111 protein-coding genes (2 of these 111 cut by a window edge) are annotated in these 111,466 nt (G+C 70.0%); 42 read left to right on the top strand and 69 right to left on the bottom strand.

Going from position 1 to position 111,466, the window contains the following annotated elements; all coding sequences use genetic code 11:
- The 5 genes from moaA to ABDC25_RS02100 all read right to left on the bottom strand — a co-directional run.
- On the bottom strand, positions 1–982 hold the 5' portion of the coding sequence (gene moaA, locus ABDC25_RS02120; protein WP_347124611.1) for a GTP 3',8-cyclase MoaA. 113 nt of this gene lie to the left of the window's left edge; only the first 982 of its 1,095 coding nucleotides appear in the window; the start codon lies at positions 980–982; the stop codon falls past the left edge of the window.
- A 117-nt stretch (positions 983–1,099) separates the two neighbouring features.
- Positions 1,100–2,194, bottom strand: coding sequence for an ABC transporter ATP-binding protein (locus ABDC25_RS02115; protein ID WP_347124609.1), 1,095 nt, complete (start codon positions 2,192–2,194; stop codon positions 1,100–1,102).
- Positions 2,191–2,979 carry a molybdate ABC transporter permease subunit gene (modB, locus tag ABDC25_RS02110; protein ID WP_021199265.1) on the bottom strand — a complete coding sequence of 263 codons (789 nt, stop codon included), beginning with the start codon at positions 2,977–2,979 and terminating at the stop codon, positions 2,191–2,193. Before modB ends, ABDC25_RS02115 begins: the two co-directional genes overlap by 4 nt.
- Positions 2,976–3,752, bottom strand: coding sequence for a molybdate ABC transporter substrate-binding protein (modA, locus tag ABDC25_RS02105; protein ID WP_021199266.1), 777 nt, complete (start codon positions 3,750–3,752; stop codon positions 2,976–2,978). The genes modB and modA overlap by 4 nt, the downstream gene beginning before the upstream one ends.
- A 1-nt stretch (position 3,753) precedes the next feature.
- A complete protein-coding gene (locus ABDC25_RS02100) occupies positions 3,754–4,146 on the bottom strand; it encodes a TOBE domain-containing protein (protein WP_021199267.1) in 393 nt (130 codons plus the stop codon).
- 156 nt (positions 4,147–4,302) lie between these two features.
- Between ABDC25_RS02100 and ABDC25_RS02095 the strand changes: the two genes are divergently transcribed.
- Positions 4,303–5,676, top strand: a complete 1,374-nt coding sequence (locus ABDC25_RS02095) for a D-alanyl-D-alanine carboxypeptidase (RefSeq protein ID WP_029260049.1) — start codon at positions 4,303–4,305, stop codon at positions 5,674–5,676.
- Here the strand turns inward: ABDC25_RS02095 and ABDC25_RS02090 are convergent.
- Positions 5,630–6,655: a tellurite resistance/C4-dicarboxylate transporter family protein gene (locus tag ABDC25_RS02090; protein ID WP_347124606.1), complete on the bottom strand. Its 1,026-nt coding sequence runs from the start codon at positions 6,653–6,655 to the stop codon at positions 5,630–5,632. The two genes, ABDC25_RS02095 and ABDC25_RS02090, sit on opposite strands and share 47 nt — an antisense overlap.
- A 218-nt stretch (positions 6,656–6,873) precedes the next feature.
- Here ABDC25_RS02090 and ABDC25_RS02085 point away from each other — a divergent pair, with 218 nt between their 5' ends.
- From ABDC25_RS02085 to ABDC25_RS02070, 4 genes are read left to right on the top strand one after another with little or no spacing between them, the layout of a single operon-like run.
- Entirely contained in the window at positions 6,874–7,671 is a 798-nt protein-coding gene (locus tag ABDC25_RS02085; RefSeq protein ID WP_347124604.1) for a HesA/MoeB/ThiF family protein, read from the top strand.
- The gene (glp, locus tag ABDC25_RS02080) at positions 7,668–8,903 is read left to right on the top strand and encodes a gephyrin-like molybdotransferase Glp (protein WP_347124602.1); all 1,236 of its coding nucleotides are present in this window, start codon (positions 7,668–7,670) and stop codon (positions 8,901–8,903) included. The genes ABDC25_RS02085 and glp overlap by 4 nt, the downstream gene beginning before the upstream one ends.
- Positions 8,900–9,394, top strand: coding sequence for a cyclic pyranopterin monophosphate synthase MoaC (gene moaC / locus ABDC25_RS02075; protein ID WP_136023944.1), 495 nt, complete (start codon positions 8,900–8,902; stop codon positions 9,392–9,394). The genes glp and moaC overlap by 4 nt, the downstream gene beginning before the upstream one ends.
- The gene (locus tag ABDC25_RS02070) at positions 9,391–9,624 is read left to right on the top strand and encodes a MoaD/ThiS family protein (RefSeq protein WP_029265098.1); all 234 of its coding nucleotides are present in this window, start codon (positions 9,391–9,393) and stop codon (positions 9,622–9,624) included. Before moaC ends, ABDC25_RS02070 begins: the two co-directional genes overlap by 4 nt.
- 117 nt (positions 9,625–9,741) lie before the next feature.
- Here ABDC25_RS02070 and ABDC25_RS02065 read toward each other — a convergent pair whose 3' ends face one another.
- The 5 genes from ABDC25_RS02065 to ABDC25_RS02045 form a co-directional block, all read right to left on the bottom strand.
- Positions 9,742–10,176: a molybdenum cofactor biosynthesis protein MoaE gene (locus tag ABDC25_RS02065; RefSeq protein ID WP_029260055.1), complete on the bottom strand. Its 435-nt coding sequence runs from the start codon at positions 10,174–10,176 to the stop codon at positions 9,742–9,744.
- Entirely contained in the window at positions 10,173–10,661 is a 489-nt protein-coding gene (locus ABDC25_RS02060) for a MogA/MoaB family molybdenum cofactor biosynthesis protein (RefSeq protein WP_347124599.1), read from the bottom strand. Before ABDC25_RS02060 ends, ABDC25_RS02065 begins: the two co-directional genes overlap by 4 nt.
- A 41-nt stretch (positions 10,662–10,702) precedes the next feature.
- On the bottom strand, positions 10,703–12,325 hold the full coding sequence (locus tag ABDC25_RS02055; protein ID WP_136023942.1) for a molybdopterin-dependent oxidoreductase: 1,623 nt from the start codon (positions 12,323–12,325) through the stop codon (positions 10,703–10,705).
- Positions 12,326–12,435: 110 nt separating this feature from the next.
- Positions 12,436–12,696, bottom strand: a complete 261-nt coding sequence (locus ABDC25_RS02050; RefSeq protein WP_136025407.1) for a hypothetical protein — start codon at positions 12,694–12,696, stop codon at positions 12,436–12,438.
- A gap of 133 nt (positions 12,697–12,829) precedes the next feature.
- Positions 12,830–13,585, bottom strand: a complete 756-nt coding sequence (locus ABDC25_RS02045; protein WP_322957641.1) for a GTP pyrophosphokinase family protein — start codon at positions 13,583–13,585, stop codon at positions 12,830–12,832.
- Between the two features lie 107 nt (positions 13,586–13,692).
- Between ABDC25_RS02045 and ABDC25_RS02040 the strand changes: the two genes are divergently transcribed.
- A complete protein-coding gene (locus ABDC25_RS02040) occupies positions 13,693–14,055 on the top strand; it encodes a nuclear transport factor 2 family protein (protein ID WP_347124596.1) in 363 nt (120 codons plus the stop codon).
- A gap of 30 nt (positions 14,056–14,085) precedes the next feature.
- On the opposite strand, the gene ABDC25_RS02035 is transcribed toward ABDC25_RS02040, so the two are convergent.
- Positions 14,086–15,192: a VanZ family protein gene (locus ABDC25_RS02035; protein WP_347124594.1), complete on the bottom strand. Its 1,107-nt coding sequence runs from the start codon at positions 15,190–15,192 to the stop codon at positions 14,086–14,088.
- A gap of 83 nt (positions 15,193–15,275) precedes the next feature.
- On the opposite strand from ABDC25_RS02035, the gene ABDC25_RS02030 reads away from it, so the two are divergent.
- Positions 15,276–17,396: an APC family permease gene (locus tag ABDC25_RS02030; RefSeq protein WP_322957646.1), complete on the top strand. Its 2,121-nt coding sequence runs from the start codon at positions 15,276–15,278 to the stop codon at positions 17,394–17,396.
- Between the two features lie 82 nt (positions 17,397–17,478).
- Here ABDC25_RS02030 and ABDC25_RS02025 read toward each other — a convergent pair whose 3' ends face one another.
- Positions 17,479–18,885, bottom strand: a complete 1,407-nt coding sequence (locus tag ABDC25_RS02025) for a PLP-dependent aminotransferase family protein (protein WP_347124592.1) — start codon at positions 18,883–18,885, stop codon at positions 17,479–17,481.
- Between ABDC25_RS02025 and ABDC25_RS02020 the strand changes: the two genes are divergently transcribed.
- From ABDC25_RS02020 to ABDC25_RS02010, 3 genes are read left to right on the top strand one after another with little or no spacing between them, the layout of a single operon-like run.
- A complete protein-coding gene (locus ABDC25_RS02020) occupies positions 18,884–19,816 on the top strand; it encodes a DMT family transporter (RefSeq protein ID WP_347124590.1) in 933 nt (310 codons plus the stop codon). The genes ABDC25_RS02025 and ABDC25_RS02020 overlap by 2 nt on opposite strands.
- The gene (locus ABDC25_RS02015; RefSeq protein ID WP_347124588.1) at positions 19,816–20,424 is read left to right on the top strand and encodes an FMN-binding negative transcriptional regulator; all 609 of its coding nucleotides are present in this window, start codon (positions 19,816–19,818) and stop codon (positions 20,422–20,424) included. Before ABDC25_RS02020 ends, ABDC25_RS02015 begins: the two co-directional genes overlap by 1 nt.
- Before the next feature lie 32 nt (positions 20,425–20,456).
- Positions 20,457–21,053 carry a GNAT family protein gene (locus tag ABDC25_RS02010; protein WP_347124586.1) on the top strand — a complete coding sequence of 199 codons (597 nt, stop codon included), beginning with the start codon at positions 20,457–20,459 and terminating at the stop codon, positions 21,051–21,053.
- Between the two features lie 53 nt (positions 21,054–21,106).
- Here the strand turns inward: ABDC25_RS02010 and ABDC25_RS02005 are convergent, their stop codons facing one another.
- Both ABDC25_RS02005 and ABDC25_RS02000 read right to left on the bottom strand, forming a co-directional pair.
- Entirely contained in the window at positions 21,107–21,556 is a 450-nt protein-coding gene (locus ABDC25_RS02005) for a hypothetical protein (RefSeq protein WP_029260067.1), read from the bottom strand.
- Between the two features lie 119 nt (positions 21,557–21,675).
- The gene (locus ABDC25_RS02000; RefSeq protein ID WP_347125920.1) at positions 21,676–22,839 is read right to left on the bottom strand and encodes an SLC13 family permease; all 1,164 of its coding nucleotides are present in this window, start codon (positions 22,837–22,839) and stop codon (positions 21,676–21,678) included.
- 306 nt (positions 22,840–23,145) lie between these two features.
- On the opposite strand from ABDC25_RS02000, the gene ABDC25_RS01995 reads away from it, so the two are divergent.
- The 6 genes from ABDC25_RS01995 to ABDC25_RS01970 are packed head-to-tail and all read left to right on the top strand — an operon-like array spanning position 23,146 to position 30,909.
- Entirely contained in the window at positions 23,146–23,235 is a 90-nt protein-coding gene (locus ABDC25_RS01995; RefSeq protein ID WP_017201862.1) for a potassium-transporting ATPase subunit F, read from the top strand.
- A complete protein-coding gene (kdpA, locus tag ABDC25_RS01990) occupies positions 23,235–24,914 on the top strand; it encodes a potassium-transporting ATPase subunit KdpA (RefSeq protein WP_347124583.1) in 1,680 nt (559 codons plus the stop codon). Before ABDC25_RS01995 ends, kdpA begins: the two co-directional genes overlap by 1 nt.
- A gap of 2 nt (positions 24,915–24,916) precedes the next feature.
- Positions 24,917–27,058 (top strand): potassium-transporting ATPase subunit KdpB, encoded by a 2,142-nt coding sequence (gene kdpB / locus ABDC25_RS01985; protein WP_347124581.1) that lies wholly within the window; start codon positions 24,917–24,919, stop codon positions 27,056–27,058.
- Between the two features lie 25 nt (positions 27,059–27,083).
- Complete coding sequence (gene kdpC, locus ABDC25_RS01980) at positions 27,084–27,686, top strand: potassium-transporting ATPase subunit KdpC (RefSeq protein WP_029260071.1); 603 nt, start codon at positions 27,084–27,086, stop codon at positions 27,684–27,686.
- Positions 27,683–30,241, top strand: a complete 2,559-nt coding sequence (locus ABDC25_RS01975; protein ID WP_347124579.1) for an ATP-binding protein — start codon at positions 27,683–27,685, stop codon at positions 30,239–30,241. The genes kdpC and ABDC25_RS01975 overlap by 4 nt, the downstream gene beginning before the upstream one ends.
- Positions 30,238–30,909: a response regulator transcription factor gene (locus ABDC25_RS01970; protein ID WP_029260073.1), complete on the top strand. Its 672-nt coding sequence runs from the start codon at positions 30,238–30,240 to the stop codon at positions 30,907–30,909. The genes ABDC25_RS01975 and ABDC25_RS01970 overlap by 4 nt, the downstream gene beginning before the upstream one ends.
- Here ABDC25_RS01970 and ABDC25_RS01965 read toward each other — a convergent pair.
- Both ABDC25_RS01965 and ABDC25_RS01960 read right to left on the bottom strand, forming a co-directional pair.
- A complete protein-coding gene (locus ABDC25_RS01965) occupies positions 30,891–31,703 on the bottom strand; it encodes a tryptophan-rich sensory protein (RefSeq protein ID WP_347124577.1) in 813 nt (270 codons plus the stop codon). The two genes, ABDC25_RS01970 and ABDC25_RS01965, sit on opposite strands and share 19 nt — an antisense overlap.
- A 124-nt stretch (positions 31,704–31,827) precedes the next feature.
- Positions 31,828–32,394: a TetR/AcrR family transcriptional regulator gene (locus ABDC25_RS01960; RefSeq protein WP_136023934.1), complete on the bottom strand. Its 567-nt coding sequence runs from the start codon at positions 32,392–32,394 to the stop codon at positions 31,828–31,830.
- Between the two features lie 96 nt (positions 32,395–32,490).
- Between ABDC25_RS01960 and ABDC25_RS01955 the strand changes: the two genes are divergently transcribed.
- On the top strand, positions 32,491–33,333 hold the full coding sequence (locus ABDC25_RS01955; protein ID WP_029260076.1) for an alpha/beta hydrolase: 843 nt from the start codon (positions 32,491–32,493) through the stop codon (positions 33,331–33,333).
- A 72-nt stretch (positions 33,334–33,405) separates the two neighbouring features.
- On the opposite strand, the gene ABDC25_RS01950 is transcribed toward ABDC25_RS01955, so the two are convergent.
- The 16 genes from ABDC25_RS01950 to ABDC25_RS01875 form a co-directional block, all read right to left on the bottom strand.
- Complete coding sequence (locus ABDC25_RS01950; RefSeq protein WP_347124574.1) at positions 33,406–35,493, bottom strand: iron ABC transporter permease; 2,088 nt, start codon at positions 35,491–35,493, stop codon at positions 33,406–33,408.
- Complete coding sequence (locus tag ABDC25_RS01945) at positions 35,490–36,515, bottom strand: iron-siderophore ABC transporter substrate-binding protein (RefSeq protein WP_021198336.1); 1,026 nt, start codon at positions 36,513–36,515, stop codon at positions 35,490–35,492. The genes ABDC25_RS01950 and ABDC25_RS01945 overlap by 4 nt, the downstream gene beginning before the upstream one ends.
- A 27-nt stretch (positions 36,516–36,542) precedes the next feature.
- Complete coding sequence (locus ABDC25_RS01940) at positions 36,543–37,376, bottom strand: ABC transporter ATP-binding protein (RefSeq protein ID WP_347124572.1); 834 nt, start codon at positions 37,374–37,376, stop codon at positions 36,543–36,545.
- A gap of 1 nt (position 37,377) precedes the next feature.
- Positions 37,378–38,340, bottom strand: a complete 963-nt coding sequence (locus ABDC25_RS01935) for a siderophore-interacting protein (RefSeq protein WP_347124570.1) — start codon at positions 38,338–38,340, stop codon at positions 37,378–37,380.
- Positions 38,330–39,130 (bottom strand): ABC transporter ATP-binding protein, encoded by an 801-nt coding sequence (locus ABDC25_RS01930; protein ID WP_021198339.1) that lies wholly within the window; start codon positions 39,128–39,130, stop codon positions 38,330–38,332. The genes ABDC25_RS01935 and ABDC25_RS01930 overlap by 11 nt, the downstream gene beginning before the upstream one ends.
- Positions 39,127–40,209, bottom strand: coding sequence for an iron chelate uptake ABC transporter family permease subunit (locus tag ABDC25_RS01925; protein WP_029260079.1), 1,083 nt, complete (start codon positions 40,207–40,209; stop codon positions 39,127–39,129). The genes ABDC25_RS01930 and ABDC25_RS01925 overlap by 4 nt, the downstream gene beginning before the upstream one ends.
- Positions 40,206–41,255, bottom strand: a complete 1,050-nt coding sequence (locus ABDC25_RS01920) for an iron ABC transporter permease (RefSeq protein ID WP_347124568.1) — start codon at positions 41,253–41,255, stop codon at positions 40,206–40,208. Before ABDC25_RS01920 ends, ABDC25_RS01925 begins: the two co-directional genes overlap by 4 nt.
- Positions 41,256–41,288: 33 nt before the next feature.
- Positions 41,289–42,314, bottom strand: a complete 1,026-nt coding sequence (locus ABDC25_RS01915) for an iron-siderophore ABC transporter substrate-binding protein (RefSeq protein ID WP_029260081.1) — start codon at positions 42,312–42,314, stop codon at positions 41,289–41,291.
- 256 nt (positions 42,315–42,570) lie between these two features.
- The gene (locus ABDC25_RS01910) at positions 42,571–42,774 is read right to left on the bottom strand and encodes a cold-shock protein (protein ID WP_017831237.1); all 204 of its coding nucleotides are present in this window, start codon (positions 42,772–42,774) and stop codon (positions 42,571–42,573) included.
- A 74-nt stretch (positions 42,775–42,848) separates the two neighbouring features.
- On the bottom strand, positions 42,849–45,731 hold the full coding sequence (locus tag ABDC25_RS01905; protein ID WP_347124566.1) for an AAA family ATPase: 2,883 nt from the start codon (positions 45,729–45,731) through the stop codon (positions 42,849–42,851).
- Between the two features lie 65 nt (positions 45,732–45,796).
- On the bottom strand, positions 45,797–46,042 hold the full coding sequence (locus ABDC25_RS01900) for a hypothetical protein (protein WP_347124564.1): 246 nt from the start codon (positions 46,040–46,042) through the stop codon (positions 45,797–45,799).
- A 94-nt stretch (positions 46,043–46,136) separates the two neighbouring features.
- Positions 46,137–47,195 (bottom strand): hypothetical protein, encoded by a 1,059-nt coding sequence (locus ABDC25_RS01895; RefSeq protein WP_347124562.1) that lies wholly within the window; start codon positions 47,193–47,195, stop codon positions 46,137–46,139.
- A gap of 70 nt (positions 47,196–47,265) precedes the next feature.
- Positions 47,266–48,816 carry a hydantoinase/oxoprolinase family protein gene (locus ABDC25_RS01890; RefSeq protein ID WP_029260085.1) on the bottom strand — a complete coding sequence of 517 codons (1,551 nt, stop codon included), beginning with the start codon at positions 48,814–48,816 and terminating at the stop codon, positions 47,266–47,268.
- Positions 48,816–49,955 (bottom strand): DUF917 domain-containing protein, encoded by a 1,140-nt coding sequence (locus ABDC25_RS01885; RefSeq protein ID WP_347124560.1) that lies wholly within the window; start codon positions 49,953–49,955, stop codon positions 48,816–48,818. The genes ABDC25_RS01890 and ABDC25_RS01885 overlap by 1 nt, the downstream gene beginning before the upstream one ends.
- Positions 49,952–51,268: a cytosine permease gene (locus tag ABDC25_RS01880; RefSeq protein ID WP_231479821.1), complete on the bottom strand. Its 1,317-nt coding sequence runs from the start codon at positions 51,266–51,268 to the stop codon at positions 49,952–49,954. The genes ABDC25_RS01885 and ABDC25_RS01880 overlap by 4 nt, the downstream gene beginning before the upstream one ends.
- A 204-nt stretch (positions 51,269–51,472) precedes the next feature.
- Positions 51,473–52,051, bottom strand: coding sequence for a TetR/AcrR family transcriptional regulator (locus tag ABDC25_RS01875; protein WP_051667828.1), 579 nt, complete (start codon positions 52,049–52,051; stop codon positions 51,473–51,475).
- Between the two features lie 113 nt (positions 52,052–52,164).
- On the opposite strand from ABDC25_RS01875, the gene ABDC25_RS01870 reads away from it, so the two are divergent.
- The 3 genes from ABDC25_RS01870 to deoD are packed head-to-tail and all read left to right on the top strand — an operon-like array spanning position 52,165 to position 54,663.
- Positions 52,165–53,202, top strand: coding sequence for an FUSC family protein (locus ABDC25_RS01870; RefSeq protein ID WP_021198350.1), 1,038 nt, complete (start codon positions 52,165–52,167; stop codon positions 53,200–53,202).
- 19 nt (positions 53,203–53,221) lie between these two features.
- Complete coding sequence (locus tag ABDC25_RS01865; protein WP_347124557.1) at positions 53,222–53,890, top strand: DNA alkylation repair protein; 669 nt, start codon at positions 53,222–53,224, stop codon at positions 53,888–53,890.
- A 59-nt stretch (positions 53,891–53,949) separates the two neighbouring features.
- Positions 53,950–54,663 (top strand): purine-nucleoside phosphorylase, encoded by a 714-nt coding sequence (deoD, locus tag ABDC25_RS01860; protein ID WP_347124555.1) that lies wholly within the window; start codon positions 53,950–53,952, stop codon positions 54,661–54,663.
- A gap of 22 nt (positions 54,664–54,685) precedes the next feature.
- On the opposite strand, the gene putP is transcribed toward deoD, so the two are convergent.
- The gene (gene putP / locus ABDC25_RS01855) at positions 54,686–56,197 is read right to left on the bottom strand and encodes a sodium/proline symporter PutP (protein WP_347124553.1); all 1,512 of its coding nucleotides are present in this window, start codon (positions 56,195–56,197) and stop codon (positions 54,686–54,688) included.
- Between the two features lie 152 nt (positions 56,198–56,349).
- Here putP and ABDC25_RS01850 point away from each other — a divergent pair, with 152 nt between their 5' ends.
- Positions 56,350–58,884 (top strand): DUF3516 domain-containing protein, encoded by a 2,535-nt coding sequence (locus tag ABDC25_RS01850; protein ID WP_347124551.1) that lies wholly within the window; start codon positions 56,350–56,352, stop codon positions 58,882–58,884.
- Here the strand turns inward: ABDC25_RS01850 and ABDC25_RS01845 are convergent.
- The 8 genes from ABDC25_RS01845 to amiA form a co-directional block, all read right to left on the bottom strand.
- Entirely contained in the window at positions 58,845–60,554 is a 1,710-nt protein-coding gene (locus ABDC25_RS01845; RefSeq protein ID WP_347124549.1) for an ABC transporter ATP-binding protein, read from the bottom strand. The genes ABDC25_RS01850 and ABDC25_RS01845 overlap by 40 nt on opposite strands.
- Positions 60,551–62,002 (bottom strand): ATP-binding cassette domain-containing protein, encoded by a 1,452-nt coding sequence (locus ABDC25_RS01840; protein ID WP_347124547.1) that lies wholly within the window; start codon positions 62,000–62,002, stop codon positions 60,551–60,553. Before ABDC25_RS01840 ends, ABDC25_RS01845 begins: the two co-directional genes overlap by 4 nt.
- Positions 61,993–62,196 (bottom strand): hypothetical protein, encoded by a 204-nt coding sequence (locus tag ABDC25_RS01835; RefSeq protein WP_347124545.1) that lies wholly within the window; start codon positions 62,194–62,196, stop codon positions 61,993–61,995. Before ABDC25_RS01835 ends, ABDC25_RS01840 begins: the two co-directional genes overlap by 10 nt.
- On the bottom strand, positions 62,193–63,212 hold the full coding sequence (locus ABDC25_RS01830; RefSeq protein WP_347124543.1) for a hypothetical protein: 1,020 nt from the start codon (positions 63,210–63,212) through the stop codon (positions 62,193–62,195). Before ABDC25_RS01830 ends, ABDC25_RS01835 begins: the two co-directional genes overlap by 4 nt.
- 8 nt (positions 63,213–63,220) lie before the next feature.
- Complete coding sequence (locus ABDC25_RS01825) at positions 63,221–64,684, bottom strand: YcaO-like family protein (protein WP_347124541.1); 1,464 nt, start codon at positions 64,682–64,684, stop codon at positions 63,221–63,223.
- On the bottom strand, positions 64,681–65,673 hold the full coding sequence (locus tag ABDC25_RS01820) for a CocE/NonD family hydrolase (RefSeq protein ID WP_347124539.1): 993 nt from the start codon (positions 65,671–65,673) through the stop codon (positions 64,681–64,683). The genes ABDC25_RS01825 and ABDC25_RS01820 overlap by 4 nt, the downstream gene beginning before the upstream one ends.
- On the bottom strand, positions 65,670–66,470 hold the full coding sequence (locus ABDC25_RS01815) for a hypothetical protein (RefSeq protein WP_347124537.1): 801 nt from the start codon (positions 66,468–66,470) through the stop codon (positions 65,670–65,672). The genes ABDC25_RS01820 and ABDC25_RS01815 overlap by 4 nt, the downstream gene beginning before the upstream one ends.
- 85 nt (positions 66,471–66,555) lie before the next feature.
- On the bottom strand, positions 66,556–66,654 hold the full coding sequence (gene amiA, locus ABDC25_RS01810) for a streptamidine family RiPP (RefSeq protein ID WP_017831216.1): 99 nt from the start codon (positions 66,652–66,654) through the stop codon (positions 66,556–66,558).
- Positions 66,655–66,769: 115 nt separating this feature from the next.
- Between amiA and ABDC25_RS01805 the strand changes: the two genes are divergently transcribed.
- The 5 genes from ABDC25_RS01805 to ABDC25_RS01785 are packed head-to-tail and all read left to right on the top strand — an operon-like array spanning position 66,770 to position 72,733.
- Positions 66,770–67,975: a hypothetical protein gene (locus tag ABDC25_RS01805; RefSeq protein ID WP_167253591.1), complete on the top strand. Its 1,206-nt coding sequence runs from the start codon at positions 66,770–66,772 to the stop codon at positions 67,973–67,975.
- Positions 67,972–69,738, top strand: coding sequence for a prolyl oligopeptidase family serine peptidase (locus ABDC25_RS01800; protein WP_347124534.1), 1,767 nt, complete (start codon positions 67,972–67,974; stop codon positions 69,736–69,738). The genes ABDC25_RS01805 and ABDC25_RS01800 overlap by 4 nt, the downstream gene beginning before the upstream one ends.
- Positions 69,735–70,883, top strand: coding sequence for an iron ABC transporter permease (locus ABDC25_RS01795; protein WP_021198363.1), 1,149 nt, complete (start codon positions 69,735–69,737; stop codon positions 70,881–70,883). The genes ABDC25_RS01800 and ABDC25_RS01795 overlap by 4 nt, the downstream gene beginning before the upstream one ends.
- Positions 70,880–71,659 (top strand): ABC transporter ATP-binding protein, encoded by a 780-nt coding sequence (locus ABDC25_RS01790; protein ID WP_021198364.1) that lies wholly within the window; start codon positions 70,880–70,882, stop codon positions 71,657–71,659. The genes ABDC25_RS01795 and ABDC25_RS01790 overlap by 4 nt, the downstream gene beginning before the upstream one ends.
- A gap of 57 nt (positions 71,660–71,716) precedes the next feature.
- Positions 71,717–72,733, top strand: a complete 1,017-nt coding sequence (locus tag ABDC25_RS01785; RefSeq protein WP_347124531.1) for an ABC transporter substrate-binding protein — start codon at positions 71,717–71,719, stop codon at positions 72,731–72,733.
- 67 nt (positions 72,734–72,800) lie between these two features.
- On the opposite strand, the gene ABDC25_RS01780 is transcribed toward ABDC25_RS01785, so the two are convergent.
- The 5 genes from ABDC25_RS01780 to ABDC25_RS01760 form a co-directional block, all read right to left on the bottom strand.
- Positions 72,801–73,190: a VOC family protein gene (locus tag ABDC25_RS01780; protein WP_031206684.1), complete on the bottom strand. Its 390-nt coding sequence runs from the start codon at positions 73,188–73,190 to the stop codon at positions 72,801–72,803.
- A 75-nt stretch (positions 73,191–73,265) separates the two neighbouring features.
- Positions 73,266–74,324, bottom strand: a complete 1,059-nt coding sequence (locus ABDC25_RS01775; protein ID WP_347124529.1) for an acyltransferase family protein — start codon at positions 74,322–74,324, stop codon at positions 73,266–73,268.
- Positions 74,321–75,271, bottom strand: a complete 951-nt coding sequence (locus tag ABDC25_RS01770) for a D-alanine--D-alanine ligase (protein ID WP_347124527.1) — start codon at positions 75,269–75,271, stop codon at positions 74,321–74,323. Before ABDC25_RS01770 ends, ABDC25_RS01775 begins: the two co-directional genes overlap by 4 nt.
- Positions 75,268–76,392, bottom strand: a complete 1,125-nt coding sequence (gene alr / locus ABDC25_RS01765; RefSeq protein ID WP_167253579.1) for an alanine racemase — start codon at positions 76,390–76,392, stop codon at positions 75,268–75,270. Before alr ends, ABDC25_RS01770 begins: the two co-directional genes overlap by 4 nt.
- On the bottom strand, positions 76,389–77,057 hold the full coding sequence (locus tag ABDC25_RS01760) for a M15 family metallopeptidase (RefSeq protein WP_031206686.1): 669 nt from the start codon (positions 77,055–77,057) through the stop codon (positions 76,389–76,391). Before ABDC25_RS01760 ends, alr begins: the two co-directional genes overlap by 4 nt.
- 87 nt (positions 77,058–77,144) lie before the next feature.
- Here ABDC25_RS01760 and ABDC25_RS01755 point away from each other — a divergent pair, with 87 nt between their 5' ends.
- Positions 77,145–77,816 (top strand): response regulator transcription factor, encoded by a 672-nt coding sequence (locus ABDC25_RS01755; protein WP_021198371.1) that lies wholly within the window; start codon positions 77,145–77,147, stop codon positions 77,814–77,816.
- 10 nt (positions 77,817–77,826) lie between these two features.
- On the top strand, positions 77,827–78,909 hold the full coding sequence (locus ABDC25_RS01750) for a HAMP domain-containing sensor histidine kinase (RefSeq protein ID WP_347124524.1): 1,083 nt from the start codon (positions 77,827–77,829) through the stop codon (positions 78,907–78,909).
- Between the two features lie 265 nt (positions 78,910–79,174).
- On the opposite strand, the gene ABDC25_RS01745 is transcribed toward ABDC25_RS01750, so the two are convergent.
- A complete protein-coding gene (locus tag ABDC25_RS01745; protein WP_029265148.1) occupies positions 79,175–79,831 on the bottom strand; it encodes an NAD(P)H-dependent oxidoreductase in 657 nt (218 codons plus the stop codon).
- Positions 79,832–79,907: 76 nt separating this feature from the next.
- Between ABDC25_RS01745 and ABDC25_RS01740 the strand changes: the two genes are divergently transcribed.
- A complete protein-coding gene (locus ABDC25_RS01740) occupies positions 79,908–80,246 on the top strand; it encodes a helix-turn-helix domain-containing protein (RefSeq protein WP_021198374.1) in 339 nt (112 codons plus the stop codon).
- Positions 80,247–80,357: 111 nt separating this feature from the next.
- Here ABDC25_RS01740 and ABDC25_RS01735 read toward each other — a convergent pair whose 3' ends face one another.
- From ABDC25_RS01735 to ABDC25_RS01710, 6 genes are all read right to left on the bottom strand, one after another.
- Entirely contained in the window at positions 80,358–81,878 is a 1,521-nt protein-coding gene (locus ABDC25_RS01735) for an SDR family NAD(P)-dependent oxidoreductase (protein ID WP_347124521.1), read from the bottom strand.
- 173 nt (positions 81,879–82,051) lie between these two features.
- Positions 82,052–82,810 (bottom strand): glucose 1-dehydrogenase, encoded by a 759-nt coding sequence (locus ABDC25_RS01730; protein WP_297558894.1) that lies wholly within the window; start codon positions 82,808–82,810, stop codon positions 82,052–82,054.
- A gap of 48 nt (positions 82,811–82,858) precedes the next feature.
- Complete coding sequence (locus tag ABDC25_RS01725; RefSeq protein WP_347124519.1) at positions 82,859–84,145, bottom strand: NAD(+)/NADH kinase; 1,287 nt, start codon at positions 84,143–84,145, stop codon at positions 82,859–82,861.
- Entirely contained in the window at positions 84,142–85,725 is a 1,584-nt protein-coding gene (gene gcvPB, locus ABDC25_RS01720; RefSeq protein ID WP_347124517.1) for an aminomethyl-transferring glycine dehydrogenase subunit GcvPB, read from the bottom strand. The genes ABDC25_RS01725 and gcvPB overlap by 4 nt, the downstream gene beginning before the upstream one ends.
- Positions 85,722–87,134 (bottom strand): aminomethyl-transferring glycine dehydrogenase subunit GcvPA, encoded by a 1,413-nt coding sequence (gcvPA, locus tag ABDC25_RS01715; protein WP_167253568.1) that lies wholly within the window; start codon positions 87,132–87,134, stop codon positions 85,722–85,724. The genes gcvPB and gcvPA overlap by 4 nt, the downstream gene beginning before the upstream one ends.
- Entirely contained in the window at positions 87,131–89,212 is a 2,082-nt protein-coding gene (locus ABDC25_RS01710) for a beta-galactosidase (protein ID WP_021198380.1), read from the bottom strand. The genes gcvPA and ABDC25_RS01710 overlap by 4 nt, the downstream gene beginning before the upstream one ends.
- 149 nt (positions 89,213–89,361) lie before the next feature.
- Here ABDC25_RS01710 and ABDC25_RS01705 point away from each other — a divergent pair, with 149 nt between their 5' ends.
- Positions 89,362–90,018, top strand: coding sequence for a GntR family transcriptional regulator (locus ABDC25_RS01705; RefSeq protein ID WP_021198381.1), 657 nt, complete (start codon positions 89,362–89,364; stop codon positions 90,016–90,018).
- A gap of 17 nt (positions 90,019–90,035) precedes the next feature.
- Here ABDC25_RS01705 and ABDC25_RS01700 read toward each other — a convergent pair whose 3' ends face one another.
- The 7 genes from ABDC25_RS01700 to ABDC25_RS01670 form a co-directional block, all read right to left on the bottom strand.
- The gene (locus ABDC25_RS01700) at positions 90,036–90,932 is read right to left on the bottom strand and encodes a carbohydrate ABC transporter permease (RefSeq protein WP_021198386.1); all 897 of its coding nucleotides are present in this window, start codon (positions 90,930–90,932) and stop codon (positions 90,036–90,038) included.
- The gene (locus ABDC25_RS01695; RefSeq protein WP_347124513.1) at positions 90,929–91,822 is read right to left on the bottom strand and encodes a sugar ABC transporter permease; all 894 of its coding nucleotides are present in this window, start codon (positions 91,820–91,822) and stop codon (positions 90,929–90,931) included. The genes ABDC25_RS01700 and ABDC25_RS01695 overlap by 4 nt, the downstream gene beginning before the upstream one ends.
- 2 nt (positions 91,823–91,824) lie before the next feature.
- Positions 91,825–93,141 carry a sugar ABC transporter substrate-binding protein gene (locus tag ABDC25_RS01690; protein ID WP_347124511.1) on the bottom strand — a complete coding sequence of 439 codons (1,317 nt, stop codon included), beginning with the start codon at positions 93,139–93,141 and terminating at the stop codon, positions 91,825–91,827.
- A gap of 122 nt (positions 93,142–93,263) precedes the next feature.
- Entirely contained in the window at positions 93,264–94,901 is a 1,638-nt protein-coding gene (locus ABDC25_RS01685; RefSeq protein ID WP_347124509.1) for a hypothetical protein, read from the bottom strand.
- Positions 94,898–95,842, bottom strand: coding sequence for a carbohydrate ABC transporter permease (locus ABDC25_RS01680; RefSeq protein ID WP_021198390.1), 945 nt, complete (start codon positions 95,840–95,842; stop codon positions 94,898–94,900). Before ABDC25_RS01680 ends, ABDC25_RS01685 begins: the two co-directional genes overlap by 4 nt.
- On the bottom strand, positions 95,839–96,801 hold the full coding sequence (locus ABDC25_RS01675; RefSeq protein ID WP_021198391.1) for a sugar ABC transporter permease: 963 nt from the start codon (positions 96,799–96,801) through the stop codon (positions 95,839–95,841). The genes ABDC25_RS01680 and ABDC25_RS01675 overlap by 4 nt, the downstream gene beginning before the upstream one ends.
- A gap of 2 nt (positions 96,802–96,803) precedes the next feature.
- Positions 96,804–98,120, bottom strand: coding sequence for a sugar ABC transporter substrate-binding protein (locus ABDC25_RS01670; RefSeq protein WP_347124506.1), 1,317 nt, complete (start codon positions 98,118–98,120; stop codon positions 96,804–96,806).
- A 163-nt stretch (positions 98,121–98,283) separates the two neighbouring features.
- Between ABDC25_RS01670 and ABDC25_RS01665 the strand changes: the two genes are divergently transcribed.
- The 8 genes from ABDC25_RS01665 to ABDC25_RS01630 all read left to right on the top strand — a co-directional run bounded on the left by ABDC25_RS01665 (position 98,284) and on the right by ABDC25_RS01630 (position 103,071).
- Complete coding sequence (locus ABDC25_RS01665) at positions 98,284–98,727, top strand: hypothetical protein (RefSeq protein ID WP_029260126.1); 444 nt, start codon at positions 98,284–98,286, stop codon at positions 98,725–98,727.
- 180 nt (positions 98,728–98,907) lie between these two features.
- The gene (locus ABDC25_RS01660; protein ID WP_347124504.1) at positions 98,908–99,978 is read left to right on the top strand and encodes a M4 family metallopeptidase; all 1,071 of its coding nucleotides are present in this window, start codon (positions 98,908–98,910) and stop codon (positions 99,976–99,978) included.
- Positions 99,953–100,258: a protealysin inhibitor emfourin gene (locus ABDC25_RS01655; RefSeq protein WP_347124502.1), complete on the top strand. Its 306-nt coding sequence runs from the start codon at positions 99,953–99,955 to the stop codon at positions 100,256–100,258. The genes ABDC25_RS01660 and ABDC25_RS01655 overlap by 26 nt, the downstream gene beginning before the upstream one ends.
- Positions 100,259–100,331: 73 nt before the next feature.
- Entirely contained in the window at positions 100,332–100,658 is a 327-nt protein-coding gene (locus tag ABDC25_RS01650) for a hypothetical protein (protein ID WP_347124500.1), read from the top strand.
- A 95-nt stretch (positions 100,659–100,753) separates the two neighbouring features.
- On the top strand, positions 100,754–101,014 hold the full coding sequence (locus ABDC25_RS01645; RefSeq protein WP_347124498.1) for a hypothetical protein: 261 nt from the start codon (positions 100,754–100,756) through the stop codon (positions 101,012–101,014).
- 58 nt (positions 101,015–101,072) lie between these two features.
- Complete coding sequence (locus ABDC25_RS01640; RefSeq protein WP_029265167.1) at positions 101,073–101,834, top strand: ribonuclease H; 762 nt, start codon at positions 101,073–101,075, stop codon at positions 101,832–101,834.
- A 29-nt stretch (positions 101,835–101,863) separates the two neighbouring features.
- The gene (locus ABDC25_RS01635; protein ID WP_292765848.1) at positions 101,864–102,253 is read left to right on the top strand and encodes a DoxX family membrane protein; all 390 of its coding nucleotides are present in this window, start codon (positions 101,864–101,866) and stop codon (positions 102,251–102,253) included.
- A gap of 92 nt (positions 102,254–102,345) precedes the next feature.
- Positions 102,346–103,071: a Pr6Pr family membrane protein gene (locus ABDC25_RS01630; protein WP_347124495.1), complete on the top strand. Its 726-nt coding sequence runs from the start codon at positions 102,346–102,348 to the stop codon at positions 103,069–103,071.
- On the opposite strand, the gene ABDC25_RS01625 is transcribed toward ABDC25_RS01630, so the two are convergent.
- The 3 genes from ABDC25_RS01625 to ABDC25_RS01615 all read right to left on the bottom strand — a co-directional run bounded on the left by ABDC25_RS01625 (position 103,062) and on the right by ABDC25_RS01615 (position 105,946).
- Positions 103,062–104,414, bottom strand: a complete 1,353-nt coding sequence (locus ABDC25_RS01625) for an FAD-dependent oxidoreductase (RefSeq protein WP_029265171.1) — start codon at positions 104,412–104,414, stop codon at positions 103,062–103,064. The genes ABDC25_RS01630 and ABDC25_RS01625 overlap by 10 nt on opposite strands.
- Positions 104,415–104,576: 162 nt before the next feature.
- Positions 104,577–105,554 carry an SRPBCC family protein gene (locus ABDC25_RS01620; RefSeq protein ID WP_021198402.1) on the bottom strand — a complete coding sequence of 326 codons (978 nt, stop codon included), beginning with the start codon at positions 105,552–105,554 and terminating at the stop codon, positions 104,577–104,579.
- A 2-nt stretch (positions 105,555–105,556) separates the two neighbouring features.
- Positions 105,557–105,946, bottom strand: a complete 390-nt coding sequence (locus tag ABDC25_RS01615) for a metalloregulator ArsR/SmtB family transcription factor (RefSeq protein WP_021198403.1) — start codon at positions 105,944–105,946, stop codon at positions 105,557–105,559.
- A gap of 117 nt (positions 105,947–106,063) precedes the next feature.
- Here ABDC25_RS01615 and ABDC25_RS01610 point away from each other — a divergent pair, with 117 nt between their 5' ends.
- Positions 106,064–107,449, top strand: a complete 1,386-nt coding sequence (locus tag ABDC25_RS01610; RefSeq protein WP_347124492.1) for an SUMF1/EgtB/PvdO family nonheme iron enzyme — start codon at positions 106,064–106,066, stop codon at positions 107,447–107,449.
- Between the two features lie 270 nt (positions 107,450–107,719).
- Positions 107,720–108,472, top strand: a complete 753-nt coding sequence (locus ABDC25_RS01605; RefSeq protein ID WP_029265225.1) for an SDR family NAD(P)-dependent oxidoreductase — start codon at positions 107,720–107,722, stop codon at positions 108,470–108,472.
- A 154-nt stretch (positions 108,473–108,626) separates the two neighbouring features.
- On the opposite strand, the gene ABDC25_RS01600 is transcribed toward ABDC25_RS01605, so the two are convergent.
- Together ABDC25_RS01600 and ABDC25_RS01595 are read right to left on the bottom strand one after the other, a co-directional pair.
- Entirely contained in the window at positions 108,627–108,953 is a 327-nt protein-coding gene (locus tag ABDC25_RS01600; protein WP_021198419.1) for a hypothetical protein, read from the bottom strand.
- A 66-nt stretch (positions 108,954–109,019) separates the two neighbouring features.
- Positions 109,020–109,463 carry a MarR family transcriptional regulator gene (locus tag ABDC25_RS01595; protein WP_029260137.1) on the bottom strand — a complete coding sequence of 148 codons (444 nt, stop codon included), beginning with the start codon at positions 109,461–109,463 and terminating at the stop codon, positions 109,020–109,022.
- Between the two features lie 128 nt (positions 109,464–109,591).
- On the opposite strand from ABDC25_RS01595, the gene ABDC25_RS01590 reads away from it, so the two are divergent.
- Together ABDC25_RS01590 and ABDC25_RS01585 are read left to right on the top strand one after the other, a co-directional pair.
- Positions 109,592–109,834, top strand: coding sequence for a hypothetical protein (locus ABDC25_RS01590; protein ID WP_347124489.1), 243 nt, complete (start codon positions 109,592–109,594; stop codon positions 109,832–109,834).
- Positions 109,834–110,388: a MarR family transcriptional regulator gene (locus ABDC25_RS01585; RefSeq protein WP_021198422.1), complete on the top strand. Its 555-nt coding sequence runs from the start codon at positions 109,834–109,836 to the stop codon at positions 110,386–110,388. Before ABDC25_RS01590 ends, ABDC25_RS01585 begins: the two co-directional genes overlap by 1 nt.
- Before the next feature lie 4 nt (positions 110,389–110,392).
- Here the strand turns inward: ABDC25_RS01585 and ABDC25_RS01580 are convergent, their stop codons facing one another.
- From ABDC25_RS01580 to ABDC25_RS01570, 3 genes are all read right to left on the bottom strand, one after another.
- Entirely contained in the window at positions 110,393–110,710 is a 318-nt protein-coding gene (locus ABDC25_RS01580; protein WP_021198423.1) for a metalloregulator ArsR/SmtB family transcription factor, read from the bottom strand.
- Positions 110,707–111,189, bottom strand: a complete 483-nt coding sequence (locus tag ABDC25_RS01575) for an SRPBCC domain-containing protein (RefSeq protein ID WP_081859671.1) — start codon at positions 111,187–111,189, stop codon at positions 110,707–110,709. The genes ABDC25_RS01580 and ABDC25_RS01575 overlap by 4 nt, the downstream gene beginning before the upstream one ends.
- 223 nt (positions 111,190–111,412) lie before the next feature.
- On the bottom strand, positions 111,413–111,466 hold the end of the coding sequence (locus tag ABDC25_RS01570; RefSeq protein WP_167253539.1) for an MFS transporter. The gene runs 1,170 nt beyond the window's last position; only the last 54 of its 1,224 coding nucleotides appear in the window; its start codon lies off the right edge, out of view; its stop codon occupies positions 111,413–111,415.

The raw sequence follows: 111,466 nt of genomic DNA, 5'->3' as shown, positions 1-111,466 counted from the left end.
CGGCGCGCTCGCCCGGGGCGGAGGCCGACTCTCCGCGCAGCAGCCCGGTCAGGTCGTACTCGGCGAGCGAGAAGAGGCAGTTGCGCAGCTGGCCGTCTGCCGTCAGCCGCAGGCGGTCGCAGGCGCCGCAGAACGGGGCCGTGACCGAGGCGATCACACCGACCTCATGCGGGCCGCCGTCGATCCGCCACTTCTCGGCGGGTGCGCCTCCCCGACCCTCGACCGGATCGAGACGCCAGCGTTCCCCGAGCGACGCGAGGATCTCCTCGCGCGTGACCATCGAGGCCCGGTCCCAGGTGTGTCCGGCGTCGAGCGGCATCTGCTCGATGAATCGCAGTTGCGCGCCGACGCTCATCGCGAACTCCACCAGGTCGACCAGCTCGTCGTCGTTGACGCCGCGCATCGCGACCGCGTTGAGCTTGAGCGGGCGGAGCTCGGATGCCGCAGCCGCCGCGATGCCCTCGAACACATCGTCGAGGCGGTCGCGCCTGGTCAGGTCGGCGAAGCGCTGACGATCGACCGTGTCGATGCTGATGTTGAGGCGAGTGAGCCCGGCATCGATCAGGGCCGGGAGCTTCTGGGCGAGGCTGATGCCGTTGGTGGTCATCGCGACCTCGACGGGGCCCCCCTCCCCCTCGATGCGGGAGATTCGCCTCACCACCTCGACGATGTCGGTCCGCAGCAGCGGCTCGCCGCCGGTGAGCCGGAAGGTGCGGATGCCGAGGGCCGCGGCCACTTCGGCCACCTCGACGATCTCGTCGGTGGAGAGGATGCTCGTGCGGGCGAGCCACTCGTTGCCCTGCTCGGGCATGCAGTACGTGCAGCGCAGGGAGCAGCGATCGGTGAGCGAGATGCGCAGATCGCGATGCACCCGGCCGTGCGTGTCGACGAGACCTCCGCCGATTCCTGCGAGAGAGGCGGCCTGCGGAGACGGATCGACGCGCGGCGCGCGCACACCGATCACGACCGGTACGACCGCCATGGCGCTTCCCCACTCCCCGTCATCTTTTGAGAGTAACCCGCGACGACCGGGGCAGGGCCGGTTTCGTGGCGACGACCGGCAGATTGCCAGTGTCCGGAAGCGTCGGCGGCGACTTCGTCAGAGCACGGGCACGAAGCTCACGTGCGCGGGGTCTACCCGCAGGTGGACCGCATCTCCCGGCGCGAGCCCGGCAGCGTCGGCGAGGGAGACATCGACCGCGCATCCCGCGGTCTGCACGCGCACACCGGCGAGGGTGGGCTCGAGTCGCGTGACCTCGGTGCGCCAGGCATCCGGATCCGCGGCGTCGACGACGCGCACGTGCTCGGGGCGGAAGACCGCAGCGAGAGGGGTGCCGTCGACTGCGGCGAGCGCGAGCGAGCCGGCATCCGCGGTCGTGAGGTGCAGATCTCCGTTCCGCCAGGCGCCGCCCGCGGCGACCCCCGCCACGCGATTGACCCCCGCGATCGACGCGACGAACCCGGAAGCCGGAGCCGACAGGACGGCGCGCACCGGTCCGCTCTGTGTGACCCGACCGGCCTCGATGATCACGAGCCGCTCCGCCAGCGCGACGGCATCCGCGGCATCGTGCGTGACCGCGATCGTGGTGATCCCGGCCAGCTGATCACGCAACATCTGTCGGATGTCGCCGGCCGTCGCCGGGTCGAGCGCCACCAGCGGCTCGTCGAGCAGCACCGCGCGCGGGGACGCGGCGAGAGCCCGGGCGACCGCGACGCGTTGCCCCTCCCCGCCGGAGAGCTCGCGAGGCATCCGTCCGCCGGCACCGCGGAGTCCGACGCGTGCGAGCCATTCGTCCGCAAGGTCGCGTGCCGAGCCGGCATCCGCCCCTGCAGCTCGGGGGCCGAAAGCCACGTTCTCGCACACCGAGAGATGCGGGAACAGCCGTGCATCCTGTCCCAGCAGCACGATGCCCCGATTCATCGGCGTGGTCCGCACGCGGGGCGCGGACACGCGGTCGACCACGCGTCCCGCGACGTCGATCTGCCCGGCGGTCAGTGGCTCGAGTCCCGCGAGGGCCTGCAGCAGTGTCGACTTTCCCGCGCCGCTCGGTCCCATGACGGCGACCGTCTCACCGACCGCGGCCTGCACGGCGACCTCGACGGCGAAGTGCTCGCGCTCGACCACGATGTCGGCGCGCAGTCCCGGTTCGACGGCGGCGCGGCGCTCGGCCGGCAGACCGTTCGCCAGGGTCATCGCGCCGCCCCCGGTCGCCAGCCGCGCACGAGCAGCAGCACGATGATCGCGGTGGCGAGCAGCAGCAGGGCGAGGGCGACCGCCGTGCCCTGCGACACTCCGGCACCGTTGAACGCGGTGTAGATCGCGAGCGGCATCGTCTGGGTGACTCCCGGCCGGTTCCCGGCGAACAGCGCCGTCGCGCCGAACTCGCCGATGGCCCGCGCGAAGCACAGCACGACGCCGGCGACGATGCCCGGCGCGGCGAGCGGCAGGGTGATGCGGCGCAGGATCGTCCATCGTCCGGCTCCGAGCGCTGCCGCCGTGCGCTCGTAGTCCACGCCCGAGGTGCGCACCGCGCCTTCGACGGCCAGCACCAGGAAGGGCAGGGCGACGAATGTCTGTGCCAGCACGACAGCCGGGGTGCTGAACGACAGGCCGAGCCCGCCGAGCCACCCCGCGCGCCCGAACAGGTAGAGCAGCGCGACGCCGCCCACCATGGGGGGCAGCACCAGCGGCACCGTGACGACGGCACGCAGCACCGCGGCCAGGCGGGGCCCGGAGCGGGCGATGTAGAGCGCGAGCGGCACCCCGACGACGATGCACAGCACGGTGGCCAGCAGGCCGGTGCCCAGCGAAAGCAAAAGCGCCGAGAGCGCAGCCTCCGACGTCACATCGGCGAGAAAGGTCGACCACTGCACCCGCGCCACGAGTGCGGTCAGCGGCAGGATGAGGAACGACAGTCCGATGAGGGCCGGAACAGCGAGCGCGCGCGGAGCGTATCCGCGTGCGCCGGTCACGCTCATGGAGCCCCGAAGCCGAAGTCCGCCAGGATCTTCTGACCCGCGTCCGACAGCACGAACGTCACGAACGCATCGGCCGCCTCGGCGTTCGGCGCATCGGCCAGCGCGGCGATCGGGTAGTGGTTGACGACGTCGTCGGCACCGTCGGGCACGATCACCTCGACGTCGTCACGTCCGATCACATCGGTGGCGTACACGAGTCCGGCATCGGCTTCGGAAGCGGCGACCTTCGTGAGCACGGCCGTGACGTTCTGCTCGAGACTGGCGGCGTCGACCGTCACGCCCGCCGTCGAGAGCAGTTTCGCGGCGGCCGCACCGCACGGCACCTCGGGCGCACACAGCACCGTGGTCACGTCGGCGAGATCGGAGAGGGTCTCCACCTCGCCCGGGTTGCCCGCCGGCACCGCGATCACGAGGGTGTTGGAGGCGAACAGCGTCGGATCGACCGCCACATCCGCCGCCTTGTCCATGTTCGCCTCGTCGGCGGACGCGAACACGTCGGCCGGTGCTCCTTCGAGGATCTGTGTGACGAGGGTCGACGAGCCGTCGTAGACGGGAGTGAACCGCACGTCGGGGTTCTCGGCGGTGAACGCCTCGCCGATCGCATCGAAGGCCCCGCTGAGCGATGCGGCGGCATAGACCGTGAGCTCTCCGCTCACACCGCTCTTCTCCGCCGACGGCGAGGGCGAGGCGGTGCTCTCGGTGGCGCCCGCACAGCCGGTGAGGGCGAGCGCGGCGGCGGCGAGGACGGCGGCGGCGCGGAGCGTGCGGTTCATGTCAGCCTTTCGGTACTTCGACCACGACCTGGGTCGCCTTGACGGAGGCGGTGGCGAGCGCGCCGACCCCGAGGTGCAGTTCGCGCGCGGCCTCGGCAGACATCAGCGAGACCACGCGGTGAGGACCGGATTGGATGTCGACCTGCGCCATCAGCCCGTCGATCTGCACCCGGGTGACGATTCCCACGAAGCGGTTGCGCGCGCTGGAGAGCACATCTCCGGCACTCTTCGCCTCCTCCGCGAGCGCGACGGCCCGTTCCGCGACGGCATCGCCGGGGATCTCGGCGGGCACGGCATCGGTGACCGGAAGCAGCCCCTGTTCGATCCAACGCCGGACGGTGTCGTCGCTCACGCCGAGCAGCTGCGCTGCGCGAGCGATCCGATACGTCTGCATGGAGAGAATCTACCGCAGAAGCGGAGATTTTCCTCGAAAATCTCCGAGTCTGCAATGATCCATACCCCTTCCGCTCCGCACGTCGACGGACCGTTCCTGTGTCCCCCGAATGGCCGATAGCGCGTGCGGCAGGGGTCGGCCAAGATGAGTGTCACCATGACGGCACCGAATCCACCGGCGGACGACCTCTCCGAGTTCGCTGAACTGATGTCCCACGAGCAGGAGTTCCTCTCCCCCCGTGATCGGATCGATCCGGAGGTGCGCCGAAAGCGCAGGCGGCGGGGGCTCATCATCACCGGGGCCTGCATCTTCCTGCTGCTGGCTGCCGCCGGTGGCTACATCGGGTGGGCGCTCACCGCGCCCGTGGATCCGCCGGCGGTGACCACGCAGACGCCGCAGGTCCCGGCCGTCGATGCGGCGGCGATCACCACGCCACCGGCGGGTGCGTCAGCGATCAGCATCGCCGGCGCGGACGCCTATCTGGGCGAGGGGGCGAGTGGCATCTGGTCGTCGAGCGGGACCGGCGAACCCCTGCCCATCGCGAGCATCACCAAGCTCATCACCGCACTCGTCATCCTCGACGCGTCGCCGCTCGCCTCCGTCGATGACCCCGGTCCCACCATCACGTTCGGCAAGGCCGACCACGACCTCTACGACCGGTACTACGTGCAGGGCGCCACGATCGCGCCGATGCCCACCGGCACGTCGATGTCGCTGCGCGATGCCCTGGCGGCCATGCTGATCCCCTCGGCGAGCAACTATGCCGAGGCGCTGTCGTCGCACGTCTTCGGGTCGCAGAGCGCGTTCCTGGGCGCGACGCGGGATTGGCTCGCCGCCCAAGGACTGACCGGCACGACCATCACCGAACCCACCGGCATCAGCCCGCGCAACACGAGCACGCCTGTCGATCTCGTGGCCATCGGAAAGCTCGCCGCCGCGAACCCGGTGATCGCCCAGATCGTCGCCACCCCGTCGATCACGCTCCCCGGAGCGGGCCTGCTCTACAACACCAACGGCCTTCTCGGCACCAGCGGGATCACGGGACTGAAGACCGGCACCCTCGGCGAAGGCACCTACAGCCTGCTGTACACGGCCACCCTCGTCGTGGGCACCACCGATCCGCTGGCCGTGACCGGCGTGATCCTCGGAGGGTCGTCACGCGATTCGGTGAATGCTGGTGTGCTCGCCGCCCTGGACGGCGTCCGCTCCGGCTTCCACGAGGTGCCCGTCGCCACCCCCGACCAGGAGGTCGGGACGATCTCGACGCCGTGGGGCTCCTCCGCCCGCCTGGTCATCGGCGAGGCGGCGTCGATCTTCACGTGGTCGGACACGCCGATCACCGTGACGATGGACATCGAGACGCCGCCGACCTATCGGGACGGCTCCACCGTGGGCACCGTCACCTGGACCGCCGGCCCGAACACGGTCACCGCTCCGGTCGAGATCAAGGGGAGCATCGAGCAGCCGTCCGAGTGGTGGCGCCTCACCCACCCGTCGCAGCTCGGTTCGATCGCAGACGCTCGACGCTGAGACCGATCGCCAGGATGCTGACCAGCACCCAGGCGACAGCACCGCACCACACCGCGAGCGTGCCGACGGCGACCAGCTCCCCGACGCCTGCGGCCCTGCCGAGGGCGATGGTCGCGGTGGCGTACATGCCGATCGGGAAGACGATGCTCCACCACCCCACGGTGAACCGACGCGCGCCCGGACGCGTGCGGAGATCGCGGATGCCGAGCCCCACGAGGAACGGGATGAGGAACGTTCCGAACGACCAGAGCGCCATCGCCACGACGGTGACCGCTCCCTCCGTGCCGGGGAGGACGGCGGAGTCTGCCGTCAGCAGACGCGCGGCGGCCAGTGTGGAGATCGCGGTCGATCCCGTCAGCACCCATGCGGTCGGCGCGACGTCGATCGCAGCGATCTCCTGGCCGAGCAGCCGCACCGTCACCGCCGCCATGAGAAGCAGATACAGAACGATCCCCAGGCACCAGAGACCGAACGCCGCGAGGCCCAGCAGGGGGTGCCCTCCGGCGGTCGCGCTCGTCAGGACCGACAGCGACTGGGTGGCGACGACGAGGAGGAACCACCCGCCGTCGACCGTGCGGAGCAGGGGCCGCCGTGAGGCGTGCGTGACGAGCCACGGCAGCATCCCGTACGTCAGAAGCGCCCAGAGCAGCGCTTCCAGGGCGAGGGCGACGGGGAGGATCCCCTCGGCCCCGAGCGACGCACCCAAGGTGGCGGTGACCCCGATCGCCGCCACGATCGTGAAGAACCCGAATGCGCGGCCCGGGTCACCGGCGTCACGGAGCACGGCGGCCGGCGCCAGGAGCACGCGCGCGACGGTGGCGATCAGCAGGAGCGCATACCCGCCGACGGCGAGCACGAACGACACGGCCCCGATCGGGGACAGTCCGATCGCGACGAAAGAGGTGCCGACGATGCCGGTCGCCATCACGAAGGAGAATCCCGCGGGCGGGAGCCGTTCGATCATCGTGCGCACGGACATCACTCAGATCGACCGCCGGTACTCCTGCGGCGTGCGGGCGAGGGTCCCCTGCTCCGCGCTCGTCTTCTCGCCGCAGTCCACCATCCGACACCTCTCGAAGATCGTCACCGATGTCGGCCGCGGTACCGCGTGCCCTGAAGTCGAGGATGTCAGAACATCCGCCGCGGCACGATCAGGCGAGCCGCGACGTCGCGACCCGACGGGCATACGCTGAGTCCATGCAGCCTCTCGTCGCCCCCGCTCCCGTGCTGGAGCCGGAAGAACTCGTCCGTACGGCGCGGCACGCGGTGCTCGCCGGCATCGGCGAGGAGGGACAGCGCCGCCTCAACGCCGCTCACGTCACGATCGTCGGCGCGGGCGGACTCGGATCCCCTGTGCTCCTCGCCCTGGCCGCCGCCGGGGTCGGATCGCTCACGGTGATCGACGACGACGTGGTGGAGCTCACCAATCTGCAGCGTCAGCTCGCGCACCGGGTGGAGGACATCGGGACGCGCAAGACCGCATCGGCCGCACGCGCCATCACCGCCCTCGCCCCGCACACCGTCGTGACCCCAGTCCCCGAGCGCCTGGATGCGGCCAATGCCGAGCGCCTGCTCACGGGCGCCCACGTGGTGGTCGACACGAGCGACACGTTCGCGACCCGTCGTGAGGTGGCCGCCGCCTGCGAAGCGCTCGGACTTCCCCTCGTGTGGGGAGCTGTGCAGGAGTGGCACGCGCAGGCCACGGTCTTCTGGTCGGACCCGCCCGCGGGAGAGCCGGTCGTGCTCGCCGACCTCTTCCCGGTCGGCACCGAGGACGAACCCCCCAGCTGCGCCCAGGTCGGTGTGCTCGGCGCCCTGTGCGTGCAGGTCGGCGGAATGCTCGCCGGCGAGGTGATCAAACTCGTGACGGGCGCAGGCGAGCCGCTGCTCGGACGACTCGCGATGGTCGATGCGCTCACGTCCCGGCAGCACGAGATCGTGATCCGCCCGGCAACCGCCACGACCCCGGAGGCCACCGCGGGGGCCCGCGCATGACCGGCCGCCGCACGGTCGAGGAACAGCTCGCGCGCGTGCTCGATGCCGTCCACGTCATCGAGCACGAGACACGGCCGGTGGCGGCTGCCGCGGGGCGCACGCTCACCGCTGCCGCAGCCGCCGCCCACGACATCCCCCTGTTCGACAACTCCGCCATGGACGGCTTCGCGGTACGAGGTGCGGATGTCGCCGACGCGTCCGAGGAGAATCCGGTCACCCTGCGCGTGGTCGCCGACCTGCCCGCCGGAGTCGCCCTCGACCCTGCTCTCGGCGTCGGCGAAGCCGCACGCATCATGACCGGCTCGCCCACCCCCACCGATGCCGACGTGATCGTGCCCTTCGAGGACACGGCCGGCGGTCTCGCCGACTCCCTCGGCGAGGTGACGGTGCTGCACGCCCCGGCCAAGCCCGGAGTGTTCGTGCGCCGACGCGGAGCCGACCTGCGCACCGGCGACGAAGTCGTTCACGCCGGCGAGCGCCTCGGACCCTTCCAGCTCGCCGCCGCAGTCGCGGCCGGCATCGTCGAGGTCTCGGTGACGCGGGCTCCGCGCGTGGCCGTGGTGTCGACGGGCAGCGAACTGCTCGCGCCGGGCGAAGCCCCCGCCCGCGGACGCATCCCCGACTCGAACGGTCCCCTGCTCGAACAGCTGGTCGCCGCAGCCGACGCCGAGGTGGTGCTGGTCGCGCGGGTTCCCGACGAGGCCGACGCCGTCCGAGCCGTGACCGCCGAGGCCGTCGCGCGCGGAGCCGATGTGATCGTGTTCACCGGCGGCGTGAGCGCGGGCGCCTACGAGCCGGTGCGCGGGGCCTTCGACGGCGGAGGACAGGTCGAATTCGCCGCGGTGGCCATGCAACCGGGAAAACCGCAGGCCTTCGGGGTGCTCGAGAACGGGTCTCTGGTATTCGGACTGCCGGGCAACCCCGTGAGCGTGGCGGTGTCGTTCGAGGTGTTCGTGCGCCCCGCCCTGCTCGCGATGCAGGGGCGCTCCGCGATCCACCGACCGCGCGCCGCGTTCACCGCCGACGCATCATGGACGCCGCCGCCGGGCCGACGCCAGTACCTTCCCGCCGTCGTCGACCTCGCGGCCCGCACCGTCCGCCCGGCCACCGCCGGCGGATCGGGATCGCACCTCGCGGGCGGACTCGCCCGTGCGCACGCGTTCGCGATCGTGCCGGCCGAGGTCGAGACCGTGGCCGTGGGCGACGTCATCGATGTCATGCTGGTCGGATGAGCTTTCCTCACCTGGACGCGGCGGGCCGCGCGCACATGGTCGACGTGACCGCGAAGCAGCCGACCGTGCGCACCGCGACGGCCCGAGGCTTCGTCCGCTGCAGCCCCGACGTGATCACCGCCCTCCGCGATGGCACCGTGCCGAAGGGCGACGTGCTCGCCGTGGCACGCATCGCGGGCATCCAGGCGGCCAAGTCCACCCCCGCGCTGCTGCCGCTGGCGCACGTGATCGGCGTGCATCGGGCGAGCGTCGACCTCGAGATCGTCGACGACGGCGTGCGCATCGAGGCGACGGTGGGCACCGCCGACCGTACCGGTGTCGAGATGGAGGCGCTGACGGCCGTGTCGGTCACCGCCCTCGCGATCGTCGACATGATCAAGGGCGTCGACCGCGCCGTCGTGATCGAAGACGTGCGGATCGTGGCGAAGTCGGGCGGCCGTTCCGGCGACTGGGTCCGTCCGGGCGAAGCAGACCCCGGAGACCCCCGATGACGCGGGTGCGCTACTTCGCCGCTGCTGCGGAGGCTGCGGGAACCGACGTCGAGGAGCGCGGGGAGCGGTCACTCGTCGCCCTGCGCGCGGCGGTCGTCGCCGAGCATCCGGCCCTCGTCGACATCCTGCCGCGCTGCGCGGTGCTCGTCGACGGGGTGCGCACCGACGGCGACCTCGCCCTCGACGACGCGGACCTCATCGACGTGCTCCCGCCCTTCGCGGGTGGATGACCACACGCCACCTGCAGGAACGCTGGCCGCTTGCAGGACCGATGACCGGCGTTTCCTCCTGCACGCGGCAAGAGCTCATGCAGATGGCGCGTCAGGAGCGACGGCTGCCCCTGCGGCTCAGCCGCCGATGCCCTTCCACGACGACGTCCCGTCGACCTCGAGCTGACGCTTCCAGACGGGGAGGTCGCTCTTGATCGCCTCGATGACCGCCCGGCACACCTCGAAAGCCTCGGCACGGTGTTCGGAGGCGACCGCGATCACCACGGCCGCATCGCCCACGTCGAGCCGTCCGATGCGATGGCTCACGGCCACCACGGCGGGGGCTTCCGCGCCGGCACCGGCCTGCTCGGCGATCCGCCGCAGCGTCGCCTCCGCATCGGGGTGAGCGCTGTACTCCAGCCCGACCACGGGTGTCTCGGCGTCGGGGTCGTTGTCGCGCACCCGCCCGACGAAGGTCGTCACGGCCCCCAGCCGAGGGTCTTCGACCGCGGCGAGGTGCGCGTCGAGATCGAGTCGCTCCTCCGATACCGCTGCGATGCGCACGTCGTTCATGAGTGGTCTCCGCCCTTCACCTGATCCAGGATGTGCCCGGCGACGCCGAGCACCACGGGGACGCCGGAGGCGACGGCCCGCGGCGAACCGGGAAGGTTCACGACGAGCGTGCCGTCAGGATCGACGATGCCGGCGAGCCCGCGTGACAGCACGGACAGCGGGGTGTCGGCGAGTCCGCTGCGGCGCAGCTCCTCGGCGATCCCGGGGATCTCTCGGGTGATCACGCGCCGCGTCCCCTCGGGCGTCAGGTCACGAGGACCGACACCGGTTCCCCCGGTCGTCACCACCAGCCGGATGCCGCGGGCGACGGCCCGGCGCAGAGCGTCCGCCACCGAACCCGCGCCGTCGGCGACGATCTCGGCGTCGGGACAGTGCCATCCGGCATCGCGGAGCAGGCCCACGGCGATCGGACCTCCGCAATCCTCGCGCTCTCCGGAGAATGATCGGTCCGAGACGGTGATCACGAGTGCGGGGAGCGGGCCCATGGCTCCCACACTAGGCCCGAGCCGCCGACCGCGCACGGCTCTCAGTTGACCCGGATGAGTGAACGCTGCCAGCCCGACGAACCGTTCGGTGCGATCGGCGCACGCTCCTGGATCTGCAGATCGCCGTTCTTGTTGATCGCACGCACGGCGACGTAGTGCGTGCCGGGCGTGGCATCCCACTCCATGAACCACTGCACCCAGGTGTCGTCGTTGATCGGGGTCGACAGCGTCGCCGGCATCCAGTCCCCGTCGTCGATGCTGACCTCCACGCGCTCGATACCGACCGACTGCGCCCAGGCGACTCCGGCGATCGGGATCTTCCCGGCGTCGACCGCCTCGCCGATCTTGGGGGTGTCGACGCGCGAGGCGAACTTGATCGGGGCCTCCGCGCTGTAGCCCCGGGGAGTCCAGTACGCCTCGTCCTGGGCGAAGGTGGTGACCTTGAGCTCGGTGAGCCACTTGGTCGCCGACACGTATCCGTAGAGGCCGGGCACGACCATCCGCACCGGGAATCCGTGTTCCAGGGGCAGGGGTTCACCGTTCATCCCGACGGCGAGGATCGCGTCGAGGTCGTCGTCCGTCAACGCCGAGAGCGGCGTGCTCGCGGTGTAGCCGTCGACGCTGCGTGAGAGCACCATGTCGGCACCGGACTTCACTCCCGCCTTCTTGAGCACGTCGCGCAACGGCACCCCCAGCCACTTCGCGTTGCCGACGAGCTCACCGCCGACCTCGTTGGAGACGCACGTGAGCGTGATCGCGTACTCGTCGAGGCCCATGTCGAGGATGTCCTGGAAGCTCATCTCCACACGCTGGTCGACCATCCCGTCGATCACCAGACGCCAGGTGTCCGGATCGATCGAGGGCACCGTGAGTGCGGTGTCGACGCGATAGAAGTCCTTGTTCGGGGTGAACAGCTTGCTGAGCCCGGGGATGTCGAGCTCGGCGCCCTGCGGCACGGTCACCGTGGTCTTCGGGGAGGGCAGCTTGAGCGCACCGCGGATCGCTTCGACCGACGACACCGCCATGCTCACGGTGCGGGCGGTGATGCCCACGACCAGTGCGGATGCCCCGGCGAGCGCGGCGAGGACGAAGAAGCGGCGGCGGTCGATTCCGGGGCGGACGGACTCTCCTTCGTCGTCGGCACGGACGATCTCGTCTCCAGCGGTCGACGTGTCGCTCTTCCGTTCGCTCTCGACGCCGACGACGGAATCCCTCCATCCGCGCAGGCGACGGCACAGGAGCACGAGGACCAACGACCCCACGACGGTTCCCAGGACCGGGGGCAGGAAGGCGAGCGGAGCGACGGCGGCCCGGGTCACGATCGCCGCGGTCGAGAGTGCACCCGCGATCACGAGAGCGATCACGCCGAGCGGCGGCCGTACGAACTGCAGGATGCCGGCGATCGCCGAGGCGATCACCACGGCCAGTCCGAGGCCGGCGAGCAGGGCGATCTTGTCGTATTCGCCGAACGTGGCGATCGCGAACTCCTTGAAGGGCTGCGGCACGATGTCGATCACGAACCCGCCCACGGCGAGGATCGGACTGGCTGCGCGCGCGAAGAGCAGTGCGAACAGCTCGGCCGTGGCGAGGAAGACGCCCCCGCCGATCACGCCCGCGAGGGCGGCCCAGACGAGGAACCTCTTGCCACTGCGGCGCTGCACCATGGTCGTCTCCTGTCCGACGTCACGTCGACACCGTCGCCGGTGTGATCCCCCGTTGTTCGGAGCGGAACCACGATCGGATGGGACGATCCCGCGGCAGACGGGCTCGACGGTCAGAGGCGGCGCACGGTGACGGCCTCACGTCCTTGGAACTTCCGCAGTGTCCGCATGCATCGGGAGCACAGGATCTCGACCCGGCGCGGGTGGCCTTCGCCGCAGACGCAGTCGACCGTCACGCGCCACTTGGCCTTGCGTCCGCACGGCTGGTAGCCGTCGTCGTCGCCGTGATCACACTCGCACCGCTGCCGGTCGCGATCGAGCCCGGCGAGGTCGTCGACGCGCGCGAATTCATCGACGTCGTGCTCGGCGTCCACGGACACGGCTTCCTGCGTTCTCACCACCCGCCGATGCTCCCAGCACCGCGGCTCCGTCGCAACACCGCCACGCAGGGCGCCGCCCGTCCGCAGCTTCTCCGGAGTTGTGGACGGGTGCTCGGCGCGTCTTCGGTCAGACCCCGACGACGCGCGGGCCGGTCGGGGCGTCCGGGACCGCCGGCGGGGCGTCCGGGATCGACGGCGGGGCAGGAGGGGGCGGCGGGGCGAGCTGACGCTGCGGCACGCCGTGCGCCTCCCGGTGCAGGCGCTCCATGCGACTGTCGAGCTCGGCGGCGGCATCCGCGGCATCCGACAGGCTGTCGACGAGATGCGAGGGCACCTGGTTCGAGAACTTGTAGTAGATCTTGTGCTCCAGGCTGGCCCAGAAGTCCATCGCTATCGTGCGGAACTGCACCTCGACCGGTACCGAGAGCGCACCGGTCGACAGGAAGACGGGCACCTCGATGATCGCGTGCAGGCTCTTGTAGCCGTTGGCCTTCGGCTGCGCGATGTAGTCCTTCACCGTGCGCACCGTGACGTCGTCCTGCGCGGTGAGCAGATCGAACAGGCGGTAGACGTCGGCGACGAAGCTGCAGGTCACGCGCACACCGGCGATGTCGGTGATCTCCGCGCGGATGCGGTCGAAGTCGGGTTCGTCGATGCCCTTGCGGGCGATCTTCTCGACGATGCTGTCCGGCGACTTCAGTCGGCTCTTCACGTGCTCGATCGGGTTGTACGCGTGGTCGTGCGTGAACTCGTCGCGCAGGATCGAGATCTTCGTCTCGACCTCGCGCATCCCGAACTCGTACTCGCGCAGGAACCGCTGCAGCTCATCGCGCAGCTCGCGGGCCTGGTTGATCGTGTCCTCGGTGACGTGAACAGTCGTCATGCCATCGACGTTACGGGTTCGTGATCGGAAACCGCTGTGGATCCCCGATGTCCTCACGATTCGCGAACGGGTTGACGCGGCCTCCCCCGCGGCCTAGAACGGAGCACATGACGACCGCAGGCGAGGACTGGACCGGGGCCTACATCGAGGCATGGAGATCGAACGATCCCGAGCGGATCGGAGCGCTCTTCACGCACGACGCCCGATATCTCACGAGCCCCGATTCGGAGCCGCGCGTGGGGCGCGAGGCGATCGTTTCCGGGTGGATCGACGACGGCGATGAACCGGGCTCCTGGACGTTCGAGTGGGAGGTCCTGCACGAGGTCGGCGGCTTCGTGGTCGTCCAGGGGCGCACGGAATACCCGGCCGAACGCGACTACCTCAACCTCTGGATCATCCGGCTCGCTCCCGACGGGCGGGCGACGGAGTTCACCGAGTGGTACATGCCGCGTCCCCACGCGGAGAGCTGAGCCCGCGGCGTGCATCGGACCCTCAGTCGGTCATGCGTCGCGCGGAGGGGAAGCGGATGCGGGCGCGCTCGGCGCAGGGCCCGCGGCACCCACCCGCGCGTCGACGAGGTGCTGTCCGGAGACGACGCCGGGAAGTCCGCGACCGTCACGTGTCGTGAACGGCAGCACGATCGCGGCGAGGAACAGCACTGCCGCCGCGAAGCCGAAGAACCCGCCGGGCAGCTGCAGCGCGCTGATCCCGCCGATGCCGCCCGCCCAGCGCAGGAGCCGCGCGAACGGTGCGGGCAGGCGCGATCCCGCGTATCGGAGCTGCACCGCGATGTCGCCCACCGAGCGCCCACCGACCAGGATCAGCACCAGGAACAGTGCTGAGGGGACGACGGTGGCGGCGGCGGATGCGAGGGCGCCGTCGAGCACCGCGGCGCGGTCGTCCACGACGAACTCCAGCCACACCTGCACGGTCACCCCGGCCCCCACGCTCAGGAACCCGTAGGCGAGGAAGTCGCACAGCATCGCGAGCAGGCGGCGGCCGCGGCTGACCGGACGGGGACGACCGGCGTCCGGGCCCACCTTCACGCCGCGCAGCGACCGCGGGACGAGGATCGCCGCGATGCAGCCGATGACCGCGCCGAGGGTGTTCGTCATGAGGTCGCCCACGTCGAAGAAGCGATACGCGCACGGGTAGACGCCCCACACCCCGGTCAGCTGCGTCGTCTCGACCAGCAGCGACAGGCCGAAGCCGGCGGCGAGCGCCGTGAGCACCCCCCGACCGGCGAGCACTCGGACGAAGAAGCCGAGCGGCACGAACAGCAGCACGTTGAAGACCAGCTGCAGCAGAGCCGGCTGACGCAGCGGATTGCCCGCGGCCGCGAAAGCCTTCCGCACATCGCGCACGACCGACATCGGATCGGTGATCGCTCCGACGCAACGGATCGTGTCGGGGTCGGGCAGCGGCAGCAGGGTATAGGTCCAGACCGCCCAGAAATAGATCAGGGCCGACAGCCAGAGCAGCGTGCGTCCGAGGCCGAGTCGCCCGCGTCGGCGATAGCTGACCGCCACGAAGGGCACGAACAGGAGGATGCCGAAAGCCACCCCCATCGCGATCGCGATGAATCCGAGCAGCACCTGATTTTCCACCGCGTGCCAGTGTAGCTTTGCGCGTAAGGATTCCGTGAGGACCGCGCATCCCACCGTAGGGATTCCGTGAGGATCGCGTGAGGATGCCATCAGGAGGCGTAGTGTCGCCGGACGTGTCAGACGAAAACAGGGAGGGCGCGGACTCACCGCCGCTCGCCAAGCGCATCCTCATCGGAGAACCGCTGACGAGCCAGCAGGTCGACGACCAGCTGCTCCCGAAGCGGATGGCTCTTCCCATCTTCGCGTCCGACGCGCTCAGCTCGGTGGCCTACGCCCCGCAGGAGCTGGTGATGATCCTGCTGATCGGCGGGCTCACCTTCCTGTCGTTCACGCCGCTCGTCGCGATCGCGGTCGTGGTGCTGCTGATCGTGGTCGTGCTCAGCTACCGCCAGCTCATCAAGGCCTATCCCTCGGGCGGTGGGGACTACGAGGTCGCGTCGAAGAACCTCGGCGAGATCCCCGGTGTGATCGTGGCCGCGGCGCTCCTGGTCGACTACGTGCTGACCGTGGCCGTGTCGGTCGCCTCCGGTGTCGACAACATCATCTCGGCCGTGCCGGGGCTCGACCCGTTCCGCGTCGAGCTCGCCGTCGGCTTCGTGATCCTCATCATCGTCGTGAACCTCCGCGGGGTGCGCGAGGCCTCCCTGGTCTTCGCGATCCCGACGTACGTGTTCATCGGCTCGGTCGGCATCATGATCGTGACCGGCCTGATCCGCACCTTCCTGGGCGACGCCCCTGTCGCCTCGAGCGCCGAGTTCTCGGTGCAGGCCGAAAGCCTCGGCCAGGCGGCCGTGATCCTGCTGATCCTGCGCGCGTTCTCGAGCGGATGCTCCGCCCTCACCGGTGTCGAGGCCGTGTCGAACGGCGTTCCCGCCTTCCGCGCCCCGAAGGTTCGCAACGCCCAGTCGACACTCGTGCTGATGGGGTCGATCGCCATCTGCCTGTTCGCCGGCCTCACCGCCCTCGCCCTGATCACCGGCGTGCACTACGCCGAGAACCCGTGCGACCTCGTCGGCTTCGACTGCACGAATCCGCAGCCCAGCCTGATGGCGCAGATCGCCGCAGCGACCTTCGGCGGCGGCAGCATCGCGTTCTTCATCGTTCAGGCCGCGACCGCGTGCGTGCTGCTGCTCGCCGCGAACACCGCCTTCAACGGCTTCCCGCTGCTGGGCGCCGTGCTCGCCCGCGACGGCTACGCGCCGAAGTCGCTCAACACCCGCGGTGACCGCCTCGTGTTCTCGAACGGCATGATCCTGCTCGGCATCGCGGCGATCGCGGTGCTGGTGATCTTCCAGGCGAAGCTGACCACGCTGATCCAGCTGTACATCATCGGCGTGTTCGTCTCGTTCTCGCTCGGACAGATCGGCATGGTGCGGCACTGGCGACGCGTGCTGCGCGGACCGGTCGGGGGCACGAAGGACTCGGGGATCGACGGCGCCTCGGCATCCGACCGCCGCTCGGCGAAGGTCGGACTCATCATCAACTCCACGGGCGCCGCGATGACCGTGCTCGTGCTGGTCATCGTGACGATCACCAAGTTCACGCACGGCGCATACCTGGTCTTCTTCGCGATCCCGATCCTCGCCTTCCTGATGCTGGGGGTGAAGCGGTACTACCGCGACGTCGAGCATGAGATCGCGATCGACGACACCACGAAGTTCGGTGCGACCGGCGACCTCGCCATCGTGCTCGTCAACCGACTGCAGAAGCCCGTCGTGAAGGCCATCGACTACGCGATCGCGGCCAAGCACGGCAAGACGCTGGCGGTGCACGTGGCCGTGGCCTCCGACGATGCGGCCCAGCTGCAGAAGGACTGGGCCGACCACCTGGTGCCGATCCCGCTCGTGATCGTCGAGTCGCCGTATCGCTCGTTCGCGCAGCCGGTGACCCAGTTCATCAAGCAGTACCGCGAGAAGCACGGCTCGTCCGTCGTGACGGTGTACCTGCCGCAGTACATCGTCGGCCACTGGTGGGAGTCGTTCCTGCACAACCGCCGCGCGCGCCGTCTCGCCAACCAGCTCATGCTCGTGCACGGGGTGTCGATCACGCTCGTGCCGTGGCTGCTCGACTCGTCGGAGCTCATCTACGGCCGCCGCTCCCGTCCGCTGCCCGGTCAGGAACGTGCCGGTCGTCCGGTCGTGGTGGCCGGCCGTCGCGCCCACCGCCCCGCCGGCCCGCCGCAGGACGGCGCCCCCGAAGCCTGAGGTCGGCCTTCCGGTCGCAGTTGCTGCCGCCTCCTCAGCTCTCGGGCGACAGAACTGCGACCGGAGCGGGCTGAGCGACCCCTCAGGACCCGTCGAGCACGGCGCCCAGGATGCCGGCGGCCTCCGCGAAGCGGGCGGTGTCGGCGTTCGCGTAGTTGAGGCGCACGTAGGAGCCGGAGGGCTCCGCCGGGAACCACTCGGAGCCCGGGGCGATGATCAGACCGCGCACCTCGCACTCACGGACCACCCGCGCGACATCCGTCCCCTCCGGCAGCCGCACCCACAGGTTCAGGCCGCCCACCGGAACGCTCTCGACGTGCGCGGAGGGGGCGTGCGCGGCAAGGCTCGAGACCAGCAGGTCGCGGCGCGCGCGCAAGTGCTCGCGGAAGCCGCGCAGGTGCGTGCGCCACGCGGGCTGGGTGACCACGTCGAGGGCCGCGGTCTGCAGCACCCCGCTCACGTACATCGACTCGGCCGCGCGATCCGCGAGGATGCGCTCCCGCGCGGGTCCGCGCGCGATCACGGCCGCGACGCGGAGGGCGGGCGAGGCGCTCTTCGTGAGCGAGCGCAGGTACACGACGTGTCCGTCGTCATCGGACGCGGCGACCGGGCGCGGGTCGGCGTCGATCCCCAGGTCGTGCGCCCAGTCGTCCTCGATCAGGAAGGCCCCGTGCCGACGGACGGTCTCGAGCACGGCCTCCCCCGTCGCGACCGGCCACTGCGCGCCGGTCGGGTTGGCGAAGGTCGGCTGCGCGTAGAACGCGCGGGCTCCGGTCTGCGCGAACGCCCGCTCGACGTCATCCGGATCGGGGCCGTGCGGCCCGGAGGGGATCGGCACCAGCACGACGCCGGCCTGCGCGGCCGCGAGCATCGCGCCCCAGTACGTCGGCGACTCGATCAGCAGCGGCTGACCGACGCCGACGACGGCACGGAAGATCGAGCTCAGCCCGCTCTGGCTGCCGGAGATGATCAGCGCATCGCGCGCCGATGCGGGGGTGACCCCCGCGGGGGCGGAGGATGCGAGTTCCGCCGCGAACCACGCCTGCAGATCGGGAAGGCCTGCGGCGGGCGAACGGGTCAGCGCCGCGTCCGACCGAGCGGCACGCACCAGGGCCTGTCGCACGAGCCGCTGCGGCAGCAGGTCGACCGCGGGGTAGCCCGAGTGCAGTCCGATCGCGTCGGGGGCGACGGTGCGCTGCGTCGATGACAAGCGCAGAAGGCCCGTGGGCGGCGTACCGAGAGCTGCCGTCTGCCAGCCGTAGTCGGCCGTGCGTGCGGCGGGCGCGGCACGCACGAACGTGCCCGCGCCGGGCCTGGACTCGACCAGACCGAGTCGCACGAGCTGCTGCATCGCCTTCTGCACGGTGATCGGACTCGCGCCGTACTGCGCCATGAGCGCACGATTCGAGGGGACTCGCGCACCCGGAGAAGCGGATGCGATCCACGCGCGGACCCCGGCGACGATCCGGTCACTGCTATCCTTGCTCATGAAAGAACAGAGTAGCGTTATCGCTTCCACGCGGCCACTGCTATCGACGCGTGCCGGACTCTGGTGGGGGCTCCTCGGCGTCCTCGCCTTCTCGTTCACCCTCCCGTTCACACGCATCGCGATCGGCGGGCTCTCACCGCTGTTCATCGGCTCCGGGCGCGCGGTCGTCGCCGCCCTCCTCGCCGGTGCCGCACTCGCGATCACGCGTCAGCGCCCGCCCACGACGATCCAATGGGTGCGGCTCGCGATCGTCGCCGGCGGGGTCGTCGCCGGTTTCCCGCTGCTGACCTCGTTCGCGCTGACCACGACCCCGGCCAGCCACGGCGCGGTCGTGATCGGCCTGCTACCCGCCGCCACCGCGGTGGCCGTCGTGCTCCGCACCCGGGAACGGCCCGCCCGATCCTTCTGGGTCTTCGCGATACTCGGCGCGGTGGCCGCCGTCGTGTTCGCCGCGCTGCAGAACGGCGGACTCGGCTCCCTCACCGGCGCCGACCTGCTGCTGTTCGGGGCCGTGCTCGCCGCCGCGATCGGCTACGCGGAGGGCGGTCTGCTCGCCCGCGAACTCGGATCCTGGCAGACGGTCTCCTGGGCACTGATCGTCGTCGCTCCCCTGATGGCCGTGCTGACCGTGGTGTCGGCACTCGAGCAGCCTCCGGCCGCGACGCCCGTGCAATGGCTCGCCTTCGCCTACCTCGCGGCGGTGAGCATGTTCCTCGGCTTCTTCGCCTGGTACCGCGGGCTCGCGATCGGTCCGATGGCGCAAGTCAGCCAGATCCAGCTCGTCCAGCCCGTGATGAGCATCTCCTGGGCGGCGCTCCTGCTGCACGAGCCCATCGGTTGGGCGACCGCCGTCGGCGGACTCGCCGTGATCGCCTGCGCCGCCCTCGCGGTGCGCACCCGTCTGACCGACCGCCGAAGAGAGGAATCCTGATGCGCCACACGCCCCGCTACCTGATGACCGATCCCGACGAGGTCAAGCGCCTCATCCGCGGGAACCCCTGGGCGACGTTCGTCTCCCCGGCGAGCGGCGGCCTGGTCGCCTCGCACTATCCCGCGCTGCTGATGGAGGACGACGACGACATCGTGATCGCGAGCCACGTCGGGCGCCCGGACGAGCAGCTCCACGAACTCGGCCGGCATGAAGTGCTCGTGATCATCCAGGGACCGCATGACTACGTGTCACCGACACTGTACGCACCGGGCGATCTGGTCCCGACGTGGAACCACGTGACCGCGCACCTGTACGGCATCCCCGAGATCCTGAGCGAAGAGGAGAACTACGCCATGCTCTCGCGGCTGACCGACCACTTCGAGGATCATCAGCAGCACGGCCGACACCTGTCGGAGGACGAGGAGGGCACCCGCCGCGCCGCCAAGGGCACGGTCGGACTGCGGATGCGCGTGACCCGCTTCGCTGCGCGAGCCAAACTCAGCCAGAACAAGTCGCCCGAGGTGCGCGAGAACATCACCGCACGGTTCGCCGAGACGAACAGCGCGCTCGCGGAGGAGATGCGACGGGTCGGCGGGGAGACCCCGTGATCGACGTCGCCGGCCGCGCCTAGGGTGGAGCGATGACCGACACGCGAACCCCCGAGCCGTGGCCCGCGCGGACGGCCCGGCTGCAGGTGCGCCCGTGCACGCCCGCCGACGTCGATGCGATGTGGGAGTGGCGTCGGCTCCCCGAGGTGAACCGGTGGCTCGGTGCCGCTCCCGACACGCGAGACGCGTTCCGTGAGCGGTATCTCGACCCCGAGCGGCTCGCCTCCCTGTACATCGTGGAGCTGCTGCCCAACGCCGAGGGCACCGCCCCGACCCCGATCGGTGACATCATGGTGCGGCGCGGCGACGGGTGGGCGCAGCTCGAGGTCGACGCCCGGGCGAAGGGCGTCGAGGCCGAGCTCGGCTGGGTTCTCGACCCCGCGCACACCGGGCACGGCTACGCGACAGAGGCGATCCGCGCGGTGATCGACGTGTGCTTCGGCGCACTGGGCCTGCGCCGGGTGCATGCGGGGTGCTTCGCCGACAACGAGCCGTCCTGGCGCCTCATGGAGCGGCTCGGGATGCGCCGAGAGGAGTTCAGCCGGAAGACGGCATTGCATCGCTCGGGCGAATGGCTCGACGGCATGAACTACGGCCTTCTCGCCGAGGAGTGGCCGACCGCACGCTGATCGAGGCCCCGTGACGGCTCACCGCTGGGGTGCGTCCTGCGCGGACGAGCGTCCTAGATGCTGGTCCAGCAGTAGAGGCGGTGGTCGGACGCCGCGGCGCGACGAGCGAGCGCGGCGAGGTCCCGCGCGAACGCGGCCAGCTGTGCCGGATCGGCCCCTTCGAGCTCTTCGGTCTGCGACCACGGCTCCGCGACCTCTGCCAGACGGACGTCGTCGGCGGCGGCGAGAGCGGCGGCCAGCGCATCCGTCACGGTGATGACGATCCGGTCGTAGTCGTCGCTCATCGCGAGGTTGTGGCCGGCACGCGGGTCGTCGGTCACCTCGTCGTACGGCACGCCCGTCAGCAGCGCCTCGAGCGTGCCGAGCTGCACGACCGGGTCGATGCCGCCGAGCGTTCCGGCATCGAAGCCCGACTCCTCCGCGGTCGGCCCGCCCTCCACCTGGAGGACGGTGACGGCCCGCTCGTCGTTCGGCGCGGAGAAATAGTCGTAGAGAACGCTCATGACCGACATCCTGTCAGGCCCGGCGCACTTCCTCTTCCGGCCCGCTCCCCCCCTTCCGGTCGCATTTCGTGCCGCCTCCGCGCCTCGGGGGCGGCAGGAGGTGCGACCGGAACGGAGCACTAGCCCGAGACGAGCCAGAGCACGAGCACGGCGGCGAGCACGGTCGGCACCGCAGCCACCACACCCCACAGCATGAAACGGCTCCATCGGATCGTGACGCCCAACGCGACGATCCGGTGATGCCACAGGAGGGTCGCGAGCGACGCCCATGGCGTGATGAGCGGACCGATGTTCACGCCGATCAGCAGCGCCATCAGCGCGACCGGATCCCCGGCGGCGGGCTCGAGCACCAGGTATGCCGGGAGGTTGTTGATCCCGTTCGCGCTCACGGCCCCGAGCGCGGCCAGCCGGAACAGGTCGCCGGGAGCGTCGCCGTTCGCGGTCGGCGAGGTCAGGAAGTCGAGCAGGCCCTGCGCGTGCGCCGCCTCGACCAGCACGAACAGCGACGCGGCGAGCGCAAGCGCCTGCCACGGGACGAGCGAGAGCCGCAGCGCCCGGCGCCGCCGGACCGCGAACAGGCCGATCAGCGCGAGCGCGGCGACCGCGGCCGGGATCCAGACGTCGTGGGTCAGGGCGAGCAGAGGCATCAGCACGAGCAGGATGCCGGTCGCGCTCCAGAACAGCGTCGGGTCGGCGGGCCGCCGTGCCACCGGGGTCTCGTACGCACCGAAGACCGTGCGCCGATGCAGGATCGTCAGGAGCGCGACGGGCACGAGGATGCCGACGAGCGTCGGTGCCCAGCTGAGCGCGAAGAACGCCGCGGGGCCCTCGCCGATGGCGGGGGCGGCGAGCAGGTTGGTGAGGTTCGAGACCGGGAGGGCGAGGGATGCCGTGTTGGCGAGCCACACGGTCGCCAGGGCGAAGGGAAGGGGTGAGACGCCGATGCTCTGCGCGAGGACGACGACGACCGGGGTGACGATCACGGCGGTCGTGTCGAGCGACAGGAACACCGTGCTCACCACGGCGAGCGCGACCACCAGCGCCCACAGCACGAGCACCCGACCGCGTCCCCAGCGGGCGAGTCGTTGCGAGACGACGTCGAAGACCGCGGCGTCGCGGGCGAGCTCGGCGACGATCGTGATCGCGACGACGAACCCCAGCACGGGCGCGATCCGCTCGCCCAATGCCCCGGCGTCGGAGCGCGGCAGGAACCCGGTGACGATGCACACGAGGGCGACCACGACCAGCCCGGCGACGACCCACGTCCCGGCGCCGATCCGCACTCTTCCGATTCCCACCTCGCGAGCATATGGCCGACGCGGGCCGTTCCGGTCGCACTTGCTGCCGCCCGAGAGCATCGGAAGCGACAGCAAGTGCGACCGGAACGAGATCAGGCGGGAGCGGCGGGGACACGAATGCCGTGAGCAACCCGCATGCATCCGCGCGGAGGGCGTAGGGGAAGCGTGAGGATGGCGGCTGCCGGGGCCGTGCGGGAGTTGTATCGGATCCGTGCTCGACATCATCTACATCGCGCTGACTCTCGCGCTGTTCGCCCTCGTGTCCCTGGTGGCCAAGGGGGTGGAGCGGCTGTGATCGTCTTCGAGATCCTCGCCGCCGCCCTTGCGGTCGCCGCCGTCGTCTACCTCGTGGTCGCGCTCGTCGCGCCGGAGAGGTTCTGATGGACGCGACGATCTGGTTCGGCATCCTGCAGGTCACGGCCGTCGTGGTCGTGCTCGTGCTCCTCTACCGCCCCCTCGGCGACTACATCGCCCACGTCTTCACGTCGGCGCGCGACCTGCGGGTCGAGCGCGGCGTCTATCGGCTCATCGGCGTCGACTCGTCGTCGGAGCAGACCTGGCGCGCGTACGCCCGCAGCGTGCTGGCGTTCTCGGTGGTCGGCGTTCTGCTGGTCTACGGCCTGCAGCGACTGCAGGCGTTCCTGCCGCAGTCCCTCGGCCTCCCGGCGGTGCCGGAGGGGCTGTCCTTCAACACCGCCGCCTCGTTCGTGGCCAACACCAACTGGCAGTCGTACTCCCCCGAGCAGACCATGGGCTACACGGTGCAGCTCGCGGGTCTCACCGTGCAGAACTTCGTGTCGGCGGCGGTGGGCCTCACCATCGCGATCGCCCTCATCCGCGGTCTCGCTCGCCGTGGTTCCGCCACGATCGGCAACTTCTGGGTCGACCTGATCCGCGGTCTCGGCCGCATCCTCCTCCCGATCGCCCTCATCGGCGCGGTGGCGCTGCTCGCGGGCGGCGTGATCCAGAACTTCGCGGGCTTCACCGACGTCACCACGGTGTCCGGCGGCACGCAGACCATCCCGGGAGGTCCGGTGGCCTCGCAGGAGGCGATCAAGCTCCTCGGCACCAACGGCGGCGGCTTCTTCAACGCCAACTCGGCGCACCCCTTCGAGAACCCGACCGGCTTCACCAACCTGCTGCAGGTGCTGCTGATCCTCGTGATCCCGTTCGCCCTCCCCCGCACGTTCGGCCGCATGGTCGGAAACCACCGTCAGGGCTACGCGATCGCCGCCGTGATGGGCACGATCTTCCTCGTCTCGACGTTCGCCCTCTCGGCGCTCGAGCTGGCCGGCCGCGGCACCGCTCCGGAACTCGCCGGGGCCGCGATGGAGGGCAAGGAGGTGCGCTTCGGCATCCTCGGCTCCACGCTGTTCGGCAGCGCCAGCACCCTCACCTCGACGGGTGCCGTCAACTCGATGCACGACTCGTACACCGCGCTCGGCGGCATGATGCCCATGCTGAACATGATGCTCGGCGAGGTCGCCCCCGGCGGCGTCGGCTCGGGCCTGTACGGCATGCTGGTGCTCGCGATCATCGCGGTGTTCGTCGGCGGGCTGCTCGTCGGCCGCACGCCGGAGTACCTGGGCAAGCGGATCGGTCCGCGGGAGATCAAGCTCGCGAGCCTGTACATCCTGGTGACGCCGACTCTCGTGCTGGCCGGCACCGCGCTGAGCTTCGCGATCCCCAGCATCCGCGCCGATGTCGAGTCGACCAGCATCCTGAACCCCGGCGTGCACGGCATGAGCGAGGTGCTCTACGCCTTCACCTCGGCGTCGAACAACAACGGCTCCGCCTTCGCCGGACTCACCGCGAACACCCCGTGGTTCAATACCGCGCTCGGCATCGCGATGCTGCTCGGCCGGTTCCTGCCGATCGTGCTCGTGCTCGCTCTGGCCGGCTCGTTCGCGGCGCAGCAGCGTGTACCGGCGACCTCCGGCACCCTGCCCACGCACCGGCCGCAGTTCGTCGGCCTGCTCCTCGCCGTGACCGTCATCGTCACCGCGCTCACCTACTTCCCCGTGCTCGCACTGGGACCCCTCGCTGAAGGACTCGTCTAACCATGACCCTCATCACCACCCCCTCCGAACAGCAGGATGCTCCGGCATCCACACCCGCACAACCGCCGCGCTCCTTCGGCTGGTCGCAGCTCGTGCAGGCCCTTCCCGGGGCCCTGCGCAAGCTCAACCCGGCAGCGCTCGTGCGCAACCCCGTCATGCTGCTGGTTTGGGTCGGCGCCGCGTTCACCACCGTGCTCGCGATCGCCGAGCCGTTCCTGGGCGGCCCGGCCGACTCCGGCGGCACCGCGGTTCCCGCCCCCTTCACCTGGGGCATCGCGATCTGGCTGTGGCTCACCGTGCTGTTCGCCAACGTGGCGGAGTCGGTCGCCGAGGGCCGAGGAAAGGCCCAGGCCGCGAGCCTGCGCAAGACCCGCACCAGCACGATGGCCCGGCGTGTGGTCGGTTACGACAAGGCAGCGGATGCCGCCGCCGAGCACGCCGCGACCGCCCAGGTCTCGTCGGCCGAGCTGCAGCGCGACGACATCGTGATCGTGACAGCGGGCGAGCTGATCCCCGGCGACGGCGACATCCTCGCGGGCATCGCCACCGTCGACGAATCGGCCATCACGGGCGAGAGCGCGCCGGTGATCCGCGAGTCCGGCGGCGACCGCAGCGCCGTGACCGGTGGCACCCGCGTGCTGTCCGACCGCATCGTGGTGCGCATCACCTCGAAGCCGGGGGAGACCTTCGTCGACCGCATGATCGCGCTGGTCGAGGGGGCCAGCCGCCAGCGCACCCCCAACGAGATCGCGCTGAACATCCTGCTCGCGAGCCTGTCGATCATCTTCGTCGTCGTGGTGCTCGCCCTGAACCCGATCGCGTCGTACGCCGCCTCTCCCGTCAGCATCCCGGTGCTGATCGCGCTGCTCGTCTGCCTCATCCCGACCACCATCGGGGCGCTGCTCTCGGCGATCGGCATCGCCGGCATGGACCGTCTCGTGCAGCGCAACGTGCTCGCGATGTCGGGGCGCGCGGTCGAGGCGGCAGGAGATGTCACCACCCTGCTGCTCGACAAGACCGGCACCATCACCTACGGCAACCGCCGCGCCCACGAGGTGCTCGCCCTCCCGGGTGTCGACGGCCAGGAGCTGCTGCGCGTCGCCGCGCTGTCGTCGCTTGCAGACCCCACCCCCGAGGGCGCCTCGATCGTCGAACTCGCCGCCGCGAACGACATCCGGGTGACCGCACCGGAGGACGCGGTGGTCGTGCCGTTCACGGCGCAGACGCGCATGTCGGGCCTCGACCTCGCCGACGGCACGCAGATCCGCAAGGGCGCCGGCTCCGCGGTGCGGGCCTGGCTCGGGCTCGACGGCGACGACGTCGAGCTCACGACGCGCACGGATGCCGTGGCCGAGAGCGGCGGTACCCCGCTCGTGGTCGCCGTGAAGACGCCCGGTGCCGACGGTCGCGTCCTCGGCGTGGTGCACCTCAAGGACATCGTGAAGGACGGCCTGCGCGAGCGCTTCGAGGAACTGCGCGCGATGGGCATCCGCACGGTCATGATCACGGGCGACAACCCGCTCACGGCGAAGGCGATCGCCGCTGAGGCCGGGGTCGACGACTTCCTCGCCGAGGCGACGCCCGAGGACAAGCTCGAGCTCATCCGGCGCGAGCAGGAGGGCGGCCGTCTGGTCGCGATGACCGGCGACGGCACCAACGACGCCCCCGCGCTCGCCCAGGCGGACGTCGGCGTGGCGATGAACACCGGCACCTCGGCGGCGAAGGAGGCCGGCAACATGGTCGACCTCGACTCCGACCCGACCAAGCTGATCGACATCGTGCGCATCGGCAAGCAGCTGCTCATCACGCGCGGAGCGCTCACCACGTTCTCGCTCGCCAATGACATCGCGAAGTACTTCGCGATCATCCCGGCGATGTTCATGGGCGTCTTCCCCGGACTCGCGGCGCTCAACATCATGCAGTTGCACTCGCCGGCGTCGGCCGTCACCAGCGCGATCATCTTCAACGCGATCGTGATCGTGTTCCTGATCCCCCTGGCCCTGCGCGGAGTGAAGTACCGCCCGGCGAGCGCCTCGCAGATCCTGCAGCGCAACCTGCTGATCTATGGACTCGGCGGCGTGATCGCTCCGTTCATCGGCATCAAGATCATCGACCTCGTCGTCAGTCTCATCCCGGGCTTCTGACCCGGCTCGGAAAAGGAATCCAGACATGTCCTCCACACGCACCGCGGTCCGCACCACCGGTGTCGCCGTCCGCGCGATGCTCGTCCTCACCCTCGTGCTCGGTGTCGCCTACACACTCCTGGTCACCGGCATCGGGCAGCTCCTGCTCCCGTGGCAGGCCAATGGCTCCCCCCTTCCCGACGACAGGGGCAGCTCGCTGATCGGCCAGTCCTTCACCGATGACGACGGCGAGGCGCTCCCGGAGTACTTCCAGTCGCGGCCCTCCGCCGCGGGCGACGGCTACGACGGCGCGGGCTCCAGCGGAAGCAACCTCGGCCCGGAGAACACCGACCTGGTCGCAGCGATCGCGGAGCGCAAGGCCGCGATCGCGGAGCGCGAGGGGGTCGACCCGTCGCAGGTGCCGGCCGACGCGGTCACCGCCTCGGGTTCCGGGCTCGACCCGCACATCAGCGTGGCGTACGCACTGCTGCAGGTGCCGCGCGTCGCCGAGGCCCGCGGACTCTCCGCACAGGAGGTGCGCGACCTCGTGGAGTCTAGGATTCAAGGGCGGGATCTGGGATTCCTCGGCGCGGAGCGCATCAACGTCGCCGAGCTCAATCTCGCGCTCGATGAACGGGAGGGCGAATGACCGCAGCGCCACTTCGTCGATCTCACGGCCACTCCCGCCGGGGGCGGCTCCGGGTACTCCTCGGAGCCGCCCCCGGCGTCGGCAAGACCTACGAGATGCTCGCCGAGGGACGACGCATGCTCGACGAGGGCCATGACGTCGTGATCGCGATCGTCGAGACGCACGACCGCGCCGCGACGCAGGCGCAGACCGCCGGAATCCCCGAGGTGCCCCGCCGGGTCGACCTCCACCGCGGGATCGCCCTGACCGAACTCGACGTCGACGCCGTGCTCGAGCGGGCACCCGAGATCGCCCTCGTGGACGAGCTGGCGCACACCAACGTCCCCGGCTCGCGCAACGCCAAGCGCTGGCAGGACGTCGACGAGCTGCTGGATGCGGGCATCGACGTGGTGACCACCGTCAACGTGCAGCACATCGAGTCTTTGAACGCCGTGGTCGAGAAGATCACCGGCATCGCGCAGCAGGAGACGATCCCGGACGCCGTGGTCCGCGCCGCCGACGAGATCGAGGTCGTCGACCTCGCCCCGCAGACGCTCCGTGATCGACTCTCGGCCGGACTCGTCTACCCGGCCGAGCGGATCGACGCCGCCCTGTCGAACTACTTCCGCCTCGGCAACCTCACCGCACTGCGCGAGCTGGCCCTGCTCTGGCTCGCCGACGAGGTCGACAGCGCGCTGCGCAGCTACCGGGCGGAACAGGGCATCGAGGGCAACTGGCAGGCCAGGGAGCGCGTGGTCGTCGCCCTGACCGGCGGCCCCGAGGGCGAGACCCTGCTGCGCCGCGGCGCCAGGATCGCGGCCCGCTCCGCCGGCGGCGAGCTGCTGGCGGTGCACATCACCGCGCAGGACGGCCTGCGCGACGAGACACCGGGAGCCCTCGCCGCGCAACGCACGCTCGTGGAGTCGCTCGGCGGCACCTACCACCAGGTCGTGGGCGACGACATCCCCGCCACCCTGGTGGAGTTCGCGCAGGGCGCGGACGCCACCCAGCTCGTGATCGGCGTCAGCCGGCGCAGTCGCCTCACCGCTGCGCTGACCGGTCCCGGCATCGGCTCTGAGGTCATCCGCCGCTCCGGCGACATCGACGTGCACATCGTCACGCACGCCGCAGCGGGTGGGCGGATGGTGCTGCCGCGCATCACCGGCGGAGCCCTGGGCTGGCGTCGACAGCTGCTCGGTTTCGGCGTCGCGCTCGTCTTCGGACCGATCCTGTCGTGGATCATGTTCACGTTCCGCAGCCCCGAGTCGATCACCGCCGAGGTGCTCGCGTACCAGCTGCTCGTGGTCGTGGTCGCCCTCATCGGCGGCATCCGCCCTGCGGTGTTCGCGGCGGTGCTCTCGGGCGTCACGCTCGACTTCCTCTTCGTCGCTCCGCTGTTCACGATCACGATCGCGCATCCGCTGCACGTGCTCGCGCTCGCCCTCTACGTGCTCATCGCGATCCTGGTCAGCATCATCGTGGACCAGGCCGCGCGACGGGCCCGCACCGCGCAGCGCGCCGCCGCCGAGGCCGAGCTGCTCGCCGCAGTCGCCGGCAACGTGCTCCGCGGCGACAACGCCGTGCTGGCTCTGGTCAGCCGCACCCGAGAGGCGTTCGGGCTGAGCGGCGTGCGCCTGATCGCTCCCGACGGCGAGGTGCTCGCGAGCGACGGCGAACCCGTGGCCGACGGACGTGCCACGACCATCCCCGTCGGCGTCGTCCCCGGGGGCGGGCCCCGTGCGGTGCTGGAGCTGAACGGCGAGCCGCTCGCCGGACCCGAACGCCGCCTGCTGGATGCGATCGTCGCCCAGCTCTCCGCCGCGATCGAGCACACCGATCTGCGTGCCACCGCGAGCGAGGCGGAAGCACTCGCCGAGACCGACCAGGTGCGCAGCGCCCTGCTGTCGGCCGTCAGCCACGACCTGCGCCGCCCCCTCGCCTCGGCGGTCGCCGCCATCGGCGGTCTGCGCGGTGCGCACGGACTGTCGGCCTCCGATCGCGAAGAACTGCTCGCCACCGCCGACGAGAGTCTCGCGACGCTGTCGACGCTGGTCACCGACCTGCTCGACGTGAGCCGCGTGCAGGCCGGCGTGCTCGCCGTATCGTCGTCGCGGATGGATGCGGCAGGCTGCGTGCTCGCCGCCGTCGATGAGCTGGGGCTCGGGCCGTCCGACGTCGAGCTCGCCCTCGATCCCGACCTGCCGCCGCTGCACGCCGACCCCGTGCTGCTGCTGCGCGTGCTGGTCAACGTGATCGCCAACGCCCATCGGCACTCCCCCGAAGACGCACGGGTCATCGTCTCCACGAGCGCCCTCGGCGGCCGCGCCGAGATCCGCATCATCGACCGCGGGGAAGGCGTCTCGCCCGAGAGACGGGACCGCATCTTCCAGCCGTTCCAACGCTTCGGCGACACCGACAACACCACGGGACTCGGTCTGGGACTCGCCCTGTCGCGCGGGTTCACCGAGGGCATGGGCGGTACCCTGACACCCGAGGACACGCCTGGCGGAGGCCTCACCATGGTCATCTCCCTGCCGCTGGCCGCAGGACTTGCCGACACGGAGGGCACGGAGTGAAGCTGCTCATCGCCGACGACGATCCGCAGATGGTCCGCGCGCTGAGGATCACCCTCGCCGCGCACGGATACGAGGTGGTCGTGGCTCCCGACGGGGCCGCCGCCATCGCTGCGGCCGCCCAGACCCACCCCGACCTCATCATGCTCGACCTGGGGATGCCCCGACTCGACGGCATCGAGGTGATCCAGGCGCTGCGCGGATGGACCAACGTGCCGATCATCGTGGTGTCCGGTCGCACGGGTTCGGCCGACAAGGTCGAAGCGCTCGACGCCGGCGCCGACGACTTCGTGACCAAGCCCTTCCAGGTCGACGAGCTGCTGGCACGACTGCGTGCGCTCTCGCGTCGCTCCATCCCGGCCAGCGGCGAGTCGACCGTGGCCTTCGGCGATGTGGTGGTCGACCTCTCGACGAAGACGGTGACACGGGGCGGAGCGCGCGTGCACCTGACCCCGACCGAGTGGCGGATGCTGGAGCACCTCTCCCGGCATCCGGGCGCCCTGGTCACGCGCCAGGACCTGCTGAAGGAGATCTGGGGCAGCGAGCAGGTCTCCGACTCCGGCTACCTGCGCCTGTACATGTCGCAGCTGCGAAAGAAGCTCGAGCAGGAACCCGGCGCTCCCGTGCACCTGCTCACCGAATCGGGGATGGGCTACCGCCTGGTGCTCTGAGCGTCGGCGCCCACGGCGCGCGACCGGCGCAGGACCGCCACGACCCCGGTGATGACGAGCAGCACCGCCACGGTGATCGCGGCGATGGCGGTCGGCGTGCTCTGCGGTTCTCCGGTGAGCCGTCCGACGGCGAGCCATGCCAGACCCCAGGCCGTCGCGAGGGCGGGGGCGATGCGTCCGGTGATCCAGGCGGCGGCGGCTCCGATCACGAGGACGACGACCAGCACGCCGATCGCCCAGGCATCGGCGGCCTGCGCCCAGCTCTGCGGTGCGATCTGCGTGAGCCAGGCGGCGGTGTTGGCGACGGTGGCGATCGTGACCCAGCCGAAGTGCAGGCCGTTCGCGCCGTCGGTGAGGATGCGATCGGCGAGGCTGCGGGCGGGGAAGCGACCGAGCAGCACGATCACTCGAGCGAGCACGGCCAGCAGCGCCGCGATCACGACGACAGTGAGCCAGAGCGTCAGGAATCGTGCGGTCACCAGCCACAGCCCGTTCAGCACCATCGACGCGGCGATCCATCCGCCCACGGCCTGCTGACGCGGGTCCTGCCGCTGGGCGGGAAACGCCTGCCACACCGTGTAAGCGAACAGGCCGAGGTAGATCAGCGACCAGATCGAGAATGCGGGCCCCGCGGGCGCGAGGTACGAGCCCTGGGCGGAGAGGGCCCCGTCCTGCAGGTCATCGACGGACGCACCGCCGAATGCCCCCGCGCCGACAGCGGCCGCGATCACCATGAACGTCGCCGCCGCGATGATCAGCGACTGACGACCGATGCCCTCTGTGCGTGATTCCATGCTCCGCAGGCTACGAGACGCCCGCGCGCGACGCATCGCCCTTGACACCGGAACGGCATTTCGCTAACCAGGTTAGTCAAAACCCCCATCATGCCCGCCTCACGCGGAAGCTCGCGCAGAAGGATCAGGCGCGCGTGAAGGCCGCATCGATCAGGACTTCGGCGGCTCCCCTGGCCTGCGCGGCCACTGCCGGGTCGGCCGAGATCGCGGCCGTGCTCTGCGCCCCCTCGGCGAGGATGGACAGCTGCGCGGCGAGCGCGGGGGGCGCGCCCGTCTGGGCGACGAGACCCGCCATGTACTCCTGGAACGAGGCCTTGTGCGCGCGTACGATCTCGGCGACCTCGGGATTCGTGCCCCCGAGCTCGCCGAACGCGTTGATGAATGCGCAGCCGCGGAAGTCGTCGGCGCAGAACCAGTTCTCGAGATAGCCGTAGACGGCGAGGAGACGTGCGCGCGGGTCGCCGCCCGCATCCGCCACGGCACCCGACAGGCCCGACTCCCACTCGGCGTGCTTGCGTGCGAGCACGGCCACGACGATGTCGGTCTTCGACGGGAACAGCGAGTAGAGGCGGCGCAGCGAGACCCCGGCCTCCTGACGCAGCTCGTCCATGCCGACGGCCGCGTACCCCTTGCGGTAGTAGAGCTCCTCGGCGGTGGAGAGGATGCGCTCGCGAGCCTCGTCTTCGGTCATGTCCAGAAGTCTACTTGACACGAGAACGAACGTTCTCTAGATTGGTCACATCGAGCGAGAACGACCGTTCTCACCGGAACCGAAAGGATCAGGATCATGGGTTACATCACCGTCGGCACCGAGAACAGCACCCCGATCGAGCTCTACTACGAAGACCAGGGATCGGGTCAGCCCGTCGTCCTGATCCACGGCTATCCGCTCGACGGTCACAGCTGGGAGCGTCAGACGCGCGAGCTCCTCGCCCAGGGCTACCGCGTCATCACCTACGACCGCCGCGGCTTCGGCGGATCGTCGAAGGTGAACACCGGGTACGACTACGACACCTTCGCCGCCGACCTGAACACCGTGCTCGAGACCCTCGACCTGCGCGACGTCGTGCTGGTCGGCTTCTCGATGGGCACCGGAGAGCTCGCACGCTACGTCGCCCGCCACGGCCACGACCGCGTCGCCAAACTCGCCTTCCTCGCCTCGCTCGAGCCCTTCCTCGTGCAGCGCGACGACAACCCCGAGGGCGTGCCGCAGGAGGTGTTCGACGGCATCGAGGCTGCCGCCAAGGGCGATCGCTTCGCGTGGTTCACCGACTTCTACAAGAACTTCTACAACCTCGACGAGAACCTGGGCTCGCGCATCAGCGAGCAGGCGGTGACCGGCAGCTGGAACGTCGCGGTCGGCAGCGCCCCCGTGGCCGCCTACGCGGTCGTGCCGGCGTGGATCGAAGACTTCCGCACCGACGTCGAGGCCGTGCGCTCCGCCGGAAAGCCCACCCTGATCCTGCACGGGACGAAGGACAACATCCTGCCGATCGATGCCACCGCCCGTCGATTCCACCAGGCAGTGCCCGACGCCGACTACGTCGAGGTCGAGGGCGCTCCGCACGGCCTGCTGTGGACCCACGCCGACGAGGTCAACGCCGCGCTGAAGGAGTTCCTCGCCAAGTAGTCCCCGTTCGAATCGCGCAGATGGTCCCCTTCCTCGACGGAAGGGGACCATCTGCGCGATTCGAGGCGGGAGCTACGCGTCGCGCGAGCGCCAGAGCAGCCAGACGAAGTACGGGGCACCGATCAGCGCGACCACGAGTCCGGCCGGCAGTTGCGCGGGGGCGATGACGGTACGACCGATCGTGTCGGCCACCCCCACCAGGAGACCGCCCAGCAGCACCGCGACCGGAATCATCCTCGAGTGCCTCGCGCCGACGAGCGCCCGCGCCGCGTGCGGAGCGACGAGACCGACGAAGCCGATCACGCCGATCGCCGTCACGCTCAGAGCCGCGAGCACGGCCGCCACGACCAGCAACGTGAGCCGCACCGGCTCGAGACGGATGCCGACGAGCCGCGGGGTGTCCTCGTCGAGCGACAGCACATCGAGCTCGCGGCGGCTCATCACCACGAGCGGCAGGGCGATGGCCAGCACGATCGCCAGGGGCAGCATCTGCTCCCAGACACGGCCGTAGGTGGTGCCCGAGAGCCAGGTGTAGATCTTCGGAGTGTCCCAGGGGCTCGACCTCAGGAGGAAGAAGGTCGTGAGCGAGACGGTGAAGTACGAGACGCCAATGCCGATCAGCAGGAACCTGTCGGCGTTCAGACCACCGCGCCACGACAGCAGGTAGACGAGGACGAAGGCCAGCAGCGCTCCGGCGATGGCACCCGCGATCATGCCCGCGGTGGACGAGACGGCGCTCGTGATCACGAGCACCGCGCCGAGTCCGCCCCCGCCCGTGACACCGAGGATGCTCGGGTCGGCGAGGGGGTTCCGACTCACCCCCTGGATGATGGCGCCGGAGAGCGCGAGCGCTCCACCGGCGACGACCGCGGCCACGATGCGCGGCGCCCGCTCGTCCAGCGCGAAGGCGATCGCCGCCGGCGCCTCGCCCTGCAGCCACAGCGCGATATCTCCGGTCAACAGCCACGTGTGCCCGGCGAGCAGGCCGAGGAGCAGCACGCCGGTCACCCCGAGCACCACGACCGCCAGGGTGATGCGGAACCGCGCCCCGCTGCGCACGCCGAAGCGCACCCGCGGAGGCTCCCGCGTCGGGCCGGCGTCGCGCAGGCGTCGAGCCATGAGCACGAGCACGATCGCCCCCAGCAGCGTCGTCGCAACTCCGGTCGGGATGAGGATCGCCGCCTCGGCCCCGATGATCGCCCGCAGCAGAGCATCCGAGAGGATCACGACGATCGCGCCGAGCAACCCGGCGGCCGGGATCAGGAGCAGATGGCGGTTCAGGCTCGGCACCACCCGCGTCAGCAGGCGGGCGAGCACGGGCGCGCACAGCCCGACGAAGCCCATCGGCCCCGCCAGCGTCACCGATACCGCGGTGAGCGTGACGGCGAGCAGGATGCCGACGGCCCGCGTCGATCGGATCGGCACGCCCAGGGAGGATGCCGTGTCGTCGCCGAGCGCCAGGATGTCGAACCGACGCGCGAGCACCAGAGCAGCCGCCGTCACCACGACCACGACCGGGGCGGCTTGCAGGAATGCGGTCAGGCCCAGCTGGGACAGGCTTCCGCTCCCCCACGCGAGCAGCCCCTTGGTCTCTTCGTCGAATAGGATGAGCAGCGTCGAGGTGCCGGCCTGGAACGCGAGCGCGAGGGCCGTGCCCGCCAGGATCAGCCGCGTGGTGGACGAACCCGCACCGCCGGCGAGACCGAGCACGATCCCCGCCGCGACGATGCCCCCGGCGAATGCGACAGCGCCCGAAGCCCACACTGGCACGGCGATGCCGAACGCAGCGAGTGCCGTGACAGCCAGGTAGGCGCCGGCCGTCACCCCCAGCGTGTCCGGCGAGGCCAGAGCGTTACGGGCGAGCGACTGGAGGAGGATGCCGGCCACGCCGAGCGCCACACCCACGGCGACGCCGGCGGCGAGACGCGGCACCCGCGACCCCCACAGCACCTCGGTCTCCGCGAACACCGCACCGCTGGTGCCCTGCGTGAGATGCCAGCACGCGACGGCGACGAGCACCACGGCCAGGGCCACGAGGACGCCTATGCCCGTGAGGAGAGCCCCGGCCCGGCGTCCCTCCGCCTCGTCGGGTGCGACCGCAGGAGCCGGACGCGCCGACTCCGTCGCGGCCGTCTCGTCGAGGCGAAGGGCACCCGTCACTTCGAGAGCACCTCGAGGTAGCCGTCGATGATCTGCTGGGTGGAGCGCGGGCCGCCGAACGTCCAGATCCCGGCGGGGAAGGCGGTCAGGCGCCCCTCGGCCACAGCGGGAAGCGAGGTCCACGCCGGGTTGTCCTGCAGCGCGTCGATGAAGCTCTCCGACTCGGGATCTTCGGTGCCGGTGTAGAACAGACTGGCGTCGCCGACCGTGGTCATGCCCTCCACATCGGTCTGCCCGAGGCCGTAAGCGGGGTCGACCTCGCCGGTCCACGCGTTCGTGAGTCCGAGCTTCTCGCCGATCTCACCGACCAGCGACCCCTGACCGAACGGACGCAGCGCGACATTGCCGCCGTCGACCCAGCCGTCGAAGAACACGAACTCCTTCGTGGGCAGGTCAAGATCGGCGAGCTCGGCAGAGGCAGCGTCGAGGTGCTCCTGGAACTCGTCGGCGACGACCTCGGCGCGCTCCTCCCGCCCTGTCACCTGGGCGATGAGGTCGAGCGTGCCGAGCATCTTCGCGATGGGGTCGGCGGCATCCGCGCCGACGGTCGCGAGCACGGGCACGTCGTAGGCCTCGAGCTGGGAGACGATGGGGTCGTCCGCCGCACTGACCTCGACGATCACGAGGTCGGGCTCGGTGCCGAACAGCGTCTCCAGGTTCGGCTCCTGGCGGGTGCCCACATCGGTCACGCCCTCCGGGAGCTCCTCCGCGGTGACCCACGTGCTGTAGCCCTCGGCGTCGGCGACCGCGACCGGCGTGACGCACAGCGACAGCGCATCCTCGATCTGCTGCCACTCCAGCACCGCGATCCGCTCGGCCGGCTTGTCGAGCTCGACCGTGCGACCGAGGTCGTCGGTGACCGAGACGGCGCCCGTCGAGGTCGCGGTGGTGTCGTCGTCGCACCCCGCGCTCGTCGACGCCGACGCGTCGGAGGCGGTGGGGGCCTGAGTGGTGCCGCAGCCGGCCAGGGCCATCACGAGCGCGCCGCCGAGGGCGACCAGGGCGAGGGATTTCTTCTTCATCGTGTTCTTCCTCCGGGAGGGTGGGGGTCAGGATGTCGCAGCGGCGCGATGGCGTCCGTGGTGTCGACCGCGCGGGAGCACCCGGACGAGGCCGGTCTCCTCATCGATCTCGGTGTCGATGCGCAGGCCGTAGACGTGCGAGAGATTCGCGCCGGTGAGCACCTCGGCGGGAGTGCCGACCGCGTGCACTCGACCGGAGTGCAGCAGCACCACGTCGTCCGCCACCGATGCCGCGTGGTCGAGGTCGTGCAGCACGACGCCGAGGGCGGTGCCGTGGTCGTCGGCGAGCTCGCGGATCAGATCGAGAGTCTCCACCTGGTAGCGCAGGTCGAGATGGTTGGTCGGTTCGTCGAGCAGAAGCACGCCGGTCTCCTGCGCCAGCGCGGTCGCCAGCCACACGCGTTGGAGTTCGCCTCCCGAGAGCTGGTCGACGGGACGGGAGGCCATGGCGCCGAGTCCGGTCAGGGCGAGCGCACGGGCGACAGCGGCACGGTCCGCATCGCTGACGCCGGAGAATCGGCCCCGGTGGGGGTGGCGACCGTACGCCACCACGTCGGAGACCTCGATGCCGGACGGATGCGGCCGCGACTGCGAGAGCATCGCGACGGCCTTCGCGAACTCCTTCGCAGAAAGGGCGGCGGCGTCGCGGGTCTCGTCTCCGCCGATGCGCACGCTCCCCGCCTCGATGCGGTGCAGACGCGCGAGGGCGCGCAGGACGGTCGATTTGCCGCTGCCGTTCGGGCCGATGAGCGCGGTGACCCGGCCGGGAGCGAGCTGTAGCGACACGTCGTGCACCACCCGGGCACGGCCGTATCCGAGCACGAGGGATCGGCCGTGCAGGGAGGGGGATCTGGTCGTCATCTCAGCCTCGCATGGCGACGCCGCGGCGCCAGTAGCCCATGAAGGCCACCTGCCCGCGATCGATGCCGAGGTCCTTGACCAGGTGGCGACGCAGCGTGGTGACCACGCCGCTCTCCCCCGCGATCCAGAAGTAGCGTTCGGCCGCAGCATCCCCCGTGGCGATGTCCTCGCCGAGACCGGAGTAGTCCGGCGTCTCCCACAGCAGGTCCTCACCATCGATGTCCTTCACCCGGATCTCGTCCGTGGCATCGGCGTCGCCGAGGTGGGCGAGCACGGCGGGGATGAGCCGCAAGCCGTGCGGCTCACCGATGTCACGCGGCAGCCAGTGCACCTCGACCCCCGAGGGTGCGTCGATGCGGAGGACGTCGGCGGGCGAGGGCACTTCGATGAAGGCGACGCCGCGCAGATCCTGCGGTGCGTCCTCGAGGATGCGGGCGATCGCCGGAGCGGCGGTCTCGTCGCCGGCGAGCACGACCGATGCCGCGGTCCCCGGCGCGAACTCGGCCCCTCCGTGCGCGTCGACATCCACCCCGCGGCGGGGGCCGACCAGGTAGAGCTCCTGCCCGACCGCGGCCTGGCTCGCCCACAGCGACGCGGGTCCGGTCAGTCCGGGTTCGAGGTGCAGCACAAAGTCGACGTCCACCTCGGTGCCGGTCTCGTCATCGAGCCGCAGCTCGCGCACGGAGTAGGTGCGCATGGACCCGCGCTCCACCTCGGGCACCGCGAGGAACGCCTGCCACCAGTTGTCGGATGCCCTGTCGAGCTCAGGCAGGACTCCGGACGCGGGCGGGAACACCAGCTTGATGCGGCTGTCGAACACCTCACCCGGCGTGCCGAACTCGCTCAGCTCGTCGCCGCCGAACGTCACCCGCACGAACGAGGGCGAGACGCGCGCGACCCCCCGTACCTCGGCGCGGGTGAGGATGTAGGTCGGACGGTCGGTCGTGGTCGTCTCAGCGGACATGGTGCCTCCCGATGGGTGTGACCATCGGCTTGCCGGAGACCGGATCGATGGTGATCTGATTGGCGAGGCCGAAGACCTCTTCGACGAGTTCGGCGGTGACGATGTCCTGCGGCGCACCGGTCGCGTGCACCCGCCCGTCCTTCATCGCCACCAGCTCGTCGGCGTAGCGGGCCGCGAGATTGAGGTCGTGCAGCACCATGACGATCGTGGTGCCGCGCGAGACGCTCAGATCGGTGAGCAGGTCGAGGACCTCGACCTGGTGGGCGACGTCGAGGAAGGTGGTCGGCTCGTCGAGCAGCAGGATGTCGGTCTCCTGTGCGAGCGCCATGGCGATCCACACGCGCTGGCGCTGACCGCCCGAGAGCTCGTCGACGCTGCGGTCGGCCAGGTCGGAGATGCCGGTGGCGTCGAGGGCATCCGCCACGACCTCGTAATCGTGGGCGCTCCATCGGGCGAGCATCTTCTGATGCGGGTGCCGTCCACGGCCGACCAGATCGGCGACCGCGATGCCCTCGGGCGCGACCGGCGACTGCGGCAGCAACCCGAGGATGCGCGCGACCTCCTTGGTGGGGCGGGCGTGCACCGATCTGCCGTCGAGCACGATCTGGCCGTCGCTCGGAGACAGCAGGCGCGCCAGCGAGCGCAGCAGCGTGGACTTGCCGCATCCGTTCGCCCCCACGATGGTGGTGATGCGACCGGGGGCGATCTGCAGGTCGAGGCCGTCGATGATGGTGCGGTCACCGTAGGCGAGCGTCACCCCCTCGGCGGACAGGCTGTGCGAGACGGTCATAGCGAACCCCCGGAGCGGTTGGTGCGGATGAGCAGGTAGATCAGGTACGGCGCGCCGACGACGCCGGTGATGACGCCGACGGGATAGCGGGTGCCGAAGGCGAACTGGCCGATCAGGTCGCCGCCGAGGACGAGCACGGCTCCGACGAACGCCGACGGCAGGAGCAGGTTGGCGCCGGGGCCGGTGATGCGCGCGGCGATCGGGCCGGCCATGAAGGCGACGAAGGCGATGGGGCCGGTGGCCGCGGTCGCGAACGCGAGCAGCGCGACCGCACCGAGGATGAGGAGCAGGCGGGTGGCGTTGACCCGGATGCCGAGACCGGCAGCCGAGTCGTCGCCGAGCTGAAGCGCACCGAGCGCGCGCCCCTGCGACAGCATGAGCGGCACGATGATCGCCGCGGCGATCGCCATCGGCAGCACCCGCTCCCACGAGGCGTTGTTGAGGCTCCCGGTCAACCACTGCATCGCGGTCTGGATGTCCCAGTTCGCGGCGCGCGACAGCATGTACGAGATGACGCTCTGCAGCATCGCCGCGACGCCGATCCCGATCAGGATGAGTCGGGTTCCGGCGAAGCCGCCCTTGATCGAGAGCAGGTAGATCACGAGGGCGGTGACGACGGCGCCGCCGAGAGCGAGCAGCGACACGACCGGCCCGTTCACGGACAACACGATGATGCCGAACACGGCCGCCGCACCGGCACCGTTGGAGATGCCGATGATGTCGGGCGAGGCGAGCGGATTGCGCAGCATCGTCTGGAAGCACACACCCGCCATTCCGAATGCGATGCCGGTGAGGACGGCGAGCACCGCCCGCGGCAGTCGCAGATCGCCGACGGTGAACGAGGCGCCCGGCACGGTCTCTCCGAGGATCACCCGGATCACCTCATCCGGCGTGTAGAACGTGTTGCCGACCATGAGCGCCACCGCGAAGAGGGCGAAGACCAGGACGCCGAGGACGATCGTGGCCACCGCATGCCGGCGGTGGCGCGAGCGACGCCCCGCGACGATACGCGCGATCCGGGCGGATGCCGGCTCGTCGACCCGGTCGAGGGTGTGCTCGGTGTGCTCTGTCGTGCTCACAGCTCACGCACCTTCTGCCGGCGGACGATCCAGATGAAGAACGGGGCGCCGATGATGGCGGTGATGATACCGACCTGGATCTCCTCCGACGATGGCGCGATCACGCGCCCGACGATGTCGCTCGCGGTCAGGAGGGCGGCGCCGGCGATGGCCGAGAACGGGAGCAGCCAGCGGTGGTCGGTGCCCACGAGCATGCGGCATACGTGCGGGATGATGAGCCCGACGAAGCCGATGGGGCCGGCGATCGCGGTCGCGGCCCCGGCGAGGATCACCGCGCCCAGCGCCGAGATCATGCGCGTGCGGAACACGTTCTCCCCGAGCCCCTTGGCCATCTCGTCTCCGAGGGCGAGGGAGTTCATGCCCCGGGAGCACAGGAAGCAGATCAGGGCGCCGGTGGCCAGAACCGGTGCGGTGAGCGCGATGCGCGGCCACTCCGCGCCACCGACGCCGCCGATCTGCCACGACTGGAACGTCTGCAGCAGGTCGACGCGGGGCAGCATGACGGCGCTGATGAGCGAGGCGAAGGCGGCCGAGGTGGCGGCACCCGCGAGCGCGAGCTTGAGAGGTGTCGCTCCCCCGCGTCCGAGGGATCCGACCGTGTAGACGAAGACGGCGGCGAGCCCTGCTCCGGCGATCGCGAACGCCATCTGGCCGTAGGGGTCGGCGAGACCGAAGAAGGCGATGCCGCACACCACGGCCAGCGAGGCGCCGTTCGAGACGCCGAGGATGCCGGGGTCGGCGATGGGGTTGCGCGTCACGGCCTGCATGGTCGCGCCGGAGAGGGCGAGTGCCGCACCGACGAGGAGGGCCAGGACCGTGCGGGGGATGCGCTTGACGATCGCCGCCTGCGCGATCGTGTCGGTGTGACCGGTGAGGGCCGCGGCGATGTCGTCGAATGAGACGGCGCGCACGCCGAACGAGATCGACAGGATGGTGAGGACGACGAGCACCACGAGCCCGATGAGGAGCCAGAGGGTTCGCACCAGCACCGGGCGCCGCAGGTCTGCGGCCCCCGGTGCGGGCGCGATGACGGTTGCTGAGGTCACTGGGTATTCACTCCGCGGAGGCGGATCGAACGACTACGGAGCGAGCGGTGCAGCCAGGAGCGCGAGGTAGTCGTCGAGACCCCACGGAATCGACAGCGGCGACGGGTTCGCGGAGGCCGCGATGGGGGTGGCGTCGGGAAGGACCGCGATGCGGCCCTCGGCGATCGCCGGGATCTTCGACAGCAGCGGGTCGGCCTGCAGGAGCGGGATGATCGACTCGTCGCCGTAGGTGATGAACAGGTCGACGTCGTCGAACTTCTGCGCCTCTTCCGCGCTGACCGTCAGGTAGAACTGGTCGCTGTCCTTGTTCTCCTCGACGATCGAGGGGAACGGCAGACCGAGATCGTGGAGATAGCCCGGGCGGGTGTCGATCGCCGTGTAGTACCCGATCTGGCTCAGGTCGGTCGGGTCGATGTAGGAGAACAGGACCTTCTTGTCCTTCAGCACGCTGTTCGCCTCGAGCGCCTTCTGCGCGTCGGCGTCCAGCTGCTCGATTAGGGCGTCGCCCTCCTTCTCGAGGCCGAGGGCCTTGGAGTCCATCTCGATCATCTCGTCGACCGAAGTGCCCCAGGCGACCTTCGGGTAGGCGATGACCGGAGCGATCTTGGAGAGGGTGTCGTACTCCTCCTGCGTGAGGCCGGAGTAGGCGGCGAGGATCACGTCGGGCTCGGTGTCGGCGACGGCCTCGTAGTCGATGCCGTCGGTCTCGTCGAACAGCACCGGCGTCTCGGCCCCCATCTCGTCGAGCTTCTCCTCGACCCAGGGCAGCACGCCGTTGTCGTCATCGTCGCCCCACGACGCCTTGCTCATGCCGACCGGAACGATGCCCAGCGCCAGCGGCACCTCGTGGTTCGCCCATGCGACGGTCGCGACGCGCTCGGGCTTCTCGGTGATCGTGGTCTCGCCGTAGACGTGCTCGACGGTGACGGGGAAGGCGTCGTCGGATGCGGGGTTGCCGCCGGCGGTCGAGGTCGACTCCGGGGCAGAGGATGCGCAGGCGGAGAGACCGATGGCGAGCGCGGCGGCCGCGCCGATGGCGAGGATTCGAGAGGTGCGCACAGGCGTTCCTTCGGGTTCGGGGTGAGGGGGCGGCGCATGACCTGCGCCCAGGCTTTGGTAAGCCTCGCCTAATCTAACACGGAGGTTAGGGGAACCTCACCCCGGATTCCCGGCCGCGTGCTGCCTCTCGAATCGCGCGATTCGCCGCGAATCGCCGCCGGTTGGGGCCATTCACGCGATTCGAAAGCTGCGGGTGGCACGAAAAAACCGGCCGGATCCGTGAGGATCCGACCGGCTTCAGGAAGTCAGCGCGCGCTCAGAGAGCGCGGATGTTCGCCGCCTGCATGCCCTTGGGGCCACGCTCAGCGTCGAATTCGACCTTCTGGTTCTCGCGGAGCTCCTTGAAACCGGAGCCGGCGATAGCCGAGTAGTGGGCGAAGAGGTCGTCCGAGCCGTCATCGGGAGCGATGAAGCCGAAGCCCTTTTCCGCGTTGAACCATTTCACAGTGCCAGTGGCCATGTGTTTCTACTTTCTGTTGACTTAGCCGTTTACACGGCCTACGCCGAATCGGAACATCCGAGACGCGCGCACAGTCACGCTACCACGGCAGGCTGGGCAGGGACACGGAACTGTCGATTCTTCTGCACGAGAGCAGCTTCGGTGCGTGTGCTCACGCCGAGTTTGCGCAGCACGGCCGAGACGTGCACGCTCACGGTCTTGACGCTGATGAACAGCCGCTCGCCGATCTGCCGGTTGCTCAGCCCTTCGGCGATCAGCTCGAGCACCTGCCGCTCGCGAGCCGTGAGCAGGTCGTCGCCCGACGGCGGATCGGCGGGGGCACGCAGTCCGGCGTCGGTGGCGAACCGGGCGACCGCAGCCCGCACCTGGGCGTTGCCGAGTGCCTCCGCGAGGCCTGCCGCCTCGGCGAGCACCGACGCCGCGGTGACGCGCTCCCCCTCGTGGACGAGCAGACGCGCGCGCTCGAGCCGGAGCACGGCGCGGAAGACGACCGGTACGTCTTCTCCCTCGGCATGGTGGAGGGCCGCATCCAGGGCGTCATGGCGCGGGTCGAGCAGCGCATCGAGGATCGTCGACCACGCGTCGTCCTGCAACTGCGCGGGTTGCGCGCACCACGCCGCACGGACGGCATCGGATGCCGTCGTGGTGTCGGCGCCCTCGGCGCGCAGCTCGGCGATGATCGCCCCGCCCTCCAGCAGCAGCCGGCGCTGGTGCAGCAGCGCCGGATGTTCGTCGCGCAGCATCTCGAGAATGGTGTCGAGCGCCCTCCGGAGATTCCCCTCACTCTCGGCCACAGCCACCGTCATCATGATCCGGTCGTACCAGATCTGCCGCTCCGAGCCGCCCGTCTCCTCGAACGCCGGCAACCACTCCTGCAACAGCTCTGCTGCCTCGGCCGACCGCCCGCGCCAGGCCAGCACCCGCACGCGGGTCATGCTCATGTACATGCGGAACACACGCAGGGTTCCCTGCACGAAGTCGCGCGACAGCATCTCCTCGACCCGCTCGATCTCGCCGAGTTCGAGCAGGGGCACCACCATGTTCTGGGCCATGATCGACCCCGAGGTGCGTTCGACGCGGAGCTCGCGGGCACGCCGCAGTCCCTCTTCGGCGACCTCGACCGCCTCGCGGTAGCGGCCCAGCAGCGTGAGCAGGTCGGAGTAGTTGACGCGATAGCGCATCTCGGCCGTCGTTCCGGCCGCGAGCTCACGCGCCCGCTCGTACTCGCGCACCCCTTCGTCGACCCGGCCGAGGTGGGCCAGGGAGCCGCCGCGCACGTTCGCGGCGATCGACAGCTGGTCGGTGGAGTCGGCTCCGGCCGCCCCCAGCTCAGCCTCATCCGCGAGGCGGATCGCCTCTTCTCTGTCGCCCGCGATCATGCGCCGGCTCGCGAGCTGGTTGAGCAGCTCGGCCCGGAACACCTCGTCGCCGATGCGCTCCTCCGCGATGGCCAGGGCCTGCTGCAGCAGCGGGATCGCACCGAGGCGTCCGAGGTTGACGAGGTACAGCGCCTTGTTGCGCAGGAGTCGGGCATGCAGACGCGGGTCCACTGTGGCGGGGTCGATCTCGGCGAGCGCGACGTTCGCGACCGCGAGCGCCCGCTCGCCGTCGCCCGCATTGCGCAGGATCGATCCCAGCACGAGGAGCAGGTCGAGTCTCTCGACGCGTGCCGCCGCGGCGGCGTCGGGCACGAGCGGCCACAGTTCCAGTGCCAGTTCGCCGAAGCGGGCCGCGCTCGCGAACGCGTACTGCCCCTTCGCGTGGCGCATGGCGTCGGCGGCGGCGACGAGCGCCTTCCGATCGTCTTGCGCGAGCTGCCAGTGATAGGCGAGGGCCGCGGCGTCGCTGGTATCCGACCCCGCGCACTGCGCCTCGAGCGCCTCGGCATAGGCGCGATGCAGGCGTGCCCGCTCGCCGGGGAGCAGGTCGTCGTGCACGGCCTCGCGCAGCAGGGCATGCCGGAACCGGTAGTCGTCGTCGCCCACGACGAGGATGCCGCTGCGCGTCGCCTCGCGGATCGCCTCGTCGAGGCGTTGCTCCGGCAGATCGACGAGGCCCGTGATCAGCGGATGGGAGAGCGGACGCTCGGCGCCGGAGACGACCTGCACCACACGCCGCGCATCGTCGCCGAGCCGGTCGAAGCGGGCGAGCAGCAGGTCGCGCAGACCGTCGGGGAGCGGGCCGTTCGCGCACCCCGCGATCTCCTCGATGAAGAAGGGCACGCCCTCGGCCCGCTCCTGCATGCGATCGAGGGCGCTCTCGGTCAGCGCCCGGCCGGTGATCTGCTCGGCCAGCTCACGAACCGCGGCCTCGTCGAGCCGGCCGAGGGTGAGGCGCTCGAGCAACCGCGCGCGCGTCGCCTCGCCGATGAAGCGGCTCACCGCATCCCCGCGGCGCACATCGTCAGTACGAGAGGTGAGGAGCAACAGGATGCGGCCGCGGCTCAGCGCCCGCAGCAGGAAGGAGAGGATGGCGAGCGTCGACTCGTCGGCCCAGTGCAGGTCTTCGACCACGAGCACCTGCGGGGCGCGTTCGGCCGCCGCCTCGATGAGGGAGGCGATCGCATCGCGCAGGTGCTCGGGGCTGGTGCGGTCGCGATCGGTCGGGGAGTCGACGAGTTCGGGGAGCAGCATGCCGAGTGCCTCGACCCCCACCCCCACCGACTCGCGCACCCGGTCGACGCCCATGCGTGTGACGATCGAGCGGAGGATGCCGGTGAGTGGCCCGTAGGGCGTGCGCGAGGCGCCCAGATCGAGGCACCAGCCCACATGCACGTCGGCGGTCGGCGCGATCTCGGCGGCGAACTCGCGCAGCATGCGGGACTTGCCGATGCCGGCCTCGCCCTCGACGAGCAGCGCGGCCGGGACGCCGTCGCGCACCCCGGCGAACGATCGGCGCACCTCGGCGAGCTCGGCCTCGCGGCCGACCATCGCAGCGCTCGACGCGGAAGGGGGCATGGATTCATCGTCCCACCCCCGACCGACATTCGGGACGGTCTGCGGTTCGCGCTGCGCGACGCCGCTCACTGCGCGTGTGCCGCCGCCGCTTCGCATCCGCCCGCGACACGAGCCGTCGTCGGGGCGGTCGCAGACGTGGCGACCGCCGTGCGACCGAACGCGCGGCGCAGCATCCGCCGGACCACCCCTTCCGGACGCGGCACGATCTGGTCGGCGTGCTCGATCAGACGCAGCCTCTCCGTGGCGGCGCGCTCCATCTGCTCCTGGTCGTGCCGGGTGAGCTGCTGGCTGAGATACGGGTGCTCGTACATGGGGTTCTCCTCGACGGTTCGCTGTATCCCTACAGTCCGCTCTGAGGCACCCCCGGGGCATCGGGCAGTTGCCCTATCTTTCGTGCATGCCGCTCTAGGGATGCCGGGCGCGCATCAGCGACAGGCGCGCGGAGGGGCGAGACCGGGCCGGCACCAGGATCGCGAGAACCCGAACGAGCGTCGCCATCCACAGGAGTCCGAGTCCGACGACGACGGCCTCGACAGCGGTGGCCGAGAAGAGACCGAACGGCACCCACAGCACGATCGCCGCCGCCAGGAGCAGACCGACGCCGATCGAGGTGATCAGGAGCGCTCGGGGGTGCCCGGGAACAGCGGCGACCGTGGTCGCGGCCGCCACGACGAACAGGACGAGCGTGGAGACCGCGGCGATGTCGTGCGGGATGGGCACACGATGCAGCGGCAGCAGCCCGACCGCAGCCAGTGCGATTCCGGTGGCCGCCCACGACGCCACGACGACGGCGATGCGGGAGAGTGCGGAATCCCCGAGCAGCCGGTGCAGGTCACGACCGATGTACGAGCCGACGGTCGCGATGAGAAGCCCCGCGACCAGGAGGGTGCCGTTGAAGGCCCACGAACCGGAGCCCAACTGGGAGAAGTTCTGCTCCCACCAGCGCGGATCAGCGGCCGTGATCATGGCGAACAGGGTGCCGATCACGAGGAAACCGAACAGGAGCGCGGCGAGGTCTGCCGTGCGCAGGTCGACGCCGGCGCCGAAGGCGAAGCGCCCGCCGACCGCCGCCGCCAGACCGGTGAGCAGTCCGCCGCCGATCGCCGCGAGCTGCAGTCCGTGGAGCCCGGCCGTGAGCACCTCGGCGGCGAGCAGCACTCCCATCGTCGTGACGGCTCCGAACGCGACGGTGAGGGCACCAGCCGAGAGATCGGAGACCACCGCCTGCCAGCGCGGCATCGGCCTCGTCTCGCCCCCTCGGTGCATCAGTGTGCTCGTGAGGAAGGCGCCCGCCGCGATCGCTCCGGCGATGAGCGCGGCGGGCATCGCGAGCGCCCCTTCGCCCGTGAGCGGGCGGTCGGCACCGCCCAGGACGAGCATCCCGATGAGCGTGCCGATCACGAAGCAGATCACGGTCGCCCAGACCGCTCTCGTCTCGCCACGCAGCTTCGCGTCCCGCTCCATGCGCCCATGCAAGCACGCACCTCGGACGGACGGAAGCCCGCCCGCCCGAGGCGATGCCGTCCGCGGAGAGTCAGGCCGCCAGGCGACCCACCGCTCTGGCGCGGATGAGCACGGCCGTGCCGTCGGAGTAGGCCACCGGCAGCTCTTCCACCGCGACGACCTCGATCGTCGTGGGATCGGCGCCGGCGAGCCGGGCACGCTCGGTCGCCTCGGCGGCGGCGTCCGCCCGGGATGCCCGCTGGTCGGTGGGATCGACGCGGTAGATCTTCTCGATCTGGCCTGCGACCTCGCCGAGGGCCGCCCCCACCGCGTTGGCGGCGCCGAAGTGATCGGGGCGGATCACCTCGGCGACGCCGTCGAGCACGGTCGGGGCGATGATGCCGCCCCCGCCGACCAGGATCACCGGTACCGGCGCGGCGTTCGGCTTCATCCGATCGATCGAGTCCTCGAGGATCTCCCGCATCGCGGTCCACGCCGCGGAGCCGACCCCCTCGGGAACGGCGGGGGCGTCGAGACCGTCGATCTCGGCGCCGCCGACCGCGAGCGCGACGTCGGTGGCCGTGAGGGTGCTGCCGCCGAACGCGAGACCCTCCTGCGGAAGGCGATAGCCCACGCTGTCCGGGCCGACGGTCGCGCCCGCAGGCGTCTCCCGGATGATCGTGCCGCCGCCGAGGCCGACCGACAGCACGTCGGGCATACGGAAGTTCGTGCGGATGCCGCCGATCTCGACCGCGTGCGCCGACTGCCGTGGGAACCCGTCGACGAGCACGCCGATGTCGGTCGTGGTGCCGCCGATGTCGACCACCAGGGCGTCGGTCGCGCCCGAGAGGTGCGCGGCGCCGCGGATCGAGTTCGTCGGACCGCAGCCGATCGTCAGCACCGGGAACTCGAGCGCGTACTCGAGCTGCATGAGGGTGCCGTCGTTCTGGCCGAAGTACGGGGTGGCCGGGATGCCCCGCTCCCGCAGAGCGGCGACGAAGCCCGCGGCCATCTGCCGCAGCGTCTGCATCAGCGCCGCATTCAGCACCGTCGCGTTCTCGCGCTCGAGCAGTCCGAGCGAGCCGATGCGCGCCGACCGCGACACGGGGACACCCAGCTCTTCCGTGACGATGGCCGCGACCCGCTCCTCCTGGCTCTCGTCGATCGGCGCGAAGACGCCCACGACGGCGACCGCGTCGACCTCGCCGCGCATCCGTGCACAGGCCTCGCGCACGGCATCCTCATCGATCGGGGAGAGCACGCGGCCGTCGACCTCGAAGCCGCCGTCCAGCAGGTGTGCCTGCTCGCCGATCGCCGCACGTAGGTCGTCGGGCCAGCCCTCCAACGGCGGGACGGCCGTGGTGGCCGGTGCACCGAGGCGGAGGATGCCGACGCGACCGAGACCGCGCCGCTCGACGATCGCGTTGGTGCAGTGAGTGGTGCCGAGCATCGCGTGCCCGATCAGGGCGGCGTCGACGCCGGAGGCCGCGAGCACGGCGTCGATCGCCGCGGCCACGCCGTCGCCCGTGTCGGCCGTGGTCGGGCGCTTGACCGAGGCGACGACGTCGAGCCGCTCGTCGAGGATCACGGCGTCGGTGTTGGTGCCGCCGACGTCGATGCCGATGCGATAGGTGCCGGCCATCACGCGGCCTCCTCGTCCGTCGGGCGCGCACCGGAGGGCTGCGCGATGTCTTCGACGGGAATCCACTCCACGTCGTATCCGAAGTGGGCGGGCCCTGCGGTCTCCAGCCCGATCGGCGTGCGCCACTTGTCATGGCAGGGGATCGCGATGACCGCGACCCGCGCGCCGTAGCGGAGGGACTCCGTCGTGATGGGCATGCCGGTCGCCAGGTCGAGCACCGCGATCAGGTCGGGGGTCACCGCCGCCAGCACGCCGTCACGACGCCCGAGCAGCATCTCGTTCTGGAAGTCGAGGCGGAACGCACTTCCCCGGTCGGCACCGACGCCGACGAGTTCGGCCGCACCGCGGGTGAAGCCGCCGTCGACCGAGCGCTGCAGGTCTGCCACCTTGCCGTCGAACAGCCGCACCGCATCGAGGTCGGCGCACAGAGCGTCGATGCGCTCGTCGTCGCGCAGTTCGCGTCCGCCGCCATCGCGCCCCCGGAGGATGCGTCCGATGCGCTGGGCGAGCCCCAGAGTGCCCGGGATCGCGCACTCGCGCACGACGTCGCCACCGTAGGCGTAGTCGATCATGGTCGCCCCTCCGCCCATCTCGACGGTGACGGCCCGCGCGATGCGCTCCGACCAGCCGCCGTCGACCGGGCGGCTGACCACCTCGTTGCCGTGGTGATCGACGAGCACCGTCGTGCCGGGTCCGTAGCCGGCGAGATGGAACGTGACCATCTGCGCCTCCGGGAAGGCGCGTCCCATCGCGTCACCGTCGACCACCGGGAGTCCGGCGAGCGCGGCGGCCGCGATCGGGATCATGGAATTGCCTCCACCGACCTCGATCGGCATCACGGCCGTGGCCTTGCGACCCACCGCGCGTTCGATCGCCTGCAGGGCCGCGAGCAGCTCGGATTCGGCCTGGATGCGCTCCACGCTCACGGAAGGCGCTCCGATCCCGCCGATCGGGATCACGAAGTCGTCGTCGGTCAGGTCGTCGACAGCCACCAGCGGCACCGGTCCGTGCAGGCGGATGAGGCGCTTGGCGATGAGCGAGCCGACGTGCGGGTCTCCTCCGCCGCCGGTACCGAGCACCGCGGCGCCCAGGGCGATCTCGTCGATGTCGGCTTCTGTGAGGAAGGGAGCGGTGGTCATGCGCTCACCTCGTCCGTGACGGGGGCGGCCGGGTCCGGTGCCACGCGGCGGCGGAGCGGAAGCAGCAGGAGGTAGGCGACGAAGCCGACGAGGAGACCGTCGAGAGCGGAGATCGAGGTGATCGTGAACCAGCCGAAGCCGGGACCGTCCGCCGGGTTCGTCGTCGCGACGGCCACGACGATGCCGACCACCCAGGCCGTGATCGACCACCCGTCGACCAGCGGCACGGTGGCGCCGTGCGCCCAGCGCGCGGTCTTTCGACCGGTGAAGAACGACGCCAGGTACACGCCGCCGTAGGGGGCGATGATCGTGCCGATCACGAGGATGAACTGCACGAAGTAGTCGGCCGCGCCGATCACTCCGACGACGATGCCGATGGCGCCGAGCACGATGGTCACGGTGCGGCGGCTCAGGCGCTCGCTGATCGACGCGAACGAGAGGCCGGCCGAGTAGAGGTTGGTCGTGTTCGTGGTCCACTGCGCCAGGATCAGCACGACCACGGCGACGCCGCCGAGACCGAGGGCGAAGAAGATCGCCATCAACTCGGTGCCGTCCATGATGCGGGCGAGAAGGATCGCGACCACCAGGATGATCGAGTTGCCGAAGAAGAAGCCGACGAACCCGGCGATCATGGCCTGCTTCGGCGTCTTCGCCCACCGCGCCATGTCGGGGGCCAGCACGACACCGAGGATGAAGATGCCCATCACGAGCGACACCGCACCGCCGAACGTGAACGTCGCCTCGACCGGGGCCTCGAGCCCTGCCGCCCCGTTCACCGTGAACGCCACGACCACGCCGACGATCAGCAGGAGGAGGAGCAGCGGCACGGCGAGGGTGCTGAGGCGGTTGATCGAGCGGTAGCCCCAGAACGCGGTGATCGCCATGAGCACGCCACCGATCGCGGTGAACACCTGCACGGGTACATCGATGCCGGTGAACTCGGCGAACGCGATCTGCGCGTTCGCTCCGAAGAAGCCCGCCTGCACGGCGTACCAGCCGACCAGGCTGATCGCGATCGCGAGGGCGAGGATCGCCCCGCCGATGCGCCCGAACACCGCGCGGGAGATCATCGCGGTGGAGAGCCCGGTGGCGGCGCCGACGTAGGCGCAGGCCATCGCGAGCAGTCCGAGCAGCAGCGAACCGAGCATCGTCGCGCCGATCGCCGGCCAGAAGGCCATGCCGGAGGCGAGCGAGACACCGAGGAACGCCCCGGAGAGGTCGATGCCGATCGCGATCCACACGGTGGCGATCGACAGCCAGCTCTTGCGCTGGTCCTGGGGCACGACGCCGTGCTCGTAGTCGGTGGTGGTCATCATCTTGTCCTTGAGAAGTGGCCCTGCGAGTCCGTCGGCGGGGATTCGGGTTCCCGTGGTGCGGACGACTCGCAGGGCGGGTCGGGGGCGGCCTGTCGTTGCGGCCGTGTCGTGCGATGCCGGGTCGGAGCTCGTGGCTCGGTGCCGGCGGGTCAGGCGTGTCCCGCGTCGATGCGGCGGTGGTTCATCGGGAGAGCGTGGTGTTCATCGGGAGAGGATCGTGGAGAGGTGCCGCCAGGCCTGGTCGAACCGTTCGCGGTAGACCTCGGGCGTGTAGTGGGTGAGCTGGAGGAAGAGGCCGTCCATGACGACGAAGACCAGTGCCGTGAAACCGTCTGCGTCACCGGCGACGAACGTCCCCGTCGCGACCCCGTCGTCATATGTCTGGCGCACCGCGGCGGCGAGGGTCGACTCCGAGTCGAGGAAGATCTGCCGCAGCTGCTCGCCACCGGGACCGTATTCGGTGACCGCGGCCCGCAGGCTGAACTCCGCGAGGTCGGGCCGGTCGCGGTAGTAGGCCTCGATGCCGCCGAGGAGGTGCTGCAGACGCGCGAGCGGCTCCATATCGGAGCTGCTCCGCACGAGCTCGTCGAAGAACGCGGTGTGATCGATCGACACCGCGGCATACACCTCGGCGTAGAGCGCCTCCTTGCTCGAGAAGTGCGCGTAGAGCGAGGGCGTCTTGATCCCGACGGCTTCGGCGATCTCGCGCAGGCTCGTCTCGGCGTAGCCCTGGCGCGCGAAGATCGTGCGGGCCTCCGCGAGGATCGTTGCTCTGGTCATCTTCCGCCTCAGACTCGTTACCTAACGACTGTTAGTTAGGCAGAGCGTAACCCCGCATCTTCCCGCGACGCAAGAGCCGCGCTCGGGGCATCCGCACGACTAGCGTTGAGGTCATGCGCATCCCCGCCGCGATCCGCGCCTCCCAGCGCTCCCCGCTGCTGCAGGTCGTGAAGTCGGCCGCGGCGACCATCGCGGCGTGGCTGATCGCCGGATGGGTGTTCCCCGCACAGCTGCCCGTCTTCGCCGCCATCGCCGCGTTGCTGGTGGTGCAGCCCAGCGTGAACCAGTCGCTGTCGAAGGCGCTCGAGCGCAGCATCGGCGTGATCGCCGGTGTCGTGATCGCCGTCGCACTCGGGCTGCTGCTCGGTTCGCCGAGCTGGATCGTGCTGCTCGCGATCGTCGTCGCGATGCTGGTGGCGTGGATCTTCCGCGCCTCGCCCGGCACCGGCAATCAGGTCGCGATCTCGGCGATGCTGGTGCTGGCTCTGGGCTCGTCGAGTCCCGAGTATGCGTTCGCCCGCATCGTGGAGACGCTGATCGGGGTCGTGATCGGCATCGTCGTGAACGCCCTGATCGTGCCTCCGGTGCTCGTCGCGCCGGCCCGTCGGGACGTGGGGCTCCTCGGCCTCGAGCTCGCCGCGAGCCTGGATCGCCTGGCCGACGCACTGCCCGAACCCCAGACGCCCGCACGGCTGCAGGAGCTGATGCTGGAGGTACGGCTGCTGCGGCCGATGAAGGAGGCCGCCGAGGCCTCGATCGCCGCCGGAGAGGAATCGCTCACTCTGAACCCGCGGCGCTCGACCCATCGTGCCGATCTGCGTGAGATGCGGGCGCTGCTCGACCGGCTCTCCCCGATCGTCACGCAGACGATCGGCATGACCCGGGCCTACTTCGACCACTACGACGACCGGATCGGCGAGGAGCCCGCCGTCGCCGCGATCGCCGAGCAGCTGCGACGCGCAGGGCACGACGTACGGCTCGCCGTGCAGGTCGCCGATGCCTCGCCGGAGCCGGACACCATGACCTCGGCGATCCCCGCGCTCACCGCTCCCCTCGTGATCCGGCCGCCGTCGTCACAGCACTGGATCCTGATCGGTTCCCTCATGGAAGACCTGCGCCGCATCAGGGGCGAGCTGCTCGACGAGGACTGAGCCCGCCTACTCTGGAGGCATGTCCGACATGACCGTCGCCGAAGCCCTCGGCGAACTCGCCGCACTGGAAGACCCGAAGATGCGCGCCGCCAACGAGAAGCGGGGCGATGACCACGGCATCAACCTCAGCCGGATGCGAGCGCTGGCCAAGAAGATCAAGACCGACCAGCCCCTCGCGCAGGAGCTGTGGGCGACCGGCGAGACGCCCGCACGGCTGCTGGCCCTGCTGATCTGCCGCCCGCGCGACTTCACCGCCGACGAGCTCGACGCCATGCTGCGCGAGACCCGCCCACCCAAGGTCAACGACTGGTTCGTCAACTACGTCGCCAAGAAGACCCCGCTCGCCGAAGAGCTGCGGCTGCGGTGGTTCGACGACGCCGACCCCACGGTGGCTGCTGCAGCCTGGTCGCTCACGACCGTGCGCGTCATGAAGGACGCCGACGGCCTGGACCTTGCGCACCTGCTCGACCTGATCGAGCGGGACATGAAGGATGCGCCGTCGCGCCTGCAGTGGTCCATGAACGAGACCCTCGCGAACATCGGCATCTTCCACCCCGAGTACCGCGCCAGGGCGCTGGCGATCGGCGAACGCCTGCAGGTGCTCGCCGACTACCCGACCGCACCCGGCTGCACCTCGCCCTTCGCCCCGCTCTGGATCGGCGAGATCGTGCAACGACGGGAGGGGTGATCGGCGCCGGGGACACGGGTGCGCGGGCGCGGCGGGATGAGGCTGGCTACGCTGAGGCCATGAGCACCCACATCGCCGCAGAGCCCGGTCAGATCGCCCCCATCGTCCTGTTCCCCGGCGACCCGCTGCGGGCGAAGTGGATCGCCGACACCTTCCTCGACGATGCCGAGCTGTACTCCGAGACGCGCGGCATGCTCGGCTTCACCGGCACCTGGGAGGGGCATCGCGTGTCGGTGCAGGGCTCGGGCATGGGGCAGCCGTCGATGGCGATCTACGCGAACGAACTGTTCGACGCGTACGACGTGCAGACGATCGTGCGGGTCGGCTCGTGCGGAGCCCTGACCGAGCGCGTCAAGATCCGCGACATCATCATCGCCAACGCCGCCAGCACCGACTCCGGCATCAACCGGAGCCGTTTCCACGGACTCGACTACGCACCCGTGGCCGACTTCTCCCTGCTGCGCGCCGCAGTTGAGGCGAGCGAGGCCGAACCTCTGGATTCGACCGTGCACGTGGGACAGCTGTTCTCGAGCGACCAGTTCTACAGCACGCGCCCCGAGCTCATGGAGCCGTTCGTGCAGCACGGCATCCTCGGCGTCGAGATGGAGGCCGCCGGTCTCTACACTCTCGCGGCGTACTACGGTCGGCGCGCCCTCGCGATCTGCACGGTCAGCGATCACATCGTCACGGGAGAGGAGACCTCGGCGCAGGAGCGCGAGCAGACCTTCGGCGACATGATCCGCATCGCTCTGCGCGCCGCCACCGCGGTCTGAGCGTCCCCGGCGCGCTCGGCCGCTACGGCGTGTCGCCGACCGCGTGCGGACGGGGTAGAGCCAGCATGGCACCGGTGTCGGTGAACTCCTGCTGGATCTCGTCGTCGTGCCGGTACGTGACGAGACTCACCACGACGGCCGCGATCAGAGCGAAAACGAAGGCGGGAAGCAGTTCGTAGAGCCCGGTGTCGAGAGCCTTCCAGATGAACACGGTCGCGGCGCCGACGAACATCCCCGCCAGGGCACCCCAGTTGGTGAGCTTGCGCCAGTAGAGACTGAGCAGGATGACCGGGCCGAATGCGGCGCCGAATCCGGCCCAGGCGAAGGAGACGAGTCCGAGGATCGTGTCGTTCGGGGTGATCGCCAGCACCGCGGCGACGATCGCGACGCCGAGCACACCGAGCCGCCCCATCAGCATGAGCGTCTTCTGCGAGGGCGGCGTGCGCCGGAACACGCCGTACAGGTCTTCCACGAGGGCCGAGGAGCACACGATCAGCTGGCTGGAGATCGTGCTCATGATCGCGGCGAGCACGGCCGCCAGGACGAGGCCGGCGACGAACGGATGCAGCAGCGTCTGCGACATGAGCAGCACCACGGTCTCGGGGTTGGCGAGGTCGACGCCCGTCTTGGCGATGTAGGCGATGCCGACCAGGCCCGACAGCACGGCGCCGCCGAGCGAGACGATCATCCAGGAGATGCCGATGCGTCGAGCGCTCTTCGCCTCCTGCGGCGAGCGCAGAGCCATGAACCTCACGATGATGTGCGGCTGTCCGAAGTATCCGAGGCCCCAGGCGAGCGACGAGACGATGGCGAGGATGGTGCCGCCCGTGAGCGCCGTTCCGGAGAGCATGGAGAGGTGGTCCGGCGCCACCTCGTTGATCAGCTCGCCCGTCTCGGCGAGTCCCCCGATCGCGACGATCGCCGCCACCGGGATCACGACCAGCGCGATCACCATCATCAGTCCCTGCACCACATCGGTCAGTGACGCACCGAGGAACCCACCGAAGAGCGTGTACGCGAGCGTGACGCCCGTGACAAGCAGCATGCCGGTGAGGTAGTCGCCGTCGAACGAGCTCTCGAAGAAGACCCCACCGGCGACCATGCCGGAGGAGATGTAGAGGGTGAAGAAGACGAGGATGACGACACCGGAGACGACCCGCAGCAGTCGCGTCGTATCCCGGAGTCGATTCTCGAGGAAACTCGGCACCGTGATGGAGTTGCGCGACACCTGCGTGTAGGCGCGCAGCCGAGGAGCCACGAGCAGCCAGTTCAGGTAGGCGCCGATGGTGAGGCCGATCGCGATCCACGCCTCGATGAGACCGGAGACGTAGATCGCACCGGGCAGCCCCATCACGAGCCAGCCGGACATGTCGGAGGCCCCGGCGCTGAGGGCGGCCACCCACGGCGGCAGATTCCGTCCGCCGAGCATGTAGTCCTCGTGATCGCCGGTGCGCCGGAAGGCTATCCATCCGATGAGCAGCATCGCCGCGAAGTACACACCCAGCGCGGCGAAAGTGAAGATCTGGTCGGGCATCGTCGTCGTCCCCCTTCGCGGTGGAGCCACCGCATCCGGTCGTCGTTCGATGATGTCAACCGCCGGCGGTGCCGCCCAGACGTCGCCCGGCGCGGCGGCATGTCGGTCCCGCAGAGCAGGTGCCCCCGCGCATGAGGGATGATCGAATCACCATGACTTCCTCTCCGCGGCTCGACCCCGCCCTCATCCCGGACGCCGCGGATCCGGATGCCGTCTACCTCGCGTTCGTCGAATGGGCGGAATCGACGGGCATCAGCCTGTACCCCGCGCAGGACGAGGCGGTCATCGAGATCGTCTCCGGCAACAACCTGATCCTCTCCACCCCCACCGGCACCGGGAAGTCGCTCGTCGCGATCGGTGCCCACTTCAGTGCCCTGGTCGCCGGACGGCGCAGCTACTACACGGCACCGATCAAGGCGCTCGTGAGCGAGAAGTTCTTCGCCCTGGTCGATGTGTTCGGCGCCGAGAACGTCGGCATGGTCACGGGCGATTCCTCCGTGAACGCCGATGCTCCGATCATCTGCTGCACGGCCGAGATCCTCGCGAACCTCTCGCTGCGCCAGGGAACGGATGCCGACGTCGGCCAGGTCGTGATGGACGAGTTCCACTTCTACGCCGACCCCGACCGCGGGTGGGCGTGGCAGGTGCCGCTGCTCGAGCTGCCTCAGGCGCAGTTCATCCTCATGTCGGCGACACTCGGCGATGTGACCGAGCTCGCCGCCGACCTCACGCGTCGCACCGGCCGCGAGACGGCCACGGTCACCGGTGTCGAGCGTCCGGTCCCCTTGCACTTCTTCTACGAGACGACGCCGATCCACGAGACCATCGACGATCTGCTGAACACGGGACAGGCGCCGATCTACGTCGTGCACTTCTCGCAGGCCGCAGCGATGGAGCGCGCGCAGGCGCTCTCCAGCACCAAGGTCGCCACCCGCGAGCAGCGCGACGAGATCGCCGCCCTGATCGCCGAGTTCCGCTTCACGACCGCGTTCGGCAAGACGCTCTCACGGTTCCTGCGCGCAGGGATCGGCGTGCACCACGCGGGCATGCTGCCGAAGTACCGGCGTCTGGTCGAGCAGCTCGCCCAGCGCGGACTGCTGCGCGTTATCTGCGGCACTGACACCCTCGGCGTGGGCATCAACGTGCCGATCCGCACGGTGCTGCTCACGGCGCTCACGAAGTTCGACGGCACCCGGATGCGGCAGCTGAACGCCCGCGAGTTCCACCAGATCGCGGGCCGCGCGGGCCGCGCGGGCTACGACACCGCCGGCACGGTCGTCGCGCAGGCGCCCGAGCACGAGAGCGAGAACGTCGCTGCGGTGAAGAAGGCCGGCGACGACCCGAAGAAGAAGCGCAAGATCGTCCGGAAGAAGGCACCGGACGGTTTCGTGTCGTGGGGCGAGCCGTCGTTCCGCAAGCTCATCGATGCCGTGCCGGAGACGCTGACCTCGCACATGCAGATCACGAGCGCGATGATGCTCAACGTGATCGCCCGCGGCGGTGACGTGTTCGGCAATATGCGCGCACTGGTATACGACAACCACGAGCCGCGGAGGCGCCAGCGGGAGCTCGCGCTACGGGCCATCGGCATCTACCGCACGCTCCGCGAATCGGGCATCGTCGAGAAGACCCCCGAAGGAGAGATCCGCCTCACGGTCGACCTGCAGCCGAACTTCGCGCTCAACCAGCCGCTGTCGCCGTTCGCCCTCGCCGCCTTCGAGCTGCTCGACCCCGATCCCGCCGCCGGCACGGGGACCGGCTCCTACGCACTCGACATGATCTCGATCGTGGAGTCGACCCTCGACGATCCCCGCGCCGTGCTCAGTCAGCAGGAGTTCCTGGCCCGGGGCGAGGCGGTCGCCGCGATGAAGTCCGAGGGCATCGAGTACGACGAGCGGATGGAGCTGCTCGAGCAGATCACCTACCCGAAGCCGCTGGACGAGCTGCTGACCGCGGCCTTCGAGACCTTCAGTGCGGCCCAGCCGTGGATCCGCGACTTCGAGCTGCACCCCAAGTCGGTGGTGCGTGACATGTACGAACGGGCAATGTCGTTCGGGGAATATGTCGCGTACTACAAGATCGCGCGCTCCGAAGGTGTGGTGCTGCGCTACCTCTCCGACGCGTACCGCGCGGCTTCGCAGACCATCCCGGAAGAGCTCAAGGACGAGGATCTGCGCGATCTCATCGAGTGGCTCGGCGAGCTCGTCCGCCAGGTCGACTCCAGCCTGCTCGACGAGTGGGAGGAGCTGATCGCCGGCGTCGACAACGGACGCTTCGATCCACACGCGCCCGATGAGCCGATCGTCCCGCCCGCACCCAAGCGCCTCACGAGCAACATCCGCGCCTTCCGCATCCTGGTGCGCAACGAACTCTTCCGCCGGGTGCAGCTGGCGGCCAGGGAAGACGTGAACGCGCTGGCCGAGCTCGATCCCGGTTTCGGCGCCGACGCCTGGTCGGACGCGCTGGACGGGTACTTCGCCGACCACGACGAGATCCTCACCGGCGCTGATGCCCGCAGCTCGAAGCTGCTGATCCTCACCGAGGGGCCCGCCGCCTGGACCGCACGGCAGATCTTCGACGATCCCGCCGGCGACCACGACTGGGGCATCACCGCGACTATCGACCTCGCAGCCTCGGACGAAGCCGGTCAGGCCGTCGTCACGGTCACCGGGGTCGACCGGCTGTAGCCGCCGCCGTCGTTCGCCTGGCCTCCGCGCTCCACGCCGACCACCCGCCCGAACCGCCCCAGAGTCTCGCGCCGGTGCGAGGCGGCGATGACCGTGCCGTCGAACCCCTCGAGCACGTCGGAGATGATGCGCTCCGACTCGGCATCCAGGCTCGCGGTGATCTCGTCGACGATGAGCACACGCGGCTCGTGGCACAGCGCCCGCGCCAGGGCCAACCGTGCCCGTTGACCACCGGAGAGCCTCACCCCGTGCTCGCCGAGCTCGTCGTCGAGGGTGATCCAGTCGTCGGCGCCGACCCGTGTGAGCGCCTCGCGCAACTGCTCGTCGGTGCGGGCGCCGGCACCCCGCACGAGGTTGTCGCGCACGGTGCCGTGGAAGAGGCGCGCATCCTGCTCCACCACGGCCACGGTCCGGCGAAGATCTTCATCTCGGATGCGACCCAGCGGGTACGCGACCCCCGCCGCATCGACGAGAGCGATGGTGCCCTCTGCAGGGTCCCACAGCCGCGCGGCGAGCGCGATCACGGTGCTCTTGCCGGCGCCGGACGGCCCCGCGAGGGCGATGTGCTCAGCGGGGTCGACGTCGATCGACCAGCCGCGCAGAACCTCCGTGCGGTCGTCGTAGGAGAACGCGACCCTCTCGAAGCGCACACCGAGCGGCCCCGGCGGCAGCGGGAGCGGACGATCGACCGGCGCCACGACCGGGGGGCGGTGCAGCCCTGCACCCACGCGATCGGCACTGGCGATCAGCGGATGCAGCCCCGACACCGTGTGCGCGGCGTCCGCCACCGCGGCGACGCCGGCGACGGCGAGGGCGATCACCGCGGGCAGCAGTGCCGCTCGCCCGGCGTCGACCGCCCCGTCGACCGATCCGTCGAGAAGGGAGACGGCGATCACCCCGATCACGACCGCGGTGAGGATCAGCTCGCGCGTGCCGTCGACGAGCTGGGCGATCACCTCCCGGCGGCGGGTGACGCGCGCCGACCGCCGGGTACCGTCGACGGCCTCGCGAACGACCCGGCTCTGCAGCCCGAAGGCGAGGATCTCGCGCAGCGCACCGAGGGCGTCGACCAGTCGTTCGGACTGCTCCTCGCGCTCCTGCTGCTCGCGCGCACCGATACGCCGCGACGGACCCGCCCCGGCCCAGACGGTGAGCGCGACCGCGACCGCTCCGGCGAGCATCACGACCGCCGCCACCGGCATCACCAGGAACGCGCAGACCAGGGATCCGACGAAGAGCGTGAACGCGGCACCGATCTGCGCGACCGTGTGGGCGTAGAAGAACTCCAGCTTCTCGATGTCGGTCATCGCAACGGATGCGGCCCGACCGGAGTGCTCGCGCCGGCGACCGGGAACGCTGCGCGAGTACGCGTCGAAGAGCGCCATCCGCAGCCGGGCGAGCACCCGGTAGGCGAGGGCGTGCGACACGTCCATCTCGCGCCAGGTGAGGAAGGTGCGCAGCAGCACGAGGCCTCCGAGGGCGAACCACCAGACCGCCGGCGGCCGGGTGCCGTGCACGACGGCCCCGCCGACGCCGAGCGCGGTGAGCACCCCGATGGCGGCGAGCGCGCACAGGCTCGTGGTGGCGATCAGGTAGTTGCAGGCGATGCGCCGCCATTCGGGTCGCAGCGGCGGAACCAGCCGAGCGAGGATGCCCGCGGACGAGGTCATGAGGCCTCCTCCACGAGCATTCCGTCACGGAGCACCCGCACATCGGCGACCCTGGCCAGGGCCTCGGGACGGTGGCTGATCATGAGCACGATCCTCTCTGCGGCGACACGTTCGAGCGTCTCGGCGACGGTCAGGGCACTGCGGTCGTCGAGGGCGCTGGTCGGCTCGTCGACGAGAAGCACGGGGCGCCGGGCGAGCAGCGCTCTGGCGAGGGCGAGACGCTGCCGCTGCCCGCCCGACAGGCTCGTCCCCGCTTCCGCCACCCTCGCGTCGAAGCCTCCGGGGATCGCCCGGATCTCGTCGAGCACCCCGGCCGCGGCGCACGCATCCTCCAGCGCCTCCTGCCCGGCGTCGAACAGATCGACGTTGTCCCTGATGGTCCCGGTGAACAGGACGGGGTGCTGGGAGACCACGGCGACATCGCTCGGGCGGAGCGGGCGCCCGTCGAGCTCGACCGTTCCCGCCGTGGGCGGGAGGAAGCCGAGGACGAGGTCGAAGAGCGTGGACTTGCCCGCACCGGAGGGGCCGGCGATCGCGTGCACCTCGCCACGCCCGGCACGGAGGTCGACCCCGCGCAGGACATCGTGATCGGTGCCGGGGTATCGGTACGACAGGCCGGAGATGCGGAGCACGTCTCCCCCGCCGGTCACCGCCCCGGTCTCGGGTTCCTCGATGCGCTCGATCTCCGTCGCGACCCGTGCGGACCGACGGAACGCACCGAGGGCCGCCAGCCCGGGAACCGCCGTGAGCCCGAGGAATCCGGCATGCCAGTGGCGCGAGAGGTCACGTACCGGCCGGAACGCCTCCGAGGAGAGCAGGAGCAGGGTGTACACCTCGATGGCCGGTGGCTGTCCGGTCATCACGGACACGACGGCCAGCCCGGCGGCGACCACCACTCCGGCCTGCACCGCGAAGTCGGTGATCGCCGTCTCGGCGAGCGACGATCGCATGACGCGTTCCGTGGCCACGCGCAACGACTCCGACCTCGCCTGCAAGCGCTCGCGGGTCGCGGGGACATCGCCCAGCGCCCGCAGCGTCGACATCCCCCGGAGTGCCTCGAGCATGTCGCCGCTGAGAGCCTCGTAGCTGTCCCAGTGGTCGAACCCGCGCCGGGCGAGCATCCGCTTCCAGGCCAAAGGGCCCAGCACCGCGAGCAGGATCCCCGCGGCGACGCACAGCGCGATCACGGGCGACAGCACCGCGACGAGGCACACCGCGATCAGGCTGCCGACCACGAGCTGCGCCACCGCAGGGATGTACTTCGACACATAGGCGTCGGTGCCGTCGATGCCGTCGCCGAGCGCGAGCTGGGTCGAGCCGTCGCGGAGGCGGGCATCGTGCAGTCGTTCCGGCACCAGCGCCGCGGCGACGGCCGCACCTCGGAGATCTTCCCTGACCCGCCCTCCGAGGCGGGCGGCGGCATCGCCCTGCGCGAGCGTCAGCAGCATCCGCGCCACCCCGATCGCGAGGATCCCGCCACCGCGCCGGCCGTGTCACCGCGCACGAAGGCGGCGAGAGACCACGCGAGGGCGAGCGCCTGCGCGAGGTGCGTCGCGAACACGAGGAGGAGGAGCAGGATGCTCATGGATAGGAGCCAGGGGTGCCGTCGCGCTTCGCGCCACAGCTCGGGGACGATCATCATCGTGCACCTCCGCGGGAGTCGAGGACGGCGACCGCGTGGAGGATCCACCGGTCGCCCGTCGAGGAGAAGCCGGAGACCGGGCGCGTGCGCCTGTCTCCGGTGAGAGCGGCCTCGTAGCAGAGGCGTGCGGCGGCGAGATGGGCGCTCCAGAGGGTGGCGCCGACGATCGTCGAGGGTGCCCTGCTCGGCAGGGACCAGGAGCGCGCTTCGGTCGCACCGCGCACCCAGCCCTGTCCGGAGGCGCGGGCGACGCGCTCGACCTCGGTGGTCGGTGAGCCCCCGATCCGATCGGCGAACTCCGTGATGGCGGGCGAGCGTCGCGTGCCGAGAGCCTGCACAGCAGCGGCGTGCGGGGTCGGCACGTGCGGGATCCCGACGGCGGCGAGCGGGATCTCCGGCGCGAGTCCTCGGCGCATCCAGGCGTCGGCATCCGCAGCCCGGGGGACGCCGAGCATCTCCCGCAGCCGTTTCGAGGGACCGACCTGCACGGGCCCGGCGCGCTCCCCCAGCAGGAATCGCACGGCGGCGACCGCGTAGGCCGCATCCGCGATCCACAGGGGCCACGCCCGGTGCCGGTAGCGGCCGAACGACCGCCCCGGCAGCACGGTGAACACCAGGCGTGCGGTGCCGTCGTCCGATGCCGGCGACGGCCATCCGTCCGCACGGTCGGATGCGAGGACGCGACGATGGAAGACCCCTTCCTGGTCGACCGTCCAGCGCACACCGGTGGGGTCGATCAGGTGGGTCTGCACCGGATAGCACGCTCCGGCCGAGGGGACGGGGCGCCGACGGATGCGGGTGGCCGAGCCGTCGGCATCCCGGTGGTACTCCCCCGGGTGCCACAGGGCGTCGACGAGCTCTGACACCCCGCGGTGAGGTTCGTCCGCGACGGCACCGACCCGATCCCAGGCGTTCGCGCGCGGCCCCGGCGGCAGGGGACCTGCGGGCATGCGCGAGGTCAGCGCCTCGTCGAGCGGGGCAGGAAGGCCGCGGCTCTCGCGGCGTGTGCGATCCATGACGCCCCTCACATATGCGGAGCCGGGAGGAGGGTGAAGTCCTCCGGGCCGCCGGTCCAGGTGGTGCGCCAGCCGCGCTCCTCGGTCGCCTCGCGGAACCGTGGCATTCCGAGGTACGAGAACGCCGCCGGGGCGTTGGGCACGAGTCCGGTCACGATCGAACGCACCACGCGCAGGTCGGTGCGTCGCACGTCGGAGGTCGTGAGGTCGCGGGTCAGGACGCGGTGACCGCGATCGCGCAGACGCCCGTACACCTCGTCGATCGTGACCGGGTCCACCGCACTCAGCGGACGCACGCCCTGCGCGGGCGACTGGAACCGCCGGGCCTCGTCGTGCACGCTCGGGTCGAGCCACACCTGCACGTGCGCGCCGAGGTCGATCACGTTCTCGAACTGCGGCCCGGCCGCGGCGAGGTAGTCGGCGTGCGGACGGAAGTCGAGGGTGAGGCCCTTCGCCATCAGTCCCGCAGCGACCGCGCGGAACACCCATCCGTCGTCCGTCGTGCATCCCTGCGTGTAGATCCAGGTGTGCACCGCTTCGAGCACGGCCTTCCGCGCGGCCCGCGCCGGGTCGAGCGAGGCCGAGAAGCCTGCAGCGTAGAGCCCGCGCTCCTCGTCGTGCACGAGCGCGCCGATCGCGGGAGCGAACTCCGAGGGCATCGCCACCAGCCACACCCGCAGGCTGCTCCCCTGAAGATCGTCGAGCAGGCCGGGGACCGTGGCCGGATCGATGCCGAACGTCGGTCCGTCCAGGTGCCACCACACCTCGAGCGCATCCCGCTCGATGACCTCGATCACCCCGCGGTCGCGGGCGTCGTCGAACCCTGCGCCGGTCGCGATGCCGGCGTAGTTCAGATGGTGTGTCCGCGGCAGCGCGCGGAACCGGGACTGCCGCCAGTTCAGGTGCACGAGAGAGTCCGGCACCCACACCGAGCCACCGTCGATCTCGTCGCAGCGTGCCCAGAGCGTCGGTGTGGAGGGGAGCAGACGCTGATACGCGAACCCGGGCCGTGCGAGCTGCCAGTCGGCGAAGCGCGGCAGATCGGACTCGTCGATGACGCTCTCCCCGTCGGCGCGCAGCTCGTCGGCGGTGCTGACACGGAGCTCGCCGCGAGGCAGCTCATCGGGCAGCCAGTTGCCGCAATACCGCTCCACGCCCTCGCCGATCGCGGCGATGCGCGCCTGAGCGGGGTCGCCGAACGATGTGCCGAGCGAGACCCGATCGGCGGGCCACTCGCCGAGGATCCGGGCGTCGGCCACGGATGCCGTCAAGGCCAGGTACCGGTCTGGGGCACCGATCGGATGCGGCACCTCCCGCACCGAGCGGATGATGCCGGCCTCCGCATCGACCAGCGCCTCGGCCGACAGCGTCGCGCGGATCGCGGATCGACCCCGGGCGTGCCCCAGGGTGTCGCGCGGTGTGTCGTGCGGGGTGTCGCGGCGAGCGGTCTGGTGAGTGTCGTGCAGGGTCATGCTGTCCTCTCGTACCGCCAGCGGCCGGTCTCCGGCTCGAAGGCGGATCTGGTCCGGCGACTCCGCCCCGACGCCGGCGCGGGGAGCGCGGATGCAGGAAGCGCGGATGCCCTGGTCGGCAGTCCGGTCTCGGCGAGCCAGGAGTCGAGTACGCCGCCGATGCCGCCCGCACTGCGCAGCCGGGAGCGGACATCGTCGTCGTCGATGTCCGCGGCCAGTCGGTGTCCCCACGGACCATCGACCAGGTGGACGGGGCCCCGCCAGGCGGCCGCGAGTCGACCGGCATGCGTGAAGAAGAAGTCGTGATCGCCGCGGATGAGCAGCAGCGGTGCGAGGAGCGCCCCGTAGGCACGGTCCAGGTCGACGGCCGGAGCAGACCAGAGGCGTCGCCATCCGGACAGGACCTCGGAAGACCACCCCCACTCGTCGGCGGCCCGATGCACGCCCACGTCGGATGCCCGCCGGACACGGGCCGAGAGCTGCTCGTCCGACAGCGGCGCCAGGGAACGCGGGCCGCGGCCGTGCTGGTGCCACCACCCGATCCGGTCGCGCAGCTGGGGACGCCCGTTCTCGTCCCACGCGGTCTCGGCGAGCCCGAGCGCCGGCACCTGGAGCACCAGGGCCTCGACGACGACGGCCCTGGCCGCTTCGAGTGCGGTGTGCGCGGCATACGAGCCGCCGGACAGCACGAGCGGGAGCCCGGGGCTCTCGGCCCTGACCTGCTCGACCACCGCGCGCCCGTCGCTGCGTTCCGCGAGGTAGGGGCGCCATTCACCGTCGGAGGAGTGGCGTCCGCGCACGTCATGGATCACGCAGCGGTAGCCCCGCCCGACCCAGGCGCGTGCGGTGTCGCCGTGTCGCCAGGCGCCGTATGGCGTACGGATGAGCACGACGCCGCGAGGCTCCGCGGGTTCCCAGACCCAGCCGCGCAGCAAGGCGCCGTCTTCCGCGAGCACGGCATGAGGGCGGGCGTCGCGCGGCGGCGTCATCGGATCACCCGGCGCGGGGCCGCGGGGAAGGGCAGCACCGTGTGCGCGCTCACGGAACCGGTTGCGGGAACGACCTTCCAGAGCGTCGTCCGCAGCCGGTCGAGTTCTGCGTCCTCCTGCGCCCACGCGAGGACGGTGTGCAGCAGTCGGGCGAGCACGAGCGCTCTGGTCGCGTCGTCGAGCGCGCCAGGGGTGAGCGGACGCGCCCGCTGCCAGGCCTCGCTCGACGCGGGCGCGCTGCTCGCGGCCACCCGTCGCGCGGCCACCTGCACGGAGGTGGGGTCGCCGGGGTCGACGGCGAGCGGATCGATCAGCACGACCTCGCCCTCCCGGTGCACGCGGAGCCACGCGGTGCCCCGCTCCGGAAGCCGATCGAGCTCTGCCCAGCGGCGGCGGCCGGAGGCGTCCTCGGCATAGGCGACCACGAGCGCGGCGTGCTCGGACGGTGCCGCCTCCGGATCCAGGACGGCGACCCGGGCGCCCCAGGCGACGAGCACGCGCTCGAGGTCGAGCACGAGCGGACCCGTTCCGAGGAGGCAGACGTCGCGGCGCTCCTGCGGCCAGCGGTGAAGGGCATCGGCGGACTCGCGTTCCTGCACCTCGAGCGTCAGCCGGTCGAGCGCGGTCGAGCGCTCTCCGTGGCCCCCGCTCTCGAGGGCCTCGACCAGAGCGGCGGCCGGCGCGTCGACCAGGACGAGTCGTCCGGTGCGCAGACGGATCCGGGGGCGGCCGTCGGCACCGACGACGAGATGCGCCCCGGTGTCGGGGAGCGGCAGGATGCGGGGTTCGGAAGTCATGGTGTCTCTCGGTGATGGGCCCGGCCGGGCGCGAACGCCCGGCCGGACGGGAGTGCGCTCGAAAGCGCGACGGAAGGATCCGCGATCAGTCGAACGGGTTCTCGACCAGGGCGTTCGAGTGCGATGCCGACAGGTGCGCCAGCTGCTCGGACTCTTCGATCTCGGCGAGGATCTGCTTTTCCATTTCGTGCTCCTTCTGTGAGGTGTCCGCCTCGCGGGGTGCGGGGCGGTGTCCACGGTGAGTGAACACTGACGACCCTAAATGATAATGATTCTCAATATCTACTAGGATCGCTGACATGTCCTCCTCCACCCCCCTCCTCGCCGCTGATCACCGGGCCGGAGTCGTCTACGAGATCCATGACGGTTCCCGGCGTGTCGCCGTCGCCGACAGCTGGCTCGCCGAGCATGCGGGCTTCCTCCACCTCCCCGCCGGATCATCCGGCCGCTGGGCGTTCGCGGACGACCGCGGCGGTGCGCTGGTCATCGCAGACGCGGACTCCGTACGACGCGTCCCGATCGCCATCCCGGCGGAGCATCTGGCCTGCGATCCGAGCGGACGCCACGTGGTCGTCACCTCCGGTCTGGGCATGAACGAGGAAGCCTGGACCGACCTGGTGTCCGTCGTCGATCTCGCGACCGACTCCTCCGTGCGCTTCCGCGTGCGCACCGGTGAGCCGGGCGTCGTGGTCGCTCCGGATCAGGCCACGGGAGAGCCGATGATCGTGCTCCGCCATCGCGAACCCGGAGCCGTCGAGGCACTGCCCCTCGCGGCGGCGCTCGAGGTCGGAGCGCACGCACCAGTCCTGCGCGGGCACGTCATCGACGACCTCGCCGCAGACGGACACGGCGACGTGATGGACCCCGCTTCCGGCCTCATCGGCATCGCGACGAGCCGCGGTCTGGAGCGCTTCATCGTCGACGGCGGAGTTCCCCGCGCCATCGGCATCGTCCCGTGGCCCGTCGCAGGGCGCGCGTACTACCTGCGCCTCGCGGGCGACACCGGGCGCGCCACCGGCATCGTCCGCGGAGGACCGGCCTCTCCCGGATCGTGGCCGGAGTGGACCAACACCTTCGTCGATATCGACCTCGCGTCGGGAGCCTCCCGCACCGTGCCGCTGCCGCCGGGGCTCGCCTTCCGATTCGCCCTCGCCACGGGCGTCGCAGCCGTCTCCGTCATCCATCCCGACGGGGATGTCGTGATCGTGATCGATCGGGAGGACGCGCGCATCGCGCGGATCACCCCGATCCCGGCGATGACGCACCCGCCCCGCGCAGGACGATTGCCGTGGGACGGCGTCGACGGCCGCCCCGCACAGCGCCGGTCCATCGCGATCGACCCCGGCACCGGAACGATCGCCGTCACCAGCGGCGGAGACGGCACGATCCACCTCGTCGACGACAGCGGCATCTCGACCATCGAGCTCCCCACCCCACTCGACGAGGGCGGGCACCTGCTGTGGGCCGGTGCCGACCACCGCGTCGACGATCTGGTCGGCCGATGAGCGCTCGCCGATCCGCGCTCGACGATGCCCTCGCACATGCGGAACACCACGGTCGACCGGGTCTTCCCGTCGGGGGCTTCATCCTGGGTCGGGCCGACGGCCGCTCTCGTCGCGGTATCCACCGCCTCGACGGCACGACCGTGATCGAGCCGGACGGGCACCTCCATCGGATCTTCCCGTCGCCCGACCGTCGGCGCATCGCCGTCGAGTGGGCGCCCACCGCCGATGAGAACGCCGTCCTCGGCATCGTCGATGCCCACGGCGGCACCCTGCAGCTGCACCCCGACATCCGTCTGCGCTACGACACCGTGCTCTGGGCACCCGACTCGCGCAGCCTCGACGTCGTCGCGAGCCGCGACCGGATGCTCGTGACCCTGGACCTGCAGACCGGCGAGCAGCGGGCGGCCGCCCTCGAGGCCGATGCACGACTGCGACTGTTCCCCGGCGGGGAGAGCGGCCTGCGCGCCCTCAGCTCGGGTTCGCGAGGCACGACGCTGACCGACCGGGGCACCGGAGCATCGCTGGGTCGCTGGCCGGCGCTCCTGCGGGCCTCCCCCCTCGGCACCGGCGTGCTGGTGTGGCACGACCGCGGGCTCGATGCCGTGCCGAACGTCGGTGCCGGGAAAGACGATGCCGGAAAAGACGATGCACTCTGGCGCTGGCACGATCCCGACGCGCTGATCGTCGATGTCGCGGTGCATGATGACCGCGTCGTCGTCCTCGCTGTCGCCGACGGGCGCAGCGTGCTCATCGACCTGATCGACGGTGTCGAGGTCGCGCGCATCGAGGCCGCGTCGAGCCCCTCCGATGCGCTCACCACCACGATGATCGGCGTCGACGACGGCGTGCTGCGTCTCGGCGTCGAGGGCCCGCTCACTCCCCCTCGCCTCCTGCAGCGCGAGCGCCGGGGGACCGTGGTGGTGCCGGCCGCTGCCGTGCGGCCCCTCGGCACGACCGTCCGCCACGACATCCGCGCCGACGACGGCGTGATCCTGACCGTCCACGTGACCTCTCCCCCGGGAACGGAGGGTCCGCTGCCGCTGATCCTGACCTGCTACGGCGGGTTCGGCGTGCCGCACCTTCCGCTCTTCGAGCCGACCGTGCCCGCCTGGGTCGAAAACGGCGGAGCGTACGCCGTCGCGCAGCTCCGCGGTGGTGGCGAGCGCGGAGCTGCGTGGCGCGAGGCGGGCCGCGGCAGGAGCAAGCACCGCACGATCGCCGACCTCGCCGACATCGCGCGCGGACTCATCGAGGCCGGGATCACGCGACCCGACCTCCTCGTCCTCGCCGGGGCCTCTCTGGGCGGGGTCGTCGCAGCCGGGTGTGCGATCGCGCACCCGGAGCTGTGCGCGGGATTCGTCACCACCGCCGCTCCCCTCGATCTGCTCCACCTGGACGATCATCCGCTCGGTGCACGCTGGCGAGCGGAGTTCGGCGATGACGGCACCCGCGAATCGCGCGCTCACCTCCGGGCCCTGTCTCCGCTGGCGCAGGCCGAAGCCCTTCCGGCCGGTGCCCTGATCCCCTCCTATCTCGGCGTCGTACTCGGTGAGGACACCCGAGTGCGCGCTCGCGACACGCACCGGATGGTCGAGGCGCTGCGACGAGCCGGCGGGTCCGCCCGGCTCTGGACGGCTTCGGGGGCAGGACACGGTGCGAACGAGTCCGCCGCGCTGCACGAGCTGGGACTCACCGTGCTGGACTTCGCGGCCGAACTCACGACCGAATCCACGACCGAATCCACGATGGGACGTGCCCGATGAGCGAATCCACCGGAACCCTCACCGGGACGGACACACGGCGCACCCCCGTTCGGCGCATCCCGCGCCTTCGTCGGCGCACCGGCGGCCGCGTCGGCTTCCGGCGGATGCTGCCCGTCGGCCCGACCGTGACGACGATCACGGTGCTCGCTGTGCTCGTCCTCATGCTCTCGGCCGCCACCGGACCCGTCACGGTCTCGCCCCTCGATGCCGCGAAGATCGTGATCGGCCATCTGGCCCCCGGCATGCCCTGGATGTCCGACGGCACCCTCACGCCGTTGCAGGATCAGGCCGTGTGGCAGTTCCGGGTGCCGCGGTCGCTCCTCGCCGCGCTCTCGGGCGCAGGTCTCGCCCTCGCCGGGGCGATGATGCAGGCGGTCGTGCGCAACCCACTCGCCGAGCCCTACATCCTCGGCGTCTCCTCCGGCGCGAGTGTCGGCGCCGTGCTGGTGATCGTGTCGGGCGGCGCCACGTTCCTCGGGCTCACGATGAGCGGGGCGGCGTTCGCGGGCGCGATGGTCGCCTGCATCCTCGTGGCCATGCTCGCGCGCATCCGCGGAGAGCTGTCTCCGACCCGCATGATCCTCGCCGGCGTCGCACTGGGCGCTCTGTTGAGCGCGGTGACCAGCTACCTCACGCTCACCACCGATGCCCAGAACGTCGTCAGCGTGATGTTCTTCCTGCTCGGCAGCGTGTCGGCCGCCGACATGTCGTCGCTGCTGATCCCCGCGGTCGCACTCGCCATCGCCTGCATCGCGGTCTTCGGGCTCTCGCGGTCGATGAACGCGCTGCTCGCCGGTGACGAGTCCGCGATGGCGGTCGGCGTACGAACGACCCGGCTGCGTGGGCTGCTGCTCGTGCTCGCCTCGCTCCTGACCGGTGCGATCGTGGCCGTGAGCGGCGGCATCGGCTTCGTCGGCCTCGTCGTGCCGCACATGGCGAGACTCCTGGTCGGGTCGGATCATCGTCGGATGCTGCCGATCACGGTCCTCGGCGGCGCGCTGTTCCTCATGGTCGCCGACCTGCTGGCCCGTACGGTCGCGATGCCGACCGAGATCCCCCTCGGAATCCTCACCGCGTTCGTCGGTGCTCCCTTCTTCCTGTGGTTGATGCGCAGTGGCGGCGAGCGCGCGGGGTTCGACCGATGAGCGTGCTGTTCGACGGCGTGAGCGTCGCACGCGGCGGTCGCACCGTGCTGCACGGTGCCGACCTCGAGGTCGGCACCGGGCGCATCGTGGGACTGCTCGGCCCCAATGGCAGCGGCAAATCCACGCTCCTGCGCGCGCTCTTCACGGGTCAGCGTCCGCACACCGGGCGCGTCCTGATCGACGGCGCCGACGTGTCGCAGCTGGCCCCGCGCGCCCTCGCCCGCACGGTGTCGGTCATGCTGCAGGACTCCCCTTCCGAGTTCGACCTGACCGTGCGGGAGACCGTGCTCGTGGGCCGTTCGCCGCATCGTCCGCCCTTCAGCCGGGACACCGCGGAGGATCAGCGCATCGTGGACGAGGCTCTGCGCACCGCCGACGTGCACGACCTCGGCGACCGCCTGGTCCGTTCGCTCTCGGGCGGTCAGCGCCAGCGGGTGATGCTCGCCCGCGCTCTCGCGCAGAGCGGCGAGATCCTCGTGCTGGACGAACCGACCAACCACCTCGACATCGCGCACCAGCTCGACCTGATGCGCGTCGTGAGCGGACTCGGCACGACCGTGATCGCGGCCCTGCACGACCTCAACATCGCCGCGGCGTTCTGCGACGAGGTCGCCGTGCTCGACGAGGGCCGACTCGTGGCCTTCGGTCCGCCCGACACGGTGCTCACCCCGGCGCTCGTCGACGAGGTCTTCCACGTCACCGCCCGCATCGCCGTCGAGGTCGACACCGGGGCACGCGCGATGACCTTCCATCCCCGAGAGCCCGTCGGCCGCTGATCCCCCGGCATCCGAACTCATACCCCCCACCCCCCGCACCAACGAAGGAGAACACGAATGACACCCCGTACCCGAACCACCCGTCTGCTGGCCGCCGTCACCGTCGGCCTGGGCGCGATCGCCCTCACCGCATGCGGCGGTGGGGTCTCGAACGGAACGGCACCCGCCGCCTCCGGTGAGGCGATCACGATCGAGAACTGCGGCCGCACGGTCGAGATCCCGTCCACCCCCACCGCCGTCGTCGGGCTGCACCCGTCGCAGACCGAGCTGCTGCTGCGTCTCGGCCTCGCCGATGCGCTCGTCGGCCAGGCCCAGGCCACGACCCAGAAGCTGCCGTCCGACGTCGCGGTCCTCGCCGCCGAGGTGCCGGTCATCGGCGGTGACGCGCCTCCGAGCCGAGAAGAGCTCCTCGCCGTCGAACCCGACTTCGTCTACTCGCCCACGACGTACGAGTTCACTGCCGAGCAGGGATTCGCCAGCATCGAGCAGCTGGCGGATGCCGGGGTCGCCGCGTACACCGCGACGGGCGGCTGCTTCGACCGCCGCATGGAGGGCACGGTCGACGACCTCTTCACCGACCTCGAGAACCTCGGCGCGATCTTCCACGTGGAAGACGAGGCGGACGACCTGATCGCGTCGTCGCAGGCCGAGCTCGCCACCGTGGACACCGCGATCGAGGGACAGGATCGCCCCCGCGTCGCGCAGGTCTTCATCGAGGGGACCACCCTCACCGCCATCGGCGCCGGCATCGAGTACGACATCCTGCAGCGCGCCGGTGCCGACAACGCCTTCACGCCGGAAGACCCCGCGTTCGCCGACTTCTTCGCCGCCGAGATCACCCCCGAATCCCTCGCCGCCGAAGCACCCGACGCGCTCGTCTTCGCGGTGTCCGACCCCGCTCACGAGGCCGCCGTCCGCTCCTACCTCGCGACGACCTTCCCCGACATGCCCGCCGTGCGCGACGGCCGCCTGATCGCGGTGCCCTCGACCGATCTGTTCCCCGGCACGCTCGGCAACGTCTCGGCGGTCCGGCTCATCGCCGAGGGCCTCTACCCCGACGCCGTCTTCGGCTGAGCCGCGTCGGTAGGCACTGCGCCCCGGGGACCTCGGTCTCCGGGGCGCAGACCCTCCGGGCTCGCTGTCAGGCCTGCATCACCGCGAGCACGTTGCCCGCGGGATCGCGGAACCATGCGATGTCCGGACCCCGACCGTTGCCGCGCACGATACCGCGTTCGTCGGACGGGAACTCCTCGTCACTGTAGATCTTGGTCTGCACACCCCGGGCGATGAGCTCATCCACGGCGGCGTCGACATCGGCCACCGGGAAGTTCAGGATCGTGAAGCTCGCCGGGGTGTGGTTGGGCTTCGAGTAGACGAGGATCGACCCGCCGCTCGGCAGCCGCAGATTGAGGAAACCCATCCCATTGACCTCGACGTCGAGCCCGAGGGCCGTGCCGTAGAACTCTTTCGCCGCGTCGATGTCGTCGACGCTGAATCCGCTGAATGCGTTGTCCGCTGTGAAGGCCGCCATGCTTCCAGCATCCGCCGTCCTCCGCCGATTGTCGAGGCCTTCCTCGAACGCCTTCATCGAGCCCCTTCATCGGCGTCATCCCTCTCCCCCGCGAGGCACCAGCCGCGCCGTAAAGCGGTCGGTCACCCGCAGCGGATCGAACAGCGCCCCGAGCCCGAAGCGCACGAGCAGCGCATGCACACCCAGGCAGATCCCGATCACGATCGCGGTGAGAAGGATGGGGGCGACGGCCTCGACCACGTCCGTCGTCCGCCCACGCGTCGAGCGCAGGACCGCATCGATGAGGGCGAGGGGCATCATGTGCAGCACGTAGATCGGCAGGGTGCGCTGTCCGATCCAGCGCAGGGGCCGCGCGACCACGTCGACGTGGCGGTCCAGGAGCACGCTGAGCGACACCCCGAACGCCACCGCGATCAGGGCGAGCGCGGGCCACACGCCCGGCAGCAGGCGGATGGCCAGGCCCGCCACGACGGCCAGCGCCGCGACGTACACGGCGGCGAGCGCGACGGTGCTCCACACCCCGACGCTCTTCGCGAACCGTTCGACGACCGCGCGCAGCCGCAGCCCCACGAGGAAGAAGAACAGGTTCTGCACCAGCTGCCACAGGTTGCCGAGGTCGGGGATGACCCCGGCCCCGGCGACCGCCGCGACCACGAAGGCGACCGGCAGCACCACGGCCGCCGGGATGCGGCGACTCAGTCGACCGATCGCCAGGTACACCGCGAGCGCGAGCAGATACCAGAGGTTCGTCGGGCTGATGGTCAGCTGCGCGAGCAGCTCCCACCCGCTGGTCGCCCGAGCCGTGTCGAGGTCGGGCGCCAGAGCGAGCACGAACGTCTGGATGACGACCCAGACGATGTAGAGCATCGTCAGCCGTGCCGCGCGCCGCCGCCAGGAACTGCCGTCGTCGACGAGCACCGCGCGTGCGGCGAACATCCCGGAGACCAGGAAGAACAGCGGTATCCGCAACGGCAGCAGCTGGGCGTTCAGCGTCGCCCAGGCGTCGGTGACCGGCCCCGCACCCGGGGCCTCGATCGCGTGCTTGGTCACGACGTGCCAGAGCACCACCAGGATGATGCAGATGCCCTTCGCGACATCGGGCCATCCGACGCGTGGCGCGGGAGCCGCCGTCACGACGCCGCGCGCACGAGCCGCGCCACCAGGTCGACGTATGTCACTCCCGCCGCGGCGAACATCCGCGGCACCTGCGATGCCGCGGTCAGCCCCGGCATCGTGTTGACCTCGTTCAGCACCGGACCGCGGTCGGTCAGGAAGAAGTCCATCCTCGCCACGCCCTCGCATCCGAGGGCATCGAACACGGCGATCGCCGCCCGCTTGAGCGCCGACACCTCACCGGCGTCGAGCTGCGCCGGAACCGTGAACCGCGCGCTGCCGTCGTACTTGGTGGCCGTGTCGAACAATCCCGTCGCGTGGATCTCGAGGGGCGGAGCGGCCCAGCGGATGCCGCCCTTCTCACGCAGCACCGCCACGTCGATCTCACGCCCCCGCACGACCTCTTCGACCAGGATCCGGCGGTCGAAGCGCGCGGCCTCGTGCAGCGCGACGAGCAGATCCTCCTCCCGCGTCACGAGACCCACACCGTGGCTGGATCCGGACGACACCGGCTTCACCACGACCTCGCCCTCGAACTCCACGTCTCCGATGTCGTCGGCCGAGACCAGGCGACCGCGTGCGGTGCCCAGCCCGACGGCATCAGCCACCAGCTTCGTCGTCCACTTGTCCATGCCGATGGCCCCGGCGTGCAGGCCCGAGCCGACCACACGTACGCCGGCGAGCGCGCACAGCGCCGCGAGGGCACCATCCTCGCCCGGGGCACCGTGCACCGCGGGAAAGACCACGTCGGTCCGCGTGAGCAGCGGAAGGGCGAGGGCGAGCGACTCGGCGGCCGAGCCCCCGTGCGGGCGGCCCTCGACGCGCCAGATCCCGTCACAGTCGATCGTCACGCACGTGACCTCGTGATCGCCCATTCGCAGGGCCGCGGCGACCGCGGCTGCCGATGCCAGCGACACCTCGTGCTCGGCGCTCTGTCCCCCGCCGATGACCAGCACCTTCGTCGTCATGCGACACTCCTCTGCACTCGCGGCCCGATTCCGGTGACGATCGTGTGCGGGATGGTTCCCGCCCACCGCGCCCACTCCTGCACCGACGGCACGGCTCCCCCTTCGGGTCCGAACACGGTTGCGATCGTGCCCCGGGGGAACCGCACGGCGCCGGTGTCGATCACGATCTGATCCATGGACACCCTCCCGACGAGCGGATACCTCACCCCGTCGATCTCCACGCCGGCGCCCGCTTCCCGTTCCCGCGGGATGCCGTCGGCGTACCCGACGCCGACGACGGCCAGGTGCGTCTCCCGATCGGTCACCGCCCCGCCTCCGTAACCGACCGCGGTTCCTTCCGGCACGCGCACGCTGTGCACGACCGGTGCCGTCCAGCGCGCGGCCCCCACCAGCGCGGTCGTCTCCGACGGGTCGATCCCGACGAGTCCCGCCCCGATCCGCACCATGCCGAAATGGGTCGCCGGGTCGGTCAGCGCTCCGGACGTCGCGGCGAGATGCACGAGTACGGGGCCGAGTCCTGCGCGCAGCACGGCGTCGCGCCCCTGTCGCATCCGGAGCACCGCTGCCGCGTTCGCCGCCGGGTCGGCCTCATCGGCGCGCGGCAGATGCCCCATGACCCCCGTGATCTCGACCCTGCCCCGCCCGGTACGCGCCAGCCGGAACAGCTCGGACCAGTCGTCGAGAGGGCACCCTCCCCGCGCCATGCCGGTGTCGAGATGCAGGTGCACGCGTACCGGATCCCCGGCATCGGCGGTCAGTTGGCGCAGCTCTTCGACCGAACCGACGGCGATGTCGATGCGGTGCTCCGCGGCGACGTCCGCGTCGACACCTGACGGGTTCAACCAGGAGAGGATCGGCACATCGAGCCCAGCATCGCGGAGCGCGACCGCATCGGCGACATCGGTCACTCCCAGCCATCCGGCTCCGGCGGCGACCGCGGCCCTGGCCACGACGACGGCCCCGTGCCCATAGCCGTCGGCCTTCACCACGGCCATGATCGGCACGGCGGTCACGGCCTGCACACGGCGCAGGTTCTCGGCGACGGCACCGGGAAGGGTGTGGAGCGTCGGCGCGTGCAGACGCGAGTACGTGGTGCGCTCGGTGGCGAGAAGGGTGGTCATCGCTTCGTCCTCGGGTCGGCGGTCGGGTCGGCGAGCATCTCGGGGCATCCGTCGTCGACGGCGTCGGGACGCAGCTCGTAGTGCCACGACTCGTTCGCGTAGATCTGGCAGAGGCCGTAGCGCGAGCCGCGCTGGGCGAGCCAGTCGAGCGCCGACCACGGTCCGAGGTCGACCGCATCGCCCGTCACGTGCTCCGAGGTCTCGGGGGTGGCCACCCAGCGGCGCGCCTCTTCTTCTGATCCGTACTGGACGATGGCATCCTGCAGCATCCACTCCTGCAACGCGGGAGAACGCCATCCGCTGTTCACACGGATGGTCACCCCGTCGGCCTCGGCGTCGGACGCGGCGCGCTGCAGCGCCGCGAGCAGAGCGGGGTCGAGGTTGCCGACGGCGACCCTGTCGACCTCGAAGACCGTGGGCTTGTCATCGTCGAGGATCACACCGTCGGCCTCGGTCGGGGCGACCACCGAGCCGGCGGATCCCCCGGTCGGAACGGGCGTCGGGGCGGGCGAGGGGATCGTGTGCGCCGCATCGGCGAATGCCGCGGACAGCGACTGCTGCACCGCGAACGCGAGGATCACGGCCGCAGCGATCGCTATCAGCGTGACGACGACACGGCGACGGCGACGCACTCGCGGTGGATGGGGGATGGTGCGGGTGTTCATGCTCCCAGTGAAGAAGGGGGCCGGTTGCCGGGGCGTATGCGCTTTTGCATATGCTCGCGATATACCGCAGTGCGTAGGATCGCAGCCATGCGTGTACTGATCGTCGAGGACGAGCCCTACCTCGCCGAGGCGGTACGTGACGGACTGCGACTGGAGGCGATCGCCGCCGATATCGCGGGCGACGGCGACACCGCGCTCGAACTGCTGAGCATCAACTCCTACGACCTCGCCGTGCTCGACCGCGACGTTCCCGGCCCTTCCGGCGACGACATCGCCCGGTGGATCGTGGCCTCCGGCAGCGGCATCCCGATCCTGATGCTGACCGCCGCCGACCGCCTCGATGACAAGGCGACCGGCTTCGAGATCGGCGCGGACGACTACCTCACCAAGCCGTTCGAGCTGCGCGAACTCGTCCTGCGACTGCGCGCCCTCGACCGTCGCCGTCAGCGCAGCCGGCCGCCCGTGCTCGAGGTCGCAGGGCTGCGCCTCGACCCCTTCCGTCGCGAGGTGTACCGCGACGACCGCTACGTCGCACTGACGCGCAAGCAGTTCGCGGTGTTGGAGGTGCTGGTCGACGCCGATGGCGGAGTTGTCAGCGCCGAGGAGCTGCTGGAGCGCGCCTGGGACGAGAATGCCGACCCGTTCACCAACGCGGTGCGCATCACGGTGTCGTCGCTGCGCAAGCGCCTGGGCGAGCCGTGGCTGATCTTGACGGTGCCCGGCGTCGGATACCGGATCGGGACGGACGCCGATGCGTAGACGCCGCGGGATGAGCGCCCGCCTCAAGCTCACCCTCAGCTATGCGGGGATCGTGCTGGTGTCGGGACTCCTGCTTCTCGCCGCCGTGGCTCTGTATCTGCTGCGGTACGTGCCGGACGTGCAGATCCCGTACTTCGAGGTCCGCGTGCCGAACCGCTCCGACCTGATCCGGGCTTTCGTGCCGGTCGCCTCCACCGTCATGGTCGTGCTGCTCGCCCTGGGCCTGGGGGGCGGATGGCTGCTCGCCGGACGGATGCTGGCGCCGCTGGAGCGCATCGGCGACGCGGCGCGGCTGGCCGCGCAGGGATCGCTCTCCCATCGGATCGCTCTCCCCGGCCCCCGCGACGAGTTCCGCGACCTCGCCGACGTCTTCGACTCGATGCTCGAACAGCTCGAGGCGCACGTCGCGGAACAGCAGCGATTCGCCGCCAACGCCTCGCACGAACTGCGCACACCTCTCGCGATCTCGCAGACGCTGCTCGAGGTCGCGCACGACGACCCGGAGCGCGACGTCGACGAGCTGATCTCACGCCTGCAACAGGTCAACACCCGCGCGATCGACCTCACCGAGGCACTGCTGCTGCTCAGCCGGGCGGACCGACGAACGTTCACCCGCGAGATCGTCGATCTGTCGCTCCTCGCGGAGGGAGCAGTCGAGGCGCTGGTGCCCCTCGCGGATCGCCGCGGTGTCGCCGTGGAGGTGGGCGGCGTACCGGCACCGGTGCTCGGCTCCGCCGCCCTCCTGCCGCAGCTGGTGACGAACCTCGTGCTCAACGCGATCGTGCACAACCTGCCGTCCGGCGGAGCCGTCGCCGTGCGCACCCACTCGATGCCCCATGCGGTCGCGCTGGTCGTAGAGAACACCGGCGAGGTGCTCCCCGCCCACCGCGTGGCGACGCTCGTCGAACCATTCCAGCGCGGAGCCGAGCGCACCCGCAGCGACGATCATGCCGGAGCGGGGCTCGGCCTCGCGATCGTCGACCGCATCACCCAGGCGCACGGCGGCACTCTGGTGCTCACCCCGCGCAAGGACGGCGGCCTGATCGTGACGGTGTGGCTCCCGCATCCCTACCCGGTGGAGCCTCCCGCCTGACCGCACGCCGGTCGGTCGTGGTTCACGCCCTCCCGTTCACGTCCCGGGTCCGGTGCCCCTCGGGTCCACCCCGGTTCACGTCCCCTCGGCCGAGGCCCTCACGTCCGCCCGGTTCAGATGTCGGAGGATTTCACGGATGTCGGGCCGGAAGGCGGTCTCCCGCCCTGCATCCGTGCATCCTTCCGACGGGTGAACCGGACGCCCGACCAAATACCCGAACCAGATACCCGACGCGACGCCGAAGACGAACCGGATGCCGCTCGACTCAGGCCACTCGGGGGTCGCGCGTCGCGGCGAGCTCGCGGCCGTAGGTGCGAGCGTCGGCCTCGGCGTTCTCCTTGAGCTCGCGCGCCGTGTCGGCGAAGGCGTCGAGGGCCGGGTTCACGCCGACCAGGGTGAACGGACGCTGCACGACGCGCAGGTCGAGGCCCCAGACGTCTTCGAGTACGCGGCGCAGCCACCCGGTCGAGTGGTCCCAGCCCTCCTTGGGCGAGCCGGCCGCGTAGTTGCCGCCGAGCACGGTGACCAGCGTGGCGGGCTTGCCGTTCAGCGCAGTGCCGGTCGGGTCGATGCGCGCGTCGGTGTAGGCCAGGTCGAACCAGGTCTTGAAGTGCTGCGAGACGCCGTAGTTGTACAGCGGCACCGCGAACAGGAGCGCGTCGGCGCCGATCAGCTCATCGGCGAACTGCGAGGCGAGAGCGCGGGCATCGTTCTGCGCGGGAGTGCGCTGGGCCGCGTCGACGAAGCCGCCGGTCACGGCATCCGCCCAGGCGGTCGCGGGCACCGGGTCGCTCGCCAGGTCGCGGCGGGTGACCGTGGAGTCGGGGTGGGACGCGGTCCACTCGGCCTCGACGAGGTCGGCGAGCGCTCGGCTGGCGGACGACGCGGGAAGGATGCTGGCATCCAGGCGGAACAGGGACATGGGCCTACCTCTCGTTTTCGTAGTCGCTAGGTTTTTCTTAGCGGCAGTGATTAACGTAGCACGATAGGATGAGGGCATGGCCGAGGTCGACGAAGAGCGTCAGGTGTGCGACGTTGCCGTCACACTCGCCTTCAGCGTGCTCGGAAAGCGGTGGAACGGCATGATCGTGTCGTCGCTCGGCGGGGGGCCATCGACCTTCGTCGCTCTGCGTCGGGCCGTCGCCGGAATCAGCGACACCGTGCTCTCCGACCGCCTCGCCGAACTCGCCGAGGCCGGACTCGTGGCCCGCACGGTCGACGCCGGCCCGCCTGTGACCGTGTCGTACGCACTCACGCCCGCAGGGGAAGGACTCCTGCCGATCCTGAACCAACTCGGGCAGTGGGCCTCGGCGAATCTCGCCGCGCGCGCCCACTAAGACGTTTCATCCGTCTGCCACCCGCATGACCGATCAACGGATGCATGCGAACACACCGAGTAACCCTCATGCATCCGGGGTCTCCTCATGCAGGTGGAAGCCCCACACCCGTCACCAGGGGCTGGGCTCGTAGTCCTTCAGGAACACGCCGTGGATGTCTTCGCCGGCCTCGCCGCGCACGATCGGGTCGTACACGCGGGCGGCGCCGTCGACCAGATCGAGCGGGGCATGGAAGCCCTCCTCGGCGAGGCGCACCTTCGTGTAGTGCGGACGCTCGTCGGTGATCCAGCCGGTGTCGACGGCGGTCATCAGGATGCCGTCCTTCTCGAGCATCTCGCCCGCGCTCGTGCGTGTGAGCATGTTGAGCGCGGCCTTGGCCATGTTCGTGTGCGGGTGTCCAGGGCCCTTGTAGCGGCGGGAGAACTGTCCCTCCATCGCCGAGACGTTGACCACGTACTTGCGGTGCGCATCGGACGCGGCCATCGAGGCACGCAGACGGCTGATCAGCAGGAACGGCGCTGTCGTGTTCGCGAGCTGCACCTCGAGCATCTCGAGCGGATCGACCTGCTCGATCGACTGCACCCAGCTGTTGACGCGGTTCACGTCGGGCACGAGGCCGCCGGCGTCGATCGCGGTGCCGTCGGCATGCTTCTCGAGCGACGACGATCCGGGCGCCATCGCGAGGCGCGCGAGATCTTCGGCCGTGAGTGCCTGACCACCCTGCTCGGCGACCGTGCCGCCGAGGGCCGCGACCGAGAGCAGCGGATGCGCATCGACCGAGGCCTGCAGCGCTTGCGGGTGCGGGTCGGCCGTGTGCCCGAAGGTCTCCATCTCGGGCAGGGGTCCGTCGGGGAGGGGCTGCAGCTCGGCATCCGCCAACAGGGAGTAAGCACCCGGCGAGCGGCGTACAGTCTGTGCGGCGTTGTTGATGAGGATGTCGAGCGGGCCCTGAGCGGCGACCGAGTCCGCCAGGCCGATCACCTGAGCAGGGTCGCGCAGGTCGATGCCGACCACGCGCAGGCGGTGCAGCCAGTCGGCCGAGTCGGGCAGGGCCGAGAAGCGTCGCACGGCGTCGCGCGGGAAGCGGGTCGTGATCGTGGTGTGTGCGCCGTCACGCAGCAGCCGCAGCGCGATGTGCATGCCGATCTTCGCGCGGCCACCCGTGAGCAGGGCGCGCTTGCCGGTGAGGTCGGTGCGGGCGTTGCGCTTGCCGTGGCTGAAGCGGGCGCAGTCCGGGCAGAGCTGGTGGTAGAACGCGTCCACCACGGTGTACGGCTGCTTGCAGATGTAGCAGTTGCGCGGCTTCAGCAGTTCGCCAGCGATCGGGGCGTCGACCACGCTCGTGGCGAGGTCATGGCCGCGGGTCTCGTCGTCGATGCGGTCGGGCGCCCCGGTGGCGGTGCGGGCGACCACGGCCTTGTCGGCCTCGGCGATAGCGTCGCGGATCTGCTTGCGGCGCACGCGCTTGACGTCTTTGAACATCGCCGCGGTGGCCTGGCGTACCGCGATGAAATCGGGGTGCTCGTTGTCGATCCGGTGCAGCTCGCGCAGCACGCGCAGCGTGGTGGCGAGATCTTCGGAGTCGACGCCCGGTCCGAGGTCGGGTGCAGCGTCGGAGGGGGCGTCGGTCATTGTCCCGATTTTACGCGAGTGTCCTGGGCATCCGCCCCGCCGCCCTCGCCCTCGCCCCCGGTGCCGAGTGCACGGCGTGTCGCCGAGCGCACGGCGTATCAACGCCGAAGAGCCGTGCGCTCGGCGAGATCCCGTGCTCTCGACGCACACACGTCCCCCGTGGCGACACCTCGCTAGGCGATGCCCCCGCCGTCGACGACGAGCGCCGAGCCCGTGACGTACGAGGAGTCGTCGCTCGCGAGCCACACCACGGCCTGTGCGACCTCGCTCGGCTCGCCCATGCGGCGCAGCGGGCGATCGGCGGCTTCGGCGAGGAACGCGTTCGTGTCCTGCGCCAGCTGACGCGCTTCCTCCCGCAGCATCCCGGTGTTCACGTCGCCGGGGTTGACCGAGTTCACCCGGATGCCGGCGGGACCGTGGTCGATCGCGAGCGCGCGCGTCATGTTCACGACCGCGCCCTTCGAGGCGCAGTAGGAGATGGCCTGGCCACCGCCCTTGAGGCCCCAGCCCGACCCGGTGTTGATGATCGAGCCTCCACCCGCCGCCTCCATGACCGGAACGATGTGCTTGCACATCAGGAAGATCGAGCGCACGTTCACGCCGAAGACGCGGTCCCACTCCTCGACGGTCGTCTCGACCGCAGTGGTGCGGCGGATGATGCCGGCGTTGTTGAAGACGACGTCCACGCCGCCGAGCTCGGCCACGGAGGTCGCGATCACCCGCTCGATGTCGGGCTCGCTCGCGACGTCGGCGGCGATCGCGACGGCCGTGCCGCCGGTCGCGCGGATCTCCTCCGCGACGGCTTCGGCCGCATCCGCGTTCAGGTCGACGACGGCGACCGCCGCGCCCTCGGCGGCGAGCGCGAGCGACGTGGCGCGACCGATGCCGCCGGCACCGCCGGTGACGATTGCCTTCTTGTTCTCGAGACGCATGGGGTGTCCTTTCGGGTTCGTTCAGACTGGGGGTCAGACAGGAGATGGTCAGACGGAGATCAGTTCTGGCGCGCTCACGGCGTAGAGGCTGCTGGTGCCGACGCCGGTGATGATGCGGACGTGCCCGGCGAGTCTCGCATCGAGTTCCGGGTCGCCGGTGTCGACGAGGAGGGGGCGTCCGTGCAGGTCGATGAGCTTCTGCTCGGGGGCGACGACGAGGAGCGGGTCGTCGCCGAGTGCGCGCAGCACAGACGCCGAGAGCTGTTGATTGCCGCGCCCGAGCAGGAATCCCTGCCCGCCGATGACGGTGACGACGGCCTGCGCCGGACCCTCGGCGATCTGGGCGAGCAGCTCCTGCTCACTCGCCCCGCGGACGAGGATGGCACCGTCGAGAACGACGTCGACGCCGAGTGGCGATCCTTCGACGCCGAGCTGCCGGGTGATCTCGGCGATCGTGCCGCCGGGGCCGAGGAGATAACGCACGCCCGGCCGCATGCGGGAGACGGCCCCGCGGGCCGCGGCCTCGACCGCGGCCGCTTCGGTGACCGGCGTCGGCGCCTTGCGCGCCTGCGTGCGGCCCGAACGATGCGGCACCCGGAGCATTCCATACAGCGTGGGGTCGACGCGGGCGCGCCGCATCGACGCCTCGTCGATGTCGAGTACCTCGCGCTCCTCGGTCGGCAGCCCGTCGTGGTCGATCCAGTCGGCTGCGATCGATCCCGCCGCCCGTGGGCTGACCGCGAACACGGGCGAGTACATCTTCACTCCGGCGGGCACTCCGAGGACTGCCGGCAGACCGAGCCGCGGCGTACGCGTGCCCGATCCGCCCTGACCGTGCACCTGTCGGGAGTTTTCGGCCTCGAACGCAGATCCGTCGTCGCCTCTCCCGCCATCCACCCTTTCACCCGACGGATGCCCCACGGCACCGAGCCCCGAGACCGCGTCGCGCAGGGTGCCGTCGCCGCCCACGACGAGGATCAGATCGGCCCCTGCCGCGGCCAACGCTGCGATCGCACGCGAGGTATCCGCCGCCTCCGTCACCCCCGCCGCCTCAGGCGATCCCGCCGAGCCCGCATCGCGCGCGCCCACCCCGACGACGCGCGGCACAAGTCCTGCCGCGCGGACCGCGTCGGCGCCCATCGCACCGGCGACGGTCGCGACCACGAGCCCCGGATGCCGTTCGGCGAGCGTCGTCAGGGCGAGGACCGCCCGCTCCTGCACGCGCGAACGGGCGCCGCGCGCGAGGGCGAGGCGCTGCACGTCCGCACCGTCGGAGCCGGCGAGGCCCGCGGGCCCGCCGACACCGGCGACAGGGTTGACGACGAGGCCGATCACGACGCGACGGACTCCGCGGGGAAGTACTTCCGCTGGTACGCGCGCCAGGTGATCGCCCACCGCTCCGGGTCGTCCAGATCGTCATGGTGCGTGTGGTGCACGGTCTGGTTGTGCGGGGCGGTGCGCACCACCTCGGGGTTCTCGCGTGCTTCGCGTGCCACTTCGGCCAGGGTCGCCGCATATTCATCGAGCTCTGCCATCGAGTACGACTCAGTCGGCTCGAGCGTGAACGGCTGCGGCACCACGTAGGGGTGGTGACTCGTCCAGTAGTGCATCCCGAAGTCGGACATGCGCACGCCGATCTCCTCCGACGAGATGCCGGTCTCCTGGTACAGCTCCTCCCACGAGTAGCGCACCTGCTCGATGCGGCGGCGACCCGTGGCATACGGCGCCGAGGCTCCGGGGATCGCGAGCACACGAGCCATCAGGTAGTTGTTGTTCAGCACGGCGGTCTCGGCGGCGGCGAGCAGTCCCTCGGCGCCGAGGGCCATGATCCACGAGTAGGCCTTCACGAGCGCGGGGATGACGCCGAAGAACGGGCCGACCGCGCCGATCGACAGCTCTCCCGCCTCGACCACCCCGAAGGTCCCGTCATCGGCCCGCACCACGCGCGGCCCCGGCAGGAACGGGGCGAGGGCCGCACTCACGGCGTTCGCGCCAGATCCCGGTCCGCCGCTGCCGTGCGGGGTGCCGAAGGTCTTGTGCAGGTTGAAGTGGCACACGTCGAAGCCGGCATCGCGGGCGCGCGTGACCCCGAGGATGCCGTTCGCGTTGGCCTGGTCGTAGGAGGCGAGGGCTCCGACCGCGTGCGCAGCGTCGACCCACTCCCGGATCGCCGGATTGTAGATGCCGGTGTCCTCCGGGTTCGTGACCATGATCGCCGCGGTGCGGGGCGACAGGGCGGCCTTCAACGCGTCGAGCGACGGATAGCCCTCGGCGTCGGGGTAGACCGTGATGACCTCATAGCCGGCCGCCTTCGCAGCGGCCGCGTTCGAGGGGTGGCTGAAGATCGTGGTGATGACCTCGCGACGCTGCTCGCCTTCGCCGTTCGCCTCGTGGAAGGCGCGGATCATGGCGATATTCGCCCAGATCGCCGCCGATCCGCCCTGCGTGTGCAGCGAGACCTCGTCCATCCCGGAGATCTCGGCGAGCATCCGCTCCAGCTGCCAGACGATCTCGAGCACGCCCTGCGCGTCGGCCGGATCCTGATGCGGGTGCATCGCGGTGAGCTGCGGAGTGTTCGCGAGCTGGTCGTTGATCTTCGGCGCGTACTTCATGGTGCAGGTGCCCTGGCCGATGTCGACGTTGAAGTCGGCGCCGAGATTCTCCTGCGACAGGCGCAGGTAGTGCTTGAGCACGCGCATCTGCCCCATCTCGGGCAGGTTCGGCTTCGCGGCACGGCGCAGGGAGGCGGGCAGCGCGGCGACCACGTCGCCCACGACCTCGCGAACGCCGGGCTCGACCTGCGACACCAGCACGCCGCGTTCACCGGGGGTGCTCAGCTCGAAGATGATCGGCTCGTCCCAGCGGGCCTGTTGGAATCGGCGCAGCGTCGGCTTCGGGGCGACGGGAAGACTCATCGGTTCTGCTCCTTCGCAGCCTGGTGTGATGCATGGGATGAAGACGCGTCGGATGCCGTGACCTCGGCGAGCGCGCCGGCCAGGGTATCGATGTCGGCCTGGGTGGTGAGCTCGGTGACGCAGACGAGCAGGCGGCGCTCCCCCACGACCACGCCGGGCTCGATGCCCTTGGTGCGGAGCGCCGTGACGACCGCTTCGGCCGTGACGTCGGCGAAGGTCACCGTGAACTCGCGCAGGTGCACGGCGTCGTCGTCGAGGGAGACACCCGGCACTGCGGAGAGCGCCTGCTGCGCGTACCGGGTGCGGGCGAGCAGCACCTCGCCGAGCTCGGCCATGCCGGCCGGTCCCATCAGCGCGAGGTACACCCCGGCGGCGATGCCCCAGAGGGCCGCGGCCGTGCCGACCCATTCCTTCCCCTCCTCGCGGTGTGCGAACGAGGTGCGGTCGTAGGCCACATCGCCGAAGCCGTACTCACCGGGCACGTCGGTGGTGGCGAGCCCGAACAGGCGCGAGGGCATCTCCATCACGAAGGTCGGGTCGTCGTGCACGGCGATGAACCCGCCGTGGGCGCCGCCGAACCACTGGTGCAGGCCGAGGGACTGGATGTCGCCGGTGACGATGTCCGCTCCCGAGACCGAGGGCGGGGCGAGGACGCCGTAGCCGATGGGGTCGGTGCCGACGACGACCACGGCGCCGGCCGCGTGGGCGGCATCCGAGATCTCCTGCAGGGACGCCTCCACGGCGCCGGTGGCGCTCGGCGTCTCGATCCAGACCGCGGCCACGTCATCGCCCAGCGCCGCGCGAACGGCGGCGACGTCGGCCGTACCGCCGACGGTGGGTACGAGCTCGAGCGTCAGGTGCGCGCGGACGTAGTCGTGCACCTTCGCGAGCTTCGCCGGCAGCACGTCGCTGACGACCAGCACCCGCCCGCGGCCCGTGAGTCGCCCCGACATCGTGAGGCCGGTCGCCGTCGCCTGGTAGCCGTCGTAGGTCGGCACGTTCACGACGTCCATCTCGAGCAGCTCGGCCATCAGCGATTGGTACTGGAACAGGGCCTGGAAGCGACCGTGGTCCTCGTAGGGCTCACCGGCGTACGCGGTCAGGAACTCGCTGCGGCCGATGACCTCGTCCACCACGGCGGGCACGTAGTGGTTGTAGGTGCCCGCGCCGAGGAAGCTCAGCCGCTCCTGGGTCGAACGGTTCTTGGCGAGCAGCCCCCGCACGTGGCGGGCGAGGTCCTGCTCGGCCGCGAACGGGGTCGGAAGGTCGAGCGGACGTCCGAGTCGCAGCGACTCCGGGATGTCGGCGTAGAACTCGTCGACCGAGGCGGCGCCGACGGCCGCGAGCATCGCCGCTCGGGAGGCCGGGGCGGTGTTGGGGATGTACGGATGCACGAACGGGGCGGTCATGCGTCCTCCTTCTCGGGGATCAGGGTGGCAAAAGGGATGGAGGCAGCGCGGGGTGCGGCGAGAACGGCGACGCCGTAACGGTCGAGCTGGAGCCGGTCCGCGTGACGGATGCCGGTGAGCAGGTCGACGCCCGGGGTCGGGATCTCGAACGCGACGGGGGAGCGCCCGTGGTTCAGATAGAAGGTGTAGTCGGTGGTGTCGTCGGCACGGGTGACGACCTCGACCTCGACGTCGGTGCGCTCGCGGGCGGGAACGCCGGCGGTGCGCAGCACATCACGGAAGACCGGGAGCAGGCCCTCAGGGTCGAACATCGCACTGACGTACCAGGCCGACCCCGCCCCCGTCGTGCGACGGGTCACCGCGGGCAACCCTTCGAGCTCGCCGCTCGCGTACGCCCCGCGTACCTCGACATCATCATCCGCTTCGAGCCACTCGCTCCACGAGGGCACGCTCAGGCGCTCGCCCGCAAAGTCGATGCTCTCGGTCAGACCGTCGGCGATCGGCCACTGCTCGTCGACCTCGATGCCGAGCAGGTCTCGCAGCAACCCGGGGGCTCCGCCGTCGTGCACCTTCTCCGTGGCGTCCACCACTCCCGAGAACGGTCCGACCACGAGGTGCCCGCCGCGCTCCACGAAGGCGGCGAGCGCCTCGGCCTGCGGCTGCTCGACGATGTAGAGGTTCGGCACGACGACCACGTCGTAGGCGTCGAAGGGGCCGGTGGCGCGAACGGCATCCACCGGCTGACCGAGCGTGTATAGCGCTCGGTGCCACGCGCGCGCCTGCTGTACCCACTGCAGCCGCTGCGAGGGCAGCGACTCGACCGCGCTGGTCCCCCACCATGAGTCCCAGTCGACGACCAGCGCCACGCGCGAGCGCACCCGGGTTCCCCGCACCTGCTCGAGCTTCTTGAGTTCGAGCCCCAGCGCCTTGGTCTCCCGGAAGCTGCGTGAGCGCTCCCCGCGGTGGCCGAGCATCGACGAGTGGAACTTCTCCTGGCCGTACTTGGCCTGGCGCCACTGGAAGAACATCACCGCGTCGGAGCCGTGGGCGACGGCCTGCAGGCTCTCGATGCGGATCTTGCCCGGCGCCTTCGGCACGTTCACGTCGCGCCAGCTGGTCGCGCTGGCAGATGACTCCAGCAGCAGCCAGGGCTGTCCGCCCTTGAGCGAGCGCATCAGGCCGTAGTTGAGAGCCGCGCCGACGTGCGATGTCGGGTCGGCGGGCTCGGGGTAGGCGTCATCGGTCACCACGTCTTCGACGGCGGCGAAGTCCCAGTAGTCCAGGTCGCGGAACATGCTCATGAAGTTCGTGGTCACCGCGATGTCGGGGGTGACCTCGCGCAGCACATCGATCTCGACCTGGAACAGCTCCAGAAGGGCGTCAGACGAGAAGCGCTCGAAGTCAAGCAGCTTGGTCGGGTTGACAGGGCCGGGCGCCTTCTTCGGCGTCTCGATGTGCTCCCACGAGGTGTAGCGCTGACCCCACACGTTCACACCCCAGGCCTCGTTCAGACCGTCCAGATCGCCGTAGCGGTCCTGCAGCCAGCGCCGGAAGTGCCGGGCCGACTCGGGGCACCAGCACCGCGAGGTGTGGTCGCCGTACTCGTTCGAGATGTGCCACATCGCGAGGCCGGGGTGCTCACCGTAGCGCTCGGCCATGGCCCTGGTCATGCGGGCGACGTTCTCGCGCCAGACCGGCGATGACGGGCAGTACGTCTGGCGCGATCCGAACTCGAGCCGGTGCCCGTCGGCATCCCACGGCGCCATCTCGGGGTGGGCGCGCAGCAGCCACGACGGCGGGGTCGCGGTGGCGGTGGCGAGGTCGATCGCGATGCCCGCCTCCCACAGCAGATCGATGATGCGGTCGAGCCATGCCCAGTCGTAGACACCGGGCTCCGGCTCCAGCTGCGGCCAGCTGAAGATCGGCAGGCTCACCATGTTCACGCCGGCTTCGCGCATCAGGCGGATGTCTTCGTGCCAGATCTCTTCCGACCACTGGTCGGGGTTGTAGTCGCCGCCGTAGGCGAGGGCGTCGAGGCGGACGCGTCGGGTGGGCTGGTCGCCACCGGGTGCGGGCACGAAGTCTCCTCTCTGAGTCATCACCGGCTGATCCGGCGGTGCACTGGTGCGAATCCGGAATCGGCTGTATTCTGTATACAACACACTAGGACGTCGTCCCAGGCCCGTCAACCCATAGGCTGACGGGCAGGCGGCAGAAGAGGGGACGCATGGCGATCGAACGCAAGAACCTGCGCTCGCAGGTCCGGCAGGAGCTGCTGAACCGCATGCGCGCCGGACTCGTGCAGCCCGGCGAGGGCATCAACGAGGTCCAGCTCGCCACCGAGCTCGGCGTCAGCCGCACTCCCCTGCGCGAGGCGCTCATCGCCCTGGAGTCCGAAGGGCAGATCGAGAGCGAGAACGGCAAGGGCTTCCGGTTCGTCCCGCTCAGCGCCTCCGAGTTCCGCGATCTCGCTCCCGTCCTGGCGGCGCTCGAGAGCCTCGCGATCGAGCTCAGCCCGCCCGACGAGCTGCGTCGCATCGGCGCGCAGCTCAAAGAGATGGCCGACGCGTTCGCCGACGAGCTCGTGGAGCACCAGCTCGTCATCACCAAGGACGACGAGTGGCACAGCGTGATGCTGTCGGCCTGCCCGAACGCCCGTCTCCTGGCCGTGATCGACAACGTGCGCAGCTCGTTCCACCGCTACGAGTCGCTCCTCGTGCCCGAAGACGTCAAGGTGGAACGCGTCGCCGCCGAGCACGCCGAGATCGCCCGCCACCTCGCCGTCGGCGACATCCCCGGCGCCGTCGAGGCCCTCAAGCTCAACTGGATGCACGGCATGCAGCGCATCCTCGACAACGCCACGAGCTCGTACTTCACGGCGTAGACCGCCCCCGCATCCCCTCACCCCTTCACCGCGCCGCCGAGGAGACCTGCGACGAACTGCTTCTGGAAGATCAGGAACAGCAGGAGCAGGGGCAGTGTCGCCAGCAGCGACCCCAGCATCAGGCCGGAGTAGTCGACGCGGCTCATGCCGATCATCGTGTTCAGCGCGACCGGAACCGTGTAGTTCGCCTCGGTGTTGAGCATGAGCAGCGGCCAGATGAACGCGTTCCACTGGCTGATGAACGTATAGATCACGAGCGCCGCGATCTGCGGCTTCGCGACCGGAAGCACGATCCGATAGAACGTGCGCAGCTCGCTCGCGCCGTCGATCCTGGCCGCCTCGATCAGGCTCGGCGGGAAGTCGAGGAACCCCTGGCGCATCAGGAAGATCCCGAACGCGTTCGCCAGGAACGGCAGGATCACGGCCTGATACGTGTCGATCCACCCCATGCCGGCCATGATCTGGAACAGCGGGACCAGCAGCACCTGCATCGGGATCATCATCGTCACGAGCACGAGCGCGAGCAGCACACCGCGTCCACGGAATCGATAGGTGGCGAGCCCGTAGCCGCACATGATGCTGACGATCGAGCTGAAGACCGTGTAGATCACCGCGATCAGCAGGCTGTTGAGCATCACGCGGCTGAAGCCGATGCTCTCCTCCAAGCGGGCGAGGTTCTCCCACAGCGCGTCGCCGGGGAGCACCGGGAGCGGCGTGCCGAACAGCTCCGAACTCGGATGGGTGGAGGCGATGACCATCCACAGGAACGGGATGATCGACACCAGCGAGGCCACGACCAGCAGCAGGTAGAGCGGCAGCCGCAGCATGCGCGAACGGGCGCCGCGCTCCCCCGCTCCGAGGCTGCGGGTGTCGCGGCCGGAGGTGACCAGGGTGCGGGTGGCGAGATCTGTCATGGCTTCTCCCTCATGACCCGGAACTGCACGACGGCGATGATCGCGGTGATCAGAACCAGAATCCAGGCGATGGCTGATGCGTAGCCGAAGTCGAACTGTCGGAACCCGACCTTGTACAGGTAGAGCACCGGGGTGAGCGTGGCGTCGTTGGGGCCGCCGCCCGTGAGGATGAAGTTCTCGTCGAACAGCTGCAGTGCGCCGATCGTCGAGGTGATCCCCGTGAAGATCAGCACCGGCCGCAGCTGCGGAAGCACCACGCTCCAGAACGTCTGCCAGCGTCCGGCGCCGTCGACCTTCGCCGCCTCGTAGAGCTCCGGGGGGATCGACTGCAGGCCGGCGAGGATGATGACCATGTTGTAGCCGGTCCATCGCCAGGTGACGGCGGCGATCACGGAGACACGCGCCCACCACTCGTTGTTCAGCCAGTCGATCGGGGCGACGCCGATCACACCGAGCATCTGGTTCACGGCGCCGCCGTCGGTGGCGAGCAGCACGCGGAACACGACGGCGTAGGCGACCAGCGTGGTCACCGCGGGCAGGAACGTGAGCAGGCGGAATCCCGAACGCCACCGCAGCCATGACTGGTTGAGCAGGTAGGCGAGCCCGACCGCGAGCACCATCATCAGCGGCACCTGGACGATGAGGATCAGTCCCGCGTTGAACAGGCTCTTCGCGATCAGCGGGTCGGAGAACAGCCGCTCGTACTGGCCGAGTCCGACGAAGCTCGTCACGCCGCCCTCGGTGCGGAACAGGCTCTGCCAGAGCGAGGCGCCCAGCGGATAGGCGAAGAAGAACAGGAGCAGGGCGGCAGCCGGCAGCACGAACCAGCGTCCGGCCCTGCCCGGGTCCAGCCGTCGGCGGCCGGACCCGGGCGAGGTCGCGGAGGTCATGGTTACTTCGCGACCTCTCGACCGGTGGAGGTGGCGAGCTGCGCGGCCGCATCGGCGAGCACGGTGGCGGGGTCGGCTCCGTTCAGCACGGCGGCGGCGACGGCGTTGGCGACGATGTCCGAGGCCTCTGCACTGTCCGAGGTGTAGAAGATCGGCGGGATCTGGGCCGTGAGCTCTGCGAAGGTCTCGTAGACCGGCTGACCGCCGAAGTACTCGACCGGCTTCGAGAAGTAGTCCGATTCCAGTGCGGGCAGGTACGACGGGAAGAGTCCCTCGTTTGTCATCATCGACACCTGGTTGTCGGCATCCGCCAGCACGAAGTCGACGAACGCCGCGGCCAGCTGCGGGTTCTTCGCCTGCGCCGGCACCGCGAGGCCGGATCCGCCGTTGTTCGACGTGCGGGCACCGCCCTCGTCGAACGCCGGGAGCGGGAGCACGGCGTACTTTCCGCTCAGCTCGGGGGCGTCGCCCTGGAGCGTGCCGATCCACCAGACGGCGTCTGCCGTCACGGCGGAGTCGCCGTCTTTCGCCGAGGTGACCCGGCCGTCCCATCCGGTGACGTTCTTGATGAGACCGGCCTCGTTCATCTCCTGCAGCATGGTGAGCACGCGCACGGCTTCCGGCGAGTCGAGCGTGATCTCTCCCGCCTCGTTGAACAGCCCCTGCCCGAGCTGCTGCAGCAGCACCTGAAAGCCGCCACCGGCGGAGAGGTCGGTCGAGAGCAGCGTGTGGCCGGTCTTCTCCTTGATGACCTTGCCCGCCGCGATCAGATCGTCCCAGGTCGCCGCGGCCTCGATGTCGACGCCCGCCTGCTCGACGATGTCTGTGCGGTAGTACAGCGCCACGGTGCCGGAGTCCCACGGAGCGATGCGCAAGGACCCGTCGGCATCGGAACCCGCGGACCACTTGAACGGGTCGAAGTCGACTTCATCACCGCCCAGGATCGGGTTCAGGTCGAGCATCCCCTTCGGGAACTGCGTGATGTAGCCGGGGGCGGCATCCGTCTCGATCGTGACCACGTCGGGCAGGCCGGTGCCCGCTTGGAAGCCGACCGACATCTTGTCATAGGCGTTGTCGTAGCCCACGTCGACGACCTTCACGGTCGTGCCCTCGTGGGCCTTCTCGAAGTCGGCCGCGAGCCGCTCCAGGGCGACGGCTCCGACATCCCACGACCACACGGTGATCTCTCCGTCGAGCTTCGCGTCGGGGTCCAGCGCGACCGCGTCGGACCCTCCGGTCGGCACTCCTCCGGTGGCGCATCCGGCGAGCGCGATCCCGACCGCCGCGAGCGCGGCGATCCCTGTGAGCTTCTTCTTCATGTCTGACTCCTTCGTCGTTGAAATGAATATTGAATACAATCGAGTTCCGCAGTGCTCCGGTCGCCGTTCCTGTCGGTTGCCGCCCCGGCAACCGACAGGAATCGCGACCGGAACGGATGCCGTCAGCTGAGCTGCACGGTGAGGTCGATGAACAGCGCAGCCGACCAGCCGAACGCGGTGGTCGCCGTACGCGCCTTCCGACCTGTGTGCGGGTTGAAGTACTCGTGCGGACCGCCGCCGTGGATCACGAGGGCCACGGTCTGCTCGCGCAGCTCCCGTGCCCGCTCGGGGTACCCCGACGCCTCCAGCCCCTCGGCGACCAGCATGCTCGTGTTGACCCACACCGGTCCGCGCCACATCCGCTCGTCCGAGAAGTCGGGATCCGATGCTGCGACCGTCGGCAGCCCCCAGGGCAGGGCGAAGCGCTCGGGGTCGTCGACGGCCTGGCGCAGCGCATCGGCGATCGGCGCCGGCAACGTGCCCGTGAGCAGCGGCATCAACCCGACGACCGTGTCGCTGAGCTGCGGCTCCCCGCCGCCATACGCGAGGAATCGCCCGAGGTCCGGATCCCACATGCGCAGCAGCCGCTCCTGCGTGCTCTCGGCCCGTTCCCTCAACCGCGAGACGTCGGCATCCGGCTCGTACTTCTCCAGCAGGGCGGCGAGTTCCCGATCCTGTCGCACGAGGTACGCACCCAGGTCGGGAGCCGCTGTCGGCAGCGGACCGTCGAAGATCGGGCTGTCGTCGAGCCCGGAGGAGTACGGGTGCCCGTACTCCGGCATCCCGTCGTGGTCGAGGTCGCTGCCGTCGAACCACCAGTCCTGCGAGCGGACGATGCGGGTCAACTGCCGGCGCGCGTAGTCGGGGGCATCCTCGGCCTCGAGCACCTTGCGCAGCGCCCAGGCGGCGAGCGGTGGTTTGGTGAGCGGCACGGGGGCGCTCGGGTCGGCGATCTGCGATCCGGCTCTGCGCAGGTTCGCACGGTCGCTCTCGGGCAGGTCGTCGCTGGTCGCGAGCACTCCGAGCTCGTGCACCACGTCGGGCAGCTGGCCGTCGGGCTGTGGGAACCGGAACGCGATGTCGAGCTGCTCGCGCGCGAGCTCCGGGTCGCCGTGTCGCAGTCCCACGGCGATGAAGTACGCATCCCACTGCCACAGCCCGACGTAGCCGATCTTCGACGGCACGATCGCCCTGGCATCGCCCAGCGACGGCAACTCGACGATGTTCGCGCCGAGCACCCACCAGCAGAACGCCGTCATCTCCTGCAGGTCGCCGCGCACACTCGGGCACTTCGCGAACCAGTCGGTCCAGATCGCCTCGGTCGCGGCGAGCGCCGCCGCGTGGTCGCCGGGCTCGACCGTGACAGTGCGGTCGGCATCGATGCGGAGGCGAAGACCGTCTCCGAGCGGATGCTCCTCGACACTCCCGTCCGGTCGCCGAAGCCGCACCCGCGACCCGGGTTCTCCGCCGAGGCCCAGCGTCGACGGATCGGCGAAGGTCAGCGTCGCCGCAGCAGCGCCGAACGTCACTCGCGCCGGATGCACGTCGGTCACCGCACGCGCCTCGCCTGAGGCGTCCACCATGATCAGCGCATCCAGCACCCGGCACTCCGAGAGCCGCCGCTCATACTCCGAGGTGTGCACGCGCACACCGTTCCCGTCCTCCGCGCGGAAGACGAGCACGCGCGAACGCGGCAACGTGAACGGCGCCGAGGCCAGGTCGAGGTGACGGCCGGCGAGGGCGGCGGCATCCGTCATCATCGCCCTCCCAGCCCCGATGCGGCCATGCTGTTGAGGATCTTCCGCTGACCGATGACGAACACGATCAGCATGGGCACGGTCGCGATCGCCGAGGCCGCCATCACGAGTCCGTAGTTGATCGAGCCCTGCTGTCCCTCGAAGGCGTTCAGCAGCAGGGGAACCGTGAACAGGTCGGGCGAGTTCAACAGCACGAGCGGAAACAGGAAGGCGTTCCACACGTCGAGCGCCACGATGATGCTGAGGGCAGCGAGGCCGGGCTTCAGGTTGGGGAGCACGACGCTCCAGAAGATGCGCCAGCGACCGGCACCGTCGACGATCGCCGCTTCTTCCAGCTCACGCGGCAGAGCCAGCACGAACTGCCGCATCAGGAACACCGCGAACGGGTTCGCCATGATGCCCGGGACGATCAGCGCGAGGTGCGAATCCACCCAGCCGAGGTTCGACATCAGCAGATAGAAGGGGATCAGCGTCACCTGCTTCGGGATCATCTGCGTCGCGAGGAAGACGATGAAGAGCACCTTGCTGCCGCGGAACCGGATGCGCGCGAACGCATATCCCGCCATCGACGCCGTGAGCAGCGTGCCGACCACCACGAGGATCGCGATGTACGCGCTGTTCAGGTACGCCTGGCCGAACGGGACCGCGTTCCAGGCCTGGGTGTAGTTGTCGAACGTCCAGGGATCCGGGAGGAACTGCAGCGGGTTCTTCAGCAGCTGCGGCAGGGTCTTGAACGAGGTCAGCAGCATCCAGATGAACGGGAACACCATGCCGATCCCTGCCACCACGAGCACCACGTGCAGCAGGGTCGAACCGAGCCGGCGGCGTGCGCGGTCGACGGCGGGGCCGCCACGGCCACGGGACCGGTAGCCGGGCGCAGTGATCGCGATGGTGGAGTCCGTGGCCGGAGCAGGGCCGGTCAGCGGGGGCGTCTGAATGCTCATGCGGGGTCATCCTCGTAGTGGACGAACTTCTTCTGCGCGCCGAACTGCACCGCGGTGATGACGAGCGTGAGCAGGAGCAGGATGATGCTCGCGGCGCTGGACGGACCGAACTCGAACCGCCCGAAGCCCAGATCGAAGATGTGGTAGACGATCGTGCGGGTCGCGTTGTCGGGGCCGGCGTCCTGCACCAGCACATAGACCGTGTCGAACGTCTGCAGCGACGAGATGAACGCGACCACCGACGAGAAGAAGACGATCGGGGAGAGCAGCGGCAGGCGGATGCTGGTGAACAGCCGCCACGGGCCGGCACCGTCGATGCGCGCCGCCTCGATCACCGAGGGTGAGATGTTCTGCAATCCGGCGAGGAAGATCACGACGTTGAGGCCCATCGACGACCAGATGGTGACGATGCAGACGGCGAGGAGGGCCAGCTTCGGGTCCTGCAGCCAGTCGGGCGGGGTGACCCCGAAGACCTTCGCGATCGTGGTGGACAGCAGCCCGTCGGAGCGGAACATCTGCTGCCAGATCATCGCCACCGCGACCGTCGAGGTCACGACCGGGGCGAAGAACAGGATCAGGTAGAGCGTGCGCGTCTTGAGCTTCTCGAGTGCGACAGCGACGATCACCGAGAGACCGAGGCCGATGGGGACCGTGACGATCGCGATGATGAGCGTGTTGAGGATCGCCCGACCGAGGAGCGGGTCGGTCAGCTGATCGGCGAAGTTGGCGAAACCCACCCAGGTGAGATCGGTCAGCCCGTCCCAGTCCGCGAAAGCGAGCACCAGGCTGGCGGCGAACGGCAGCACGACGAACAGCCCCATGCCGATCATCTGGGGGCCGACGAAGACGTACCCCCACAGCCGGTCGCGGCGACGCCAGAGCGCCTCCTTGCGCAGGGGCGGGGCGGATGCCGCAGGGGTGACCTGCGGCATCCGCCCGTTCTCGGTGAGAGTGCTCACTCCTACTTCTCCGACCGTTCCTTGACCACGTCGGCGATGGTGTCGAGCGTCTCCTGCGCGTCGGCCTTGCCCTGGTACAGCTTCAGGAACTCGTCGGCGATGGCGGTCGGCAGACCGGGCACGCGCGCCTCGGCGGGGTAGTCCTCGAACCCGATGTCGCGCATGTCGAGGAAGGTCTGGGCGTGTGCGGGATAGTCGTCCTCGAGCACGACCTCGTCAGCGCCCTTGATCGAGGGGACCGCGTTGCCGCCGCCCTGCAGACGGAAGGTCTGCCCCTCGGCGGAGAGGAACTCGGTCCAGAACGTGAACGCCGCGTCCTTCACCTTGGTCTTGCCGTTGATCGCGAGGAAGCTGGTCGCCACGCCGGTGGGAGCAGCTTCGCCGTCAGGGGTCGGCCACTGCACGATGTCGTAGCTGTCCTGCTCGCCCGTCGCATCCACCGTGCCGATCGTGTAGCGGCCCTGCACGAAGAAGCCGGCCTTGTGCGTGACGAACACGCTGTCGGCGCCGGCACCGTCAGGAAGGGTGTCGGCGACGACGAAGGTGCCGTCCTCGAACAGGTCGCCGAGCTGCTGCACCGACTCGACGGTGGCGGCGTCGTTGTTCGCGACGAAGGCACCGGAATCGTCATAGGGAGCATCGAGGCCCTGCGACGAGAGCCAGCTCCAGTGCGTCGCCCAGTAGTTCCAGTACATGGTGCCGGTGAGGCCCGCGTCGTGGAGCTTCTCGTTCATCTCCAGGAACTTGTCGGTGGTCCACTCGCCGTTCTCGGCGAGGGTCGCCGGGTCCTCCGTGATCCCTGCGGCCGCCAGCGCCTGCTTGTCGTACCAGAACACGTCGGGGTTCGAGTCGTTCGGGGCGGCGTACACCTCGCCGTCGTTCTCGGCAGCGCCGAAGAGCCCGGGGAAGAAGTCATCCTTCTTCGTCTTGCTGTCCTTCGAGTCCATCAGGTCGCTCAGCGGCATGAGCCGGTTCGAGTCGACGAACTGGCCGATCTTGTCGTCGCCCACGTAGAACACGTCGGGCGCGGTGTTGCTGGTGAGCTGAGCGAGCAGCTTGGAGTGGTAGTCGCCGTAGTCGGCGACGGGCTGCAGCTTGACGGTGATGTCGGGGTGGCGCTCCATGAAGTCCTTGTTGAACTCCTCGTAGCGGGTGAGCTCGTCGGCCGTGCCCCAGGTCGACCAGACGACGGTGGCGTTGCCGTCGGCGTCGACGCCTCCACCGCCTCCTCCACCCCCACCGCTGCACGCGGCGAGTCCGAGTGCCAGAGCGCCGGCGGCACCCAGTGCCAGATACCGCGTCACGTTCGCACGTGCCATCTCGCTACCTCTTTCATCATTGGAAGATCAGGTCGGGATCGCCCCTTCGGGCGTATTGGTATTCTGTATACAGAACGCAATCCTGTCAAGGAATGGGGCGACGGACCTGCCCATCGAGACCATCCCGTGACGTGCGGCCCGGACCATGGCGCAGACTGTCTTCATGACCGATCCCGATCCGCACCTGCTCGGCCCCGGACTCCTCCCGACGCCGTTCACCGCCGCCGAGATCCGCGACGCCACCGGCACGGGGATGGTGATCCACCTGCTGCTCGAAGGCCCCGACGGACCGATGGGCGAGCACGTCAACCGCTTCCACGACACCGATGACGAGGGAGCGACGCTCGACCGCTGGGCAGCGGAGGACCCCAAGGCCGTCGTCTCGAATCGGGTGACCTGGGCGGAACTGCAGGGCCATGCCGCCTTCGACGCCGGCACGACGAGCGTGTCGACCGTGAGCCTGACGACCCCGCTCGGTGCGCTCACCTGCCGCCGGTACGACACCGACGACGGCATCTTCTGGTTCTCGATCGACCACCCGGGCATGCCGGTGCAGTACGAGTCCGACGGCCTGCGCACGACCGTGCTGAGCATCGAGAACGACTGAGGGCGCGCGCCGGGAGGCGGCACCGTGTGCGGCGGAGAACTCCGCGTCGGGCGGACAGCCACGCGGCACGGCTCCTCCCGACACAGAGAACTCCGCCCCACGCCGGGTCCACCCGACGCGGTTCTCGCCGCAACCCGCCCGCACCACACGAACGTCGGCGTCCCGGCGTAGGGTCGCACCATGAGCAGCACAGCATCCGGAGAACGTCATGGAGTGGTCCCCTCTTACCTGCTCGCGCGTCTGGCCGAATCAGGCCGATTCCCCAAGGCCGCCGCAGCTGCGAGACAGACGCTGACCGCCGGTCGACCGCCCTTCCGCGCGCGCATCGACCTGTCGATCGACGAGAACGGCGACCTCGTGGCGCAGCTGTCCGATGCCCCCAACCGCACGATCAGCGACGCCGGCAACACGCAGCAGCTGCCCGGCGCGGTCGTGCGAGGCGAAGACGATGCCCCGGTCGATGACACCGCGGTGAATGAGGCCTTCGACGGCCTCGGCGCCACGTTCGAGATGCTGCTGGCCGCGTTCGAGCGCAACTCTCTCGACGACGCGGGCGCCCCGCTGGATGCGACCGTGCACTACGGCGTCGACTACGACAACGCGTTCTGGGACGGCGAGCGCATGGTGTTCGGCGACGGCGACGGCGAGGTGTTCCAGCACTTCACCGGCTCGCTCACGGTCATCGGCCACGAACTCGCACACGGCGTCGTGCAGCACACCGCCAACCTCGAATACCAGGGGCAGCCGGGTGCCCTGAACGAGTCGATCGCCGACGTGTTCGGCGCCCTGACCGAGCAGTACGCCCTGAGCCAGACGGCCGACCAGGCGACGTGGCTCATCGGTGCCGAGATCTTCACCGACGCCGTCGAGGGCGCGGCGCTGCGCTCGATGATCGCACCCGGCACCGCGTACGACGACGATGAGCTCGGCCGGGATCCGCAGCCCGACCACATGAGCGGCTTCGTCCGCACCACCGAAGACAACGGCGGGGTGCACATCAACTCGGGCATCCCCAACCGTGCATTCGCCCTCTTCGCGATCGACCTCGGCGGCAAAGCCTGGGAGCGGGCGGGAACAGTCTGGTACCGCGCTCTCACCGGCGGCCTGTCGAGCACCGCGACCTTCACGCAGTTCGCCGACGCGACAGTCGCCGCGGCCACGGCCATCGATGCCGCCACAGCCGCAGCAGCTCGACGGGCGTGGACGACCGTGGGAGTCTATGGAGATGAGCGAGTCCCCTCCACCGACTGACGCGCAGGTCGTGATCGCGGTGGTGCGCACCGGCGGCATCGCCGGCATCCGCCGTCAGTGGCATGTGGAAGCCGACACTGACGACGCGGCGGAGTGGATCGATCTGATCGACCGTTGCCCGTGGGATCAGGAGCGGGACGGCGGACCCGGCGCCGATCGGTTCATGTGGAGCATCCAGGCGCGCACACCGTCCGAGCGGCGCGAGCGCGAACTGCCCGACTCCGCGCTCGAAGGCCCTTGGCGGGCACTCGTCGAGGCCGTGCGCGCGGCCTCGGCCTGACGACGTCAGTCCACGTACGCTCTCAGGTGAGCCGTCTACCGACGGCGACACGAAGAGGGGGCTCATGCTGACGATGGAAGAAGCTGAACGACTGCTCGGTGCGGCACGCGAAGCACACACCCGCGGCGACCCTGTCCTGCACCTGCACGTCGAGGTCAGCCGCCTCACCGGTGCCCCGTCGTCCTGGGGTTCGGCGGCGAACGACTACCTCCAGAACGAGAGCGTCGGCTATTTCCTCAGCGAGGTCGAGAGGGTCGGTTGGCGCCTCGAGCACACGGGATACGCCTTCGTCGGATCGGGCGCCACCACATCCGATCGGGTGATGAGCACCGGAACGGGCGTCGTGAATCACGGCGCCGTCTCGGGATACTTCACCTTCCGGCGCGCGGCCCCGGCCTGACAGCCACGACGTCGGCGACGACCACCGGAGCCGCATCCGATCAATCCCGTGTGAATCCGGCCTCCTCACGGCGGCTCGGGGTCACAATGGAACTCATGGGACTGTTCCAGCAGAAGCCTGAAGAACAAGAGAACCAGTGGGTGCTGCCCTCGGAGCCGCTCGAACGCTCCGAGTCCGAGGTCCTCGACACCGCGCCCGTCGTCGATCCACTGTCGATCGGGCTCGGCGCGGAGACCAGCGGCGACCTGAGCTCGGTCCTGTTCCCGGTCGCGCCCCCGGTCCCCGAGGCCGCCTCGACCGGCGACGCCGAGCCGCTGGACGACGAGCCGCTGGACGACGACCCCGAAGACGACTGACCGGCTGCTCGCCCTTCACGCGACAGGGCGACGTCGCTCTCACCGTTACGGTTGAGGGATGACGATCACCGCCGCCGCAGACGGCTCCGCCCTGGGCAACCCCGGCCCCAACGGCTGGGCCTGGTACATCGACGACGACAACTGGGCGGCCGGCGGATCGCCGCACGGCACCAACAATCAGGGGGAACTGCGAGCGGTGCTCGAACTGCTGCTCGCGACGGCGGGCACCGACGAGAAACTGCTGATCGAGTGCGACAGCCGCTACGTGATCGACTCCGTGACGAAGTGGATGCCGGGCTGGAAGCGCAAGGGCTGGCGCAAGTCCGACGGCGGCCCCGTGCTCAACCGCGACCTGCTCGAGGGCATCGACGAGGCCATCCGCGGCCGTGACGTCGAGTTCTCCTGGGTCAAGGGGCACGCGGGGCACCCGCTGAACGAGGCCGCCGACGAACGTGCGAACGCCGCGGCCAAGGCATACCAGGCGAAGCAGGAACCACGTCGAGGACCGGGCTTCACCCGCGGCACGGATGCCGGAGCCGCGGTCGCCGCGTCGGCGCCGGTCGCCGCCTCCGCCCCCTCGTCGGCCCCCGCTCGGGCGGCCTCGCCGACGATGGCCTCCGCCGCCTCCCCGACCGCTGCGTCCGCCGTCGCCGAGCCGTTGTGGGCCGAGGCATCCGATCTCCTCGACGGCCTGGATGCGCCCGACGACGACCCGATCGAACTGCGCATCCCGCTCTCGTCCGACGAGCACGCGCGGCTGCGCGACCGCGCCGAAGCTCAGGGCGTCTCGCTCGAAGAGGCGCTCCGCCGCCTGATCTGAGCCCAGCGACCGAGGCGTACACTCGCACCATGTCGACTCCCGCCCGCACCATCGGTCGCCTCTTCCTCGGCGCCTCCCTCGTCTTCGCGGGGGTCTCGCACCTCACGATCGCCCGCGAGGAGTTCCAGGCCCAGGTGCCGGAGTCGCTGCCGCTGGACCCCGACACCACGGTGCTCGCCTCGGGCGTGGCCGAGATCGCGCTCGGCTCCGCGCTGCTGCTGGCACGGCGCCGCCGACGTGCGGTCGGCACGTTCGCCGCCCTGTTCTTCGTGGCTGTGTTCCCCGGCAACGTGGCGCAGTGGATGCACCACCGTGACGGATTCGGGCTCGACACGGACATGAAGCGCTTCGTCCGGCTGTTCTTCCAGCCCGTGCTCGTCGCGCTGGCCCTGTGGTCGACCCGCGAACCCCGACGCTGACTCACGCCACGCCCTCTCCACCACCAGAACGCTGACCCTCCGCGCATGACGGGTCCTCCGAGCTGCGGTCCGTAGACTCGGCTGATGACGGAATGGGTGGTGACGCAGCGGTGAAGGCCCGCACCGTCTTCGGCCTGCTCCGCCTCGGCGCTGCCGCCGTCTGCCTGGTCGCACTCATCCATCGACTCGCCTGGGGACTGGCGTCGAACACCATCGCGAGCCAGAACTTCTTCGCGTATCTGACCAACCAGTCGAACATCGCGTTCGTGGTGCTGCTGAGCATCGCGGGGGTCATCGCCCTGCGCACGGCTCGCGATCCGCGCTGGCTCACGGTCGCCCTGGCGCTCGTGCTGACCTGGACGATCACCGCCGGACTCGTGTTCGCCATCCTGGTCTGGCAGGCCGGCATCCGCGGCATCCGCATCGATGTGCCCTGGTCGGATCAGGTGCTGCACTTCTGGCTCCCCGCCGTGACGGTGGCGGCGTGGGCACTGGCACCCGGCCACCGCTCCGTCTCCTGGCGAGTCATCCCGGTGACGCTCGCCTACCCGGTGATCTGGGGTGTCGCCACCATGATCCGCGGGCCGCTCATCGGCTGGTACCCGTACTACTTCCTCGACCCGCGGCAGGTGAGCGGCCCGATGGAGTTCATCCTCTCGTCGGCGATCGCTCTCGGCACCTTCGCCGCGGTCGCCACGGTCCTCGTGCTCGTCAGCCGCATGCCGCTGCCGAGACGACTGCGCGTGGAGGTCGACGCGCGCTCCGAGACCCCGACACCCGAGCAGGCGCCGATCGGTGAACGTATCGGTCAGACGTAGAGGGCCAGCGAGGCGAGAGCCGCTTCGATGGCCTCGTCCTCGTCGAGCTTCGCGAACTCGGCGGCCGCGGCACCTCCCACGATGCCCACGAGCACGTTCTCGCCGGTCGCGGGTCGCAGGTTGATCCAGGTCGGGATCACCACATCGGCGCCGACCGCGTGCCAGATCGCCTCTTCGTTCTCCCAGAACGGCTCGTCCCACCGCAGCCACACGGTCTCGATCGCGCCCATGCCGAGCGCCGACACCGCACCGCGGTTGGAGAACGGCAGGGGTGGGTCGAACTCGATGCTGCGGTCCTGGAGCACACCCAGCGGCACGGTCACGAGCACACGGTCGAACGACAGCGCCTCTCCGGTACCGAGGCGCACGCTCACTCCGGAGTCGTCGTACGCGAGGCGAGCGACCGGGGAGTTGAGCCCCACCTTGACGCCGTCCAGGGCCTGCTCGATGAATGGCGTGACGTCGCCGGTCGCCGCCTTCGGGTCTCCTGTCGGCAGTGGCGGCGCGAACCAGCTGGACAGTTCGTCGGCTCCGGCACCGGTGCGGGCGGCGAGGATCGCGAGCAGCGCAGTCGTCGCGGGGTCGGCGGTATCGATTCCGGCGGCGGTCAGAGCATCAGCCACCGAGGAGTCTTCGGGCGCGGCCTGTGCCGTCGTGATCGCCGCGTCGAAGGGCTGAGGGTCGACCGAGTCGACAGCTCCGTCGGGTCCGCGCCAGATCTCGCCGGCCAGTTCGACGACGCCGACCTCTCCCTCGCTCATCCGGTCGAGCACGTCGGCGTCGTCTGCGCCGAAGAGCCAGGCGCCGAGCTGCACCGGCACGGGCCACGATTCGTCGACGCGGGAGTAGACCCGCCCACCGACGCGATCCCTGGCCTCGAAGACCGTCACCTCCAGCCCTCCCTCGGCGAGCAGAGCGGCAGCGGTGGCTCCGGCGAGCCCTGCGCCGACGACGGCGACACGCTCTCCCGAGGTCGCCGGGATCAGGAGTTCCTCGGCCGCGCGCGCACCGGAGCCGATCGCGCCGCGCACCGTTCCGGGAGCATCCTCATCCGTCGCCTCCCCCGCGAAGAACAGGCGCCCGTCGACGGGCTTCCCCAGCGCGAGACGCGTGCCGGCCAGCACGCCCACTGGCGTGAAGCTGGCGGCGCCGAGCGCGAACGGATCGGTGGTCCAGGTGCTGCGGATGCTGCCGGCTGCCGCCGGGACACCGGGCGGAGGCTCGGGCTCGCGCGTGCGAGTGGGCGTCGGCGTGGGTGCCGGTTCCGGAGTGCAGGAGGCGAGAAGCACCGAAGCGACACCGGCTCCGGCGCCGAGGAGCAGAGTGCGGCGCGTGATCCTCATCGTGTCGCCACCTTATCCCGAACACCTGCGTGGAGGTGTGGCGCCTCGATGCTCGGCCTCGCCGGGTCAGACCGAAACGCCGGGTCAGGCCGTCTCGGGGGGAGATCGGCCTGACCCGGCGTGAACGCCTGAAACGGCGACTGCTTGCGCGCAGATGCAGCGTCAGACGGAGAGCAGCTCCCGCTCCAGGCGGGCGAACGACGACTCCATGCCGTCGGCCATGCCGGTGGCGAGGATCATGTCGCGCGTCTCCTTGTCGGGATACTCGATGAGCAGCGTGACGAGAGTCGCGCCGTCCTCCTCATACAGGTTCAGATCGTTGAGCGTCTCGGTGGGCATGCCCTGCATCCGCTCGGTGCTGACCGCCCGGCGCGGGGCGTCGATCAGCAGCGCCTCACCTTCGAACCCGAACGGCTGCCCCTCGGTGTCGCCGACCGGCGCCCAGGAGTTCCGGTACGACTGGCCCACCTCGGTGGCGGCCACGCACTCCGTCATCTCCCAGCCGTCGGGTCCGAGCATCCACTTGCGGATGAGCTCGGGCTCGAAGTGCGCGCGCCAGACCAGCTCCCGCGGCCCCTCGACCAGGCGGGTGATGCGCACGTGGGTGTCGTCGAGCAGCTCCACCCGTGTGCCCTTGCCCTGCGCGTACTCGCGGAGATCCTGCAGCACGGTGTCGAGCTGCGCCATCGCCATCTTGATGCCTTCGACCTGGCCCATCTCGACGACCTGCTCGAGCGCGTCGACGGAGTCGAAGTGGCTCGTGGTCACCATACGGGTGCCCTCGGCGGTGGGCTCGAACGAGAACGACATCCGCTGTGCGGGGAATCCGTCGAGCGGCTTTCCCTCCTCGTCGACGAACGAGTCGATGACCTCGAAGCCGTGCGGCGCGTCGATCGATACGAATTCCCACGCACCCGACGACTTCTCGCCGCGCGGACCGTTCATCGAGTAGACGGCACGCCCGCCGACGGTGTGGTCCCAGGCGGTGAAGGTGGCCGGCCATCCGGGAGGACCCCAGAAGCGCTCGAGCTGACGCGGGTCGGAGTACGCGCTCCAGACGCGGTCGATGGGGGCCGCGAAGTCGGCGACCACGGTCATGGTCAGGTTCTCGGCATCGGTGGTGACGTCGGTGACAGGCATGTTCAGTCTCCTTGTTCGTTCTTCGTGGTGTCACTGGTGTCGGATGAGCTGGGCCGAGGCGTCTCGGCCAGCAGGTCGTCGAGTCGGGCGATGCGCGACCGCCACAGCTCTTCGTATCGGGCGAGGAGCGCCCTGGCGCGGGCGATCATCTCGGGGTTCGCGCGGACGAGCCGCTCGCGTCCCTCGGCGCGCTTGACGATGAGGTTCGCGGCCTCGAGCACGGCGACGTGCTTCTGCACCGCGGCGAACGACATCTCGTATTCGGAGGCGAGGGTCGAGACCGACTGCTCACGCTCGATCGTCCGGCGCAGGATGTCGCGCCGGGTCGACGTCGCCAGTGCGTGGAAGACACGGTCGACCTCCGCTTCGCTCAGTTCTCTTTGTGCAACCATTTGGTTGTACGTTATGCCCGCGGAGCGGGTGTGTCAAGAGGGAAAGTGTCGAGATCGCACTCTCGCGCCATAGACGGGGTGGGTATACTCCCGGATCAACAGAATGGAACACTTAACATGTTACGTAACATTAATTCCGGGCCGACGCAGGGTTCCACGACGGCGGTGCGGGTTTCCGCCGCGGTCGCTCTGACGCTGGCTCTCGTCGCCACCTCCACCACGCCGGTCTTCGCCCAATCCCCGATGGGTCGCGGTGGAGCAGATGCCGCCCATCGCGCACTCGACGATCTCGAGGAGTCGCTGGTGTGGCGATCCGACGCGAAGACCACCTATGGCGCCGTCGTTCCCGCGGTGAACGAAGCGATCCTCGCTCTGGACGAAGATCGCTCGAGGATCCCGCAGTACGAGAGCTTCAAGACGGCGTTGGAGCGGCTTCAGGTGGAATCCACCTATCTGCTCGATCTCGCCACGCAGCCCGGATACCAACCGGGCGTGCTCGATTCCGTGATGTTCCTTCAGGGTTCGGTGGCGGAATGGCAGTACCGCGTGGCATCGATGGACGACTCTCTGAAGAAGCGCGACAAGACCCGCCCGGCGCGAGTGGAAGGATCGCGTGCCGATGTCAGCGCTCAGACGCAACCGGGCACGGTGTTCCGTGATCTTCCCGGCCTCCCGGAGATGGTCGTGGTGCCGAAGGGCGACTACGTTGCGGGGGCGACAGCGGAGGAACAGCAGATCTGGAACGTCCCGGAGAACCGTCGTGATTTCGAGACGCCCCAGCGCGACGTCACGATCAGTGAGGCACTCGCCTTCGGCACGACCGAGGTGACGGTCGGTCAGTTCAGTGCGTTCGTCAAAGAGACGAAGTATCGTCCTCGCGGTGGAGCTCGATGGTGGAACCCGCAGGATCCTTCCGCCATGCAGTTCAACGCTGCGCTGGACTACCTGAATCCTGGATTCCCCCAGACGACCGATTCTCCCGTCGTCGCGATCACGCGCGAAGATGCGAACGCGTACGCGTCATGGCTCAGTGCGAAGACGGGGGAAACCTATCGACTCCCCAGCGAAGATGAATGGGAGTGGGCGGCGCGTGGCGGTGCGACCACGACGTTCTACTGGGGTGACGACCTCTCTCGCGTGAACGAGTACGCGAACAGCTTCGACCTCTCGTCGAAGGAGACCAACGGATTCGGCTGGGACAGCACCGGCGTCGACGACGGCTACCCGTACACCGCGCCGGTGGCAAGCTTCGCGCCCAACGGGTATGGGCTGTACGACGTGACCGGGAACGCGCGTGAATTCGTCGCGGACGACTGGGTACAGGATCTCTCCGCCGCAGCGAACGACGGGAGCCCGCATGACGGCGGAGTACCGTTCCCCGTCGTGCGTGGGGGCGCGTGGAACTATCAGCCCCAGAATCTGCGACTGGACTATCGCAGCGCCTACTATTCGTCGGAGACCGCGACCAACATGTTCGGATTCCGCCTCGTGCGCGTGCTCTGAACGGCGACGAAGACCGTCCACCACATGCCGCGGAGCGTCCTCGTCGATCCGTCGAGGACGCTCCGTCGCGACGGGCGCGACCAACGACCGCCCCGGGCCGGGCTCGTCGGGCTCGCCTGCTCCGACAGAGTCCACTGGTGCCGACGGCATCGCGTCGCCGACATCCATTCACGTGAATCCACCCCACATTTTCAGGCGTAGGCTGGAGTGAAGGACGGACCGTCCGAGAAGATCTCCCGGCACCGCGCCCGCCCGGAAGTGGAGTCACTCGTGGCTCAGTACGACGTCTCGAACCGCTCGGCGATCGTGACGGGAGCAGGCAGCGGAATCGGACGCTCGACCGCTCTCCTGCTGGCGAAGAACGGCGCATCCGTCGTCGTGAACGACCTGAACGCGGAGCACGCGAACGCGGTCGTCGAAGAGATCCGCGCTGCCGGCGGCACGGCAGAGGCTTCAGTCGGCGATGCGACGGATGCGGCCTGGATCGCTTCTTCCATCGAACTCGCCAACTCGCTCGCTCCCTTGCGCATCGGCGTCAACAACGCGGGCATCGGCGGCGCCAGCGCTCCGACGGCCGAGTACGAGGACGAGGCGTGGGACAAGGTCATCGCGATCAACCTCAACGCGGTCTTCCGCAATATGAAGGCACAGATCCCCTCGATCCTCGCGAACGGCGGCGGCTCGGTCGTGAACATCGCCTCGATCCTCGGCAGCGTCGGCTTCGCCGGCTCCCCCGCCTACGTCACCGCCAAGCACGGCGTGGTCGGCATGACCAAGTCGGCGGCGCTCGAGTACTCCGCCAAGGGCGTGCGCGTGAACTCCGTGGGCCCCGGTTTCATCGACACCCCGCTGCTCGCGAACATGGGCGACGAGGCGAAGGACTTCCTCGTGAGCAAGCACCCGATCGGACGCCTGGGCCAGGCCGACGAGGTCGCGAACCTCATCGCCTTCCTCGCCAGCGATGCGGCGAGCTTCATCACCGGCAGCTACCACCTCGTCGACGGCGGATACACCGCTCTCTGACAGAATCGACGCTCGGCCATCGGGACCCGATTCTCGATGGCCGAGCGTCAGAAGCGGCGACGCGAACCCCCCGGTTGCGTGGCCGCGCACCTCCCCGCCCGCGAGCTGCACTGCTTTGCCCAGGAGTGCATCGGCGAGGGAGGCGAGCTTGTCGTCAGGCGACGGCGTGCATCACCCTCGCGGAGGAGCTCAGCGGCGTGAAGTCGATGTCGGTGAGGTCGAGGCCCCCGGCGCCGCTCGCCGCCGCCATCATCTTGACCAGCACCGGCCGCTGCAACTCCACGTCGGCGTCGATCGTGAAGCGGACCGGGATCGAGGCGTGCATCCACAGCGTCTCGGTGCGCGAGTCCGACACACGCAGCGTGAGCGGGAACGACTCGCCGCGGCGAAGCTTGGTGACCGCCACGAGACGGAGGTGAGAGAGCACCTCGTCATCGACCTCGAACGTCTGCGACTCTCCGGCATAGCTGAGCTGACCCATGACTCCTCCTCCGATTTATCTCTCGGAAAATAGATTACTAGTTTAGCTAGCTAATTGGAAGTCGGCTCAGGTCAGGTCCGAGATCTCCTCGGTGAGACGTCGCAGGAACCGTGAGATCACCGCGAGCTGGTCGGGTGTGAACTCGCTCTCGATCCCCTCGACCCGCCGCGAGATCTCGTCGGCGGGAGAATGCAGGTCACGCAACGACGGGCGCACGATCTTCGAACGCGCGTCCTGGGGATGGGTGGAGACGACCACCTGGCCCCTTTCCGCGAGTCGACGGAGCACCGACGTGACCGCGGCGGTGCTCACGCCCAGATGCCCGGCCAGATCCCGCGGGGTCACCGGACGATCGGCGGGCGCTTCCGCGATCAGACGCATGGCGGCACGATCGGTCTCGTTCGGCTGGCGCCCCGCAGCGAGCCGGCGCCCGAGCCGCGCGTCGGCACGGCGAAGCGCATCCACCTCCCGCGCGAGTTCCGGTGTCGCGATCTCCAGCCTCTGCCCCATGTCACCACTCCCCATCTCCGCCGCCCCATGTTACCTCGACGAGCTGATTACTGGACTGTCTAGCAAAATGTGCGATCATCAGGCGCTTCCGACGATGAGAGGATGGAATCACGACGAGAAGGGACGTCATGGTCGATCCAATAGACCTCAAGGATGAGAGATACGTCCGCTACGCCGACCTGCTCGACCAGCTGCACCAGCAGTTCCCCACAGCCGGTCGCGAGCGGATCGCGCGCATCATCACCGCGGAGAACGATGCGATCACGGGCGGGTTCCTGCTCGTCGTCCCCGCCGAGGTCGCGACAGGGGCTGTCGAGATGCTCGAACGCGAGACGGCGCTCGGCGCAGACGGCGGAGAGGTGGTCGCCTGATGAACGACTCCCAGGAGTACGCACGTTCGGGCTACTGGTACCCGGACGGAGAGAGCGCCAGCACCGTCGACGTGCTCAACATGCTGCGACGCTACCGCGCAGCCGAGACCGCCATGCGCGCACGCACGCGCTCCTCGATGGGCATGAACGAGACCGACCTCATGGCGCTGCGATTCCTGCTCAGGGAACAGCGCGCCGGGCGGATCGTCCGACCTATCGACATCGCCAGGATGCTCAACATCTCGACCGCATCGACGACCACGCTCATTGACCGTCTGGAGAAGGGCGGCCACGTCCGCCGAGAGGCGCACCCCACCGATCGCCGCGCGGGCGTCGTGGTCCCGACGGTGAGCAGCGACGAAGAGGTGCGCGCCACCCTCGGCGCGATGCATCGCCGCATGCTGACCCTCGTCGACGAGCTCTCCGATCAGGAACGTGCCGTGGTCACCCGGTTCCTCGCCGGGATGACGGCCGCGATCGAGGAGGCGTCCGACCTCGACCAGGAGCTTCGCGACGTGATCCGCGACCAGGAAGGCTCCGAAGCCGCGGAGTGACGCCCTACAGCCCCTCTGCGATCTGCTTGATCGCGGCGAGGCGGCGGTCCCACTCGCGCCCGATCACATCGAGCCTCGCGGCCGTGGCGGAGAGCTCGGCGCCGACCACACGGAAACGCACCTCGCGCCCCACCGGTACCGGCTCGACGAGACCCACCTCCTGCAGGACGGCGAGGTGCTTCGCGATCGCCTGCCGAGACACCGGAAGGCGCCCGGCGAGGGCGGATGCCGACGCATCCCCCTCGCCGAGAGCCGTCAGGATGCTCCAGCGCGTCTCGTCCGCGAGCGCCGCGAACATGGGCAGCAGAGTCTCCGTGGTCACGCTTCGCCTTCCACCAGTGCGACCATCTTGTCGAGCTCCAGGTCCCAGCCGGTGCGGTGGGACTCGAGGTTCGAGAGCGGATCCGACGTGCGCTCGAATCCGCTCTCCACGACCGTGAGCCTGGTGCCGCCGTCGGCCTCTTCGAGGGTGAAGGTGAACACGGTCGAGGTCGACTCGTCGATGCTCTCCGGCAGCTTCCCGAGCGCATCGTCGTTGTTCCAGCGGTAGGTGATGCGTCGCGGTTCGTCGTACTCCTCGACGCGCAACGGGATCACGTCGTAGTCGGGGAAGGTCATCGTGCCGGTGGCTCCGACGCCCGCACCATCCAGCACCGTGCGCCCGAACCAGCGGGAGATGTGCTCGGGCTCGGCCACCGCTCGCCACACCTTGTCGACGGGGGCTGCGATCTGGATGCTCCGCCGAACGGAGAAGGTCTCCTCATCGACGACGGATGCCTCGTTGTGGGTCATGTTCACCATGATGGGTCCTTTCGTGGTCACCTGCATGCTCCGCCGGCCGATCGGCCAGCTGCAACTCTAGAGTTGCACATGCGATCCTCTTGCGCAACCCCCGGGTTGCACGCAAGATCCCCAGCCGCACCAGGCGGCGGGAGTGTTCCCGGATGCAGGACCAATCGCTGCGAGAACACCCTGCACCCGCCCTCCCGACATCCAAACGACACCCGCATCTCAGAGACGGAGATCAGCTGCGCGGTCGGCGCTTCTCCAGGAACCCCGCCAGCAACACGGCGACGAG

This window comes from Microbacterium sp. SY138, assembly GCF_039729145.1.
Classification (GTDB): Bacteria; Actinomycetota; Actinomycetes; order Actinomycetales; family Microbacteriaceae; genus Microbacterium; species Microbacterium maritypicum_A.
The sequence above is the reverse complement of the archived record's forward strand: the minus strand, read 5'-3'. Positions and strand labels throughout refer to the sequence as shown.

Bases quoted from the DNA above. Each gene is read 5' to 3' on its own strand.
- ABDC25_RS01945 (WP_021198336.1), bottom strand. From the start codon at position 36,515: ATGAAGAAGAAATCCCTCGCCCTGGTCGCCCTCGGCGGCGCGCTCGTG.
- ABDC25_RS01930 (WP_021198339.1), bottom strand. From the start codon at position 39,130: ATGACCGTCTCGCACAGCCTGTCCGCCGAGGGGGTGACGCTCGCCTAC.
- ABDC25_RS01660 (WP_347124504.1), top strand. From the start codon at position 98,908: ATGAGCAGCACAGCATCCGGAGAACGTCATGGAGTGGTCCCCTCTTAC.
- ABDC25_RS01645 (WP_347124498.1), top strand. From the start codon at position 100,754: ATGGGACTGTTCCAGCAGAAGCCTGAAGAACAAGAGAACCAGTGGGTG.
- moaC (WP_136023944.1), top strand. From the start codon at position 8,900: ATGAGCTTTCCTCACCTGGACGCGGCGGGCCGCGCGCACATGGTCGAC.
- ABDC25_RS01785 (WP_347124531.1), top strand. From the start codon at position 71,717: ATGACACCCCGTACCCGAACCACCCGTCTGCTGGCCGCCGTCACCGTC.
- ABDC25_RS01705 (WP_021198381.1), top strand. From the start codon at position 89,362: ATGGCGATCGAACGCAAGAACCTGCGCTCGCAGGTCCGGCAGGAGCTG.
- ABDC25_RS01800 (WP_347124534.1), top strand. From the start codon at position 67,972: ATGAGCGCTCGCCGATCCGCGCTCGACGATGCCCTCGCACATGCGGAA.
- ABDC25_RS01750 (WP_347124524.1), top strand. From the start codon at position 77,827: ATGAGCGCCCGCCTCAAGCTCACCCTCAGCTATGCGGGGATCGTGCTG.
- ABDC25_RS01845 (WP_347124549.1), bottom strand. From the start codon at position 60,554: ATGACCTCGTCCGCGGGCATCCTCGCTCGGCTGGTTCCGCCGCTGCGA.
- ABDC25_RS01610 (WP_347124492.1), top strand. From the start codon at position 106,064: ATGTTACGTAACATTAATTCCGGGCCGACGCAGGGTTCCACGACGGCG.
- ABDC25_RS02005 (WP_029260067.1), bottom strand. From the start codon at position 21,556: ATGAGCGTTCTCTACGACTATTTCTCCGCGCCGAACGACGAGCGGGCC.
- ABDC25_RS01890 (WP_029260085.1), bottom strand. From the start codon at position 48,816: ATGGCCGGCACCTATCGCATCGGCATCGACGTCGGCGGCACCAACACC.
- ABDC25_RS01665 (WP_029260126.1), top strand. From the start codon at position 98,284: ATGACCGATCCCGATCCGCACCTGCTCGGCCCCGGACTCCTCCCGACG.
- ABDC25_RS01790 (WP_021198364.1), top strand. From the start codon at position 70,880: ATGAGCGTGCTGTTCGACGGCGTGAGCGTCGCACGCGGCGGTCGCACC.
- ABDC25_RS01840 (WP_347124547.1), bottom strand. From the start codon at position 62,002: ATGCTGCTGACGCTCGCGCAGGGCGATGCCGCCGCCCGCCTCGGAGGG.
- ABDC25_RS01680 (WP_021198390.1), bottom strand. From the start codon at position 95,842: ATGAGCATTCAGACGCCCCCGCTGACCGGCCCTGCTCCGGCCACGGAC.
- ABDC25_RS01830 (WP_347124543.1), bottom strand. From the start codon at position 63,212: ATGGATCGCACACGCCGCGAGAGCCGCGGCCTTCCTGCCCCGCTCGAC.
- amiA (WP_017831216.1), bottom strand. From the start codon at position 66,654: ATGGAAAAGCAGATCCTCGCCGAGATCGAAGAGTCCGAGCAGCTGGCG.
- kdpB (WP_347124581.1), top strand. From the start codon at position 24,917: ATGACCCTCATCACCACCCCCTCCGAACAGCAGGATGCTCCGGCATCC.
- ABDC25_RS02015 (WP_347124588.1), top strand. From the start codon at position 19,816: ATGCGCCACACGCCCCGCTACCTGATGACCGATCCCGACGAGGTCAAG.
- ABDC25_RS02025 (WP_347124592.1), bottom strand. From the start codon at position 18,885: ATGAGCAAGGATAGCAGTGACCGGATCGTCGCCGGGGTCCGCGCGTGG.
- ABDC25_RS01575 (WP_081859671.1), bottom strand. From the start codon at position 111,189: ATGGTGAACATGACCCACAACGAGGCATCCGTCGTCGATGAGGAGACC.
- modA (WP_021199266.1), bottom strand. From the start codon at position 3,752: ATGAACCGCACGCTCCGCGCCGCCGCCGTCCTCGCCGCCGCCGCGCTC.
- ABDC25_RS01740 (WP_021198374.1), top strand. From the start codon at position 79,908: ATGGCCGAGGTCGACGAAGAGCGTCAGGTGTGCGACGTTGCCGTCACA.
- ABDC25_RS01850 (WP_347124551.1), top strand. From the start codon at position 56,350: ATGACTTCCTCTCCGCGGCTCGACCCCGCCCTCATCCCGGACGCCGCG.
- ABDC25_RS01690 (WP_347124511.1), bottom strand. From the start codon at position 93,141: ATGAAGAAGAAGCTCACAGGGATCGCCGCGCTCGCGGCGGTCGGGATC.
- ABDC25_RS01865 (WP_347124557.1), top strand. From the start codon at position 53,222: ATGTCCGACATGACCGTCGCCGAAGCCCTCGGCGAACTCGCCGCACTG.
- ABDC25_RS01965 (WP_347124577.1), bottom strand. From the start codon at position 31,703: ATGGAATCACGCACAGAGGGCATCGGTCGTCAGTCGCTGATCATCGCG.
- ABDC25_RS01685 (WP_347124509.1), bottom strand. From the start codon at position 94,901: ATGATGACGGATGCCGCCGCCCTCGCCGGCCGTCACCTCGACCTGGCC.
- ABDC25_RS01700 (WP_021198386.1), bottom strand. From the start codon at position 90,932: ATGACAGATCTCGCCACCCGCACCCTGGTCACCTCCGGCCGCGACACC.
- putP (WP_347124553.1), bottom strand. From the start codon at position 56,197: ATGCCCGACCAGATCTTCACTTTCGCCGCGCTGGGTGTGTACTTCGCG.
- ABDC25_RS01955 (WP_029260076.1), top strand. From the start codon at position 32,491: ATGGGTTACATCACCGTCGGCACCGAGAACAGCACCCCGATCGAGCTC.
- ABDC25_RS01635 (WP_292765848.1), top strand. From the start codon at position 101,864: ATGTCGACTCCCGCCCGCACCATCGGTCGCCTCTTCCTCGGCGCCTCC.
- ABDC25_RS02085 (WP_347124604.1), top strand. From the start codon at position 6,874: ATGCAGCCTCTCGTCGCCCCCGCTCCCGTGCTGGAGCCGGAAGAACTC.
- ABDC25_RS01695 (WP_347124513.1), bottom strand. From the start codon at position 91,822: ATGACCTCCGCGACCTCGCCCGGGTCCGGCCGCCGACGGCTGGACCCG.
- ABDC25_RS01820 (WP_347124539.1), bottom strand. From the start codon at position 65,673: ATGACGCCGCCGCGCGACGCCCGCCCTCATGCCGTGCTCGCGGAAGAC.
- ABDC25_RS01935 (WP_347124570.1), bottom strand. From the start codon at position 38,340: ATGTCCGCTGAGACGACCACGACCGACCGTCCGACCTACATCCTCACC.
- ABDC25_RS01600 (WP_021198419.1), bottom strand. From the start codon at position 108,953: ATGGGTCAGCTCAGCTATGCCGGAGAGTCGCAGACGTTCGAGGTCGAT.
- ABDC25_RS01745 (WP_029265148.1), bottom strand. From the start codon at position 79,831: ATGTCCCTGTTCCGCCTGGATGCCAGCATCCTTCCCGCGTCGTCCGCC.
- ABDC25_RS01910 (WP_017831237.1), bottom strand. From the start codon at position 42,774: ATGGCCACTGGCACTGTGAAATGGTTCAACGCGGAAAAGGGCTTCGGC.
- ABDC25_RS01615 (WP_021198403.1), bottom strand. From the start codon at position 105,946: ATGGTTGCACAAAGAGAACTGAGCGAAGCGGAGGTCGACCGTGTCTTC.
- ABDC25_RS01770 (WP_347124527.1), bottom strand. From the start codon at position 75,271: ATGACGACGAAGGTGCTGGTCATCGGCGGGGGACAGAGCGCCGAGCAC.
- ABDC25_RS01880 (WP_231479821.1), bottom strand. From the start codon at position 51,268: ATGACCACCACCGACTACGAGCACGGCGTCGTGCCCCAGGACCAGCGC.
- ABDC25_RS01595 (WP_029260137.1), bottom strand. From the start codon at position 109,463: ATGGGGCAGAGGCTGGAGATCGCGACACCGGAACTCGCGCGGGAGGTG.
- ABDC25_RS02090 (WP_347124606.1), bottom strand. From the start codon at position 6,655: ATGTCCGTGCGCACGATGATCGAACGGCTCCCGCCCGCGGGATTCTCC.
- ABDC25_RS01585 (WP_021198422.1), top strand. From the start codon at position 109,834: ATGAACGACTCCCAGGAGTACGCACGTTCGGGCTACTGGTACCCGGAC.
- ABDC25_RS02115 (WP_347124609.1), bottom strand. From the start codon at position 2,194: ATGACCCTGGCGAACGGTCTGCCGGCCGAGCGCCGCGCCGCCGTCGAA.
- ABDC25_RS01625 (WP_029265171.1), bottom strand. From the start codon at position 104,414: ATGAGGATCACGCGCCGCACTCTGCTCCTCGGCGCCGGAGCCGGTGTC.
- ABDC25_RS01870 (WP_021198350.1), top strand. From the start codon at position 52,165: ATGCGCATCCCCGCCGCGATCCGCGCCTCCCAGCGCTCCCCGCTGCTG.
- ABDC25_RS02010 (WP_347124586.1), top strand. From the start codon at position 20,457: ATGACCGACACGCGAACCCCCGAGCCGTGGCCCGCGCGGACGGCCCGG.
- ABDC25_RS01670 (WP_347124506.1), bottom strand. From the start codon at position 98,120: ATGGCACGTGCGAACGTGACGCGGTATCTGGCACTGGGTGCCGCCGGC.
- ABDC25_RS01780 (WP_031206684.1), bottom strand. From the start codon at position 73,190: ATGGCGGCCTTCACAGCGGACAACGCATTCAGCGGATTCAGCGTCGAC.
- ABDC25_RS02070 (WP_029265098.1), top strand. From the start codon at position 9,391: ATGACGCGGGTGCGCTACTTCGCCGCTGCTGCGGAGGCTGCGGGAACC.
- ABDC25_RS01795 (WP_021198363.1), top strand. From the start codon at position 69,735: ATGAGCGAATCCACCGGAACCCTCACCGGGACGGACACACGGCGCACC.
- ABDC25_RS01885 (WP_347124560.1), bottom strand. From the start codon at position 49,955: ATGACCACCGCTCCCTTCCTCACAGAAGCCGACATCGACGAGATCGCC.
- kdpC (WP_029260071.1), top strand. From the start codon at position 27,084: ATGTCCTCCACACGCACCGCGGTCCGCACCACCGGTGTCGCCGTCCGC.
- ABDC25_RS01630 (WP_347124495.1), top strand. From the start codon at position 102,346: ATGGGTGGTGACGCAGCGGTGAAGGCCCGCACCGTCTTCGGCCTGCTC.
- ABDC25_RS01730 (WP_297558894.1), bottom strand. From the start codon at position 82,810: ATGCGTCTCGAGAACAAGAAGGCAATCGTCACCGGCGGTGCCGGCGGC.
- ABDC25_RS01590 (WP_347124489.1), top strand. From the start codon at position 109,592: ATGGTCGATCCAATAGACCTCAAGGATGAGAGATACGTCCGCTACGCC.
- ABDC25_RS02065 (WP_029260055.1), bottom strand. From the start codon at position 10,176: ATGAACGACGTGCGCATCGCAGCGGTATCGGAGGAGCGACTCGATCTC.
- ABDC25_RS02045 (WP_322957641.1), bottom strand. From the start codon at position 13,585: ATGACGACTGTTCACGTCACCGAGGACACGATCAACCAGGCCCGCGAG.
- ABDC25_RS01900 (WP_347124564.1), bottom strand. From the start codon at position 46,042: ATGTACGAGCACCCGTATCTCAGCCAGCAGCTCACCCGGCACGACCAG.
- ABDC25_RS02055 (WP_136023942.1), bottom strand. From the start codon at position 12,325: ATGGTGCAGCGCCGCAGTGGCAAGAGGTTCCTCGTCTGGGCCGCCCTC.
- kdpA (WP_347124583.1), top strand. From the start codon at position 23,235: ATGGACGCGACGATCTGGTTCGGCATCCTGCAGGTCACGGCCGTCGTG.
- gcvPB (WP_347124517.1), bottom strand. From the start codon at position 85,725: ATGAGTCTTCCCGTCGCCCCGAAGCCGACGCTGCGCCGATTCCAACAG.
- ABDC25_RS01825 (WP_347124541.1), bottom strand. From the start codon at position 64,684: ATGACCCTGCACGACACTCACCAGACCGCTCGCCGCGACACCCCGCAC.
- gcvPA (WP_167253568.1), bottom strand. From the start codon at position 87,134: ATGACCGCCCCGTTCGTGCATCCGTACATCCCCAACACCGCCCCGGCC.
- alr (WP_167253579.1), bottom strand. From the start codon at position 76,392: ATGACCACCCTTCTCGCCACCGAGCGCACCACGTACTCGCGTCTGCAC.
- ABDC25_RS01735 (WP_347124521.1), bottom strand. From the start codon at position 81,878: ATGACCGACGCCCCCTCCGACGCTGCACCCGACCTCGGACCGGGCGTC.
- ABDC25_RS02040 (WP_347124596.1), top strand. From the start codon at position 13,693: ATGACGACCGCAGGCGAGGACTGGACCGGGGCCTACATCGAGGCATGG.
- ABDC25_RS01760 (WP_031206686.1), bottom strand. From the start codon at position 77,057: ATGAACACCCGCACCATCCCCCATCCACCGCGAGTGCGTCGCCGTCGC.
- ABDC25_RS01835 (WP_347124545.1), bottom strand. From the start codon at position 62,196: ATGATGATCGTCCCCGAGCTGTGGCGCGAAGCGCGACGGCACCCCTGG.
- ABDC25_RS01815 (WP_347124537.1), bottom strand. From the start codon at position 66,470: ATGACTTCCGAACCCCGCATCCTGCCGCTCCCCGACACCGGGGCGCAT.
- ABDC25_RS01755 (WP_021198371.1), top strand. From the start codon at position 77,145: ATGCGTGTACTGATCGTCGAGGACGAGCCCTACCTCGCCGAGGCGGTA.
- ABDC25_RS01805 (WP_167253591.1), top strand. From the start codon at position 66,770: ATGTCCTCCTCCACCCCCCTCCTCGCCGCTGATCACCGGGCCGGAGTC.
- ABDC25_RS01895 (WP_347124562.1), bottom strand. From the start codon at position 47,195: ATGGAGCGGGACGCGAAGCTGCGTGGCGAGACGAGAGCGGTCTGGGCG.
- glp (WP_347124602.1), top strand. From the start codon at position 7,668: ATGACCGGCCGCCGCACGGTCGAGGAACAGCTCGCGCGCGTGCTCGAT.
- ABDC25_RS01940 (WP_347124572.1), bottom strand. From the start codon at position 37,376: ATGACGACCAGATCCCCCTCCCTGCACGGCCGATCCCTCGTGCTCGGA.
- ABDC25_RS01960 (WP_136023934.1), bottom strand. From the start codon at position 32,394: ATGACCGAAGACGAGGCTCGCGAGCGCATCCTCTCCACCGCCGAGGAG.
- ABDC25_RS02030 (WP_322957646.1), top strand. From the start codon at position 15,276: ATGCCATCAGGAGGCGTAGTGTCGCCGGACGTGTCAGACGAAAACAGG.
- ABDC25_RS01640 (WP_029265167.1), top strand. From the start codon at position 101,073: ATGACGATCACCGCCGCCGCAGACGGCTCCGCCCTGGGCAACCCCGGC.
- ABDC25_RS01905 (WP_347124566.1), bottom strand. From the start codon at position 45,731: ATGCCCCCTTCCGCGTCGAGCGCTGCGATGGTCGGCCGCGAGGCCGAG.
- ABDC25_RS02060 (WP_347124599.1), bottom strand. From the start codon at position 10,661: ATGGGCCCGCTCCCCGCACTCGTGATCACCGTCTCGGACCGATCATTC.
- ABDC25_RS02095 (WP_029260049.1), top strand. From the start codon at position 4,303: ATGACGGCACCGAATCCACCGGCGGACGACCTCTCCGAGTTCGCTGAA.
- ABDC25_RS01875 (WP_051667828.1), bottom strand. From the start codon at position 52,051: ATGACCAGAGCAACGATCCTCGCGGAGGCCCGCACGATCTTCGCGCGC.
- modB (WP_021199265.1), bottom strand. From the start codon at position 2,979: ATGAGCGTGACCGGCGCACGCGGATACGCTCCGCGCGCGCTCGCTGTT.
- ABDC25_RS01655 (WP_347124502.1), top strand. From the start codon at position 99,953: ATGAGCGAGTCCCCTCCACCGACTGACGCGCAGGTCGTGATCGCGGTG.
- ABDC25_RS01620 (WP_021198402.1), bottom strand. From the start codon at position 105,554: ATGCCTGTCACCGACGTCACCACCGATGCCGAGAACCTGACCATGACC.
- ABDC25_RS01650 (WP_347124500.1), top strand. From the start codon at position 100,332: ATGGAAGAAGCTGAACGACTGCTCGGTGCGGCACGCGAAGCACACACC.
- ABDC25_RS02100 (WP_021199267.1), bottom strand. From the start codon at position 4,146: ATGCAGACGTATCGGATCGCTCGCGCAGCGCAGCTGCTCGGCGTGAGC.
- ABDC25_RS01975 (WP_347124579.1), top strand. From the start codon at position 27,683: ATGACCGCAGCGCCACTTCGTCGATCTCACGGCCACTCCCGCCGGGGG.
- ABDC25_RS02020 (WP_347124590.1), top strand. From the start codon at position 18,884: ATGAAAGAACAGAGTAGCGTTATCGCTTCCACGCGGCCACTGCTATCG.
- deoD (WP_347124555.1), top strand. From the start codon at position 53,950: ATGAGCACCCACATCGCCGCAGAGCCCGGTCAGATCGCCCCCATCGTC.